The 115343-nt window shown below is 41.7% G+C and carries 100 protein-coding genes, 2 tRNA genes and 1 pseudogene (1 of these 103 cut by a window edge); 51 read left to right on the forward strand and 52 right to left on the reverse strand.

Translation table 11 applies throughout. From position 1 onward, the window contains the following. A protein-coding gene (locus tag AOB57_RS06990) for an isocitrate/isopropylmalate dehydrogenase family protein (protein WP_054299765.1) crosses the window boundary here: on the reverse strand, position 1 shows a 1-nt sliver of it. It extends 1028 nt beyond the left edge of the window; a 1-nt sliver of its 1029-nt coding sequence is all that appears in the window; only part of the start codon is in view: it crosses the left edge, with 1 base visible at position 1; its stop codon lies beyond the left edge, outside the window. Positions 2-327: 326 nt separating this feature from the next. Here AOB57_RS06990 and AOB57_RS06995 point away from each other — a divergent pair, with 326 nt between their 5' ends. Further along, entirely contained in the window at positions 328-1170 is an 843-nt protein-coding gene (locus AOB57_RS06995; RefSeq protein ID WP_054299764.1) for a TatD family hydrolase, read from the forward strand. A gap of 376 nt (positions 1171-1546) precedes the next feature. Here the strand turns inward: AOB57_RS06995 and AOB57_RS07000 are convergent, their stop codons facing one another. Continuing rightward, positions 1547-2032, reverse strand: a complete 486-nt coding sequence (locus AOB57_RS07000) for a multiprotein bridging factor aMBF1 (protein WP_054299763.1) — start codon at positions 2030-2032, stop codon at positions 1547-1549. A 30-nt stretch (positions 2033-2062) separates the two neighbouring features. Here AOB57_RS07000 and AOB57_RS07005 point away from each other — a divergent pair, with 30 nt between their 5' ends. The 11 genes from AOB57_RS07005 (at position 2063) to AOB57_RS14840 (ending at position 11467) form a co-directional block, all read left to right on the forward strand. Then, positions 2063-3385, forward strand: coding sequence for a proteasome-activating nucleotidase (locus AOB57_RS07005; protein WP_319592649.1), 1323 nt, complete (start codon positions 2063-2065; stop codon positions 3383-3385). Between the two features lie 173 nt (positions 3386-3558). Next, positions 3559-4143 (forward strand): endonuclease dU, encoded by a 585-nt coding sequence (locus AOB57_RS07010; RefSeq protein WP_054299896.1) that lies wholly within the window; start codon positions 3559-3561, stop codon positions 4141-4143. 456 nt (positions 4144-4599) lie between these two features. Beyond that, positions 4600-5724 (forward strand): cell division protein FtsZ, encoded by a 1125-nt coding sequence (ftsZ, locus tag AOB57_RS07015; RefSeq protein WP_054299761.1) that lies wholly within the window; start codon positions 4600-4602, stop codon positions 5722-5724. 417 nt (positions 5725-6141) lie between these two features. Further along, the gene (locus tag AOB57_RS07020) at positions 6142-6357 is read left to right on the forward strand and encodes a protein translocase SEC61 complex subunit gamma (protein WP_054299760.1); all 216 of its coding nucleotides are present in this window, start codon (positions 6142-6144) and stop codon (positions 6355-6357) included. Then, the gene (locus AOB57_RS07025) at positions 6354-6812 is read left to right on the forward strand and encodes a transcription elongation factor Spt5 (protein WP_048167393.1); all 459 of its coding nucleotides are present in this window, start codon (positions 6354-6356) and stop codon (positions 6810-6812) included. The genes AOB57_RS07020 and AOB57_RS07025 overlap by 4 nt, the downstream gene beginning before the upstream one ends. A gap of 122 nt (positions 6813-6934) precedes the next feature. Then, on the forward strand, positions 6935-7420 hold the full coding sequence (locus AOB57_RS07030) for a 50S ribosomal protein L11 (RefSeq protein ID WP_054299759.1): 486 nt from the start codon (positions 6935-6937) through the stop codon (positions 7418-7420). 238 nt (positions 7421-7658) lie between these two features. Next, entirely contained in the window at positions 7659-8300 is a 642-nt protein-coding gene (locus tag AOB57_RS07035; RefSeq protein ID WP_054299758.1) for a 50S ribosomal protein L1, read from the forward strand. After that, positions 8301-9353 (forward strand): 50S ribosomal protein L10, encoded by a 1053-nt coding sequence (locus tag AOB57_RS07040; protein ID WP_054299757.1) that lies wholly within the window; start codon positions 8301-8303, stop codon positions 9351-9353. A gap of 36 nt (positions 9354-9389) precedes the next feature. Then, a complete protein-coding gene (gene rpl12p / locus AOB57_RS07045) occupies positions 9390-9704 on the forward strand; it encodes a 50S ribosomal protein P1 (RefSeq protein ID WP_054299756.1) in 315 nt (104 codons plus the stop codon). Between the two features lie 655 nt (positions 9705-10359). Beyond that, positions 10360-11352: a radical SAM protein gene (locus AOB57_RS07050; RefSeq protein ID WP_054299755.1), complete on the forward strand. Its 993-nt coding sequence runs from the start codon at positions 10360-10362 to the stop codon at positions 11350-11352. After that, positions 11339-11467, forward strand: coding sequence for a hypothetical protein (locus tag AOB57_RS14840; RefSeq protein ID WP_264371732.1), 129 nt, complete (start codon positions 11339-11341; stop codon positions 11465-11467). The genes AOB57_RS07050 and AOB57_RS14840 overlap by 14 nt, the downstream gene beginning before the upstream one ends. A 472-nt stretch (positions 11468-11939) precedes the next feature. Here AOB57_RS14840 and AOB57_RS15035 read toward each other — a convergent pair whose 3' ends face one another. Continuing rightward, positions 11940-12050 (reverse strand): hypothetical protein, encoded by a 111-nt coding sequence (locus AOB57_RS15035; protein ID WP_167829570.1) that lies wholly within the window; start codon positions 12048-12050, stop codon positions 11940-11942. A 38-nt stretch (positions 12051-12088) separates the two neighbouring features. Further along, positions 12089-12877 carry an SAM hydrolase/SAM-dependent halogenase family protein gene (locus AOB57_RS07060; protein ID WP_054299895.1) on the reverse strand — a complete coding sequence of 263 codons (789 nt, stop codon included), beginning with the start codon at positions 12875-12877 and terminating at the stop codon, positions 12089-12091. Between the two features lie 112 nt (positions 12878-12989). Here AOB57_RS07060 and AOB57_RS07065 point away from each other — a divergent pair, with 112 nt between their 5' ends. Further along, positions 12990-14162: a DUF4367 domain-containing protein gene (locus AOB57_RS07065; RefSeq protein WP_054299754.1), complete on the forward strand. Its 1173-nt coding sequence runs from the start codon at positions 12990-12992 to the stop codon at positions 14160-14162. Positions 14163-14273: 111 nt separating this feature from the next. Here AOB57_RS07065 and AOB57_RS07070 read toward each other — a convergent pair whose 3' ends face one another. The 11 genes from AOB57_RS07070 to AOB57_RS07120 form a co-directional block, all read right to left on the reverse strand. After that, positions 14274-15017, reverse strand: coding sequence for an epoxyqueuosine reductase (locus tag AOB57_RS07070; protein WP_054299753.1), 744 nt, complete (start codon positions 15015-15017; stop codon positions 14274-14276). Between the two features lie 185 nt (positions 15018-15202). Next, positions 15203-15670, reverse strand: a complete 468-nt coding sequence (locus AOB57_RS07075) for a methylated-DNA--[protein]-cysteine S-methyltransferase (RefSeq protein WP_054299752.1) — start codon at positions 15668-15670, stop codon at positions 15203-15205. A 229-nt stretch (positions 15671-15899) separates the two neighbouring features. Next, the gene (locus tag AOB57_RS07080) at positions 15900-17957 is read right to left on the reverse strand and encodes a M3 family oligoendopeptidase (protein WP_226999666.1); all 2058 of its coding nucleotides are present in this window, start codon (positions 17955-17957) and stop codon (positions 15900-15902) included. A 330-nt stretch (positions 17958-18287) separates the two neighbouring features. Further along, positions 18288-19574: a phosphomethylpyrimidine synthase ThiC gene (gene thiC, locus AOB57_RS07085; protein WP_054299751.1), complete on the reverse strand. Its 1287-nt coding sequence runs from the start codon at positions 19572-19574 to the stop codon at positions 18288-18290. 442 nt (positions 19575-20016) lie between these two features. Beyond that, the gene (locus tag AOB57_RS07090) at positions 20017-20916 is read right to left on the reverse strand and encodes a hypothetical protein (protein WP_054299750.1); all 900 of its coding nucleotides are present in this window, start codon (positions 20914-20916) and stop codon (positions 20017-20019) included. Between the two features lie 526 nt (positions 20917-21442). Next, positions 21443-22360 carry an S-layer glycoprotein N-glycosyltransferase AglJ gene (aglJ, locus tag AOB57_RS07095; RefSeq protein ID WP_054299749.1) on the reverse strand — a complete coding sequence of 306 codons (918 nt, stop codon included), beginning with the start codon at positions 22358-22360 and terminating at the stop codon, positions 21443-21445. Between the two features lie 103 nt (positions 22361-22463). Further along, positions 22464-23015, reverse strand: coding sequence for a TATA-box-binding protein (locus tag AOB57_RS07100; RefSeq protein WP_054299748.1), 552 nt, complete (start codon positions 23013-23015; stop codon positions 22464-22466). 195 nt (positions 23016-23210) lie between these two features. Next, positions 23211-24326, reverse strand: a complete 1116-nt coding sequence (gene scpB / locus AOB57_RS07105; protein ID WP_054299747.1) for an SMC-Scp complex subunit ScpB — start codon at positions 24324-24326, stop codon at positions 23211-23213. Positions 24327-24401: 75 nt separating this feature from the next. Then, positions 24402-25331: a segregation/condensation protein A gene (locus tag AOB57_RS07110; RefSeq protein WP_082384314.1), complete on the reverse strand. Its 930-nt coding sequence runs from the start codon at positions 25329-25331 to the stop codon at positions 24402-24404. After that, positions 25324-28851: a chromosome segregation protein SMC gene (gene smc, locus AOB57_RS07115; protein WP_054299746.1), complete on the reverse strand. Its 3528-nt coding sequence runs from the start codon at positions 28849-28851 to the stop codon at positions 25324-25326. Before smc ends, AOB57_RS07110 begins: the two co-directional genes overlap by 8 nt. 52 nt (positions 28852-28903) lie before the next feature. Continuing rightward, a complete protein-coding gene (locus AOB57_RS07120) occupies positions 28904-29905 on the reverse strand; it encodes a hypothetical protein (RefSeq protein ID WP_054299745.1) in 1002 nt (333 codons plus the stop codon). A 375-nt stretch (positions 29906-30280) separates the two neighbouring features. On the opposite strand from AOB57_RS07120, the gene AOB57_RS14845 reads away from it, so the two are divergent. Beyond that, positions 30281-30415, forward strand: a complete 135-nt coding sequence (locus tag AOB57_RS14845) for a hypothetical protein (protein WP_264371733.1) — start codon at positions 30281-30283, stop codon at positions 30413-30415. A gap of 87 nt (positions 30416-30502) precedes the next feature. Here AOB57_RS14845 and AOB57_RS07125 read toward each other — a convergent pair whose 3' ends face one another. The 5 genes from AOB57_RS07125 to AOB57_RS07145 form a co-directional block, all read right to left on the reverse strand. Next, positions 30503-30691, reverse strand: coding sequence for a hypothetical protein (locus tag AOB57_RS07125; protein ID WP_226999667.1), 189 nt, complete (start codon positions 30689-30691; stop codon positions 30503-30505). A gap of 268 nt (positions 30692-30959) precedes the next feature. Further along, positions 30960-32939, reverse strand: coding sequence for a ferrous iron transport protein B (feoB, locus tag AOB57_RS07130; RefSeq protein WP_054299743.1), 1980 nt, complete (start codon positions 32937-32939; stop codon positions 30960-30962). Between the two features lie 48 nt (positions 32940-32987). Then, a complete protein-coding gene (locus AOB57_RS07135) occupies positions 32988-33653 on the reverse strand; it encodes a metal-dependent transcriptional regulator (protein ID WP_054299742.1) in 666 nt (221 codons plus the stop codon). A gap of 191 nt (positions 33654-33844) precedes the next feature. After that, positions 33845-34300, reverse strand: a complete 456-nt coding sequence (locus AOB57_RS07140) for an N-acetyltransferase (RefSeq protein WP_054299741.1) — start codon at positions 34298-34300, stop codon at positions 33845-33847. A gap of 165 nt (positions 34301-34465) precedes the next feature. Next, a tRNA-Arg gene (locus AOB57_RS07145) sits at positions 34466-34540 on the reverse strand. 635 nt (positions 34541-35175) lie between these two features. Here AOB57_RS07145 and AOB57_RS07150 point away from each other — a divergent pair. The 7 genes from AOB57_RS07150 to AOB57_RS07180 all read left to right on the forward strand — a co-directional run bounded on the left by AOB57_RS07150 (position 35176) and on the right by AOB57_RS07180 (position 40953). Further along, positions 35176-35688, forward strand: coding sequence for a biotin transporter BioY (locus AOB57_RS07150; RefSeq protein ID WP_394339710.1), 513 nt, complete (start codon positions 35176-35178; stop codon positions 35686-35688). A gap of 96 nt (positions 35689-35784) precedes the next feature. Beyond that, entirely contained in the window at positions 35785-36609 is an 825-nt protein-coding gene (locus AOB57_RS07155) for an energy-coupling factor transporter ATPase (protein ID WP_054299740.1), read from the forward strand. Continuing rightward, positions 36585-37421 carry an ATP-binding cassette domain-containing protein gene (locus AOB57_RS07160; protein ID WP_054299739.1) on the forward strand — a complete coding sequence of 279 codons (837 nt, stop codon included), beginning with the start codon at positions 36585-36587 and terminating at the stop codon, positions 37419-37421. Before AOB57_RS07155 ends, AOB57_RS07160 begins: the two co-directional genes overlap by 25 nt. Positions 37422-37519: 98 nt before the next feature. Then, the gene (locus AOB57_RS07165) at positions 37520-38293 is read left to right on the forward strand and encodes an energy-coupling factor transporter transmembrane component T family protein (RefSeq protein WP_054299738.1); all 774 of its coding nucleotides are present in this window, start codon (positions 37520-37522) and stop codon (positions 38291-38293) included. A 100-nt stretch (positions 38294-38393) separates the two neighbouring features. Then, on the forward strand, positions 38394-38741 hold the full coding sequence (locus AOB57_RS07170) for an ArsR/SmtB family transcription factor (RefSeq protein ID WP_054299737.1): 348 nt from the start codon (positions 38394-38396) through the stop codon (positions 38739-38741). Further along, a complete protein-coding gene (locus tag AOB57_RS07175; RefSeq protein ID WP_054299736.1) occupies positions 38738-40123 on the forward strand; it encodes an SO_0444 family Cu/Zn efflux transporter in 1386 nt (461 codons plus the stop codon). Before AOB57_RS07170 ends, AOB57_RS07175 begins: the two co-directional genes overlap by 4 nt. A gap of 83 nt (positions 40124-40206) precedes the next feature. Then, on the forward strand, positions 40207-40953 hold the full coding sequence (locus AOB57_RS07180) for a PspC domain-containing protein (RefSeq protein WP_082384312.1): 747 nt from the start codon (positions 40207-40209) through the stop codon (positions 40951-40953). Between the two features lie 388 nt (positions 40954-41341). Here the strand turns inward: AOB57_RS07180 and AOB57_RS07185 are convergent. Continuing rightward, positions 41342-41416, reverse strand: a tRNA-Arg gene (locus tag AOB57_RS07185). A 350-nt stretch (positions 41417-41766) separates the two neighbouring features. Between AOB57_RS07185 and ilvE the strand changes: the two genes are divergently transcribed. Continuing rightward, positions 41767-42645 carry a branched-chain-amino-acid transaminase gene (gene ilvE, locus AOB57_RS07190; RefSeq protein ID WP_054299735.1) on the forward strand — a complete coding sequence of 293 codons (879 nt, stop codon included), beginning with the start codon at positions 41767-41769 and terminating at the stop codon, positions 42643-42645. A 383-nt stretch (positions 42646-43028) separates the two neighbouring features. Here the strand turns inward: ilvE and AOB57_RS07195 are convergent, their stop codons facing one another. Further along, positions 43029-43847, reverse strand: a complete 819-nt coding sequence (locus tag AOB57_RS07195) for a helix-turn-helix transcriptional regulator (protein ID WP_226999668.1) — start codon at positions 43845-43847, stop codon at positions 43029-43031. A 334-nt stretch (positions 43848-44181) separates the two neighbouring features. On the opposite strand from AOB57_RS07195, the gene AOB57_RS07200 reads away from it, so the two are divergent. From AOB57_RS07200 to AOB57_RS07260, 13 genes are all read left to right on the forward strand, one after another. Continuing rightward, the gene (locus tag AOB57_RS07200; RefSeq protein ID WP_082384311.1) at positions 44182-44856 is read left to right on the forward strand and encodes a phosphoribosyltransferase; all 675 of its coding nucleotides are present in this window, start codon (positions 44182-44184) and stop codon (positions 44854-44856) included. A gap of 322 nt (positions 44857-45178) precedes the next feature. Continuing rightward, positions 45179-45625, forward strand: coding sequence for a Zn-ribbon domain-containing protein (locus tag AOB57_RS07205; protein ID WP_054299733.1), 447 nt, complete (start codon positions 45179-45181; stop codon positions 45623-45625). A gap of 321 nt (positions 45626-45946) precedes the next feature. Next, a complete protein-coding gene (locus AOB57_RS07210; protein WP_054299732.1) occupies positions 45947-46531 on the forward strand; it encodes a hypothetical protein in 585 nt (194 codons plus the stop codon). A 423-nt stretch (positions 46532-46954) separates the two neighbouring features. Next, the gene (locus AOB57_RS07215) at positions 46955-47641 is read left to right on the forward strand and encodes an ArsR/SmtB family transcription factor (protein ID WP_054299731.1); all 687 of its coding nucleotides are present in this window, start codon (positions 46955-46957) and stop codon (positions 47639-47641) included. Next, complete coding sequence (locus AOB57_RS07220) at positions 47638-49902, forward strand: CDC48 family AAA ATPase (protein ID WP_054299730.1); 2265 nt, start codon at positions 47638-47640, stop codon at positions 49900-49902. Before AOB57_RS07215 ends, AOB57_RS07220 begins: the two co-directional genes overlap by 4 nt. A gap of 150 nt (positions 49903-50052) precedes the next feature. After that, positions 50053-50580: an archaeal heat shock protein Hsp20 gene (gene hsp20, locus AOB57_RS07225; RefSeq protein ID WP_054299729.1), complete on the forward strand. Its 528-nt coding sequence runs from the start codon at positions 50053-50055 to the stop codon at positions 50578-50580. A 54-nt stretch (positions 50581-50634) separates the two neighbouring features. Next, on the forward strand, positions 50635-51132 hold the full coding sequence (locus AOB57_RS07230) for an Hsp20/alpha crystallin family protein (RefSeq protein WP_054299728.1): 498 nt from the start codon (positions 50635-50637) through the stop codon (positions 51130-51132). 1350 nt (positions 51133-52482) lie between these two features. Beyond that, entirely contained in the window at positions 52483-53595 is a 1113-nt protein-coding gene (locus AOB57_RS07235) for a DUF1646 family protein (RefSeq protein ID WP_054299727.1), read from the forward strand. Between the two features lie 1009 nt (positions 53596-54604). Then, positions 54605-55717: a DUF1646 family protein gene (locus AOB57_RS07240; RefSeq protein ID WP_054299726.1), complete on the forward strand. Its 1113-nt coding sequence runs from the start codon at positions 54605-54607 to the stop codon at positions 55715-55717. A gap of 843 nt (positions 55718-56560) precedes the next feature. Next, positions 56561-57889 carry a type III ribulose-bisphosphate carboxylase gene (gene rbcL, locus AOB57_RS07245; RefSeq protein WP_226999687.1) on the forward strand — a complete coding sequence of 443 codons (1329 nt, stop codon included), beginning with the start codon at positions 56561-56563 and terminating at the stop codon, positions 57887-57889. Between the two features lie 56 nt (positions 57890-57945). After that, positions 57946-59037, forward strand: a complete 1092-nt coding sequence (locus AOB57_RS07250) for an L-threonylcarbamoyladenylate synthase (protein WP_054299724.1) — start codon at positions 57946-57948, stop codon at positions 59035-59037. 48 nt (positions 59038-59085) lie between these two features. Next, on the forward strand, positions 59086-59325 hold the full coding sequence (locus tag AOB57_RS07255) for a hypothetical protein (protein WP_226999669.1): 240 nt from the start codon (positions 59086-59088) through the stop codon (positions 59323-59325). 30 nt (positions 59326-59355) lie between these two features. Next, positions 59356-62796 carry a DNA polymerase II large subunit gene (locus AOB57_RS07260; protein WP_054299722.1) on the forward strand — a complete coding sequence of 1147 codons (3441 nt, stop codon included), beginning with the start codon at positions 59356-59358 and terminating at the stop codon, positions 62794-62796. 355 nt (positions 62797-63151) lie between these two features. Here the strand turns inward: AOB57_RS07260 and mmp10 are convergent, their stop codons facing one another. Beyond that, positions 63152-64399 (reverse strand): methyl coenzyme M reductase-arginine methyltransferase Mmp10, encoded by a 1248-nt coding sequence (mmp10, locus tag AOB57_RS07265; protein ID WP_054299721.1) that lies wholly within the window; start codon positions 64397-64399, stop codon positions 63152-63154. Positions 64400-64819: 420 nt separating this feature from the next. Here mmp10 and mcrB point away from each other — a divergent pair, with 420 nt between their 5' ends. The 5 genes from mcrB to mcrA are packed head-to-tail and all read left to right on the forward strand — an operon-like array spanning position 64820 to position 69762. Continuing rightward, positions 64820-66124, forward strand: coding sequence for a coenzyme-B sulfoethylthiotransferase subunit beta (mcrB, locus tag AOB57_RS07270; protein ID WP_054299720.1), 1305 nt, complete (start codon positions 64820-64822; stop codon positions 66122-66124). A 24-nt stretch (positions 66125-66148) separates the two neighbouring features. Continuing rightward, positions 66149-66661, forward strand: a complete 513-nt coding sequence (gene mcrD / locus AOB57_RS07275; protein ID WP_054299719.1) for a methyl-coenzyme M reductase operon protein D — start codon at positions 66149-66151, stop codon at positions 66659-66661. Between the two features lie 6 nt (positions 66662-66667). After that, positions 66668-67288 (forward strand): methyl-coenzyme M reductase I operon protein C, encoded by a 621-nt coding sequence (gene mcrC / locus AOB57_RS07280; protein WP_054299718.1) that lies wholly within the window; start codon positions 66668-66670, stop codon positions 67286-67288. A 1-nt stretch (position 67289) separates the two neighbouring features. Continuing rightward, positions 67290-68036, forward strand: coding sequence for a coenzyme-B sulfoethylthiotransferase subunit gamma (gene mcrG, locus AOB57_RS07285; RefSeq protein ID WP_054299717.1), 747 nt, complete (start codon positions 67290-67292; stop codon positions 68034-68036). Between the two features lie 10 nt (positions 68037-68046). Further along, positions 68047-69762, forward strand: a complete 1716-nt coding sequence (mcrA, locus tag AOB57_RS07290; protein WP_054299716.1) for a coenzyme-B sulfoethylthiotransferase subunit alpha — start codon at positions 68047-68049, stop codon at positions 69760-69762. Between the two features lie 308 nt (positions 69763-70070). Here mcrA and AOB57_RS07295 read toward each other — a convergent pair whose 3' ends face one another. The 5 genes from AOB57_RS07295 to AOB57_RS07315 form a co-directional block, all read right to left on the reverse strand. Beyond that, a complete protein-coding gene (locus AOB57_RS07295; protein WP_054299715.1) occupies positions 70071-71051 on the reverse strand; it encodes a 50S ribosomal protein L11 methyltransferase in 981 nt (326 codons plus the stop codon). 255 nt (positions 71052-71306) lie between these two features. Next, positions 71307-72599, reverse strand: a complete 1293-nt coding sequence (gene aroA, locus AOB57_RS07300) for a 3-phosphoshikimate 1-carboxyvinyltransferase (protein ID WP_054299714.1) — start codon at positions 72597-72599, stop codon at positions 71307-71309. Between the two features lie 170 nt (positions 72600-72769). Next, the gene (locus tag AOB57_RS07305) at positions 72770-73423 is read right to left on the reverse strand and encodes a thymidylate synthase (protein WP_054299713.1); all 654 of its coding nucleotides are present in this window, start codon (positions 73421-73423) and stop codon (positions 72770-72772) included. A gap of 229 nt (positions 73424-73652) precedes the next feature. After that, entirely contained in the window at positions 73653-74516 is an 864-nt protein-coding gene (gene htpX / locus AOB57_RS07310) for a zinc metalloprotease HtpX (RefSeq protein ID WP_054299712.1), read from the reverse strand. A 449-nt stretch (positions 74517-74965) separates the two neighbouring features. Next, positions 74966-75517: a dihydrofolate reductase family protein gene (locus tag AOB57_RS07315; RefSeq protein WP_054299711.1), complete on the reverse strand. Its 552-nt coding sequence runs from the start codon at positions 75515-75517 to the stop codon at positions 74966-74968. A 54-nt stretch (positions 75518-75571) separates the two neighbouring features. Here AOB57_RS07315 and AOB57_RS07320 point away from each other — a divergent pair, with 54 nt between their 5' ends. Both AOB57_RS07320 and AOB57_RS07325 read left to right on the forward strand, forming a co-directional pair. Continuing rightward, the gene (locus AOB57_RS07320) at positions 75572-76645 is read left to right on the forward strand and encodes a hypothetical protein (RefSeq protein WP_054299710.1); all 1074 of its coding nucleotides are present in this window, start codon (positions 75572-75574) and stop codon (positions 76643-76645) included. 291 nt (positions 76646-76936) lie between these two features. Further along, positions 76937-77746, forward strand: a complete 810-nt coding sequence (locus AOB57_RS07325) for a nitrilase-related carbon-nitrogen hydrolase (protein WP_082384310.1) — start codon at positions 76937-76939, stop codon at positions 77744-77746. 166 nt (positions 77747-77912) lie between these two features. Here the strand turns inward: AOB57_RS07325 and gatB are convergent, their stop codons facing one another. From gatB to AOB57_RS07345, 4 genes and pseudogenes are all read right to left on the reverse strand, one after another. Further along, a complete protein-coding gene (gatB, locus tag AOB57_RS07330) occupies positions 77913-79400 on the reverse strand; it encodes an Asp-tRNA(Asn)/Glu-tRNA(Gln) amidotransferase subunit GatB (RefSeq protein WP_054299709.1) in 1488 nt (495 codons plus the stop codon). After that, positions 79401-80828, reverse strand: a complete 1428-nt coding sequence (gatA, locus tag AOB57_RS07335) for an Asp-tRNA(Asn)/Glu-tRNA(Gln) amidotransferase subunit GatA (protein ID WP_054299708.1) — start codon at positions 80826-80828, stop codon at positions 79401-79403. Positions 80829-80840: 12 nt separating this feature from the next. Further along, on the reverse strand, positions 80841-81122 hold the full coding sequence (gene gatC, locus AOB57_RS07340; RefSeq protein WP_054299707.1) for an Asp-tRNA(Asn)/Glu-tRNA(Gln) amidotransferase subunit GatC: 282 nt from the start codon (positions 81120-81122) through the stop codon (positions 80841-80843). 501 nt (positions 81123-81623) lie between these two features. Beyond that, positions 81624-82786: pseudogene (locus tag AOB57_RS07345) on the reverse strand (Coenzyme F420 hydrogenase/dehydrogenase, beta subunit C-terminal domain). Positions 82787-83561: 775 nt separating this feature from the next. On the opposite strand from AOB57_RS07345, the gene AOB57_RS07350 reads away from it, so the two are divergent. Continuing rightward, on the forward strand, positions 83562-84995 hold the full coding sequence (locus tag AOB57_RS07350) for a methanogenesis marker 14 protein (RefSeq protein ID WP_054299706.1): 1434 nt from the start codon (positions 83562-83564) through the stop codon (positions 84993-84995). 125 nt (positions 84996-85120) lie between these two features. Here AOB57_RS07350 and AOB57_RS07355 read toward each other — a convergent pair whose 3' ends face one another. Further along, positions 85121-85447, reverse strand: a complete 327-nt coding sequence (locus AOB57_RS07355; protein ID WP_054299705.1) for a DUF2098 domain-containing protein — start codon at positions 85445-85447, stop codon at positions 85121-85123. Positions 85448-85818: 371 nt separating this feature from the next. After that, positions 85819-86778: a GTP cyclohydrolase MptA gene (gene mptA, locus AOB57_RS07360; protein WP_054299704.1), complete on the reverse strand. Its 960-nt coding sequence runs from the start codon at positions 86776-86778 to the stop codon at positions 85819-85821. A 400-nt stretch (positions 86779-87178) separates the two neighbouring features. Here mptA and AOB57_RS07365 point away from each other — a divergent pair, with 400 nt between their 5' ends. The 3 genes from AOB57_RS07365 (at position 87179) to AOB57_RS07375 (ending at position 88877) form a co-directional block, all read left to right on the forward strand. Further along, a complete protein-coding gene (locus AOB57_RS07365; protein ID WP_054299703.1) occupies positions 87179-87463 on the forward strand; it encodes a non-histone chromosomal MC1 family protein in 285 nt (94 codons plus the stop codon). A gap of 235 nt (positions 87464-87698) precedes the next feature. Next, entirely contained in the window at positions 87699-88592 is an 894-nt protein-coding gene (gene argB, locus AOB57_RS07370) for an acetylglutamate kinase (RefSeq protein ID WP_054299702.1), read from the forward strand. Positions 88593-88697: 105 nt separating this feature from the next. After that, a complete protein-coding gene (locus AOB57_RS07375; protein ID WP_054299701.1) occupies positions 88698-88877 on the forward strand; it encodes a hypothetical protein in 180 nt (59 codons plus the stop codon). Positions 88878-88895: 18 nt separating this feature from the next. On the opposite strand, the gene AOB57_RS07380 is transcribed toward AOB57_RS07375, so the two are convergent. After that, on the reverse strand, positions 88896-89936 hold the full coding sequence (locus AOB57_RS07380; protein ID WP_054299700.1) for an archaeosine biosynthesis radical SAM protein RaSEA: 1041 nt from the start codon (positions 89934-89936) through the stop codon (positions 88896-88898). Positions 89937-90057: 121 nt separating this feature from the next. Beyond that, positions 90058-90975: a glutamine-hydrolyzing GMP synthase gene (guaA, locus tag AOB57_RS07385; protein WP_054299699.1), complete on the reverse strand. Its 918-nt coding sequence runs from the start codon at positions 90973-90975 to the stop codon at positions 90058-90060. Positions 90976-92001: 1026 nt separating this feature from the next. Here guaA and recQ point away from each other — a divergent pair. Beyond that, entirely contained in the window at positions 92002-94617 is a 2616-nt protein-coding gene (gene recQ, locus AOB57_RS07390) for a DNA helicase RecQ (RefSeq protein ID WP_054299890.1), read from the forward strand. 135 nt (positions 94618-94752) lie between these two features. Here the strand turns inward: recQ and hxlA are convergent, their stop codons facing one another. Beyond that, complete coding sequence (gene hxlA / locus AOB57_RS07395; protein ID WP_167829669.1) at positions 94753-96033, reverse strand: 3-hexulose-6-phosphate synthase; 1281 nt, start codon at positions 96031-96033, stop codon at positions 94753-94755. Between the two features lie 992 nt (positions 96034-97025). Between hxlA and pyrB the strand changes: the two genes are divergently transcribed. Both pyrB and pyrI read left to right on the forward strand, forming a co-directional pair. Further along, positions 97026-97952, forward strand: coding sequence for an aspartate carbamoyltransferase (pyrB, locus tag AOB57_RS07400; protein WP_054299695.1), 927 nt, complete (start codon positions 97026-97028; stop codon positions 97950-97952). After that, complete coding sequence (gene pyrI / locus AOB57_RS07405; protein WP_054299694.1) at positions 97949-98416, forward strand: aspartate carbamoyltransferase regulatory subunit; 468 nt, start codon at positions 97949-97951, stop codon at positions 98414-98416. Before pyrB ends, pyrI begins: the two co-directional genes overlap by 4 nt. Positions 98417-98716: 300 nt before the next feature. Here pyrI and AOB57_RS07410 read toward each other — a convergent pair whose 3' ends face one another. Continuing rightward, positions 98717-98995, reverse strand: coding sequence for a hypothetical protein (locus AOB57_RS07410; protein ID WP_167829571.1), 279 nt, complete (start codon positions 98993-98995; stop codon positions 98717-98719). 549 nt (positions 98996-99544) lie between these two features. Between AOB57_RS07410 and AOB57_RS07415 the strand changes: the two genes are divergently transcribed. Then, positions 99545-100018, forward strand: coding sequence for a DUF5788 family protein (locus AOB57_RS07415; RefSeq protein ID WP_054299889.1), 474 nt, complete (start codon positions 99545-99547; stop codon positions 100016-100018). A gap of 82 nt (positions 100019-100100) precedes the next feature. Here AOB57_RS07415 and AOB57_RS07420 read toward each other — a convergent pair whose 3' ends face one another. The 12 genes from AOB57_RS07420 to AOB57_RS07475 form a co-directional block, all read right to left on the reverse strand. Then, positions 100101-100853, reverse strand: a complete 753-nt coding sequence (locus AOB57_RS07420) for a DUF1673 family protein (RefSeq protein WP_054299692.1) — start codon at positions 100851-100853, stop codon at positions 100101-100103. Then, entirely contained in the window at positions 100854-101453 is a 600-nt protein-coding gene (locus tag AOB57_RS07425) for a DUF1673 domain-containing protein (RefSeq protein ID WP_054299691.1), read from the reverse strand. Then, positions 101450-102049, reverse strand: a complete 600-nt coding sequence (locus AOB57_RS07430; RefSeq protein ID WP_226999418.1) for a DUF1673 family protein — start codon at positions 102047-102049, stop codon at positions 101450-101452. The genes AOB57_RS07425 and AOB57_RS07430 overlap by 4 nt, the downstream gene beginning before the upstream one ends. 5 nt (positions 102050-102054) lie before the next feature. Further along, positions 102055-102765: a DUF1673 domain-containing protein gene (locus tag AOB57_RS07435; RefSeq protein WP_319592641.1), complete on the reverse strand. Its 711-nt coding sequence runs from the start codon at positions 102763-102765 to the stop codon at positions 102055-102057. A gap of 29 nt (positions 102766-102794) precedes the next feature. After that, positions 102795-103244: a hypothetical protein gene (locus AOB57_RS07440; protein ID WP_054299689.1), complete on the reverse strand. Its 450-nt coding sequence runs from the start codon at positions 103242-103244 to the stop codon at positions 102795-102797. 747 nt (positions 103245-103991) lie between these two features. After that, entirely contained in the window at positions 103992-104783 is a 792-nt protein-coding gene (dapB, locus tag AOB57_RS07445) for a 4-hydroxy-tetrahydrodipicolinate reductase (protein WP_054299688.1), read from the reverse strand. Continuing rightward, positions 104780-105655, reverse strand: coding sequence for a 4-hydroxy-tetrahydrodipicolinate synthase (gene dapA, locus AOB57_RS07450; RefSeq protein WP_054299687.1), 876 nt, complete (start codon positions 105653-105655; stop codon positions 104780-104782). Before dapA ends, dapB begins: the two co-directional genes overlap by 4 nt. A 41-nt stretch (positions 105656-105696) precedes the next feature. Beyond that, entirely contained in the window at positions 105697-105891 is a 195-nt protein-coding gene (locus tag AOB57_RS07455) for a 30S ribosomal protein S17e (protein WP_054299686.1), read from the reverse strand. 439 nt (positions 105892-106330) lie between these two features. Continuing rightward, positions 106331-106630: a hypothetical protein gene (locus AOB57_RS07460; RefSeq protein WP_054299685.1), complete on the reverse strand. Its 300-nt coding sequence runs from the start codon at positions 106628-106630 to the stop codon at positions 106331-106333. 283 nt (positions 106631-106913) lie between these two features. Continuing rightward, entirely contained in the window at positions 106914-107678 is a 765-nt protein-coding gene (locus AOB57_RS07465) for a heparan-alpha-glucosaminide N-acetyltransferase (RefSeq protein ID WP_054299684.1), read from the reverse strand. A gap of 425 nt (positions 107679-108103) precedes the next feature. Beyond that, positions 108104-108949 carry a CPBP family intramembrane glutamic endopeptidase gene (locus AOB57_RS07470; protein ID WP_226999419.1) on the reverse strand — a complete coding sequence of 282 codons (846 nt, stop codon included), beginning with the start codon at positions 108947-108949 and terminating at the stop codon, positions 108104-108106. Between the two features lie 32 nt (positions 108950-108981). Next, positions 108982-109869, reverse strand: coding sequence for a DUF1616 domain-containing protein (locus AOB57_RS07475; protein WP_054299682.1), 888 nt, complete (start codon positions 109867-109869; stop codon positions 108982-108984). A 442-nt stretch (positions 109870-110311) separates the two neighbouring features. Between AOB57_RS07475 and AOB57_RS07480 the strand changes: the two genes are divergently transcribed. Next, entirely contained in the window at positions 110312-111208 is an 897-nt protein-coding gene (locus AOB57_RS07480; protein ID WP_054299681.1) for an NAD-dependent epimerase/dehydratase family protein, read from the forward strand. An 86-nt stretch (positions 111209-111294) separates the two neighbouring features. Here the strand turns inward: AOB57_RS07480 and AOB57_RS07485 are convergent, their stop codons facing one another. Further along, positions 111295-113490: a TIGR04279 domain-containing protein gene (locus AOB57_RS07485; protein WP_167829572.1), complete on the reverse strand. Its 2196-nt coding sequence runs from the start codon at positions 113488-113490 to the stop codon at positions 111295-111297. Between the two features lie 64 nt (positions 113491-113554). Further along, entirely contained in the window at positions 113555-114766 is a 1212-nt protein-coding gene (locus AOB57_RS07490) for a hypothetical protein (protein WP_167829573.1), read from the reverse strand. Positions 114767-115343 lie beyond the last annotated feature (577 nt).

The raw sequence follows: 115343 nt of genomic DNA on the forward strand, positions 1-115343 counted from the left end.
TATTATCACCAGATCTTATGGTTCGTATTTAAAGAACCGTAGCGACTGAAAAGCTAAAAAATGGGGAATTTTTCGAAAATTCAGTAAGAATAATTGGATCTTCCCGCGTACTGAACGTAAGGCTATATATTTCAAGTTTTGGGTAATTAATACTATGCCGAATAATCTTTAACTTGAAGTAAGCTCCGGGGCACAAACATCTGAGCACATTTCTAAAAAAATCAAAACTCGATATTCAGGAAGTACCTATCCTGATTTGCCGGAACTTCCGATAAGGAATGCGAACTTTAATTGAAGCTAGAACTTCAGACTTCTGAGGAATAAAAAATGCCTGCAAAAATTCCGATTACCGATAACCACATGCACATCGATCCAAAAGCCAGGGGGCTAGAAGCAGTAAAGGAATTCAAAAACTCAGGTGGAACTCATATAATTCTGGTCACCAAGCCAAGCTGGTCGCTTGGAATAAACGTCAAAAAACCCGAAGATTACCTTATGGTTTTTGACGAAACAGTAGAGATCGCATCAAAAATTCGGGAGCTTGGTGTTGGAGCTTTTCCAGTGCTTGGAGTCCATCCGGCAGAAATCTCAAAGCTTACAGAATATATGGATCTACAGGAAGCTACTGAGATAATGCAAAGAGGTCTCGAACTTGCTTCGGGATACGTTGAAAAAGGACTTGCCGTAGGGATAAAGTCAGGACGCCCTCACTATCCTGTAACTCCAGAAGTTTGGGAAGCTTCAAATGAAATTATGGAATATGCGTTTTCCCTGGGAAAAGAACAGGACTGTGCAGTTCAGCTTCATACCGAAAGTGTGGAAGAGCCTGAACTTCACGATATAGTAGAGAGGGCAAAGAAAACAGGAATAAAAATGTATAGGGTTGTCAAGCACTACTCGCCACCCCTAGTGAAAACCTGTGAAGAGCTTGGACTCTTCCCGGGGGTAATCTCGGTTAAAGGGGCAATAGAGCATGCGCTTGAAGAGGGTACACGATTTATGATGGAAACAGATTACATTGACGATCCTGACAGACCAGGCGCAGTACTTGGCCCGAAGACAATCCCTAAAAGAACCATAAAACTCATGGAAACCTATGGTGAGGAACCGTTCTGGATCATTCATAAAGAAAATCCTGAAAAAGTATACGATATTGAAATCAAAATTTAAAGGACTTTTGGAAAAGGAACATTAGATTAAAGAATTGTATAGAAGTTAGAAGTAAAGAAGAACCTTAAAAGATTGATTCAGGAAAAAGGCTCAAAAAAGAGGGTTGAGAAAAGGGCTCAACACGAAAAGAGATTCAAAGCCCCATAAGATAAAAAAATACTTAAAAGCAGAGGGGGAAGAGGCTTAAGAAAACGCCATCTAATTGAGCCCTCTGTCATTCCCGGAGAGGAAAACTGTCTGGAACTATGTGTTGCTGCAGGAACAAGGCTTGTAGTTGAAATTTATTTCCTCCAATTCACTTTATTTTTTATTTACTGTGAATTGACTGTTTTGTTCCCTATTTTGGAATTTACTATTTCGTCTTTTACTTTGAGATTTACTTTCTCTTTATTTTCACAATATCTCCGAGGGTAGTATCTTTTTTCATGTGAGAGACTTCCTGCCCTGAGACCTCTACACGTTCCGTAAGTTTGATATTAAGAGCGTGCTCGAGTTTCTTTCGGACGGAATCTTCCGGTACGATTTCTTTGCGTTCTATTTTTTTGATCAGAGATGCTTTTTCCTTGATATTTTCAGCCAGATCCTCCTGAGACCAGCCTTTGGCTTCTCTGGCTTCCCGGATAATATGATCATAGTCATCCAGGAGTTCATCTTTCAAAATATCGAAAAAATCCTTTTTTGGCCTATTTTCGGTTCGTGTGACCATTCGAACCACCGGAGAGATTTTTCTTGACACGGGAGTTCGCTTATCAACGGGTTTACCGTACGAAGCACATTTTTGGCAGACCTGGAGTTCACTGTTATCAATTGTAATGCATATAGGCTTTCCGCGGATCTCTGCACCACATATTTCGCATTGCATATTGATCACTTCGAAAACGCTATATACGGTATGGACTTAAATATTATTCGGAGCTCCATGACGGAAAGTACCAGAAGTAAGGATGAAAGCATGCGCAGTCACCTTGGTAAGCCCGGACCTTTATATGACGGAATCGAGCCTGGAGAGCTGGGGGAAGTAATTGAAAGCGTCCAGGACCGAATGAGGCAACTTGAAAGCCGAAACAGTTTTCTGGAAGAGCAGTGCAGCCAGATTGAATCCGAAAAACGTTATCTGGAAAACCAGAAGATAAAGTATGAACGGGAAATCCGAAAGCTGCAGTCTGAACTCGATCGGATGAAGACCTCTCCGCTCATCATTGGTACGGTCATTGACGTGATTAAGAATGACAGGATAATTGTCCGGAGCAGCAACGGACCTCAGTTCCTGGTTAATGTCTCACAATATATCGATGAAAAGAAACTGCTGCCAGGGGCAAAGGTTGCCCTGAACCAGCATACGCTCGCCATTGCCGAGGTTATTCCTTCTACGGAAGAACCTTTTGTCGCTGCAATGGAAGTCCTCGAAAGCGTGGAGGTGGACTACGACCAAATAGGCGGTCTAGATGAGCAAATCCAGGAACTTCAGGAAGCAGTCGAACTTCCTCTCATTGAGCCAGAACGTTTTGCCCGGATAGGTATCGAGCCTCCTAAGGGAGTTCTTCTCTATGGGCTCCCGGGAACAGGAAAAACCCTGCTTGCAAAAGCTGTGGCTCACAGAACTAATGCGACCTTTATCAGGGTAGTAGGTTCAGAACTCGTGCAGAAATACATAGGGGATGGTTCCAAACTCGTAAGGGAGATCTTCGAGATGGCCCGGAAAAAAGCCCCGAGTATTATCTTCATTGATGAGCTGGACTCGATTGCCGCAAGGCGTCTGAATGAGACGACCGGTGCAGACCGTGAGGTTCAGAGGACACTCATGCAGTTGCTGGCAGAGATGGATGGCTTTGACAAAAGGAAAAATATCAGGATTATTGCAGCAACAAACCGTCCTGATGTCCTTGACCCGGCTATTCTCAGACCAGGTCGCTTTGATAGGCATGTCCATGTCCCGATGCCCGGAATAGAAGCCAGAAGAAAGATTCTCGAAATTCATTGTGAGAAAATGGCTCTTGCAGAAGATATTGACTTTAAAAAGCTTGCAAAAGCTACCGAAGGAATGAGTGGAGCAGATCTGAAGGCAGTAGCTACAGAGGCAGGTATGTTTGCTGTCAGGAAAGACAAAGAATTTGTTGAGATGGCAGACTTCCTCGAAGCAGTGGATAAGGTATCTATGGCTGCAGATACGCAGAAGATGATGCCCTCCAATCTTCCTGAAAGCATGTTCGTATAAAAGTCTTCTTAAGTAAACTGAATAGAAAGCCCCTCTGGGGGCTCATTTTTATATTAACCGAGAGAATCAGGGTTTTGCCGGAAGAATTAAGGGTTTCCCTGGACAAGATCTTTTTAGAGGGCATGTACGGGGAACCGACAAACTATTTTTGTAATCCAGACATAAGAGCACCTGTGAATTCAGATTTTCATATTAAGCCCGAAATTCGAATTCTGGGTATAGATGATTCTGCGCTCCTCAGTGAAAGAGTGATGATAGTCGGGGCTGTTTTAAGGGGCGGGGACTGGATTGATGGGGTCCTTCGTTCAGAGATAACTAGAGACGGGCTTGATGCTACTGATATTATCTGCAGTATGATAAGGAATAGCAAACATTATGGCCAGATAAGAACGGTTATTCTCGATGGAGTTACCTATGGAGGCTTTAATGTTGTGGATATACAGAAACTTTACAGGGAAACCGGAATCCCTGTAATTGTGGTTATGCGATCCTGCCCGGATTTTGAGAAAATCAAATCCGCCCTCAAATATCTTCCAGATGGAGGAGAGCGCTGGGCAATGATAAAACGGGCTGGAAAAATAGAAAAAATTCCCGGTAAAAAAAAATCTATTTACATCCAGAGAGCCGGCATAGGCCTGGAAACTGTGAAAAAAATTATTCAGCTTACTTCAATAAGAAGCAGTGTTCCTGAGCCTCTCAGGGTTGCCCATTTAATCGCGACAGGCATTGTTCTGGGAGAATCAAGAGGAAAAGCATAAGAGGAAAAGCATAACTACTGTCAATTCTCCAGAGAATGCGCAAACATGAAACCGAATATCATGTATGATAATTAATCACATAAATTAGTGCATATAAATTCGGAGAAAAGGGAAAGGTAAAAATACAGGAACGACTTGAAAAAAATAAAATAATAAAAAAATGAATAATTTGGCTAAATAAATTAAAAAAGATTGGGAAGAAGGGAATAGAACATAGGGAATAAAACGGACTATAATAAGCCGTGGATAGAAGAACCTGAGGTTAAGCGGGAAAATCGAAGAATTTAATAAAATTATTAAACAAATACAGTATAAGTTTAAAGATTGGAAAAGGAAAACTATTAAATTGGAAACTGTATATGTGAAGGTTGAAATATACGTGTTCCCCCTAAAAATACATTTACTCTTTAATACCAGCCATTAAAATTACCCCGTAAGATGGAGGAAAACAGTAGCATGAGATCCATTGTGGAAGAAGCCCTTGCTCGATCTGCCCTGGAAGAGCGTGGCGGGCAGAGAGAGTACTCAAATTTAGATTACTCTAACGTAGACTCAGATGTTGATGCTGAACTTGAAGAGATCCTCAAAAGCCTTAAAACAACCATCAAAGTGATAGGTTGCGGAGGTGGCGGTTCAAACAGCATCCAGCGCATGATGGGCGAAGGAATCCAGGGAGCTGACCTAGTAGCTGTAAATACCGATGCCCAGCACCTTCTTCATATACGCTCCGGTAAAAAGATTCTCATCGGGAAAAAGAAAACCCGTGGACTTGGCGCCGGAAGTCTCCCCCAGATCGGAGAAGATGCAGCAATCGAGAGTATCGACGAGATTAACAAAGTTGTCGAAGGCTCTGACATGGTCTTTATCACCGCAGGACTTGGAGGAGGAACCGGTACAGGATCGGCGCCCGTAGTAGCTGAGGCTGCCAGAGACGCAGGAGCCCTTACGATTGCAGTTGTCACCCTGCCCTTCAGTGTGGAGGGCCATGTCCGCAGAACCAATGCAGAGGCAGGTCTTGAACGCCTGAGAGATGTCGCAGACACTGTAATAGTGGTCCCCAACGATAAGCTTATTGAAGTTGTTCCTAGGCTCCCACTTCAGGCTGCCTTCAAAGTCTCAGACGAAGTTCTTATGAGAGCCGTGAAGGGTATAACCGAACTGATTACAAAGCCAGGACTTGTAAACCTCGACTTTGCCGATATCAGAACTGTTATGCAGAACGGAGGCGTTGCAATGATAGGTCTTGGAGAATCCGACGGGGAGAACAAAGCTGCTGAATCCGTACAGAAAGCCCTGCGCAGCCCGCTTCTTGATGTGGACATCTCAGGCGCGACTTCTGCCCTTGTTAATGTGATCGGAGGCCCTGACATGACTATTTCAGAAGCTGAGTGTGTGGTTCAGGAAGTTTACAGCCGGATAGACCCAAACGCCCGTCTTATCTGGGGAGCTCAGATCGACCCTGACCTTGAACAGACTGTACGTACAATGATCGTAGTTACAGGAGTCACATCTGCTCAGATTTATGGTCATGGGAGTAACAAGAGCATTACCTTTAAATATGGAATTGATTTTGTAGAGTGATCAAACCAGAGATAAAGGGATCTAAACCTTCGATTGGAGAAAAAAATACTGTTTTCCTCTCTTTAAAATAAGGGTTAGGAATAAAAACCAATCGAAAACTATTTTTATGGTAAATACAGTATGATGCCGATGCGATTCGGCATCAAAAAAGAAATATTTTTACATACGCGATTAAGATTCGAGATGAAATTGAAAAAAAAACAGTACCAAAATCTTTTGATATTTTAAATGCCGTGTCGGTGATATCTTCATATAATAGGAATTAATAATATAAACCGCCCGTTCCTTCCATATCTTAATCGGGAAACTCCACACATATAAAAAAAGTGAATCTCGAGAACGGAAAACACACAGGAAGAGTTACAGGCAAAAATTTCAAGACAGATAAATAAAATAAGAAAACCTGGATGTGAATTGATGGTAGAATCCACGTTTGAACCGAATATAACTATAGAAAGCGTTGGCCAGACAATTCGGGCACACCTGAGAGTCCTGAAACTTACTAAAAAACCGTCCAGGGAAGAATTCTTGACCATTGCCAAAGTTGCAGGTATTGGCATTCTGGTTGTGGGAGCAATCGGATTTATAGTATATGTATTGTTGACAATGTTGCCCCAGTGGGTGGCCCAATGAGTGAGGATTCTCAGATATTTGTAATTAAAACCACGGCAAACCAGGAAAGATCGGTTGCAACAGCTCTTGCCAGGGTTTCAAAAAAGGAGAAGCTGGATATAAGGGCAATTCTAGCTCCTGATGAGCTAAAAGGATATGTCCTGGTCGAGGCTCCTAAATCCGGAATTGTAGAACAGGCAATTCAGACTATTCCCCATGCACGGGCTCTTGTGAAAGGGAGCTCTTCAATTGCTGAAATCGAGCACTTCCTTAAACCCAAACCAACAGTGACAGGAATCAAAGAAGGGGCTATAATTGAGGTCACTTCAGGACCCTTTAAAGGGGAGAAAGCCCGGGTTAAGAGGGTTGATGAAGGACATGAGGAAATTACTGTGGAACTGTTCGATGCTGTGGTTCCGATTCCCATAACGATTCGTGGCGACACTGTCAGAATCCTTAAAAAAGAGGAAGAGTGAAGCTGCAGCGAGATGGTAAACACCGAAAAATTCCAGCTTATTAATAAATAAAATCACCAGTACTCAGAGTGGATTGAAAAAGATCTACAAAGTTTATAGTTATTAAAACCGGTGAGACTCAGATGACAAGTATTGTTGAAGCACTTGTCCCGGGAGGAAAAGCAAATCCTGGACCACCTTTAGGTCCGGCGCTTGGTCCACTCGGGGTCAATATAAAAGAAGTGGTCGAAAAGATCAATGAAAAAACCAGGGACTATGATGGAATGCAGGTTCCTGTTAAAGTAATAGTTGACGATAAGAAAAATGTCGAGATCGAAGTAGGCACTCCACCCACCGCATCCCTGATCATGAAAGAGCTAGGGATTCAGAAAGGGTCAGGAAATGCAGGAAGCGAGGTTGTTGGAAACCTCAGCATCTCGCAGGTTGCAAAGATTGCCCGCATGAAAAGGGAGGATGTACTTTCCTACGATCTCAAGTCAACAATGAAAGAGGTAATAGGTACCTGTGTCCCCATGGGCGTAACCGTAGAGGGAGTTAAGGCAAAAGACAGCCAGAAGGCACTCGACCAGGGCAAATTCGATGATTTGCTTGCCGGTGAGGAGTGGTAAGCCTTCCATCCCTTTACTATTTAATTCGGAAATTCATTACCACCAATAGTTTTAAATCGGATAGCACTAATAGCTCAAGAATCTTGCACATCGTTGCAATAGATTAAAGTAATAGCTATTAGCGGCTTACTGTTAAGAGTAACAGAACCCGGATTAATGGGGAAGCCCTAAGACCAACCGTAGTAAGCCGAAGAGGCTGCTTGAACAAGCAAGTTCAAACACTACGGGGAGGAACAAGATGGCAGAAAAAACTATACTGGAAGCTGTCAAGAAAGTACTTGAAGAATCGCCAAAGCGCAATTTCTCTGAAAGTGTAGACCTGGCGATTAACTTAAAGAATCTTGACATGAACCAACCGAAGAATAGAGTCGATGAAGAAGTAATTCTTCCTCACGGGCTCGGAAAAGAACTGAAGATCGGCGTTTTTGCAAAAGGTGATGTGGGCCTGAGAGCAAAGGCTGCCGGTGCTGCGTATGTTATTTCTGATGTTGAGCTCGATGAACTGGCGGCTGACAAAAACAGAGCCAGGGCTCTTGCAAACGAATGTGACCTTTTTATCGCAGAAACCCAATTCATGCCAACTATTGGTAAGAATCTTGGTATTGTTCTCGGACCCAGAGGGAAAATGCCTATTCCGCTCTTGCCTAACAAGGATATAGGCGAACTTATCCAGAGCAAGCAAAATGCGGTAAGGTTGAGGTCTAAAGACAAGCTCACTTTCCATGTGCCTGTAGGCCGAAGGGATATGAATCCTGATGACCTTGCCGAAAACATAGAAACTATAGTGTCCAGACTGGAGCGTGTCCTGGATAAAGGCAGGCACAACCTGAGATCTGTCTTTGTCACGACAACTATGGGAAAATCCGAAAGGGTGGTTTAAATGGCAGAGGAGAAGCATCACACGGAGCACATCCCACAGTGGAAAAAGGATGAGGTAGAAAATATAAAGAATCTCATTCAGTCGCATAAGGTATTCGGGATGGTCGGGATCGAGGGCATTCTTGCAACCAAGATCCAGAAAATTCGCCGTGACCTTAAAGACACTGCGGTGCTCAAAGTCTCAAGGAACACCCTTACAGAGCGGGCTTTAAACCAGCTCGGAGGAAGCATTCCCGAGATGAATAAATATCTTGACAAGCAGACGGCTTTGATATTTACCAACGAAAGTCCCTTCAAACTTTACAAAGCACTTGAACAGACAAAAACCCCTTCTCCGATTAAAGGAGGCGCAATAGCTCCTGTGGATATTGTTGTTCAGAAGGGACCTACAAGTTTCCCACCTGGCCCGATTCTCGGAGAACTCCAGAGCGCAGGAATTCCAGCTTCAATTGAGGCAGGGAAGGTTGCAGTAAAGGAAACAAAGGTTGTCTGTAAAGCAGGTGAGGCAGTCCCACAGAAGCTCGCAACCATGCTTTCAAAGCTGGAAATATACCCACTTATTGTAGGGCTTGACTTAAGAGCCGCTTATGACGATGGGACAATTTACGAGCCGGAACTCCTTGCAATTGACGAAAGTCAGTACTTCTCTGACATTATCAGAGCAGCCCAGAACGCTTTCAATCTCTCTGTTAACACTGCGTACCCGACAAGCGCAACAATCGGCACCCTACTGTCAAAAGCCTTTGCAGAATCAAAGAACCTTGGTGTCAATGCTGTTGTGTTTGATTCCGGAGTCATGGACGCTTTGCTGGCAAAAGCTCATATCCAGATGACATCCGTTGCATCCGAAGCCGCAAACAAAGATGCAAATGCCGTAGATGACGAACTGAGGGAAGTTCTCGGAGCAGCCGCAAGCGCAGCAGCAGCCGCAAGTGTAGCAGCAGCCGAGAAGAAAGAGGAAGAAGTAAAGGAAGAAGAGGAAGAAGAGGAAGAAGAGGAAGAAGACCACGCCGAAGAAGACGGAATGGCCGGTCTCGGTGCCCTTTTCGGATAAATAAATTTACTATAATTGAAATTTAGGTGATCAACAATGGAATACATATATGCAGCTCTTTTACTACACAACGCTGGTAAAGCAGTTACCGAAGATGCAGTCACTGCCGTTCTCCAGGCAGCAGGTATAGAAGTTAACGAAGCCAGAGTAAAGGCACTTGTCGCAGCCCTTGAAGGCGTGGACATCGAAGAAGCAATCTCAAAGGCAGCATTCGCAGCTCCCGCAGCCGCAGCAGCCCCTGCAGCAGCAGCTCCTGCAGCAGAAGAAGCTCCTGCAGCAGAAGAGGAAGAAGAGGAAGAAGATACCTCTGAAGAAGACGGAATGGCCGGTCTCGGCGCCCTCTTCGGATAAACACAATAAAACTTCAATACATACAGCTCGCCGTAAGGCGGGCACTCCTTTTTTCAATAGAAACTTTAACAGTAGTTTAATAACTTAGAATTATAACTTGGAATTAGCTGATTTTTCTGTAGAATTCTTTATCTTTTCTTAAATTCCTCATTTTCTAAAAATATTTATCTTTTCTACATAATTCTCTGTACTGGATAGATATCCTGACTCGATGAATGCATATCCTGCAGTTTCATATGTAACGAGCAATTTTATTGGTGCTTTGCGATGCCGGTTACAGGATATGTTTTTTAGTTAGAGCAATAACATACAAGAATCCCAGAAATATTCAGAATTTAGTAACTGTTAAGCCCACTCAAAATTAGTTATTAGTAAATTAGCAGTTAACTCAATTTTTATTTATTTACAAAGCATCTTCACACGATTCTTGGTAGATAACTTTGACTTAGCTTACTTTAAGCTTACTTTAATATCGTATCTGATCACTTTAGATATTAAATGGATTAACAAATCATCCACGAACTTCGACTCATAAGTCAGTAAGCTAGACGGAGTCGAAAAAGTATGTTACACAAACCAGCTCTCCAAAAGGTTATAATAGAAAAGATAATGAATAATAAGTAGTCTTCTGCAGAAAAATAAGTAAGAGATTTCTATGTCCCGATTTAATCCTATCCTCGCTATGAGAGCCCTCTGGCAGATCAGAGTAAGAAAGCGTCCTTTTGTCCTTTCTCACGGTGTAAATGCTCGGTGCAACATGCGCTGCAAATTCTGTGGGTACTGGAAGAAAACCGGGGAAGAACCGACTAAAGAAGAGATTTTCAAGCTGTTAGACGATGCGAGAGATTTCGGGATAGGAGTTTATAATGCCTGGACTGTAGAGCCTCTCCTGAGAAAGGATCTGCCCCAGATTATGGCATATGCCAAAAAAATCGGGATGATCACTTCCATGGTCACAAATGGAAAGCTGCTTTACGAGAGAGCGGAAGAGCTTGTGGATGTGGATTATCTTTCGGTTTCTGTGGATGGGGTAAAAAGTTATAAAGAAATCCGTCGAATGGACTTCGAAACTCTGTTGAAGGGCTTAAAGAAAGCTATTGAGGTTAGAAAACTCCAGAAACAGAGGAATCCCATCCTGATGAACTGCGTACTCACAGGAAAAAATCTTGACGATGTCGAGACCCTTATTTTACTTGCAAAAAAGCTGAAAGTGAAGATTTCCTTCGAGCCTGTCCATGAGTTTCCCGGAATCAGTAAGGAAGTATGGAACGACATTGGAATCCGTGACATGGAGAAATTCCGCAGTACAGTTGACCGCATAATCGAGCTTAAAGCGCAGGATTACCCGATCATAAACTCCAGAACCTATCTTAAAATGGTCAGGGATGGGAAAATGGACTACAGATGCCTTGCCAGCGGGATTATTATGAACGTGACACATGACGGCACTCTGGAGACCTGCCGTGTGCAAAACGAGCCCCTTGGAAACGTTATCTGGGACGGCTTTGAGAACGTCTGGAAAAACTCCGAAAAGCGCCGAAAGGAGATTGTCAAAAACTGCACAGGTTGCCTCTTTTTTGGATACACGGAAAATAGTTTGATGCAGAGTTTTAATCCCGAAGTTCTAATGCATTATGAGTGGATGTAACAGCAGAGTTCCGCTTCGTGAACACGATCCGAATCCCGTCTCAAGAGGATGGTGCCTTTTTCACAAGCCTTCTTCAAACAGGCTTGAGCGCAAATTTTTTGAGAAAGATATTTGATCACAAGCCTTTTCGAAAAAGGCTTGACCGAAAACAGCGAACTTTTGGATTTGATAACCTTATCCTCTAACCCTGTCCGGCGTGATAAACGCAAACTTTTTAAGAAAAAGTATGATCAAAAACCGGTATGGAGACGTGATAAACCGGAGCAACGATTTCAGTCAAACCTTTTCGTAAAAGGGTTGCGGTGCAGCGCTTGTGCTCAAGAGGGCTAATTTAGGGAATAGAAATTTACTTATTCCTGTCTAAATAACGAAAATTAAAGAAGATTTTATTGAAAAGCCAGAATATAAAATAAAGGAAGGGCTTTTTTATCTAGAGTTCCCTCTATAATTTTCTTTATTCAGCATCCTTAGAGCTTTAACTGTAACCCATCTGACTTCAAAGTCTAGATCGTTTAGATTTTAACAAGAGGGGGTGCTGCCTTTTGATCACCAATTTTTCCAGGAGTTTCTACGGCATACCACCTGACCTAGGGGTTGTTGTCTTTTAGAATTTCGAGAAGCGCATCAACTGCTTTTCGGCTACCTATATTCCCAAAGGCACAAACTGCAGTAACCCGGAGTTCGGAGTATCTTTCCACGCTATTATTTAAACAGTCATCGTCTCAAATTATCATATTTACACAGTCTTTATTACCACCTGCTCTCCGCTCTTCAGCCCGAACTGGCGCGCAGCACTTCCCTTGTTTACCGCAATCTCCAGGAAACCATGACTGCCTATAAGGGCAAGGGGCTCTTCCTGCCCGACAAGACCGTAGGTCTGAACAAAGGATACCTTTCTGCCGTTTACTTCCATCTGTGAGCCGAAAGTAGAGAATCTTAAGATGATATTTTCCGGAATATTGGTGATTACATTCCCGAAATTGTCTGTAAAAATAACCTCCCCGACAAGAAAGGATCCGTCAATTCCGAAATTTTCGAAATTAAGGTTCACAAAGTCCGATATTTCGGGCCCGACAGCATCGATAGATGTACCTTTTGAGAGGTGGGCTCCTACAGGCGCAAAAATATCCCTTCCGTGAAAAGTTGCAGAAATTCCGGATTCAAGCATGAGTTCGGGATTTGTAATTTCGTGTACTTCCATCTTCCCAAGGCGGCACGCTGCAGGTATAAGGAGCCCGTTGTCAGGGCCGACAAAAAACTGTTCTTTTCCTTCATCACCTGCTTTAATGGCGAGAGCGCGGCGGGAAGTGCCGACACCTGGATCGACGACGCCAATATGCACAGTCCCATGAGGGAAATATTGAACAAGTGAATAAAGAGCAAAAGCTCCTTCCCGTATTCCAGCCTGCCGGATGGAATGGGTTATATCGATTATCTGCACCTCCGGGTTAATTCCCAGAATAATGGCTTTCATAGCTGCGGGATAAAGGTCCCCAAAGTCAGTAGTCAGGGAAATTAAGGGCATAAAAATCACTTGGTTTTTTTCTATTTTATCATATGCAGAAGAAGAAAATATATTAAGATGTGAGAGTGTACAGGCTAACATCAGGATATAAAAAATTGAAGAAGAATAGAACATGAAGCATACAAAAATATTATTTATACTGATTTTCATAAGCCTTGCTCTTTTTGCATCAGGCTGCGAAGAGAAACTCAGTACAGAAGAAATTGCAACAAAAATGCAGGAGAAAGAAGCCAGCCTTGAGGACTACTCTTGTACAATACACACGACAGTATATCTCAACGGGGAAAATGATCTGGAAGAGGAAATCCAGATGGTGTATAAAAAACCTAACCTTATGAGGACTTCTGGTGTAGAGGATGGAAAAAAAGTCGAATCTGTATCGGACGGAGAGTTCGTATGGAGCTATGACGTTGAAACAAATACTGTCACTAAAATAAAATTGCCTGAGGAACCACTCATAACGGAAAAAGATTTTGTCAGTATCATAGGCAATTTACTGAATGAAAGCGAGGTTTCCATGCTCGGAGTTGAAGAGGTGGATGGAAGAAGTGCATATGTTCTTGAAACCAGACCAAAAGCTGAGGAGAGTGTATTGTCAGAGCTAGCTTCCCGGACAAAAGTATGGGTTGACAGAGAGACATGGATGGTACTTAAGTTCAGTATGTATGACAATGAGGGAAACCTGTCAGTAGACGTGGAAATACGCGACCTGAAAGTAAATGTTGGGATTCCGGATTCGGAGTTTAAATTTGAGATTCCTGATGGGACAGAAGTAGTAACTATGGATCTGGATGAACAATTCAAAATTCCTGAAAACCTGAACCTTGAAGAAGCAAGACAGCAAGCTAGTTTTGAGATTCTTACTCCGGAATATATTCCGGATGGCTACGTGTTTAATGCAGCAACAGTACAAAAATTCAATAATACAGCCCTTATAAGTGAGAGTTCAGAAACTGTAACTCTTAGCTACCAGAAAGGAACCGAAAGCATAGAGATAATGGAAACTGTTTACGAAAACGAGCCAGAAAAAGATACTTCCATGCTGGAAGGCGAAAAGATCAGCATCAACGGAAGAGAAGCATATCTAAATGAATTCGGAGATCTGAAAATATTGCACTGGAAACTTGGAGAAGTCGAAATAGATCTTATAGGGTATCTTGAGAAAGCCGAAATGCTGAAAATTGCTGAATCTATACGTGAACCCTCTACCGAATCATTACAGGAAAACGTTACTGAATCGTCACAGGATTCCTTTAATGAATCTGAATCCTCAAAACTCCACTGACGGCAGTATAAGCAACTATGTTGAGGTTCAACCGGCTCTGCCTCTCTGAGAAAGAAAATAATTAAAAATTACAGATCTTGTATAGAAGAAGAGAAATATAAGTTTCCTGTTTCAGCGAGACCTGAAAGCGCAGGGTCCGGTTGCACATTTTCCACAGGCAAGCTGATTGAATTCGGGGAAAACTCTTGCGTTTTCCTGAAGCAGTTTGAAACATTTTTCTTTATCAAGCCCTCTTTCAGTAAGAGCCCCAGCTGGACATCTATCCACACAGACGAGGCACTTCTCTCCTTTTTTATAACGGCAGAATTCTTCAGCAGGACGGGGAGTAGGAAGTATTTCTGCTGAAATCAGTATTGTTCCGAAGCGGCCTGCACACCCGGCTTTTGTGATCAGCATGTGATGAAACCCGAAAGTACCAAGCCCGGCTGCAAAAGCTGCACTTTTGTGGGACCAGGCAAAGTCAAAACCTCTATTTTTGTAATCAAAAGTAACCTCAGGCACGACTGCTTTTACGTCTTCCTTTGCCAGTTCAGCCTTCAACTTTTTATTGATTTCTTCTATCAGGTAGTCGGTTTCGCTTCTAGCCTGAATCCATTCTTTTACCGGGTCAGGGGATTTCCAATTGCGTTTCACAAGGTCCTTTTCAAAAGGCAAAAAGAAGGTGACAACCGTTCTTGCCTCAAGGAAAATTTCTTTTGGGTGCAGGTGATGAGGGCCAATAATTTTCTTCATCTCATCAAAAATAGGGTCATCGGTTGAAGCATATCCGACAATAGGTTCACGGTATCGAGTCTCAGTACCCGGATTTGCGGCGGCTGCTTTGATAATACTCTCTATCCTATTTTTAAGTCGCATATTAGTTTCTCCGGAAATCCATTTTCATAGATTATTGTAATTACTTATGGGATATTCGGTTGCAGGTCGCCTTACTTAAAATTACTTATAAGTTGGAGAAATTAGCAATAACAGATGAGAAATATAACCGGTAAGGAAAATGACATTGATACGTCAGACCAGATCAAATTGTTTCTCACTGCAGTTTATCTTTTCTCAAGCTTTAATAAATATTCTTTAATATCCAGACCAGATGCATAACCCGTGAGTTTTCCGTTTGATCCTATAACTCTGTGACAGGGAATAATTATCGCTATTGGATTCCGGTTGTTTGCAAGCCCCACAGCCCTGTAAGCTCTGGGATTTCCGATAGATGCTGCTATCTCTTTATAAGTACGGGTTTCACCATAGGGGATTTCGCACAAAGCTTTCCAGACAGACTTCTGGAAATCAGTTCCCTCAGGAGCCAGTTTAAGGGTGAAAGATTTTAATTTCCCGGAAAAATAAGCCTCAAGTTGCCTGGCAGCTTCTTTGAAAAAATCTTTGTTTTGTATCCAGTCCTCAGGAATATCCGCTTTCTTCTTGCCTTTCAGAAAAATAAGACGTTTTAACCCATTTTCGTTTCCTGCCAGAAGAATGGGACCTATTGGTGATTCGATTATATCGTAGTACACTTTTTTGTCACCTGTAGCGCAAATATCAATACTTGTATCGTTCTGGTAGAAATGTTTATTCAATAGATGTTTATTCGATAACCGGGTAAAGGAAGCTAAAGTAAACCAGATCCGAAAAATAAAAAAATTGAAGGTTAGGAGCACTTAAACTCACAAGCCCTCTCAAGTTTTTTACCTAAACTCTTTACCTGAGGCATCAAACTCATTCTTTTTTATATTCACTTTTAGATTAACTTTTCCAGAGAGATCCCGAATAAATGTTCAGGGTATCTACTGCAGACTCAAATTCAGGAGCCTTCGCTTCTTTCTCCAGTTCATTCAGTTCCTGAATCCTCAACTCCACGACATCCATTGCATCTTCAAAAAGCTGCCTGTTGATTTCGATTCCGAAATACTTTTTGAGTTTTTCCTCTGGCGGCATTGTTGAACCTGCCGATAGATATGCAATGTAGTTTTTGTTAAAAGTCTCAGGATCCTCCTTGTACTGTTTGAAAAGGGAGAGAGTTATTGCCTTTGAGACCGCGTAGTTGAAGGTATAGTAGTTGTTTGTCAGATAAATATGATTAATATAGGTCCATTCGGCTGAATCTACACCTGAATCTTCAATGTAATATTCGACTGACTCACTCCCATACTCATTAGATAAGTTTGTCCAGATCTCGTTGAGATCTTCGCCGCTGACTGTTCCGTTTTCAGCACATAGCTGGTGTGCTCTATATTCGAATTCCGCAATCATAGGTTGACGAGTAAAGTAGTTCTGGTACTCCGATATATGCTGGGAGAGAACATTAACTGCGGTCTTTTTATCAAAGTTTTGGATAGCGTGATCAACAAAAAGTTCTTCATTGAAAGTAGAAGGGATTTCCATCTCATAAATCTGGCCTGAACAGTAGAAGTAATCGACAGAGTTCCCAATAAGGTAAAAGTTAATACCATGTCCCAGTTCATGAGTTATGGTTTTCTGATCTCTAATAGTGCCATTGTAGTTGAGGAAAACAAGGGCAGGAGACTTCAAAGAACATAATCCAATAGTATAACCTCCAGGCTGTTTTCCATGCTCAGGATCAGGATATACATCTACAAAATTACCAGTCACCATTCTTAAAAAGATTTCATTGAAACGAGGATCCATTTTAGAATAGGATTTCTGGATTTCCTGCAAGGCTTCGGTATATGTATAGTTATTCCCAGGCTGATCTGTCAACTGAAGCATGAGGTCATATGGTCTGAGGGTCTCAATCCCGAGCTTACTTCTCCTGAACTCGTTATATTCCTCGAATACCCCTTTTCTCTCTTTAAAAACAGTGTTCATGTCATCAATCTGAGTGCGGTTAAGATAGGAACTGTACAATGTGTAGTCATAAAAATCTGTATAGTTCAATTCCCGGGCAATAAGATCGTCAAGCTGAGCTTTTCTGGAATAGATAGATGCCATGGAATCGGATTCATTTCGCATGTGGTAGTATCTCTTCTCATAACATCTTTTCCTGTTTTCTCGGCTAAGGTCTGTTGAAAGTAGAGTATTATAGGACTGAGAATTGACAGAAAAATTCTCCCCGTTTTCAAGTGTTATATTTCCTGCCATTGTAACGTTGTTTGTTACCTTCGACATCGCCTCAGTTTCCAATTTCATGCGCTGGTTTTCTAGCTCTGCAATGTATACAGCCTGAGACTCGTTCATTGCCCTGTGATCTGCGAATCTCCTGTATTTAGCTTCAAGATAAGGTCTGTACTCCTCAAGTTCAGGCTCTTCGGAAAAGAGTTTGTTCCATTCCTCGTCATTGAGTGAAGTCAGCTTCACAACTGTAAATGAGTTGGCTTTCCCATACTCGGTAACCAGATTCTGGGAATCCGTTAGAAGAGAAACAAAGAATGGGTCACTCACATTTTTACTAAATTGAGTATATGCATAAATGTAAAGAACCTCAAGAGATTTTGAGAACTCCTTTTCAGCATTCAGGAAGTCAAGTAAAACCGACCCAGACAAATTTTCAAATTGTGGACGGAAAGTTTCGTTTATTTCCTCAGGCTTCTTTCTTAAGATCTCAAGTTCTTCTAGGGCATCTCCCCTGCTACTGAAAAGATAGGAATCATTCCACTCTGTAGTAACCTCATCGGGATTAAGTTTTTCAAATGTGTATTCTTCGTTTATAATCTCAGATGGGTTACCTAGCTCCGCAGCAGCCCCGCATTCTGAAAAAATCGAAAAGAATAGAAATATCCCAATAGTGATGAGTCCTTTAACTGTTCCGAGAGCCATGAGCCCTTTAACTGATTTTAGTCTCATAAACCACAACCCCTGACAGAATATCAAAACCATTATCCAGGTTTTGTAAGAAAAGTTCCAGGTATTTTAATAAATCAGCAACAATAGGTTTGGATATTTTAGAATAATGATGTAAAAAGCTATCGGTTTTAAACTGTTCTATGGGCAAAAAGGCGAAACTGCAAAATTACATAGAAGTCAGAAAAGAAAGAAAACGAAACTTGCCGAAAAAGGAGAAGCTATGTGCTTGAGAATTAATTAGAAAATAAGATAGTCTCAAGAAATAGAATGATCCTAAAAAATAGATAAGTAAAGCCCGAAGGCTTCACTCTGAAATTTACCAGTAACTGCTTATTTTGCGAGGTTATAGTTCTGGTTGACGATCTTGAGGGCACAGAAGTTGCCGCACATAGTACAGGCATCTGAGTCTTCGGGAGCCCTGCTGTCCCTGACTGCTCTTGCATGTTCAGGGTCGATTGCAAGGGAGTACATCTTTTCCCAGTCAAGTTCCCTTCTGGCTCTGCCCATATCAAGATCCCATTGCCTTGCCCTGTCAGGATACTTTATCATATCACCGACGTGGGCTGCAATTCTTGATGTCTTAACACCTGTAATCACGTCTTCAACGTTCGGAAGTGCAAGGTGCTCTGCTGGAGTCACGTAGCAGAGGAAGTCACAGCCATAAGCTGCGGAAACGGATGCTCCGATTGCAGTTACAATATGGTCGTAGCCTGGAGCAATATCTGTAACGAGAGGACCGAGCATGTAGAAAGGCTTGTGACCGCTCATTTCCTTCATGAGCTTTACATTAGTTGCAATCTGGTCAAGTGGGACGTGGCCAGGACCTTCGACAATGACCTGCACACCCTGTTTGTGTGCCCTGTCAGCCATTTCGGAGTTGATGATGAGTTCCTGGATCTGGGCGCGGTCGGTTGCATCGTGGACTGCCCCTGCACGCATTCCGTTGCCTGTAGAAAGGACGACTTCGTGTTCCTTGAGGATTTCAACGAGGTAGTCGAAGTTTTCATAAAGCGGGTTTTCCTTTTCGTTGTGCAGCATCCAGGAGCTCATGAAAGCGCCACCGCGGGAGCAAAGTCCGCCGTACCTGCCGTGGGCTTTAAGCCTGTCAAGGGTGATGTTGTTAATCCCTGTATGGATTGCCATGAAGTTGGTTCCGAGTTTTGCCTGGGCTTCGGTTGCATTGAAAAGCTCGTCTTCAGTCATATGTACAATTGAGCCGTACTTTCTTGCAGCTTCAATGAAAGCCTGGTAGAGAGGCACTGAGCCAACGGAAAGGGAAACGCTGTCAATAACTTTTTTCCTGATTCCAAGGAAGTCACCCCCTGTACCGAGCTCCATCAGAGTATCTGCACCTGCGGCTTCGGCAGCCTGGGCTTTCTTAACTTCCATTTCCTCATCAACAATGTCCGAGGATACGCCTATGGATGCATTGACCTTGGTTCTGAGCCCTTCTCCTATACCGCAGATCTTTACCTGCCTGTAAGGTGAAGTTGGAATAACAATTCTTCCGGCTGCAACACCACGGCGGATGAATTCAGGGTCAAGCCCTTCATCCTTTGCAACAATCTTCATTTCCTCAGTAATAATCCCTTTCCTTGCATCTTCTACAATTGTCATATTATTAACCTCAAGCTTTCTATAATCTGTAAAATTTGGTTGTAGGATTAAGCTGTAATTAAGGCAAAGTTGAGTTAGAAAATAAAAGGCGTGTAATTATATATAACACTTTTTAAAAAATTAACTTTAATCTTAATCAAGTTTACTTTACTTAGGTGCCTATAGGTGTTGAAAAATATAAGAAATAAAATTAAAATAAATGTTTTATAAATAAAAGCTAAACTTTCTTTGAGCAAAAGGCAAGTAAAATTGTTTTGATCGGAAAATTGAAAAAGGTAAAATTAGGTTTATAATAAGATCAAGTAGAAAATCGGTATTTTAAGCCAATTCGTGAATGAATATAAGCTAATGTGTAAAAAAAGATATATGGTTAGTTATTATTAGCCCGCTTGTACCAACCCAAAGACGTATATTTTGTCTCTTCCTCTGTCTTAAAAGGACTTCATGCAACTTCTGGGTGGCGTGAAGTCTTGTTTACAGCATGAGAATCTTTATTCTCATAATAATCTCTAGCATATTGACTACTTAATACATCAAGACTGTCATTTCCCCATGGTACTTCCTGTCCCATAATAGCCCTTACTTTTACATAGCCTGTGTCATTAACTTTTGCTGCTAGTAGATTATTGTACCTACCTCTGTATTTTTTAGGCCACTCATATGGATCATTATTTGCAGTCAAATAGACAAAGAAAGATACATTTTCTCCTTCCTTTAGATTATCGCTTAAGTAGATGTAGGTATCATATGTCGGATTTGAGGTATACTTAGTGTATTCTCCATAAGGGACAGAAGAAATATTAGACACATTTTCAATAGGGAATAGCATTGGGCTTCCATTATTTATGGGATCAAAAATGTCAAAATAATCTGCAACAAACCAGGCACCACCATGAATATCTTTGAGCCTGGTCTCATTTGTTCTGAATCCATACATATAACCCTTATCAGTTTCTGCAATGAAAGTTACCCAGTTTCCTATTAACTCTTTGTTGTCAAGTTCCTCACTCATATTTCTAAAATAGGGACCTATATAATTTCGTTCAGGCTTGCGCATGACTTTACGCAGAAACTTCTGGAAAGAATCAGGTTTCTGCGTAAAGGGAGTAAAAAATTTGCCTTCCTTAGATGCAGGGATAGGAACCATTATCACAGTCGTTCCATTCACTTCCTTTCCGGAAAGTCCTGTAACTTTGATATCATACTCAAAATAGTATCTTTGAACTGGCTCCCTATTAAGGTACGTACCCGTATTTATGGCATAAACAACATAGAAAAATAGTATGCCTATAACAAAAAGAGTAAAAAAGATAGGAATGAGCAGTAGATTTTTTCTTCTCACGTTTATCCCACCTTATATTTTTTATAAAGTATAAAATTATTTCCTAATACTCTATGAGTTCCGTATTGTGCTTACTTTTTTCAATAGAGCACCTGTTGTGATTAATATAAGATTAAAATCAGATCCAAAAGTATTTGGACAATAAAACATTGCTTCTTATATTAGAGAAAGGGGAATTTACAGACCTGAAATAGGAAAACAGAAATCAATCAGAATTTTTGGACAGAATTTACTTATAGGATAATTGCTATCGGCTGTTTCCTACCTGAACTTTAGATTTCGAGTTAACCTATTGAAAGTGTAAGCCGTACGCTTTCTAAAAGAGGAGAACAGGAAACTAATTTATAAATCACACAATATAGACTAAACAATAATTTTGAAACTAGTGTAATAGATAGAAAATTTTTAGAAAATAATTGAAAAAATCATTAGTACAACTGATGCTATAAGCTATTGTATTAGTTTCTAAATTCTAAAAAAGTAATTAACGAAGAATTTAAAAATGTAGGCTGAAAAAATAGAATTTTTATTTTCTCTGTTTATTCATTTCCTTAATTAACTGAAGGGTTTGCCTGTGAAGAGTTAATATGAAATCACTCAAAATTCCAAAGATGAACATCTGAAGACCGAATATGATTAGCAGGGATGTAAGGACAGAAAGCAGGGTATGGGTAATTCCATCTAGCCACTCAACTACCACAAAAGTTCCTGTAAACAGGCCTGCCAGAATAAAGATAGAACCTATAATTCCAAAATAGAACATGGGATTATTCATTTTTGCAAGTCCGTAAATAGTAGACCCAATTCTGAATCCATCTTTTACCGGATTTAGCTTGGTTGTGCTTTTCTTACTTCTAGGGAGGTAAGTGATAGGAACTTCTTCAACCCTCTGCTTTTTAAGAACGCATTCCACGGAAATTTCGGTCTCGATTTCGAAACCTGTTTTGTTAAGTTCGAGTTCCCTCACACTCTCGAGCGTAAATGCACGGTAACCTGAGAGGATATCTTTTAATTCGACCTCATAAGCAATATCAAAAAACATGTTTATAAGATGGTTGCCCACAAGGTTGAGCTTTGTAAAAGCACCAGGGGAATAATTATCCAGCCGGTTGCCTATAACATGGTCGGCCCGCCCTTCCAGAATAGGCTTTAGGAGAGAATGGATTTCACGTGCAAGGTATGTTCCATCCCCATCAGCCATCACGACATAAGGGTTTTCTATAAGCCCGAAAGCCTGAATTATTGCCTGCCCTTTGCCTTTTCCGGTCTGCATGACAACTTTTGCACCTTCAGCCTCTGCAATTTGTCCTGTGCCGTCTTTGCTGTTTCCATCAATTACTAGAATATTGGAAAAGCCTTCCTGCCTGAAATCCTTGATAAGCTGCCCTATTGTCGCAGCTTCATTCAAGGTAGGAATAAGAATGCAAACATCTGCGTTGTTCACGTTTCACACATATCCTTTGCCGGAATCTCTACACGCGCCCGTTTTGTTGTAAAACTTATAAGTACCTTATTTCCAGAAAAGGGATGATGGAGATTGAGGGTTCTTACAAAAGTCCCATGTTGTCGAGCTGCTGGCGGACGACTTCTACGCCTCTCTCACAGTCTTCAGGAGACTTACCGCCTGTAACTACCAGTTTTCCAGAACTGAAGATAAGCACGACTACTTTAGGCTCATCGATTCTGTACACAAGACCAGGGAACTGCTCAGGCTCGTACTCGATATTTTCAAGCCCAAGCCCTATTGCAATTGCATTGAGGTTCAAAATAGTGTGCAGGTCTGCAGAAGCAACAATATTCTGGACAGTAATCTGGGGGTTCTCCACGGTTTTAATCCCGATACTGTTCAGCTTTTTCGCCATATTGCCTATAACGGTATGTACATCAGCAACGTTTTTTGCCCCTGTACATACAACCTTGCCGGAAGTAAAGACCAGGAATGCAGCTTTAGGATCCGAAACCCTGTAAACGAGCCCGGGGAACTTCTGCTTGTTGTACTCGGCTCCTTCGAACTCGGATTCAATAACATTTAAGTCGAATTCTTCAGCGAGTTTGGTGGATGCAACCACATTTTCGATCTTGATGCTAGATTCGCTCATTAGTCAACCCTCAGTATATAAAGCAAGAGTAATATCCTCTAACCAGTATATAAAGATATAGTTAAATACCCTGCATAAGTATATAAATGCTTTATATATAGAATATAAATGCGACAGAAAAACTAAAATTTAGGACGCATGTATTTATAAATAAATTAATAGGGATAGAGATGATTAAGCTCTCTTTCAGGCACTTCAATTCTCAAATTTTTTAAGACCTTCAAGAATAGAGTCATATTTTGCACTGACTCTCTGGAGAAGATCACCCTCAATACTGCGGTGAGTAGGAATCAGAATCTGGGCTCCTTTTGCGATTTTAACCCCATTTTTTGAAACCCCATAATCAGGAGCAATAAGAATTCCATCTGCAGAAATCCCGAGAGAGAGATCGTTTACGATTCTTGAAACCATTTCAGTTGCCGGTTTTACCTTTTTCTTGATAAGGACAGCAGAAGAAACGTATCTTTCCCTGGTTTCTCGAATTTTCTTAATAGTATTTTCAACAGTTTTGAGATCCACTTCATCGGGAAGTTCTTCGACAAGTAGAGTAAGTGCTTCTATAAGGTCTTCAAACGTTGTTGAATGTACCTCAAGGATTTCTCCATCACAATACTGCCGTACAGTATCGGAATAACCTGCCGAGATCACGACCACGTCGGCCTCAAGCAGGCGAGAAATTTCCTCCTTTGAAGGTGAATAAGCATTGGTTACGAAGTATTCCTTGATTCCGCACATACTCATGAGAGACTCATACATGGGAGTCACGGCAATAGTCTTCTTCCCTATCCAGAGGTTGATTTCACTTTGCTCTCCCTGGGATCTCAAAAGTTCAAGAATTTTCTCTTTTATGGCTTTTGGGTCATCTCTTTTGAGCCCGAAATAATCGGCAAAAAGAGGAGTTGTTGAAAGCTGCCTACTTCTCCCACAGGGCACAGACTTCACAAAGCCTCGATCTACAAGGTCCTTTATATGGTCATAAGCTCCGCTTCCTCTCATATCAATGAGGTCTGACTGGAGCAGGGGCTGATGATAGGCAATCATTGAAAGAGTGCGAAGTTTGGGGGCTGAAAGCTCCTTTGGGGCGACTTCTCGCATGAGTTCGGAATATTCGGGCTTGACCTGCATAACATAACGCTCCCCAAGATCAAGGATTTCGATTCCGGATCCGCGGGAAGAATATATCTCTGTCAATTCTTTTACTGCCGAAAGGACTGTTTTTTTTGGTTTCCCTGTGATTTTCGCAAGCTTTTCGAGGCTTACTGCCCTGCCAGCAACAAAAAGTGCGGCTTCAATAATCTCAAGCTCACTCATAAATCTCACTTCCAGAAAGAATAAAAGTATTCTTTAATCAGGCTAATAGGTATTCGATACTGGAAAACCTTTAGTTTAAGGTTTCGAAAGTTCAGCTTTTGATTTTAACTTCATCTCGTGGAAAAGAGATGGGTTAGCTTCCGTGGAAAATCCAGATTCTTCTCCAGGATAGATATATAATTCCTCAAAAAGTTCGTCCTGAAAAAGCCAGATCTTCCTGTTTGAAGCAAGGAAGAGAAGGGAAAGATAGTCCATAATCCTGTCATCGCTTGATTCAATGAAACTGGAGAACTCCACTACAGGCTGCTTCGTAAATAGCTCTGAGAGCTTTGACCATATAATAGCTAGCCGTGAACTAATAGCTTCTTCGTGAGCAATCCCCAGAACGTCCCCGGTAGTAAGCTGGGGACGAAGATTGGGTTCTTCTGAACCCTTGCTGGCTTTTTTCTCTTTTTTTCTGGAAAGATTTTTTTCGGCTTTTTTGAGTTCAAGAATCAATTCATTGAGCGTTACTGGCCTTGTGGAAATCCGGCGGACAGGAAGCTTAGGGACGGGAAACTCTTCAGGTTCAGGAAAATCTGGATCGTCAGGGAAATCCAGTTCAAACGCATCGCCCTCTTCCTCCTCTACTTCGAGGATTCCCGAAGATTTCATGCGCAGGAGAATTGCAGAATAAAGAAGCGTCCTTGAAGAGATTCTCAGGTCCATCTGTTTGAGCTCTTCCACTCTTCCCAGAAAACTGTCAGTGAGCTGTACGATGTCTATATCCCAGGGATTGATCTTTCCGTCCCGTGCGAGTTCAACAAGTATACCCAGAGGTTCGTAAGTCTCAAATTCCGAAATATCAAGGAGATTCCAATCAATTCCAAGGCAAGAAAGAGTGGTTGGCAGCCCATAAGTCTCAGGATTTGCAAAAAGAGAGTTGTTTTCGGATTTACGAGTCGTATGAGCCTGAAGCCGCGGAACTTCAAGCGCTGCCCCCCCGTTATCCATAAGTTCAGCCATTGAGCTTCACTCCGGTAATGCTCGTAAGATTATTTTCTTGCATTGTAACCCCTATTGTCCTTACCGCAGCCTGGATCATCGGTTTTCTTAGAGATACAACAATAAACTGGACTTTTGATCCTGAGGCTTTTACGCGTCTTGAAACCCTTTCAACATTCCAGCCGTCCAGAAACATATCAATCTCATCAAAAGCATAGAAAGGAGCAGGACGGTATTGCTGGATGGCAAAAATGAAGGCAAGGGCGGTAAGGCTTTTTTCTCCTCCAGACATGGCCTCGATCCGTTGGAGAGTTTTTTCCTTTGGTTGAGCCCGGAGAGTCATCCCTCCTGCAAAAGGGTCATCAGGATTCTCAAGTAGAAGCTCGCCCATGCCGTCGGAAAGTTCATGGAAAATTTCCTTGAAATTGGCATTTATGCTTGTATAAGCATCCATAAAAGCGTCCCGCTTTAACTGCTCATACTGGTCGATGCGCTCAAGAAGCTGCTCTCTCTCGGTAAAGAGAATGTCGCGTTTTCCCTGCAAATCCGAAAGCCTGAGTTCTACTTCATTATACTCATCAATCGCCCTCATGTTCACGGGCTCAAGCTGCCTGAGAGCCTCATCGATTGCCTGAATCCGCATATAAACGGTTTCGTAATTCGGAACCTCATCAGTTTCCTCTATGCCTCTTTTCAGGATTTCTTCAACTAATTGCTTTTCCTGGTCAAAGAGAGCGTCTTTCGTAGCTGTGAGCGTAAGCACCTGCTGCCTTGCCTTCTCAAGGGTAGTTGAAGCAGTACTCACCCTGCGTTTGACGGCGCTGTGTTCAGCCTGAACGCTTTCCCGCTCTCTCTGGAGCCCTATTAGCTCATCCGAGAGCTCAAGCTCCCTGGCTCTCTTTTCCTCAAGTTTTTTCTCAAGTTCTTTTATTTTTATCTTCAGGGAGTTAATTTTATCCAGTCTTGAAGCTTTCTTTTCATCAAGTTCCCGGATAAGCTCCTTCGCCTCAGCAATCTTCTGTTCAGCATACTCTTTCTCAAGCTTCAGTGCATTCAGGGTAGCTTCAGTATCCCGAATTCTACCATCAAGCCGGCGGAGTTCCTCGTCAACAAACTCGATTTTTTTATTAATTTCAGGCAGAGGAGAATCAGCAAGTTTTGCTTCAAGCCCTGAAATCTGAGCCTCAAATTCAGATACAGCTTTTTCCTTCTCTGCTTTCTTCGCAATCACTCTGTCCATTTCAGCCCTGAGTTCTGTCCTTGACTCCTCGATTGCTTTGAGGTCAGCCTGCCTGGCTTCAAGAAGTTCGGCAAGTTTTGCCTCCCTGCCTGCAATCTCCTCAAGCTGGCGCTCCTTGCGTGAAATCGTAGCCTCACAGTCCCGGATCTTCCGGTTTAACTCAAAAAGGTGACCTTCAATGCTATCCTGTTTACTTATAGCTGCATTCCGGCTTGCATCCAGGGACCTGATCTCCTCTGCAAGTTCAAGGAGTTTATCTTTTTCCGCAGCAGCAAAGGAAATTCCTGATTTAGAGGAAATTGACCCTCCTACCATTGCTCCGCTCTTTTCCAGAAGTTCACCTTCAAGGGTGACCATTCTCACCTTTCCCATAAGGCGGCGGGCACTTGAGAGGTTTTCCATAACAAGGGTATCCTGGAAAACATACCAGAAAGCAGGCTCAAAATAGGGATCGAATTCAATAAGGTCAATTGCATACCCTATTACCCCACTTTCATAACTCAGGTCTTCAAGACGTCTGGATTCTCTCATCTTGTTAAGGGGAAGGAAAGTAGCTCGCCCTCCTTTTCTGTGCTTCAGGTATTCGATTGCTTCGGCGGCATTGGCGTCCGTATCCACAACAATTGCTTGCATCCGGTTTCCTGCAGCAATCTCAAGGGCTGTTGAGTACTGCCTATCAACTTTTCCAAGCTGGGCAATGGTTCCATGAATTCCGAGAAGATCCTCCTGCCTTGCAGCCCTTATTACCATCTCTACAGCCCTGGAATAACCACCTCCCTGTTCTGAAGCCCTCACTCTTGCTTCCGTGATTGTGTATTCCTGCTGAAGGCTATGAAGCCTGTTTTCAAGTTTCCTGATATCTTCCTTTATCCTGAAATGGCTGCTTTCAATATCATCCCGGTCAAGAATAAGGGATCCTAGACTTTCGGAAAGCTTTTCAAGCTCATACTTTACAGAAAGCGTGTCACTGTCAGAAGAAGCAACTGCAGCTTCAGCATCCCGGATCTGGTTTTCGATCTCTCTGAGTTCCGAAGATTTTCTTCTGAGGGCATCAAGGAGCCGATCCTTAGTTCGGATAAGCTCATTTTTCTCGTTTTTTGCGTCCTCAAGGTTCTTCCTGGCTGCCATGAGCTCATCCCGTGTAGCAGCGAACTTTGCGTCAATATCCGCGATCCTGCTATGAAGCAGCATGCGTTCGGTTTTGCGCTCGGAAAACTCTGAGGAGATGCTGTCTTTTCTCAGGTTCTCTGTCTCGATTTTTTCCTCAAGTGCCCTGACCTTGCCCTTGGTGGAATCGATTTCTACAAAGGCTTTCCTGCGTCTTGAGTCTGCTTCCTCAAGTTCGGATTCCGAAACCTCGATACTATCTGCGCAGCGGGAGATCTCCCCCTTTATCTCCTCAATTTCCCTCTTAACCTGAAGTTGCTCATCTTCTCCTTTTTTCTGGATTTCAAGGGAAAGTTTTTCCAGGGTTTCTTCAAGAGCCTGAAGTTCCTGCACTCTCTCGTTCAGGATGAGCTGGACTTTCTCAAGATGCTCTTCCTTGCCTGCAAGTTCCTTATCTACATTGTGCAGTTCAGCCCTTGCATCCTTGAGCCTGGAAAGCAGGACATATCCCTCGAATTTGACCTTCTCAGCCTTAAGAACCTGGTATTTTAAAGCCTGATCACGTTCCCCAGCCAGTTTTCCTAACTGGGTGCGTACTTCTTCAAGGATTATATCCACACGTTCAATTTGCTGTCTTACAACCTCAAGTTCCCCAAGTGCCTTTTGCTTACGCTCGTCAAATTCTGCAACCCCTGCGATTTCGTCGATAATTTTTCTTCGTTCCACAGGAGTCATGGAGATAATTTGCGTTACATCTCCCTGCATGACCACATTGTACCCTTCAGGCGTTACCCCTGCTTTAGCAAGCTGGGAATGGATTTCTCCAAGGCTTACGGCTCTTCCATTGAAGTAAAAATAACTGTAATATCCGCTTTTTGTTCGACGGACTTTTCGTGAGATTTCAATCTCATCAAGTTCCAGAGGCAACTTGCGGTCAGAATTGTCAAAACGAATTGTAACCTGGGCAAAATCAGGCTTTTTCGCCGCATCACCATTGTAAATCAGATCAGTCAGCTTTTCAGCCCGAAGAGTCCTTGAACTGGTAAGCCCGAGTGCAAAGAGAATTCCATCTATTATGTTAGACTTTCCACTTCCGTTAGGACCGGAAATCGTGGTAAAGTCATTATAAAAGGGAATCTTTACTTTTTTTCCGAAGGACTTAAAGTTAACAAATTCAATCTCTTTTATATACACAGAATGCCTCTGTAATTTTACGTTTTTGAGAAAGTTTCTGTTTTTTTAAGTCTCATTTAGCCCGAGAAGGTTTCCGGCTGCAAGTTATAAGCTCAGCATCTTCTTTTTCCCGTACATCCACGAACTCTTCTATGAAGTGTTTTTTCGTAGTTTTCTCGGCGATTATGTATTCACACTTATAGTCATCTTCAGGTTGGGGTTTCACAGGGTCCGCTCTAACAACAGGGGATTGTCTTTGAGGGAATGAGGGTCCTGAGTACTGCTGTCCTGACCCCATTCTTATCGAGGATTGCTGCCTTGGAAGTTCTCTAATCGACGGCTGCTGTCTTACAGCACCTTTAAGCCGTCTTTTATCCCCGCTTTCTGCAATAATATATTCACACTTTGATTCGACCTCTTCCCTGTCAAGTTCTGCTGGCTCTATCTCTCTGAGCTTCAGCTGAACCTTTGCACCTGTGCCCGGAAGAGAGGCAGGTGCTTCTCTGAATTCACCTAGTCTGTATGCCGGGTTTTCTTTTCGGGGCTCAGGTTTTTGCCTGAATTTTCTGGAGAGAGGTGGAAGATCCAGAGGATCCTCAGGAAGGGCAAGAGAAATGGAAGGCGAAACAACAGAAGGCGGAACTACTGACGCAGCAATTTTCGCATCCTCCAGCTGTTTGGTTAGATTTCCTATCTGTGTTTCCAGTTTCTTTATAAGCATTTTCTGGTCTAGCAATTCGCGGACAAGCCCATCCTGAATGCCCGCAAGTTCCTTTAGCTTCCGGTCAGCTGCTTCCGATTCGTTTTCCCCAGATACTTTCAATTCCATTCTTAATTCATTAAGTATTGAGGCCTTGAGCAAAGCAGGGTTGGGGATTCCCATAAGCTCTGTCCTGATTTCGGAAAGGACAAGATCTTTGATAGAGTCATGATCGGAAATGTTTTCCATTTCGGCCCGCAGTTCATTGAGAACCGAAACCTTTATCGACTTCTTGAGAGTCTCGAGCTCCTCGTAGGTTATTGACAGTCGCCTTTTAAGCGGTGTATTATGCACGTCCCTCTGTCCAGTTCTCATTAAAATACCTCTTATAATAAATTCGGGTTCCGATTTCCTGATTGCCTGAAATTTTCTGGGGGGCAAGGCAAATCAGCACAATTACAATTAAATCGATTAGATCATAGAAATTTAAATAATATGTACAAAGTACATGTAATCTTACTTTAAATATATATGGTAATCGATAGTATTATTGCGGCTTTATAGAACTCTTCTTTAAATAAGAATGGAATATTTTTTACTTAAATTTAAGGAAATATTTCGCATAAACCATCTGGAATCACAGGCAAAAATATAGGAAGAAATATTAGAAAATGAAAAGGTTCTTTCCAGGGGAAAAGAGAGAATAAATCAGAAAAATAATTTGGATAAATAATTTTCGATATATACATTATGAAATCAGTAATGGAGAAACTGAGGAACCTCACGCTTCCTGAACAGCCGGATGGGAATAACGTTAACGTTCAAACCCTGAGTAAGATTCACAGTGTAGGGTTCAGAGAAAAAGGTATCAATACTGCAAAATAGGGGAATGAAACCCAAGCTTAACTCAAAAATAAAATGAGTTAAAGAGCTGGATTTCAGTCGGGGTTGAAAAATATTTAAAGGGAAGTGTTAGTTATTGGATGAAAAGGAATCCTTGAAAACCAGTACACTCTCCCGTGATTGAATTTTGGAAGATGTACATTCCATTTCCGCAGCAGTTTCGTTAACAACAGAACCATGAGTTCCAGTACTTTCAAGGAAAAAATGGACCTCGTCAAGTTCAGGCTCGTGGAAATGATCCATTTCAATTATATCCATAATAACACTCAACACGTTTTTGTGTAAGTGATTGGTAATTCGGGTCATCGGGAATAAACACTATGTATCAGATATTAATAATTTGCGGTAAAAGCAAGATACTTTGGAAAAGAGAAAACAAGCTTATTAATATATAAATGTTATGTTCTTGATAAAAAACTTGTCTTTCATAAAATAAACCTGAAAAGCTATAAAGGAAGAATGCTGCTTTTTAACACCAGTAAGAACAGGAAAAACTCTAAAACCACGAATAAAAGGGAAAAAGAAGTTAAAGGAAAGAAGGCCCAAAAACCCGTATGAGGATACCCATACCGAGAGCCAGTAATGTGGTAAAGGAGACTATCAAAGCTGTATCCTTTGTTCCAAGTTCGTGCTTCAGTACTGCAATTGTTGCCACACAGGGAATATAGATGGTTGTAATTACAGCAAACTGGTACATCTGAACAGGTGTTAATATAGCTGCAAAGTTAGCTGTACCTGCAAGTACGGCAAGGATCTGAAGAGCCATTTCTTTTCGAAGAATTCCAAAGACCAGAGCTGTTACCACAAATGATGGAAGCCCCAGCAGACCTACAGATATGGGCTCGACAAAGTCCTGAAAGATGGAAAGAAGTCCCAGGGCATCGACAACTCCTAGAAAAGCACTTCCGATGAGTAGAAGTGGGAAAGCAATGTAGACAAACTCCCGGCTCTTCATCCATGTTTTCTTGATGGTAGATTTCAGTTCAGGCTTCCTGAGAGGAGTCATTTCCATGATAAACCCACTCTTCTGACCTGGAAGACTTCTTCCCAAAATCCATCCCAGGCTGACAATGATAAACATCTCAAGAACATATATTGAAACTGCAGGCCAGAAGCCTACGAATGTTCCTACAAGCCCAAGGATGATAACCGTTCTTGCAGAGCAGGGAACAAGGGAAATAAGAACGGAAGCAATTCTCTTTTCCCGCCGCGTACCAAGAGCATGCACTGCCATAATTGCAGGAACATTGCAGCCAAAGCCAAGAACAAGAGGGATCACGGCTCTCCCATGAAGCCCAAGCTTGTGCGCGAGATTATCCAGCAGAAAAGCTGCCCTAGTAAGATAGCCCGAATCTTCGAATATGGAAAGAATGGCGTAAAAGACTGCAATATAGGGAATTGCAATCGCAAATCCGGCTTCTACCCCCCTGAGAGAATATACGATCAGGTTTCCCAGGATAGGCGGCATATCTGAAGTTACGGCTTCGGCAGGCTGGATCACATAAGGCTCAAAAACCTCATCCACAATCCAGGTTTCAAGGAAACCTCCTACCCGGAAAACAAGAAGAAAAGTAAGGAGCAGGGCAGATATAAGTACAGCAATTCCGAAGTTAGGGGAGGTAAGGATGGCATCTATTTTTTCTCTCAAGCTTTTTTTAGGTTCGAACCTTGAAACCACGCTGTCCACAATATATCCGGCTTCCCCATAAAGATCTCTTGCAACAGTTTCAGGCACCGAAATTCCATGTTCCATCTCCAGATTCTTCCTTAATCGCCTGGCAGAAGAGAGCAACGCGTTAGCTTCAGGTGGCATACAGCAGAGATCTACAAACTCTGCATCGTCCAGAAGAGCTGCTGTTTTTACGCTTGGAGGGACATTTGGAAAAGCATAGTCCAGGCTGGAAAGAGCCTGGCGGATCAACTGGCTGTATCCTACCCTGTGATGTTCCTGAGTCTTACCCTGCTCTGCAAGGGCTACAAGCATTACGTCATCGAGTCCTATTCCCCGGGTAGCAACAGTTGGCACTACAGGCAGACCAAGCAGTTCAGAGAGTCCATCAGCATCAACGAGAATCCCAAGGTCTGCAGCCAGATCCACCTGATTTAACGCAATAACCATAGGAATATCGAGTTCCAGAAGCTGAAGGGTCAGGTACAGATTCCTCTCAAGCCTGCTCGCATCAAGGACATTAACGATAATATCCGGCCGGTCTTCAATCAGAAATCTCTTGGTTACCTTCTCGTCTTCGTTTGTAGTCCCAAGGGAATAAATGCCTGGCAGGTCAACAACTTCGATAGTCTTCCCCCTGGCTTTTACAATTCCTCTTTTAAGTGCAACTGTCGTGCCAGGATAATTCGAGACCTCAACACCTACCCCGGTAAGCCTGCTAAAAAAAACGCTTTTTCCAACGCTTGGGTTCCCTATGAAAGCAATTGTCATATCATAGGGACTTTTGTTCTTACCTCCACTTTCGGAAGTGCAACATGAGCTGGAAATTCTGATCACATCTCCAGTTATTCAGCTTTGTGCCATTAATATGCCTTCTCTGCGTTTTTACACGTTTTTGCTTTTAGGAGATATGAAAATTTTCTTTGCAATGTCTCTTCCAAGAGCAATTTCTGATCCTATTGCCATGACCGAAATACAACCCTGTTTTTGCTTGCGCCTTACCTCAATGTCTTCTCCGGTAAGAATACCGAGGGAGATCAGGCGTTCCTTTGTTTCCCTGGGAAGGGTTACCCGCGCGACTTTGCCTGAACTTCCCTCTTCCATCTCGTCAAGTGGAATGAACTTCTCATCTTGTGTAATGTTATTTTTATCAAGATTGATAGGGTTTCCATCAGGGCAGTACTCTGGACTTCCAAGAAACTCGTAGAGCCTCTCAAGTACGGCATCAGATACTGCATGCTCAAGTTCGCAAGCTTCCTTATGGGCTTCCTTCCTATCGAAATCCAGGACGTCAACTAGGAAAGTTTCAAGCACCTGATGCTTTCTTTTAATCTTGATAGCCTGGTCAGTTCCTTTTTCTGTCAATTCGACTCCTTGATAAGGTGTATACTCTACAAGTCCCGAGGAATATAATTTTTTTATCATCTCCGTCACGCTCGGCGGAGATACGTTGAGTTCTTCAGAGATCTGTTTGGTCTTTGCAGGTCCCTTGTTCTTTCTAATAAGATAGAGAATAGTCTCAAGATATTCTTCAAATCTATCGATGTTCATTAATATCATCTCGCCAACATATGCCTGACTTCAGACCAGATAATTAGGATAACCTAAAAAAGTAACCGCTTGAATAAATAATTTTTGTTTCTAGCAGTTTACATTTATTTTAAATACTATAAATCAAATCACTGTGGATTCTATTTAAATTCTTAAGGAAAAAAATAGTAAAGAACAGTTTCGGAAGAAATTCAAGAATTGATCGATTTCAGGACAGCAATTTCATTACAATCCGGAAACTTGGGGCATCTCAGACAACCAGACCAGATTTTCCTGGGAAGGCTATTCTTATCTATAATCTTGAAGCCCAGAGTTTCGAAAAATTCAGGCACGTAAGTAAGTGCAAAAACTTCCTTCATGCCAAGATTTTCAGCATCCTCAAGGCAGGCCAAGACAAGCTTTGTACCTATTCCTTTCCTAGCACACTCGGGATTCACGGCAAGGGCAAGTATCTCTGCGAGGTCTTCCCATACTACATGCAGGGCACAGCAACCCACAACCTCTCCATCAATCTCGCAGACGTAATAATCCCTGATATTTTCGTACATCTCACTCAGTGAACGGGCGAGCATTAGCTCTTCCTTCGAATAAGTATTGATGATCTGCTTCATTACAACAACGTCATCTACCCTGGCTTTCCTGATCAATTCGTGTTTCCTCTTAGGTGATATTTTATTTTTAATAGAATGGGCTGCACTGGCTTATATATAAAAATACACCGTGTACTGCAATGAAATTACTCTCGACAAATAAGAAATTTTCCATAGTTCGCACGGAAATATTTTATAAAAAAGCAGATTAAAGGAAATTAGCGGGCGCGAAGGGATTTGAACCCCCGATTTACAGCTTAGGAGGCTGCCGCCATATCCGGGCTAGGCCACGCGCCCATAAAGCGTTTCTCTGAAGAATACAATCTAGCATCCGCCTGTTGAATTTGTATCTCAGGTGAAGTATCCATAATACCGGCATAAGATATATATCAAATTATCGCTCTGAAGGGAGAAAGGTAAGCCAGTAAAATAGAGCTGATTTTTCAGGAAAGTTTTAAATCCAATGTAAACCATTAATCCTAACAAAGTTAACAATACCTTAGGTTCTCAACCGCTTCCACTTTCACAAGTTGGGAATTGACGTTTATGGAGTTATCACTATAAGGCTGACAGGACTACCGCAATTCCCGGTTTCTATCAGCACCTCAGACTCTGTTAGTCAATTTCGATTTAATCAGTTCACATAAGTATCGCGATCTTCATCAGTTCACATAAGTATAGATCAGATATATTCAATCTATATTAGTTTGGAATTTCATCAGTTAGGTTCAATCTATACTAATTATGTGTCTATGTCTTTATTACTAGCTTTTAACTGCACCGAATTATCTTGACTGCTAATTTCGAGGCAGAAAAGCTTTGAAAGACCCGAAAAAGGCGAAAAATTGAAAAACTGGGTAAAAATATTAAGAGGAAAAAGTTTGCATATAAAAAACAACGATTATTATTCCGCCCATACTCCTGAGCTCAGGATGATGGTTTTCGCATCCCTTATTGCTGCCCTGACTGCCGCAGGAGCTTACATACAGATTCCTGTACCTTTCTCTCCTGTCCCTGTTACACTGCAGGTTTTCTTTGTCCTGCTCGCCGGAAGCATGTTGAAAAGCAAATGGGGAGGCCTGAGCATGATAGTGTATACCTTGCTCGGTATAGCAGGGCTTCCTGTGTTTGCAGGAGGTACTTCCGGAATGGGAGTGCTCCTCGGGCCAACAGGCGGATACATAATCGGCTTCATCCTGGCGGCTTATATAGTAGGAAAGCTTTCCGAAAAGGCTGAAAGCGCTGACAAATCCAGCTTCTTCGTTAATGCGCTTAACATGAGCGCAGCAGTCCTCGTTATCTATGCCTGTGGATTTATTCAATTGATGTTTGTAGCTGAAATTGATCCCAGAGCAGCCTTTACTCTTGGTGTCATTCCGTTTCTGCCTGGAGAGGTCGTAAAAGCTGCAGTTGCGGCATATATTGCTTCAACCTATGAACTTTAAAATCTCCTATTTCTAATTTTTTTAATAGGATTGAAGTTGAGAAGAAATCGAGTTTTCCAGAAAATTTAAGATAAAGAAATAAAATTTCGATTAAGCATGATCAGGCTTGAAAAAGTAAGTTATAGTTATTCTGACGGTACCCCTGCGCTTGAGAATATAAATCTGGATATAAAAAAAGGAGAATTTATAGGGGTAGTAGGAAAAAATGGCAGCGGAAAATCCACACTTGCCCTTCTGCTCAGCGGGCTTCTGAAACCCCAAACTGGCAGGGTAATGATAAGGGGAATGGATACCTGTGACCCTTCAAAACTTAAGGGAATCCGGAAGTTTGTGGGTATTGTTTTCCAGAATCCTGAAACTCAATTTGTGGGCAGGACAGTTGAAGAAGATCTAGCTTTCGGCCCAGAGAATCTCTGCCTTCCTCCTGTGGAAATCAGAAAGTGTGTGGATATGGCGCTTGCTGAAACCGAGCTTGAAAAATACAGGCATCGATCTCCAAAAACGCTAAGTGGAGGACAGGGACAGTGTGTGGCTCTGGCAGGAATTCTTGCAATGGAACCTGAATGCCTTATTTTTGACGAGGTTAGTTCCATGCTGGACCCGGAGTCCGGAATGGCTATCCTCGAAACCATAAAAAAATTACATAAAAAAGGAAAAACAATTATATATATTACTCATAATCTCGAAGAACTCCATGACGCCGATAGAATCCTTGTCATGGAAAAAGGAAGAATAAGGCTTGATGGAGACCCTGAAAGCATTTTTTCTGATACTTCTCTCCAGAACCTGGGACTTGCCTTGCCTTCCCTGACTGAGCTCGCTGAGAAACTGAGAATGCATGGAGTAACAATTCCCTGGGAAAAAACTTCTTCCCCGCAAAACTTTGCAGAGGAAATATGCCGATTATTCTTGAAAACGTAAGTTTCTCCTATTCCAGAAAGACTCCTCTGGAAACGCCTGCTTTAAGAAACATTAACCTGCGAATAGAGAAAGGAGAGTTTGTGGGAATACTGGGAGAAAAAGGTGCTGGGAAATCCACTCTCACAAAACTTTTCAATGGGCTTTTGAAGCCGGAAACCGGAAAAATTCGCGTGGATGGGCTTGATCCCTCTTTAAAAGAGGTGAAACGCAGGATAGGAATGGTTTTTCAACAGGCTGCTGACCAGCTTTTTTGTAAGACTGTATATCAAGAAATAGCCTTCGGGCCTCTGAACTTCGGGTGCTCGAAAAGAGAAACCGAGGAAAGAGTATATGAGGCAATTGAGGCTGTTTCTCTTGATCAGAGCGTACTTACTCGGGATCCTTTCAGCCTGAGTGGAGGAGAAATGCAAAGAGTTGCTCTCGCAAGTGCCCTTGCCCTCAGGCCGGATTACCTGGTACTCGACGAACCCATAACAGGGCTTGATCCGGCTGGAAAAAAGGAAATTCTTGAAGCTCTCAAAAAAATAAAAGAGAAAGGGACTGCAGTTATAGCGGTTACCCATAATCTCAAAGGGTTCTTCCCATTACTGGAAACAATCGTGCTCATAAAGGAGGGAAAAATAGCCTTTCAGGGCAGCCGGGAAAGCTACCTTGAGAGAGGGTGCATACCTCTTCCGCCCATAGCCTCCATGATGAAAGAACTCAGGGCGAGAGGATTATCAGTAAACCCTGCAATATTCACGGTCGAAGATGCTCTTGAAGAGATCCTGAAATTAAAATCCGTTTTTGAAAAAGAGGATAACGGAAATTAGACTGGAAAAAAGTAATGAGAACTGAACTAAGAGGGATTGAAACGGAAAGAACCGGAAAAATTCCTGAAAAATGCTTTACAGGGGAAACGTGATGGAATATGCAGGAACCTGTATTCAGTTACGTACCCGGAGTCTCCTTTCTTCACAGGCTTGATCCCAGAACAAAAATTACAGCAGTAATGCTGCTTGGAATTCTGACGTTCAGGATTGAGAATTTTGCAGGAGTAGCGGCGCTTTTCGCGTTTTTCTTTGCCCTTGCTTCACTCTCAGGGCTGCCAATGAAAATATTTTTTAGAGCAGTAAGGCCTATGATGTTGTTTATAGTTTTCATTTTTCTAGCACAGCTATTTTTCACCGATGGAAAATCTCTTGCTTCGTACTGGATTCTGCAACCGACGCTTGAGGGGCTGGAGACAGGGCTAAAGCTTGCTGCTCGATTTGTACTCCTTTTGCTTTTTGCAGCCCTTTTGACGGCCAGTACCGATCCATCGGCAATTACCTGCGGCATAGAGAGAATGCTAAGGCCTTTACCCCTGCGATGGCTTGGAATCACATCTTTTGAGCTTGCTACGATGATGAATATCTCTATAGCGTTTCTTCCCCTTCTGTTTGAGAGAGTTGAACGTACAAAAGCGGCTCAGGCTGCAAGAGGCATGGACTCTGTGAAAAATCCTCTCCGTTCCGTTCCTGCCCTTGCGATTCCCCTGCTGAGAGGCGTGATCAGGGACGCTGAAGAGCTGGCTCTTGCAATGGAGAGCAGGGGATATCAGGGAAGCAGGCGGACCTCAATGCATGAGCTTTCCATGCAGAAGGACGACTGGAAAGCCCTCTCTGTCCTTGCGGTTTTTTTTATCTTTGTACTGCTCCTATGAAAGGCACAAAAAAATTAAAGGTGGAGTGAAATTCTGGCTACTTCCTTGATTACCACAAGTTTAAGAAGATATTAATATATGAACAACTGTTCATTTATTCATGCAAGATAAATGTAAAAAAGTAGACTCAAAGCAGATAGCAAACCTGCTACAAAATATTCCTGACTCAGACGCCATAATAAGGATGGCTGCGGTTTTTCAGGCGCTCCAGTCCGATACCCGTCTTAAGATCCTTTTCCTGTTAAGGCAGGAAGAGATGTGCGTCTGTGAGCTTGAGCAGGCACTTGATGTCACCCAATCCGCAGTTTCACACAGCCTTCGCACTCTCAGGCAGCTTGACCTTGTGCGTGTCAGAAGGGAAGGAAGATTTACGATTTACTATATTGCGGATGAGCACGTCCGCACACTTATTGAGATGTGCCTTGAGCATGTGGAGGAAAAAGCATGAGCCTCGAGTTTCTCAATTCTGTTCTGTCCCTTATTTCAGGCATTCTCCTTGCATCCTGGGAGATCTTCGTCGAAGCGGCTCCCTATCTTGTTTTCGGCTTTGGAATTGCAGGTCTTCTCAATGTCCTGGTGCCTGACCGGAAGATTGTGGATTACCTCGGAGCATCGGCAGGAAAAGTCCGTTCTGTTGTCAATGCATCCTTGGCGGGTCTTCCCCTGCCCTTATGCTCCTGCGGAGTTATCCCTGCAGCTATGTCAATAAGAAAAAGAGGAGCAAATAGGGGTGCAACTCTTTCCTTTCTTATCTCGACTCCAGAAACCGGAGTGGATTCGATAGCAGTTACTTACGCTCTTCTGGATCCTCTTATGGCAGTTTTTCGCCCGTTCGTCGCCCTTATGACTGCCATCCTTGCAGGGCTCGCAGACAACTTTTTGATAGGGGAAGAGACGGGAAAAGAGAACATAAAAAAACAGGAAAATCCCGGAAAAAAGGCAGAAATCCTTGCAGTCTCGACTTTGATAGGGGCTTCTGTACAGGGAAACCATTGCAACCCTTACCCATGCAGTTCCTCTTCATGTAATTGCAATAAACCAGCAGACTTGGTTAACGGGAAAACCGGGCATGTAACAACTCTGGTTAAGGATATAGAGTTAAAGCTTTCAGGGGTAAAATACCTGGGAATCAGTAATAAGCCCGAAGGTATCCGGAATCTTACCCTGGTGAGCCCAGATTTCCAGAAAGATAGCCCTTCATGCGGGTGCGGAGGCTGTGAATGCGAAGAAGAGCCCGTTACAGAGGGAAAAATTGAAAAATCGATAAGAGCCAGACTGATTAAAGGGATAAAATATGCCTATATCGAGCTGCCAGGAGAGATTTCCAGATGGATGTTCATAGGGATCGTGTTTGCAGGAATAATTTCATATGCAGTCCCTGAAAGCCTTATCCAGAATTATCTGGGAAGCGGTTTTGGATCAATGCTTGTAATGCTTCTGGTAGGAATTCCCCTTTACATCTGCGCTACAGCTTCTACCCCACTTGCAGCAAGCCTCGTAGCCAAAGGGATGAGTCCGGGCACAGCTTTTGTTTTCCTTCTTGCAGGTCCGGCAACCAATGCAGCAACTATAACTATGGTTGCCCGCTTCCTGGGAAAACGTTCGGCAGCCCTATATCTGGGAGTGATTTCCCTCTGTGCCCTAGGTGCAGGATTTGTGCTGGACTGGTTCTACCTGAAACTAGGAATAAGCGCGGCCGCAACCGTTGGTACTGCAAAAGAATTGCTTCCCGAAGACATGAAACTGGGTTTTGCGTTTTTGCTTTTGCCTCTGATGCTATACGGAGCTTTTCGCAGTGAGAAAGAATGCGGTTGTTCGGAACGTCACTGAAATCGAAGAAAGAAAATGAAAATAATAAAGAAGATGGAAAAGGTACCAGCATAATATAAATCCTCAAAAATAGAATAACTATCATGCAGGAAAATCCCGAATCTCAAGAAAAAAAGGTAACTAAGGGGAGTTTTTTTGAAGTTCCAGGGGTAGTTAAAGCCGAATCTGAAAGAGGTACGAAACCTGAGAGAAAAACCGATGTGACCAGTGGAAGCGGCGAATCCCTAAAAAGAGAAGAACCGACAAAGAGCGAATTCAAACCTCAAGGAGAACTTGAAACTGGTTATAAAGAAGAATCCTGGGAGAAACCTGAAGGTATGGAAGAGAAAGTCGCAGGAAGTCCCACAATCGAAGAGATAAAAGTCCCAGATGAAAGCGATTTCAAGGCTCCGGGAGAAATTGAAACCGGCTATACAGAGAAATCCTGGACAAAGCCTAAAGAAATGGAAGAGAGAATCATTATAGAACCAGGGGAGAGAAAAGAAGAGGAAGCCAGAGAAAAAGTAAGGGAGGAAGCCAAGGAAATAAGAGAAGAAACTAGGGAAGAGGCCAGGGAAGCGAGAGAAGAAACTAGGGAAGAGAAGCGCACCACTTATACCATGAAAAAGCGCCTGGCTAAAAGCAAGAAAGACCGTATGCTCTTTGGAGTCTGCGGCGGACTGGGGGAATATTTTGAAATTGACCCTACATTCATAAGGCTCGCTTTTGCGGCTCTTGCTTTGCAGGGAGGAATTGGCGTTTTCCTGTATATCCTTCTGGCAATACTTATGCCATCAGGAGAAAGATTTGAAATGGTTCCCAGCACCAAGGGAAGCGATATCCAGCGATGAAACTTTATCCATGCCTGGAAAAATGAGGATTTGAATCGAAAATTTCAATGTTTTCCGGCAAGCGATTTTTCTTAATTTTGCATTTTAATTCAATTTTTTAGCTTTTACTTACTTAATTCTTCGATATCTAAGAGTTTAAGCCTTATTTTGTGAATCTTCGATTTTGCTTATTTTGTGAATCTTCGGTTTTGAATTCAAACGTTTTAAAGTAAAAATTGCGCGTGCTCTAGTAAAGCTGCATCTGTGCCAGAGAGTCTCTACGCACAAAGAGTTGAGTAAGAAAGGAGCACGTAGAGGGAATATGGAGTTTTACAGAAAAAGATAGATGTGTAGAAGATAAGAGAATGAGAGTGTTTTGCTCAGCATTGGAAAATAGTAGAGAATAAAGCGGGCTCGAAGGGATTTGAACCCCCGACGTCTGGGTTAGAAGCCCAGCGCTATATCCTGGCTAAGCCACGAGCCCTCTTTGCTGTTCCTACTGCGGAATACGAAATGAGCCTTCTAACATAAAAGCTTTTTGTATGAACGCGCGAATCAGTACTGTAAAAATCTTAAAAGTATCTACGTCGAAGCGGAATTATAAAATATATTCAGTATATACCGCTATATTTAACGTTTCATCTAAAAGTTACAGTACGGAAAACTTCCCCTCAAGCTTTGAGTTCCGTTAAGAACCCATGCATAACTCGTAACTTCAATGAATGAGAGGAGCGAGCAGTGCAATCAGATTTGTATTAAGGTTATGTTTGATTAAAGTGTCAGGAGAAGAGGTAAACCCTATAAAGTACTAAAATTGTAAAGGATTGTTCGCAAATGAGTGAGTTACTTATTTATCTTGATGGGAACTTTGTTCCCAAATCCGAAGCCAAAGTTTCGGTTTATGACCATGGCTTCCTCTATGGTGACGGTGTTTTTGAAGGAATTAGGGCATACAACGGGCGTGTTTTTAAGTTAAAAGAACATGTTGACAGGCTTTATGACTCAGCAAAAGCAATTGCAATGGACATCCCCCTTACAAAAGAAGAGATGACCGAAATAATCCTTGAGACGCTCAGGAAAAACAACCTTAAAGATGCATATATCCGTCCTATCGTCTCAAGAGGAATCGGGGATCTTGGGCTTGACCCTCGCAAGTGTGAGAAACCCTGTGTGGTTGTTATAGCCCAGGGCTGGGGAGCCATGTACGGTGACCTGTATGAAGTCGGGCTCACAGGAGTCAGTGTCTGTATCCGGAGAAATGCACCTGATGCCCTGTCCCCGAATATCAAATCCCTGAACTACCTGAACAATATCCTTGCAAAAATCGAAGCCAATGAGAAAGGAGGAGACGAAGCTATTTTCCTCGACCAGAACGGTTTTGTGTGTGAGGGCTCTGGGGATAACATCTTTATAGTCAAGAACGATCAGGTTCTTACTCCTAATACAGTCAGTAACCTGAAAGGGATTACCAGGGCTACAGCCATAGAACTCCTGGATGAAATGGGATACAAGACCATTGAAACAAATCTTGGTCTGTTTGACCTCTACACAGCAGATGAGATATTTGTTACAGGAACTGCAGCCGAAGCCGCTCCCCTTACCAGGCTTGATGGAAGGTTAATAGGTACAGGCAAACCTGGGCCGCTTACAAAGAAGATGGTTGAAGCTTTTGAGAAGATAACCCAGAATACGGGCACACCAATTTATAAATAAATCAATCCTCAAGAGCGAAAGGAATAAAAAAGTCAATTAGACCAGGAGGTTTTCCCACCCGGTTATTTGGGAATAAGTGATTAAGTGTCCTTTAATAAGGTTTCTTTAACATAAGTGGTTGAATTTTAGCCCTGGTTTCCTATCGGATTTATTATTTTTATACATGAAAGCCATGACTTAGATATTTAAAGAGAAAATTAAAGAGAAAAACGATCTGTAAAGGCTTGGGTTCAGGATTAAGATTCTGATAAGGAGAAATGTAATATTGCCGGATATAAATAAGAAACTTTATAAAGGGGACTCAAACTATTTTTTGTTTGTAAGACGGGAACATATGTTAACATTTTCCTTTCATCTGCAAATCTCCCTGATCGGGCTTACCCTTATATTTCCTGAGCCTGCTCTTGGTAGTGCAGAATAAGGTCTTCAGCCCATTTAAGAGCTGCAGGCTCGAAGCATATAACAGTTTCTTGGTCAAAAGATCCTTTTGAGGTAAGAAAATCAACAGCCATGAAACGCTCGGTCTTAACCAGCATTGCAATCTTTATATCATCCGTACATAGAAAAAGCTTCTTTTTTTCCCTAGTCAGATAAAGTCTCAGTTCTCCCTCAAAATCAGTTTTCAATCTTTCATAAATTTTTTCTGTTACTATAAGGGTTATTTCGGTATCGTCATCTTTGTTTGCCAGGAAGGTTTCGGAAAATATCGGATGGAATATTGAAGAAAAAGAGAGGATTTTTCTTGATTTCTCTATATTCTCCAGAAAAATGGCAGGAGGCTCAAAGATATTGTCAGGATCAGGTCTAACAATGAAATAGGACTTTAATTCATTAAGCCTCTCAAGGAACTCTCTGGGTAAAGCGGTGAGATCACGTTCCTGCCAGTAACCCGCATTTTCCTCAATGACCTGCAGAGTATCGAGCAGAGGTTCCATTTTTTCAACCAGAATATCCGCAAGAGGAGTTAATCTGTACTCCCTGTCTTCTTGAAGAACCAGATGTTCGTCTTTCAATTTTTTGATTTGAGGAAGCATACCTGTCGGGTTAACGTTCAAAGTGTCTATAATTTCTTCTATCGTTTTCCCCCCATTTTTGAGCAGGAGCAAAAGGTCTTTTCTCTTCTGGGACATAAAGAGCAGGTCTATAAGGGCTTTGTCCATTGATCTCACTTTCCAGATCTCGCACTTCTGCGAAAGATTCATTTTTCCCTTCGATTATTCAGAAAGGATTTATAAAGAAATTTAATATTTATATGAGATACTCTGGAGGTATTTGAAATTAACTTAGTCGCGCCCTCTCAGTATAATAGAAGCTTCCAATTTAGTTTTTAAATATTTCTTTTTAAATCTTATCAGGTTATTTTTTAACCTTTTTCTGTAATGTCTTTTGGCAAGATAAGAAACCTTAAAGTCTATAACCTAAATTATATAGCTCAAATGTAGAACTTGGGAAGTACATACCCTTAACTGGTGAGTATCCTGACCGGATGCGTGAATTCCAGATCAGGGAGGACTTTGCATAGAATCATTTAAATGTGTGCTTACAAACTGGGATTACATTTATAACTTGTGCCGAAAAGTCTCAATCGAAATCAAACGTTCTGGATACGAACCGGACGTTATTATTGCGCTTGCCAGAGGAGGTTGGTTTGCAGGACGAGTGCTCTGCGATTTCCTGGGGCTTGATGATCTATCCAGTCTGAAGATCGAGCACTATGTAGGAACCGCAGCTATCGATACTGGTGAACCTTATATCCGGTACCCTCTCTCAGACAACGTGATAGAGGGCAAAAAGGTACTTATCGTAGATGATATCGTTGATACAGGAGAGAGTATGATAAGTGCTAAGGCTTATGTAGAGAGCCACAATCCAGCAGAAGTCAGGACAGCGTCATTACAATATTTGGGAAGCTCGAAAATCGACCCCGATTATGTAGGAGAACGTCTCGAGGATTGGGCCTGGATTGTCTATCCATGGAACTTCATGGAAGATATGATAAGCATCCTGACAAAGTGCATGAGAAAAGACCCTAAAAAACCCTGGAGTCTTGAGGATCTCAAGCACAGCCTTTACATAAATCATGGCCTGGACTCTGTTGTCTTTGAAATCGCCCAGCCAGGAAGACTTCCGGAAGTCCTGGAAGAAATGGAAAGAGTACGCAGAGTCAGTTCCGAAATCATCAATGGAAAGAAGCACTGGAGGCTTTTGTAAAAAGTCCATTATAACTTTCCTGATCAGCAAGCTAATATGCAGGCTGGCTTCCTGCTTAAAAGTTGGAAGAGATTTACAACCTAAGAGTGTGTTTTACCTTTGCTGGTTGGAGCTATCTCTTTCTTTTAAAACAAAATGTTGTGTCGTAAATACAAATATACATATCTATTCAGGGTATCTTTAAAGTACCCAGAAGATATCATTGTTGTCACTGTATATCCATTAAAATAACGGCCCCGGATACCTAATAGGTCTAATGTACTAAGTACATGATTACATTATTTACATTAAATCATTTATATTATCTATTACCGGTGAATTCATGCCCCACAGATGCACCAGATGCGGAACCATTTTTGAAGACGGAGATTCTGTCATCCTAAGCGGCTGCCCGAACTGCGGCTGGAATAAGTTCCTTTATGTAAAAAAAGAACCCGAAAGTATGGAGAACCAGGGAAGACTCTCTTTGGAAGAACAAAAGCTGGATCTGGAATCTTCTCTGGATGAAGTTGTCAGAAATATTGATGAGGCTCTTGCCAGTGAGCAGGAAAATGTGAAACAGGAACCTGAAGCAGAGAGGAGAACAGATGAAGAAAGAGTGGAGTCTGTAAGAATTCTTGGGCCCGGCTCCTACGAGCTTAACTTGGATACTCTTTTTGAAAGAAAGGAGCTTGTCATGGCAATCCGGGAAGAAGGGTCCTATGCCCTGCATTTACCCTCAGTTTTCAATCAAAAAAAAGAAAGAGCAAAACCAAAAAAGCAGAAATAATCTTTAACTTTTTCTGAGATTTCCCGGAAATCTTTTGCCTGCGAATTTTTAAGAATAATTTCCGGTTACGATTATAGAAAAAATCTAAAGGTTTATCCTTTTAGCCTAGAGAGCAAAAATTAACTAATCCTGTCTTCACTGTTCTTTACTCTAAATTTCTCTTTAAGGGCTCCCGGTATAGTTTCAAAATGTTTTCTATATTCAAATGAATTATATATACAAAATTAGGGATTTTCTTTTATTAGAAAAGTTATTCTATCAAGAGTTCAATTTCATGCTTGACACTAGAATTGTTATTATGATCTCTGAGCTGGGATTTAAATGAAAATCGACATTGTCTGTAAAATACTAGTACTTTTAATCTTTCTTGGATTTGCTGTTTTTTCAGGAACTATTGTTCTGGTTGATAACAAGGATGATAAGTGTTCTGGAAAGCAGCTTGTTGAAACTGCTTCTAACGAAAGCTCGCCAAAGGTAATGACAGACGCTCAGGGGAACGGTATGATTCAGAAGATACATCTTCAGGATAATCCTGTTGATTCTAATGGTTACTGGGATGATTCTGAGTCTTTTGTTATTGATATTAAGAAGTTCGAGGAATCTGCTGCAAGCGGAAATATCAGTATTAGATTACTGGAAAGAGACTTTGAGATAGAACTAGATAAGATCACAGTTTCTAATGGAGGCAGGTCCTGTCATTATTCCGGGCAAGTTAAAGGTATGCCCCACAGTAAAGCTGAGTTTTATATCTATGGCGATGTATTTTGTGGCTCGATAGAGTTTTGCGATTTGACGTATACTATCGCGGTAACATCTGAAGAGTACGATGGAAAAACCGTTCATGTAGTATTTTTGATAAATTGGGAAAATGAAAGAGATAAGGTAAAGGATATGTTAATCCTCTAAGTTTCCTGCGTGGCTCGGATTTAACATAAGACTTGTCAGAAACTATGAGAAACATGACTTGCAGATCCTTACCGGTATTTGAGAATAATTTTATTTTTTAGCTTACACTACATCTAGCTTTTTGTTACTTATACAGCAACCCAGTTTATCGCTCTATGTTCTCTCATACCCAGTACATACTGATTTTGATTACAGGTTAAATAGCTGATAATGCAAATATTTATATACCATCAATGCTAACTCTAGGTTACTATCTTATACACACCTCTCCAGCTAATCTTCCGGGTAAAATCGGGCAGGGTTTCTGATCCCTGTCAGAACTACTCAAGACTGGATACATCACAATCTAAAAATAATAGTAGCAAAAATCTGGCGTCATTGCCTTAATATCCCATAAATTTAAATGATCATCAGAGGGGGAAAATGGACCCGGCAAAATTACTTGATATTCTGGGGAATGAAAACCGCAGGAGGATTATACAACTCCTTGCAAGCCGCCCCTGCTATGTCAGTGAGATCTCTGGCAGGTTGGGAGTAGGACCAAAAGCCATAATAAGTCACTTGGATCTGCTTGAGCAGGCAGGAATTATAGAGTGCAGTGTGGATGAACAGAGGCGCAAATACTTCAATATTGCAAATAACATGCGGCTTGAAGTGCTGGTATCCCCGTATACCTATACAGTGACGCTTCACGACATCCATTTTAACAGAGAGAAAGAAGACGAGATTCCTTCAAAAAAGGAAGCTCCCGCCAGGGAAGAATCATCTGCTTTATTACTTAAGTTGAGCAGCAGACTTCAAAAGCTCAAAAAAAGGCAAGAGGAATTGACACAGATGCAGCAACAGCTTCAGGCAGAATACACAGAAATTATGGATCAATGCCTGGATTCAATTGAAAAGGTCGCCACTAATCCTGTAGAGTGTGAGCTTCTATTTGAGCTACTGAAAAATGAAACCACTCTAGCTTCCTTGTGTTACAACCTGCGCCTGCATCCCAGTGTTATTAACGCTAGTCTGATAGACCTTGAAGAGAAGGGGTTTATTGAATATAGTATCAAGAATAACCAGTATTACTGGAAAATACGTGAGACCGGAGTTGAGAATGAATGATTGAAGAAACGAACTTGAGAGTTGCTGAAGCTTATCATAAGGACGTGGGCAGGGGAATTGCAAGAATCGACACCCGGCTGATGCAGCAGATGGGGCTTGTAAGTGGGGACATAATCGAGATCTCAGGAAGAACCAAAACCTATGCGATTGTCTGGCCAAACGTAGAGCGTGACCAGGAAAACCGGATACGAATTGACGGAAATCTGCGCAGCAATGCAAAAGTTGGGATTGATGACAGGGTCACTATCCGGAAAGTCCAGGCAAAACATGCTCAGAGAGTTACCCTTGCTCCTTCCCAGCCTGTAAGACTTGTCGGAGGTGCCCATTACATCCTCAGAATTATCGAGGGAAGGCCCCTGAATAAAGGTCAACAGATAAGGGTGGAAACTGTAAATAACCCACTCACTTTCGTGGTGGTATCAACAAGGCCTGCAGGACCTGTTGTTGTTACCAAGGATACCGAGATTGCCATCAAGGAGAAATCGGTTGAAGAGATTAAGGTTTCAGAAGGTATTTCATACGAAGATATCGGTGGGCTTAAGCGAGAAATTCAGCTTGTTAGGGAAATGATTGAGCTGCCATTAAGGCATCCTGAACTTTTCCAGAAGCTTGGGATTGAGCCTCCCAAAGGAGTATTGCTTCACGGGCCACCTGGTACGGGCAAGACAATGATTGCAAAGGCGGTTGCAAGTGAAACTGATGCCAATTTCATTACTATCAGCGGTCCTGAGATTGTTTCCAAGTACTACGGAGAAAGTGAACAAAAACTCCGTGAGATCTTCGAAGAAGCTGAAAAGGACTCACCTTCTATCATCTTCATAGATGAGATAGATTCCATTGCTCCCAAACGTGGTGAAGTTACGGGAGAACTGGAACGCAGGGTGGTCGCCCAGCTGCTTTCCCTCATGGACGGGCTTAAGTCCAGAGGCGAGGTCATTGTAATAGCTGCCACAAACCGTCCGAATTCAATAGATGAAGCTCTCCGCCGTGGTGGAAGATTTGACAGGGAAATAGAAATCGGAATCCCGGACCGGAACGGCAGGAAGCAGATTCTTTTAATTCACACAAGAGGTATGCCAATTGAACAGGAGGTAAGCCTTGGTGAAATTGCGGATGTAACTCATGGTTTCGTGGGAGCTGATTTAGCTTCCCTGTGTAAGGAAGCTGCAATGCACGCTCTGAGAAGAATAACTCCCGAAATCGATATTGAAGAAGAGATTCCTCAGGAGATTATTGATAACCTCGTAGTTACTAAAGAGGATTTTAGGGAAGCTCTCAAGAATATCGAGCCTTCGGCAATGAGGGAAGTTTACGTTGAAGTCCCACACGTAAGCTGGGATGATATCGGAGGACTCGAGAATGCAAAGCAGGAACTTATTGAGGCTGTAGAGTGGCCCCTGAAGTATCCCGAGATCTTTAGCGCCATCAGTGTAAAACCTCCAAGAGGTATATTGCTTTTCGGACCTCCAGGTACAGGTAAAACCCTGCTTGCAAAGGCTGTTGCCAGTGAAAGCGAAGCTAATTTCATTAGTATCAAAGGTCCGGAACTGCTTAGCAAGTACGTGGGTGAATCCGAACGTGCGATCAGGGAAACCTTCAGGAAAGCAAAACAGGCTGCACCAACGGTTATCTTCTTTGATGAGATTGATTCAATTGCCCCCCAAAGAAGCTCTGTTTCAGATACTCACGTGTCCGAAAGAGTTGTCAGCCAGATTCTTACCGAACTGGATGGAGTAGAAGAACTCAAAGATGTAATCATTGTCGCGGCTACTAATCGTCCAGATATGGTGGATCCTGCTCTGCTGAGACCTGGCCGCTTTGACAGGCTCATTTATATCAAGCCACCTGAGAAAGCTAGCAGGGAAAAGATCTTTGAGATTCATACACAGGGGAAACCTCTTGCAGACGATGTTAACCTTTCAGAACTCGCGGATATGACTGATGGATACGTGGGTGCGGACATTGAGGGAATCTGCAGGGAAGCTGCGATGCTGGCACTTAGGGAGGTAGTTACTCCGGGAGTTAGCAGATATGACATAGAGAAACGGGCAGGAGAAATCAGGATTTCAAAGAGACACTTTGAACGTGCAATCCGCCGTGTAAAGCCAACGACATCCAGAGAAAGTCTTTCGGCTTATGAACAGACTGCGGAACTCTTCGCTAAGTATGCAACTGCGTTTGAGGAGGAAGCTCCTGAAACTGGAGAACAGGAAAAAGAAATCGAACATAAGAATGTTCCGGGCTTCTTTGAGGCTGAATAAGTCAGTCAACTGACAGGTCGGCAAATCCCGACCTTTTATCTCAAGGGCCTGTGAATTACTGATAATAGTAACAGTTAATATCAACAACTGTTTGATTATATTTCCCTAAAAATAAACTACTAATAGATAAATTAATAACGGAGTGATCATATGGACAGATACAGAAGAAAAAGAAGAAGCTTTTTCGATGAGATCTTCGGAATCGATCCGCTTGAGGACATGGATGAAATGTTCGAACGCCTTAGCAGGGCAATGGGTATGAATTTAAAGAACTTCGGGCAGCATCCCTTCGTCTATGGATTCTCTGTAACCCAGAGGCCAGGAGAGGAACCTGAAATCCGTGAATTTGGGAATATTCCTAGGTTTGAACAAACCGAGACCGGAGAAAAGCATTATATTGACACAAGAAGACCCCTGATTGATGTACTGGAAGCCGAGGAGACCGTGCACGTAATTGCCGAGATTCCTGGCATCGAAAAAGAAAATATCAGACTGAACGCAACTGATTTAATACTTGACATCGAAACAATAAATGGGAATCCAAAATATTCCGAACGTGTGGAACTGCCAGTAAAGGTGGACCCCCAGAGTGCGAAAGCCACATACAAAAATGGTGTACTGGAAGTTACCTTTAAGCGGCTGGAGTCCAGTTCCCGAACCTCAATAAATATTGAGTGATCTTTAGGGAATTGCACTGAATGTGCAACAGCACGAGGAAAAGCAGAGGTAATAATGGTGGGCATAAGAAAAAGAAAGGATTTCTTTGAAGATTTTGGATCTGAACTTTTTGACAACCTGGAAGAAATGATCGAAGCCCTCCTGGAAGATATGAGAGAGTCCGGACCCTTCGTCTATGGATTTTCTATCATTCGTCGCCCGGGGGAAGACGCCGAACTCCGGGAGTTCGGAAATATTCCGGAACACTCTGAAGATGAAGAGGATTTCTTCCCCTCCGAAATAAGAGATCCTTTAATTGATATCTTTGAGAGTGAAGAACTGGTGCACGTACTTGCTGAGCTCCCGGATATCGAAAAGGAAGATCTCCTGTTGCATGCGACCGCTCAAAATCTCGAAATCAGGATCCTTGGAGCCGCTGAATATTCGCAGGATATAGAGCTTCCAAGTCGGGTAGAGCCCAGAAGCGCAAAAGCCAGCTATAAAAATGGAGTGCTTGAGGTTACCTTCAGGCGCTGTAATGAAGAAAGGCCTGTTGAAATCGAAATTAACTGAGGTCACCGGATTTCAAGAATTGAGTGAACAACTAAATAAAAGAGGTCACACTAAGGGACCTTTTTGAGAACTGTAATTGAGAACTCAGTCCAAAGTCCTGATAATCACATGCCAAACAGTAACTCAAAGCAGATAGTATGCACGTTAAAATAGATGGTATGCAGAATTTCTGCAGAGAAACTATCGCGCTGTTAATTTAAAGTAAAGTTAAGCCTTTTAATGCATACTATCCGTATCTCTATTTTGTGCGCTCTGCGCCTTTTTTAACCACTTTATATTTTTATATCTCATTTTTTAATCCTATCTGATTATTTTCTGTTTTGCCCAAGAGTTAGACTTTACAAGTTAGCTTACTATATTTTGCCTTGTCAGCACAATGCGCCTGTGCAACTATTTCAATTGTCCTATCTCATATCCTTTTTATTTCCTTTTCAACTTTCATATTGGCGCTCTAAACAATGGTCAATCTAAACTATTGAGGACATTATAGAACTAAATACCGTATATTTTACAAAATAGTTCTGTTTTACAAATTAGTATAAAAAAGATTTGATTGATTATAAAAAATGACTAAAAAATTTGAGTTTTTTTGTTATAAAATTTATAATTAGAGATTTTTTGTATAAAATATAGTGCTTTTGAGAAGAAAAAAATCACAAAATATATACGTTTGATCATTTAACAGGGAATTTGTAGTCCCAAAATAAGAAAAGCATGTGTGATTGGGGACGGAAATTCAAGGTAATACTTCTGGCTAAAGGAAAACTTAATTCCGCAGCCTTTAAGCCCCGAAATTAGTCTTGTGCAGGAGATGCTGGATAGCTGTGCACATCTGTAAAAAACAGAGAAATTCTCACCTATAGAAAACTCAATTTATGCGTGTAAGAAAGATAAAAACCCAAAAATGATTTAAGATCTTTTTATGAGGTAAAGTAGCATATTATCTTATAAATTCAGATCAAAATTATACTCTTCAAGCGCCACAAAACATAACTTGATTAAGGCTCCCATCAGGAGCAAATTGAAAATCTTTCTCATACGCATGGGCATTGAATTGATCTATGGGAAAATAATAGAGAAGACCCTCATAATGCTGAAAAACTTGGGACTTTGAAATGCTTAACAGCGAAAAACGCTTTCAGGCATTTGTAATCTACAGTGCTCACATTAACAATTATATTTCCTTTAAACAGTATACTTGTTATTTACGTATCAATCAGCTATTTTATTCCTTAAAAACATAGCTTCAGGCTGTTTAGAGGGTTCAGATGTATACAAACAGTCCATATGCTTGCTTTACTGTGAACACTATAGACTACTATAGAATATATAGTAAAGGAGGAAAGAATAATGGCTCTTGAACCAGGCATTTTAGCTGGGTTTCTTGTAATATTCCTTGCCGTATTGCTCGGCCCTTTTAAGATACACGTTATTGAGGAGAATCTGGAGGTATTCCTGTTTGTCTGTGGAATAGCAGCAATGACCATTTCAGGTTTTGTCGAAATCCCAGGTACAGAAACAGGCTGGAGAATGGAAATAATCGAAGAAGCATTGACTTCGCCACTGAATTCTTTAAACATCGGCGGCATTCCAATAGGCATATTCCAGGTAGTGCTGATTGTCGGTTTAATTATCTATAAATGGCATGAACCTATCCACAAAGCAATCAGGAAAATGGCCAATGCACTCTCTCTTAAAATTATGGCTTTTATCCTTATTGCGGTACTTGGCCTATTTTCAAGTGTTATGTCGGCTATTCTCGCTGCAATTATTCTCGTTGAAATGGTTAATGCATTGCCGATATCACGAAAATCAAAGATAGATCTTACAGTTATTGCATGTTTCTCAATCGGGCTTGGTGCGGCGCTTACTCCCCTTGGCGAGCCGCTTTCAACAATTGCCGTCTCAAAACTCTCAGGTGAGCCTTACCATGCTGATTTCATGTTCTTATTTAACATGCTGGGTAAATATATAATTCCAGGTATCCTTGCATACGGTATTGTTGGGATGTTTTTCCTTGGGAAAGTTGATATGAAAGACTCTGGAATAAAAGCCGAAGATTATAACGAAACTTTGAAAGATGTAATAATGAGAGCTGTTAAGGTCTATCTGTTTATCATGGCTCTGACATTTCTTGGAGATGGTTTCAAGCCTATTATATTCGAGTACTTCACACAAATACCCTCAGCGGTACTATACTGGGTTAACATGGTTTCAGCTATCCTGGATAACGCCACTCTGGCAGCCGCTGAAATCGGACCGACTATGAGTGAACTGCAAATAAAGAGTATACTTATGGGACTTTTAATCGCAGGCGGAATGCTAATCCCAGGAAATATACCGAATATTATCTCTGCAGGCAAACTGGGTATAACCAGTAAAGAATGGGCAAGGCTTGGAGTACCAATGGGACTTGTCACAATGGGTATATATTTCGCCATTATCTTCGTATTTAGAATTTAAGCTTAAAATCTCCCCTACCTGATAGGATTCAGCTGCGGAATCTGGTGGCAAACTCAATTAAAATCATTGGATTCTGGAACAGAGTCTTAATAAAGCTTGCTAGATAATAAAAACTGTATAGAATGAATTAAAGGCTTATTGTATCGTCTTCAAATCCAAGGGAAAAAAAGAATTAAGAGATGTAATGAAAATTTCCAGTTTAACTAGATTGAAAACATATCGGGAAATAGGGTACTTGATAGCGAGTTTCTCCTATTTTGATTGGAAAATCCTCACCTTGAATTTGAAGAAGGTACTGTTTATTTAATTAATTTGTTCGACGTCACTTTCGATCTCAATTTCAATCTATCCCGAATATTCTCAGGCAATCAATATCAGTTTATAACTCTTTTCTCAATATCTTAATACCTTACTTAGTTGAATCCTTTCATATCTGTTCTCACATTATAGATGAGCTTAATTACGGTTAATGCTGTTAAATTTAGCAGGAGATTCTTCTCTTTTCTGACAAATTCAAATTTGCAAACCGAGCAAAAAATCCCCCAGAGGGTGTGTTAAAGCTCTATTACTGAGTGCGGGAAGCGATACTAAAATCGGGACTGTGAGAATGTATTAAAAATAGTTCGCTCTATCTCTCAGGATCGATTCTAGACAAAACTTCTGTAATGAATATCAGCCGTTATAGATAAAGCAATTTCACAGGTTGATTGGTTGGATTAAATGACACAAACATTTGATCATAGAAAATTTGGACCGAAAGTATTTTCCATAAACATCAAAATAAATCGTGGGCTAAATCCTTAATGTTAAGTAAATTCTCTTTACAAAAAATATAAATGTTATATTGAATATTAAAATGTCAAATTGAATATTAAAGATATTATAGTATCAAAGAATAAATAGAGCAAGTCTTTATAAGACTAAAACATTCTAGGCTCTAATACAGTTTAACAGTAAGCCGTTCAGGCTTCATAGTCTAGCATAGCATTAAAAAGGAGGAAAAAAATTAGTGGCTCTTGAACCAGGAGTTTTAATTGGATTTCTTGTGATTTTCTTGGCCGTATTACTAGGTCCTTTTAAAATACGCGTTATTGAGGAAAATCTGGAACCATTTCTGCTTGTGTGCGGAATAGCAGCAATGACTCTCTCAGGTTTTGTTGAGATTCCAGGCGAAGAAACAGGCTGGAGAATGGAAATAATCGAAGAAGCATTGACTTCACCGCTGCATGTCGGAGAGATAGCCGGCATTTGGATTGGTATATTCCAGATAGTTCTGATTGTCGGGCTTATTATCTATAAATGGCATGATCCAATCCACAAAGCAATCCGAAAATTAACCGACATTCTTTCCGTTAAGGTTTTAGGATTTCTTCTTATTGTTGTTCTTGGTTTATCTTCCAGTATTATGTCGGCTATTCTTGCGTCAATTATTCTTGTTGAGGTAGTCAATGCAATGCCTCTTTCGCGAAGATCCAAAATAGACCTTACAATCATTGCATGTTTCTCGATAGGGCTTGGCGCAGCACTTACCCCCCTCGGTGAACCGCTTTCAACAATTGCTGTCTCAAAACTCGCCGGCGAGCCTTACCATGCCGATTTCATGTTCTTATTTAATATGCTGGGTAAGTATATAATCCCAGGTATCCTTGCATTTGGTATTGTTGGAGTGTTCTTCCTCGGAAAAACCAGTCCAAAAGACCAGGGAATGGGAGCAGCCGATTATAGTGAGACTTTAAAAGACGTCATAATGAGAGCTATTAAAGTCTATGTGTTTATTGCAGCACTCGTTTTGCTTGGCGAAGGTTTCAAACCTTTAATAATTGAATACTTTATCCAGATTCCTTCAGGTGTCCTTTACTGGGTTAACATGGTTTCAGCCATCCTTGACAATGCAACCCTGGCTGCTGCTGAGATAGGCCCTGCTCTGAGTGAGCTCCAGATAAGGAGTATACTTATGGGACTTTTGATTGCAGGCGGAATGCTGATCCCAGGAAATATCCCGAACATCATCTCTGCAGGCAAGCTTGGTATTACCAGCAGAGAATGGGCAAGGCTTGGGGTACCCATGGGGCTTATCGCAATGGCTATCTATTTCGTCGTCATCTTTGTGCTTGGATTATAAGCTCAAGAATTGCCCCCAGTCTAAAATAATTGAGTTTCAATCCAGTGATTAATGAGGAATCAAAAAATCACTGGATTTTGAAACCGAATTGTGATAAACCGCCTAAACAATAAAAGCTGTAAGAACTAATTGCAGTTTTATTATTATCCTATTCAAATTCGATAGAAAATATGGCTTTCAAAAGTTTTCATTATATCCTGAATTTACCAGGATCTGAGAAACGCATCCAAAAGAATTAATTCCTTGAATATCAGGATAAGACTGCATCTTTACCCCTCAAGTGAATTTTTCTATCGAATTTGAGTAGGTACTATTTATTCAGTTAAGTTTCTCTCCGGTATTTTTCATTGTCTTTCAAGATAATAATTAGATAACCAGCACCTAAATTTGTCTATCAGGTTCCTCATTCTCCACGTGCACCCTTAAGTCCACTATACCTTTTTACAATTCTTATCCGGATATCTAATAATTTAAATTTTTAGTTTCTGCATAGTCTCGGAAAGATAAAGCGGCAAAACTCCTGGCTGGACTGGCAATGGGAATAAATTATCCGGAACCCAGCGATTTTTCTTCTCATCCTTCATGCTGACCAGGATAAAAGAGACTGTTCAAACGTTACAAACTTCAGAAAATAGCTTTGTTCAGGATTTACAGTGGAAAACTAATCTTAAACTTTTTTCAAAGAAGGCGACGCTAAATTGAATACAAACGGGATAATTCCTTATTTTATTCCCTTGCCGTACCTTTATGTTTCTCGGTCCAGATTTATTCCATTCAATTAAACAAGTTTTTATTTATGTTTAGTTACTTCCTTCAATCAGGATTATCAATTCTACCTAACCTATTCTATTCTGTAGACTAACTTACTCAACGAGGAGGAAGACAATGCGAAGGGACTATATAGACACGGGCTATAGCCCGAAGGATACCGATCTAACATGTGAATTCCATATCGAGCCATCAGCAGGAGTGAACTTTGAGGAAGCTGCAACCCATATGGCAGGGGAAAGCTCTATAGACTCCTGGACTGAGATTGCTACACTCAGTCCCGAACTTGCGGCCAGGTTGAAGCCCCACGTATTTTATGTGGACGAGGGATCACAAACTGTAAGGGTAGCTTATTCCGAAGAACTCTTTGAACTGGGTTCGGTCCCGCAGGTTCTCAGTGCGGTCGCAGGAAACATCCTGAGCATGAAGGTCGTTGAGAATCTGAGGTTGCAAGATATCGCTTTCCCGAAGTCAATGCTCCGTGAGTTCAAAGGACCAAAATTCGGGTTGCTAGGAGTCAGGAAACTTACAGGTGTGGAAGGCAGACCTCTGATAGGGACTATTGTCAAGCCGAAAGTGGGGTTAAACTCTGAAAAACACGCCGAGGTGGCTTACAACTCTTTTGCTGGAGGCTGCGACCTTGTCAAGGATGATGAGAACCTTACGGATCAAAAATTTAACAGCTTTGAAAAAAGAGCCGAACTCACCCTTAAACTTGCAGAAAAGGCGGAAGCTGAAACCGGAGAGCGCAAAATGTATATATGCAACATTACTGCCCCGACCTGCAAGGAAATGATCCGCCGCATGAATGTCCTTAAAGACCTGGGTGCTCACTATGCAATGGTCGACATTGTGCCCGCAGGCTGGACTGCGCTTCAGACCCTGAGAGAAGAAGTTGAAGACACAGATCTGGTACTTCACGCCCACCGCTGTATGCACTCAGCCTATACCCGGAATCCTCGCCACGGAATAAGCATGCTTGTCGTTGCCAAGCTCTGCAGATTGATTGGACTTGACCAGCTTCACATAGGTACGGTTGTTGGAAAAATGCACGGAGAAAAGCATGAGGTTCTGAACCTCAGGGATGAGTGCGTACTTGACAATGTGCCTGCAGATGAAAGCCAGCACGTCCTTGCCCAGGATTGGGGAGGACTGAAACCAATGTTCCCGGTTGCATCAGGAGGGCTTGCCCCAACTATGATTCCTGACCTGTACTCTATTTTTGGAAGGGATATTATTATGCAATTCGGCGGAGGAATTCATGCACATCCTATGGGTACGGCAGCAGGAGCTACTGCTTGCAGACAGGCACTTGAGGCAACCCTTGAAGGAGTTAGCCTGCAGGAATATGCGAAAAAACACAAAGAACTTGAAGTTGCCCTTGATAAGTGGCTGAAGAAATAACCCGGATTGCCGGATAAAAACAACAGGAGTAATAACCGGAAAGGAGCTTACCCTCTGTGCAGGCAGAAAACGGAAATAGAGCAAAGACCCTGGTTTTCCGGGTTTCCGATGAGAATTTCGATTCCGTCCTTGACAGGGCGGCAGACATAATCAAAAACGGCGGGACTGTAGCCTTTCCCACGGAAACGGTCTACGGGCTTGGAGCTGACGGTCTGAATCCTGAAGCAGTTCTGAAGATCTTCAAGGCAAAAGAGCGCCCTCCGGGAAATCCCCTTAGCCTGCTTGTCCATTCAAAGGAAGATATTAAGAAGGTAGCAAAAAATGTTCCTGAGAATGCTTTCAGGCTAATGGATGCTTTCTGGCCCGGCCCTCTTACGATTATCCTGGAGAAAACCGATATTGTTCCTGATATTACCTCAGGAAACCTGCAGTCAATAGGAGTCCGCATGCCTGATCATAGAATTCCCCTGGAACTCATAAAGAGGGCAGGCACTCCTCTTGCTGCTCCGAGTGCCAACCTGTCAGGAAAACTTAGTCCCAGCCTTGCAGCCCATGTTATATCTGATCTTACAGGCAGGATTGATGCAATTCTTGATGGAGGGAAGGCTGACATCGGCCTTGAGTCAACTGTAATTGATATGACTGTCAAGCCGCCTGTTGTGCTCAGGCCCGGAGCCGTGAGTATTGAAGAGCTTGAAAATATTATAGGAAAGGTCAGACCCGGATACAAAGGCAGCGAAGTAGAGAATGAACCGGATCTGTCCGAAAAAAAGGCAGGTCAGAAATACGGGCATTATACCCCTGATACAGAAGTCGTGCTTGTTGAAGGAGAAGGCAAACCAGTTTCAGATAAGCTTGTCAAGCTACTTGATAATTACAGAAGTAAAGGACAGAAAGTCGGGTTTCTTCTCAGTGAGGAAACTGCAGCTTTCCTTTCTATGAGAAATCTAAGCCTGGATGATTGCTTTTTACTGGGGTCCAGGAAAGAACCAGAGATAGCCGCCAGGAAACTCTTTGAAGGGCTAAGAGAACTTGACAGAAGAGGGCTGGACGTTATTGTGGCTGATGGGTCTTTCAACCGTTCAGGACTTGGCGAGGCGCTTATTAACCGACTTAGAGAAGCATCTTCTAGAAAATTTGTTGTTTAAACTCAACTGTAATGCAAAGTTGAAGATTCAGTTAAATGTTTAAGAGGGATGGTCTTGAAAGCAGAAAAAAAGGAAAATCTGATGAGAATGCGGGCTTATAAAAAAGTCGCAGATAAAAATAAAAGAATAAACAAAATCAATCTTGTAGTGCTGGCTGCAGGCCTGCTTTTAACAATCCTGGGCATGGAGGAAGTGGGAAGCTATCTTCTCTGGGTAGGTATGTTTGTTCTTCTTATAACAGGAATTTCAGGCATTCTTGCATCTGGGTCCCTGCGCAGGCAGAGATAAGACAGATTTTCTTTTTAGAGGAGCTTTCAAATGGGAGAAACGATTGCAAGTAAGGAAGTGCACGAATACTTCGACGAGCTTGAAGCAAGACTAAATGACGCTATCGAGATTGCAAATAAGGCTCGAGCTCGCGGAAGAGACCCAAAACCCACTGTAGAGATTCCCCTTGCTAAGGACCTTGCGGATAGGGTTGAGAACCTTATAGGAGTAGAAGGAGTTGCTGCAAAGCTCCGCGAGCTTGAGCAAAGGATGTCCAGGGAAGAAGCTGCTCTCGAAATCGGGCGTGAGGTAGCTGAGGGAGAGGTTGGAAGCTTTCCGACAAAAAAGGATGCAGTTGAAGCTGCGATTCGGGTTTCCATGGCAACCCTTACGGAAGGAGTGGTTGCAGCTCCTATTGAAGGTATTGACAAGGTTGAGCTGGGAAAGAATGATGATGGTTCGCAATATATACGGATTTTCTACTCAGGACCCATCCGGAGTGCAGGTGGGACTGCTCAGGCTCTTTCTGTGCTTGTTGGCGACTACGTAAGGCGAAGTATGGGTATTGATCGCTACAAGCCGAGGCCTGAAGAAGTAGAGCGTTATGTGGAAGAGATCCTGCTTTATAAAAGGGTTGCAAGCCTACAGTACACGCCCTCGGAAGAGGAGATCCGCCTGATAGTTAAGAATTGCCCTGTCTGTATTGACGGCGACCCAACCGAGGATGCCGAGGTTGAGGGACACAGGGATCTGGAAAGGATAGGGACAAACCGAGTTAGAGGAGGAATGTGCCTTGTACTTGCAGAAGGGCTCGCACTTAAGGCGCCTAAAGTCAAGAAACATGTTAATAAGTTAAACATGGATGGATGGGACTGGCTGGAAACCCTCATTGGAGGTACAAAAAGAGGTGACGATGAGGAAAATGAACAGAAAAACAAGATTAAACCTAAGGATAAGTACATAAGAGACCTTATTGCAGGCAGGTCGGTCTTCTCCCATCCCTCAAGACCAGGAGGATTCAGGCTTCGCTACGGGCGATCCAGAAATACTTCTTTTGCGGCTGCAGGAATTAATCCCTCTACAATGGTTTTGCTTGATGATTTTATTACTAACGGGACTCAGCTCAAGATTGAAAGGCCCGGAAAAGCTGCAGCTATGTCTGCCGTAGACTCGATAGAAGGGCCAACTGTTCGCCTTTACTCTGGAGACCTTATTCGCATAGATAATATAAACGAAGCCTATGAACTTCGTTCACAGGTCGAGGCAATAATAGATATCGGAGAGATCCTGATTAATTATGGCGACTTCCTGGAAAATAACCATCCTCTCATGCCTTCTCCTTATGTCTTTGAATGGTGGCTGTATGACTACGAAGCAGCCTGCCCTGAGACAATACCTGAGAAAGAATTAAAAGAACCATCGGCAGCTCTGGCTCTCAGGCTCACGCAAGAATATGATATTCCTTTACATCCGAAATTTACGTATCTCTGGCACGATATAAACCGGAGTGAGTTTGAAGCTTTAAGGGAATTCGTGGCTGAAAAAGGGAATTTCTCGGCTGAAGATGAAATTCTCAGGCTGCCCCTGAAACCCTGCCTTGAAAGTGGTATCAAATTTATACTTGAAAAACTCCTTGTGCTCCACAGAGTAAAAACTGAAACCATACTGATCGAAGAAGCTCTTCCTTTTATTTTCTGTCTTGGACTTGATTGTCACCTGAATGTGAAAGCCCAAATGCCTGATACCGAGGATATGGTGGAGGCTGCAGCTCTTTTAAGCGGGTTTAGGGTTTTCCCGAGGGCTCCTTCGAGAATAGGGGCAAGAATGGGAAGACCGGAGAAATCCGACCTGAGAAAGATGTCTCCCGCAGCTCAGGTCCTCTTTCCGATAAGCAATGCAGGGGGAATTACACGGAATCTGGTTTCTGCTTCAGATTACATGGCTTCCATGAATGGAAAGATAGGCGAAATTGAAGTGGAACTCGGACTCAGGGAATGCCATGGCTGTGGGAAAGAGACTTATTTCTGGCGCTGCGACTGCGGAGAATATACCCATCCCAAACTTTCCTGCCCCCGCTGTAAAATAGAGGTTAGAGGTGCTGAAACCTGCCCCAAATGCGGTAGAAAACCAAATTCCGTTGCAAATGTCAAACTGGACTTTCGCTCAATTTACAAGCAGGCTTTTGAGAATGTAGGGGAAAGGGAAAAAATGGACCTTATTAAAGGTGTAAAACGGCTCATGAACGGCCAGATGACTCCCGAGCCTCTGGAGAAAGGCATTTTGCGAGCAAAACATAATGTTTACGTTTTTAAAGATGGGACTGTTCGTTATGACATGTCAGATATTCCACTTACACATATCAGGGCTGATGAGATCGGGATAACAGCAGCGAAGCTCCGAGAACTCGGCTACTTTGAGGATATTTATGGGAAACCCCTTGAGAAGGATGATCAGGTTGTCTGCCTGAAGGTCCAGGATCTTGTGATTTCTTACGATGCGGGCGAGTATATGCTGCGTACGGCAAAATATGTGGACGACCTGCTTGTTAAATATTACAAGGTTGAGCCTTATTACAATGCTGAGACAATTCAGGATCTAATAGGCGTACTGCTTATCGGGCTTGCTCCGCATACCTCAGCAGGCGTGCTGGGACGTCTGATTGGGTTTACTAAAGCTTCAGTAGGCTATGCTCATCCTTTCTTTCATGCTTCAAAACGCAGGAACTGCGATGGGGATGAAGATTGCGTGATGCTTCTCATGGATGGGATCCTTAATTTCTCACGGTCTTATCTCCCGGATAAGAGGGGTGGAAAAATGGACGCCCCTCTTGTACTTACTACGAGAATAGATCCCAAAGAAGTAGACAAAGAGGCGCATAATATAGACGTACCTGCAAGATATCCTCTGGAGTTCTACAGGGCTACTCAGGAGATTAAAAACCCCACAGAGCTTGAAGGTGTTATGGACCTTGTGAGTGGCCGGCTTGGAACGCCGGAGCAGTATGAGCATTTTATGTTTACACATGATACTACAGATATTGCTGCGGGCCCGCTCAATTCATCATATAAGACTCTGGGAAGCATGATCGAAAAAATGGAGGCTCAACTTTCCCTTGCCAACAAAATAAGAGCAGTAGATGCTTCGGATGTAGCTGAAAGAGTGCTCAAGTCCCATTTCCTTCCTGATCTTCTTGGAAATTTACGCTCCTTTTCCAGGCAGCGAATGCGCTGCATAAAGTGCGGAGAGAAATTCCGGCGTCCTCCGCTGACCGGTAACTGCCCTAAATGCGGAGGTAATGTAGTGCTGACTGTACACGAAGGAGCTGTCCGTAAATATCTTGAGGTTTCAAAAGAGATCGGGGAAAGGTATAGGGTTTCCAGTTATACTCGACAGAGAATTGAACTTCTTGATAAAGATATACGTTCTCTATTTGAAAACCATAGGATTAAACAATTGGGACTTACGGATTTCATGCCCGGGTCAGCGCGTTGAGAATGGATGAAAGAAAAATAAACATATAAAAAAAGATTATTCTGATGAATTTAAAGGAGGCAGGGCAATTTGGGAGCCAAAAAACGCAGGAGCATTTATTAATAAGTTCTCCAATTTTACTGCCCACATTCTTACTATCATTCTGGAGAGAGGTAATTTTCAGGTTTTAATTGCCCCTCCAAAGAAAGAATTGCCTGTATCAGAGTAACAGCATTCTATAGATTTTTCATGTAATTATATAATTAAAAGGCTATTTATATACTATCTTTTTGATTATCTATATCCTTTACTGAATTTGTTTTTTTTATACTGTATAATGTTTTTTTTCTAAAACTCAAGCAGATTAACTATATAATTATGACCGGATTTGTTCCACAGGCAATCCAAGAGAGTTAATCTGCCCTATTAGTTCAGTAAAGTTTTCAATCTCCAGCTCAAGAACCTCTTCTCTGCTCATGCCTATTGACATCTCACCGTCTACGGAAAGACGCTCCGGACCCCTGCGGACAAGCCTGTCAATCCCGTCTCTTTTTAGGGCTTCTTTAACCTCCATATCGTGAACAAAGGCTCTTCCGGGAATAAAAACGGTTTCGCTTACTTCTGAAAGATCCAATTTCTTGAAATCCTCAATAGTAATGAGGCATCCAATGTCTTTTTTCGGAGAAACAACATTCACAGAACCTCCAAGAGCCTCAAAAATCTCCCGTAGTCTTGGAGCTGCTATCCGACCTGTAATGATGGTGGCTTTTTTTGTGGTTCTAGGAAGTTTTTCAAGGGCTTCGGGAACATTCCTGATGGCAAAAGGAGAACCTATTAACGGGTCTTCAAGCGGGGTTCCTGTAATCCTTATGGAAGGGTGATTTGCTGCGGACTTCCGTACTAGCTCCGTGAATTCCTGAACAGTGTGTGGAATTATACCTGGAATAATGGGAGCATTATTGAGAATAAGTCCATTTTCCGGAAAGTTTGCAAATCTCATCAGGATAGCTCCTTTTGCACCCATATTTTCCAGGTCATTGAGTGTTTTATCAAGGATCTCTCCATCGTTTACTCCCGGGATTAGTACAATAGCTCCGTACACATCGCAATGAGCACAGAAATCCCGAAGGACCTGCAAAGAAGCTTCAGGTTCCGGATCATTCATATATTCAGCTCTTAAAGCAGGATCGGTTGCAAAGACTGTAAAACTCACCTCTGTAATTCCGTGGTCTATGTAGAAAAGAGCATCATCAGGCTTGCTGAAACCTTTTCCACTTGTGTATCCCAGATGTATCTGAGTTCCGAATTGAGACAGGAAAGCGACAAGATTTCCCAGTTCCGGGTAACAGCTTAAATCGCCCCCTCCGCTGATAGTGAATTTTGTTATCTCACCATTTGCAAAATAGAGTTTTCTTGCGGTTTCTTCCAGCACAATTTGAAGAGGTTTAAAACCTGAGTATGACTCCTTTACACTGCGAGTACAGTAGTCACATCCTTTTTTGAAAGGTAGACAGTACTTGCAGCCTAGAGGCTGAATGTCTTTGACCTTTTTAAAATAACAATATTTACAGAAGCCTCTACAGTCTACCCCTGGATTTCCGCCTACGTCGATAACTACTTCCATATTAAACTTTCGTATTACCAAGATATTACTAAATCTTTTTGGTATGACTTTTAGTTAATAGAATAACGTATAAAAAATATTAACGTAATTTTCATGTTATCTTAAAAAAAAATATATTTATGTAATTTCGTTAATTTCTGCCAACTTTAAATAATGTTAAAATATAGTTCGTCGGTTGATATCGTTTTTTTTATATAATTATACAAAAATAGATTTTATATTAATAAAATTGTTTTTAAAAAAATCCATAAATTCCCCGTTCAAAGAACACAAAAGATTTAAGTACCTTCTAAACGAATGAGATTTCATTGGGAAAGTGGACACTTAAAAACGACGCGGTACTTGATTTATTGAGTGCATAAGCACTTTAGTAGGTGACCAGTCCCAAAATGATTTTAATAAATTAAGGAGGAAATTAAAGTGTCTGACACAGTAGACATCTACGACGACAGAGGAAAACTGCTCGAGAGCAATGTCGACATTAAGAGTCTTGCTCCAACAAGAAACGCAGCAATTAAAAAGATCATCATGGACACCAAGAGGTCCGTCGCAGTCAACCTCGCAGGTATTCAGGGTGCACTTGCCAGCGGCAAGATGGGCGGAAGGGGCCGTCAGATTTTAGGCCGTGGACTCAACTATGACTTGACCGGCAACGCCGAAGCAATTGCAGAAAGTGTTAAAAATTATGTCCAGGTCGACGAAGGCGATGACACCGAAGTAAAGATCGTTAAGGGTGGAAAAAGCCTTCTGATTCAGTCCCCATCATCCAGGATAATTGCCGGTGCTGACTATATGGCCGCAACCACAGTCGGTGCAGCAGCAGTTACCCAGACTATTATTGACATGTTCGGAACCGATCCGTATGACGCCCCCATAGTAAAAGGAGCTGTCTGGGGAAGCTACCCACAGACAATGGACCTCATGGGCGGAATGGTTCAGGGCATTCTCAGTATCCCCCAAAACAACGAAGGGCTCGGTTTCTCCCTCAGGAACATTATGGCCAACCACGTTGCAGCAATCTGCAACCGGAATGCAATGAACACATCAGCTCTCTCCTCTATTTACGAACAGAGTGGTATTTTCGAGATGGGTGGAGCAGTCGGTATATTCGAGAGACAGCAGCTCCTCGGTCTTGCATACCAGGGCCTTAACGCCAACAATCTCTTATATGACATTGTAAAGGAAAACGGTAAGGACGGTACCATTGGAACCGTTATCGAGTCCGTTGTCCGCAGGGCAATTGAAGACGGTATTATCTCCGTTGACAAGACTGCTCCTTCTGGATACAAATTCTACAAGGCAAACGATGTCCCCATGTGGAATGCCTGTGCAGCAGTTGGTACCCTTGCAGCCACCATGGTGAACTGTGGTGCAGGGCGTGCAGCTCAGAACGTTTCCTCAACTCTTCTCTACTTCAACGATATTCTTGAGAAGGAAACCGGTCTCCCAGGATGCGACTACGGTAAAGTTGAGGGTACCGCAGTAGGATTTTCATTCTTCAGCCACTCCATCTATGGTGGCGGTGGGCCTGGTGTCTTCAACGGTAACCACGTTGTTACCAGACACTCCAGAGGATTCGCAATCCCCTGCGTATGTGCAGCAGTAGCCCTTGACGCAGGTACCCAGATGTTCACAATCGAATCAACATCTGGCCTGATAGGCGACGTGTTCGGTGCAATACCAGAATTCCGCGAGCCGATTAAGGCAGTTGCAGGAGCGCTCTAAACATATAACTCAAAAGGTCTAACGATGTCAGACTCTGCTTCAAATACTGAAGATTTTATTCAAATCGAAATTTTTCCCAGTAGAATCCTGTCCCCTGAAACAGCTCAGAAACTCATAACTGAGATTTATAAGGTGGACGGGGTAATCCGCGTCATGGTGCAGGGCAACCGGCTGCCTGATAAGGTATGTTCTGGTCCCGGCACCGGGGAAAAGGTGGAACATCCATTGAAAAAGCCTATTCAGATTGGAGATCAGGTTGTTGAATTGAAAATCTGTGTGGGCAGGATCAGGGTTGAACTTTCAAACGCCGAAGCTAAAGAGCAGATCAGGGAAGTATGCGAAAAACTGTTCCCGTTTCCCTTTGAATTCAGGGAAGGACATTTCCTCAAAAAGAAGCCTACTGTAACTGACTATGCCAAACTCGGTCCTGGAGCAGATCCTCGGTTTCTTGGTATGGTAGATCCCAAATCCAGAGCAGACCAGCTCATCTTTATCGAGAAACAAGAGAAGCAAGAAAAAAAGGATAAAAATGAGTGAAAAAGTATGATGATCGACCGGGAAACGCAGGTAGTTGACTGCAGATGCGGTGGCGGACTTGGCAAAGGAGGAGGACTTGCTCAGCGAGGTACTCTGTCGGAAGCCGGCCGTGCTGAGGTCGTAGCTATTGCCATGAGTCCCGGACAGAGGCATATCACAAAACCGGTATGCGAGATCACATACGGAATGAGGAAAGAGAACATCCAGGTCAGTGTATTGGTACTATACTCAGGCACCGGAATTCCTGAATCCGGAATGAGAACCGGATCTTTTGTACTGAGTCCGGTAGAAGTCGCACAGATTGAAATGCACAAACTGGCTGTTATTCACCTCGGAAATATCAAGGACCATGTTGTTAGAAAAACCAGGGAAATCCTGAGCCAGGCTAATATCCCGGCGATTGTAGTCAGCCAGATCCCAGTGGATTTCGAGGATTTTGCAGAAGCAGGGATAAAGACGAGATTAGTGATGCCAAGGGATGAAAATATTCTTACAAAGGGAATTGTGATGGATATGATAAGCGGAGTTACACGTGGTGACTCCTGTCCCAGGGACAAGCTAAATTTGATCATTAAATACGTCAAGACTACATTAGACCAGTTAGAAGATCATAAAGGAGTTGCATGAGATGGCATACGAGAGACAATTTTATCCAGGCGCAACATCAGTTGCCGAAAATAGAAGAAAACACATGTCTGGAAAACTTGAGAAACTCAGGGAGATTTCAGACGAAGACTTAACAGCAATTCTCGGGCACAGAGCCCCAGGAAGTGACTATCCAAGCACCCACCCACCACTTGCAGAGATGGGAGAGCCGGCATGCTCGATTCGCGAGAATGTTGAACCTACACCCGGTGCAAAGGCCGGTGACAGAGTCAGGTATGTCCAGTTTACTGACTCCATGTACAACGCGCCTGCAACCCCATACTTCAGATCATACTTTGCAGCAATCAACTTCAGAGGCGTAGACCCAGGTACCCTTTCCGGACGTCAGATCGTAGAGGCCCGTGAGAGGGACATGGAACAGTGCGCAAAGGTCCAGATGGAAACCGAAATCACAGACCCCGCACTCTCAGGTATGCGTGGAGCAACTGTCCACGGTCACTCTGTCCGTCTCCAGGAAGATGGTGTGATGTTCGACATGCTCGACAGGAGAAGACTCGAAGGTGGCACCATTATAATGGACAAGGACCAGGTTGCAATCCCACTCGACAGGAAAGTAGACCTCGGAAAGCCAATGTCCAGCGAGGAAGCCGCAAAGAGGACCACAATTTACCGTGTGGACAATGTACCTTTCAGGGACGATGCAGAAGTCATTGAATGGGTACAGAGGATATTTGATCTGAGAACAAAGTACGGATTCCAGCCGAAATGAGGTGATCACGATGGCAGCAGACATTTTTGAAAAATTTAAAAAGAGTATGGAAGTCAAATTCGCACAGGAATTTGGTTCAAACAAGCAGACAGGCGGCGACATCACCAGCAATACCACAAAGTTCCTGAGACTGGGCCCTGAACAGGACGACAGAAAGGTCGAAATGATTAAGGCCGGTAAGGAAATTGCAGAAAAGAGAGGCCTTGCATTCTACAACCCAATGATGCACTCTGGTGCTCCCCTCGGTCAGCGTGCAATCACTCCTTACACCATCTCCGGTACTGACATGGTCTGTGAACCTGACGACCTGCACTTCGTCAACAACGCTGCAATGCAGCAGTTCTGGGACGACATCAGGAGAACCTGTATTGTCGGTCTTGACATGGCTCACGAGACTCTTGAGAAGAGGCTGGGTAAGGAAGTTACCCCTGAAACCATTAACCACTACCTTGAAGTCCTTAACCATGCCATGCCCGGTGCAGCAGTGGTTCAGGAAATGATGGTTGAAACCCACCCTGCCCTTGTTGACGACTGCTACGTCAAGGTCTTTACCGGTGACGACTCACTTGCAGACGAAATTGACAAGCAGTTCCTCATTGACATCAACAAGGAATTCCCAGAAGAACAGGCAGCCCAGATTAAGGCTTCCATCGGCAAGACCTCCTGGCAGGCAATCCACATCCCAACAATTGTCTCCAGAACAACTGACGGTGCTCAGACCTCAAGGTGGGCAGCCATGCAGATCGGTATGTCCTTCATCTCCGCATACGCAATGTGCGCCGGTGAAGCAGCCGTCGCTGACCTGTCCTTCGCTGCAAAGCACGCAGCTCTTGTCTCAATGGGCGAAATGCTCCCAGCAAGGCGTGCACGTGGTCCAAACGAGCCCGGTGGACTATCCTTCGGTCACCTGTCAGACATCATCCAGACAAGCCGCAAAGTCCTTGACGACCCAGCAAAGGTAGCCCTTGAAGTCGTCGGTGCAGGCTGTATGCTCTACGACCAGATCTGGCTCGGATCCTACATGTCCGGTGGTGTCGGGTTCACCCAGTATGCAACAGCTGCATACACCGATGACATCCTCGACAACAACGTGTACTATGACGTTGACTACATCAACGACAAGTACAACGGTGCTGCAAACGTCGGCAAGGACAACAAGATAAAAGCAACCCTCGACGTCGTAAAGGACATCGCAACCGAATCCACAATCTACGGTATCGAGACCTACGAGAAGTTCCCGACTGCCCTTGAAGACCACTTCGGAGGTTCCCAGAGAGCAACCGTGCTCGCAGCCGCAGCCGGTGTCGCAACTGCCCTCGCAACCTCAAACGCCAATGCCGGACTCTCAGGCTGGTACCTCTCCATGTACCTGCACAAGGAAGCATGGGGCAGACTTGGATTCTTCGGATACGACCTGCAGGACCAGTGCGGTGCTACAAACGTTCTGTCCTACCAGGGCGACGAAGGTCTTCCAAACGAACTCCGTGGTCCAAACTACCCCAACTACGCAATGAACGTCGGTCACCAGGGTGGATACGCAGGTATCGCTCAGGCAGCCCACGCAGGTCGTGGAGACGCATTCACCGTCAACCCACTCGTAAAGGTCTGCTTCGCTGACGAACTCCTGCCCTTCAACTTCGCTGAGCCCAGGAAAGAGTTCGGCCGCGGTGCCCTGAGAGAGTTCATGCCTGCTGGTGAGAGATCCCTCGTCGTTCCAGCAAGGTAAACTCAACAAATTAAAAACTTTAAAACAGAGTAGGCCTCCGGCCTACTTTTTGTCTCTTTTTTCTACAATGACTCTTATTAATTCTTCCGAAAACGGCTATTTATTAAAGAGCCTGCTCTAAAGCAATACCAAAAAATTAACGAGCAGAGTTTTCCAGAATATCAAATATAATAAATGTGCAGTTTATCATAAATTTTTAGGCTTTTTCATGCTAGCATAAATTCCAGCATTCGACAACGGTTTTTATCTTTAACTTGAGAGGGATCTTCAAACAACATTCCTTCCTTTTAGCCCCATATACTTTTACTTTAAATTACGACAACTTTTTTGCCTAATTTCCCTGCAGCCTCTACGAATTCTGTTGTATCTACCCCAGGGAATGTATCTACAATACAGATATCAAATTTCTCATCCACACAATTCACTAGTTTTCTTATATCCATGCTGTAAACTTCAAATTTGTCTCCAGAAGCTATTAATTCATCTCCACTATCTGATGGTTTAACTGGAAATCCATTAGCTCCCAAATTAATTAAAGTAGTTTCTATTGCAGGGTTCCATATATCATTAAAAATTACTTTTCGCGCTCCGGCTTTAAGGCATGTGATTCCTAAAGTCCCTGGACCACATGTACAATCAAGAACAGCAGGTCTATCATAATTTTTCAAAGTTTTCTCAAGTATCTCTATTTTGGGAAATTCTATCCTTGGAAACTCTACATGGATTTCATGCTGATATTTGTATATTCCTAAAGCACCGTAAGGAGTCTGTATAATATCACATCTCAAATCGCATCCAGCAAGAAGTTCGTATACGTGAGGGTTAGAATCAGTATCCTTTATACCCACTGTTTTTCTTATATCTCCCTTTAAAACTCCTTTGACCTCCCCAACCTCTTTAACAATTCTTTCAGCACTTTTTTTATCCATTTCATTAGATAATATTACTAAAGAATTCTCAGACAAATAGGGAGGAGAATTAATTGGATAGCCTAGAGTCACAAGAGGAATACATGAATTCCTTAAATTAGCTTTTTTATCTTTTATTCCTTCATCAATCATTACTTTTAGCACGTGAGACATTACAACATCAAGGTGCCTCTTACCGCATTTACAACTCCCAAAATAATTATCAATTTTATCTAAGTTAATCTGATCGGCTAGAGGAGAAAATTTCTTTATATTTTCTGCTTTACAATTGTTACAGGGCTTATAGAACAAATCAATATCTTTTAATACTTCCGAAACTGGTTTTATGCACCTATTTCCACATTTACAGTTTATTTCCATAAGTTTAGATATGGATATTTTGTATAAGTATTATGCCATTTCTTATTTCTTATTTCTTATTATTTACCTAATTCTTGTTCTGGTTAATTTAAGATGTGAATAATTTCTTTGACCGACTGGAGGTTGATTCAAAAAAGAAAATACTGAGTGTTTGAGAGTTTTTCCCACTATCAGCTATCAATGTTAAATTTTGGCATTAAAACAGCATCTAATTTACAGCTAATCTGCACCTAGAGATCCAGATCTTATTTTAACTTATTCTTCTGAAATATCCTTAATTCTTGCTCCAAGACTGCGCATATCTTTAAAGAAATTCGGGTAAGAAATAGAAACGGACTCGGTTGTGTCAATGGTTGTGTTTCCTGCAACCATTCCTGCCAGAGTAAGTGCCATAACGATCCTGTGGTCATCCCAACCGTGAACCTGTGCTCCCTGCAGTTTTCCGCCAGTGATGGTCAGGCTGTCCCTTTCCTCTTTAAGGTCTACCCCAAACTTTGGAAGTTCGGTTGCAAGGGCACGCAGACGGTCTGTTTCCTTATATCTGATATGCTCAGCGTTTTCAATCCTGCTCGTTCCCTCGGCAACTGCAGCCAGAACAGCAATGGTCGGAACAAGATCAGGAGTTGACCCTGCATCAAAGGTTATAGCTTTTAATCTTCTTCCCCCCCTGACGGTCACATTACCTGCTTCTTTATCCCAGATGATATCTGCTCCCATCTGTCTCAAAGTCTCAATGATTACCTCATCTCCCTGTCTTGAAGGGAAAAGGCTTTTGACTGTAACTTCCGAGCCGCCGATCATGGCTGTGGCTGCGAGCAGATAGGATGCAGAGGAAAAATCACCTGGAATAGTGTAATCTTTGAAATCATACTTCTGTTTGCCTGGTATTGTAAATCTGGTACCATTACTGTCATCTGTGTGTATTTTGGCACCTGCCAGTTCAAGCATCTCAAGGGTTATATCAATGTAAGGTCTTGATTTAAGTTGGCCTTTAATGGAAAGAATGGTGCTGTTTTCAGCAAGTGGGCAGATTATGAGGAGGGCAGAGATGAATTGGGAACTAATAGTACCATCAATGCTCACTTCCTGCCCTTTTATTCCTCCTTTAACCACAAGCGGAGCTCTCTCATTTCCTCGCGTGGAACAGGCTTTTACTCCCAATTTATTGAGAACTTCAAGAAGAGGTCCGTTTGGCCTGGTGCGAAGGGAAGCATCGCCTGTAAGCACTGTAATCCCTTCAGTAAGGGCTGCTACTGCAGTCATAAAGCGAAGGGTTGTCCCTGAATTTGCGGCATTGATCACATCATCGGGGACTTTGGGTTTCCCATTATTACCATGGATAATAAGCTTGTCTTCCATTTTCTCAATCGAAGCTCCAAATAATTCGGAAGCCCTGACTGTAGCAAGGGTATCGGCTGAAATCAGAGGACGTCTGACAATTGATTCTTTTGAGAGAGCTGCCAGAGTTATAGCCCTGTGAGTGTAACTCTTTGAAGATGGGGCAAAAACCTCCCCTTTAATTGAGGATTTATCGATAGAAACACGCATGTGTACCAGAACTCTTTTATTTTTGTTTTGATTTTCCTCAGACTAAGGTGCTTATTTTTAGTATTTTGAAGACTGTTTTCTAGAACTGCAAAAAACTTAATCAAAGTTATAAGATTTAATGGGCTAAATTAATTCGAGTAAATTCGAAGAACGATTGATGAGATCAAAGCTCAGTTTACCCCTTTTACGATGTTTTCTATCTGATCCCAATCATGGTCATAGATATGCGCTGAGATACTAACAGTAGTGATTGTGCCTGGCTCGGTTCCAACCCGATCGGCTACATACTCGAGGAGTCTCGAGAGCCCGTAAAGGTTTGCCGGATAAGCTCCACCAAAATCGTGGCTTCTAAAGAGAGTAGTAAGGTGAATCTTTCCATCTCTTATCTTAAAGTCATCGAGCATCATGCAGGGGACTTCGTTAACTTTAGTATCTACTGATGGGATCCATGTGACTGCTATTGCTCTCCTTGATGTCGGGGTTTCCTGCAGCTTTTCGATTACATATTTTATCTGGTCCACTTCCCCGCTCCAGTTTCTAAGGCGTTGTCCGTAAGTGTACTCAAAGTCCTGTATGTTTTCACCTGAGATCAGCTGCTTTGCATACTCCTCAAGCCTTTCCTCATTCCAGGCAGTATCGTGCGGGATTCTATCAGTATAAGGATCTTCAATAACTACCATCAGATTCATGAATTCCCTTATCTGGCTTCCCCTTTCATCGGTAATCACCTTCCCGTGGTTCCAGATAATGTTAAGCCCACGGTACCATGCATCAGATATATTTTTAGCTCTGACGATCCTGCCAATCTCAAAATTGTTTTCCATTGAAGATTCCCCAATAAAATCAGGAATTTACCTTTTTTCTTTATTTACCACTTTCTTTTATATGTGCTTTCTCACAGGCATATTCCGGGATTTTTTCTGCATGAGTGTATATCACATATGATTTAAAAAGTTCCGGGCAAAAAAAGAGTATAGAGAAAAGAGATCAAACACGAACTAAAGAAAAAATTGACAAAAAAATTGGACTAAAAGAGATAGTTGAGGAATCTTTTCAGATCCTCATTGCTCTCAGGCGCCTAACCCTTTCATCGGTTACAGGGTGAGTTCTGAAGAGAGATTGGATCGCTCCGCCTTTTAATGGGTTGACAATAAACATATGAGCGCTACTTTCCTTTGCCTGCACGTCTGAAATGCTAGGCCTGTAATGGGAATTCCCGTATTCAAGCTTCTCAAGGGCATCGGCAAGTGCCCAGGGCTTTCTACAAATGCTGGCCCCCTCTGCATCGGCTGCAAATTCTCTTGATCTTGAGATTGCAAGCTGAATCAGGGTTGCAGCGATAGGTGCTAAAATTGCCATCGCGATAAGACCTATTATTCCGCCGCTATCTTCATCATCCCTGCCTCCGAAACCGCCGAAAATTGCAGCCCACTGAGCCCAGTTGGCAAGCATTGTGACAACACCTGCAAGGGTTGCAGCTATAGCACTTATCAGGGTATCCCTATTCTTCACATGTGCAAGTTCGTGTGCCAGCACACCTTCCATTTCTTCATAAGAGAGCAATTGAAGAATCCCGGTTGTAACAGCCACAGCCGCATTCTGTGGATTTCTGCCGGTTGCAAAGGCATTCGGCATTCCGGACTCTACGATATATACTTTAGGCTTTGGTATCCCTGCTCTCATAACGAGCCCATCAACAATCCTGTGCAGGTTCGGAGCTTCCGCTGGGGAAACTTCCTTTGCCCTGTACATTTTGAGTACGATCTTGTCGCTGTACCAGTAGCTTCCGAAGTTCAGGATTATTGCAAAAAGAAAAGCAATAACCATTCCAGTCGGTCCCCCAATAACCCTTCCTATCACGATCATGAGACCAGTAAGGGCGGCAAGCAAAACTGTAGTTTTAAGCATGTTCTTCATGACTTCTCACACGACGTCCTCCCAGGCTAATGTCTGGGTTTTCGGTCTTTGACTTTTAGTTTGGAACTTTTTTTCTTAAGTTGGTTCAAGTAGAATTAGTATTATTTATTCTGATTACCGATATATAATTTTTCTCTCGGTTACACAGGTTAACACAATTGTATTATTTTGATTATTTTCTTTATCCAAAATTGATTCCAAATTCCATAAAATGGAAAGTCTTTTTCTCAAAAGTGAAAATTTCCTTCATTATCTGGTTTGTTTTATTCTTCTCTTTAAGAAGCTGGGATAATCCAACTTCCAAATAATTACTAGTATTTCGTTCTATATATATTTATATTTAATGTGGCCTTGACGTAATTGGTTTGAAATCAAACTAATATTGGATTTAAAGATATATATATTTATTGAAAGTGCCTTTGGGTCATTTTCAATAAGTTAAATTCCGGTTATTTTTGTGACCAACCCTGAACCTTATACCCCACTCCCACCAGCCCGTTCTCATATCTTTCAACCCTTCCGGTCTTTAATCTTATTTCTTTCCCAATCCGATCAAACAGTGGAATCCCACCTCCAAGAATAATGGGAACAATAGTAACAATCAGATCTTCGACCAGATTTTCTTCAAGGAATGCCTTTATAAGCTGTGATCCCCCAACGAGCCAGATATCCTCATCAGTACTTTCCTTAAGCCGGCAAACAAATTCCCCGACGTTTCCGGAAACAAATTCTACGTTTTTTTCCCGGTGCAGGGGCTCGCTTTGTCGTGTGAAAACATATGACTTTTTTCCCCATAAGTTTCCAAAGTCCAGAACCTGTTCATAGGTTTTTCTGCCCATTAGGACTGTTCCTATCGAGGAATAGAATTCAGAATAGCCGTAGTCTGTTTCAGGATTGTTATCATATTTTGTTAACCAGTCTATGCTGCCGTCTTCTCGGGCTATGAAGCCGTCGAGACTGCAGGCGATATAGAGTTTAATTCTAGACATGTTTTCTTTCAATGTTTCCTCCCCTTTAGTAACTTTTATCTGATTTTATGTGATTTTATTTCTTATATGTCTTCTCCGAACATGTCGATACCCCTAAAAACAAAACATTCTCTAAAGGACCACCTTTACTGGAATTTCCTTAATTTTATCCCTTTTCTTATCGGTTCAATAGCGATTGCCAGAAATTCAATCAAATGGGTAGCTGTTTACATAGGAATAGCCCTGTTTTTCTTCCTTATTATTAAACTCCGTTTTGCCTGCATCCACTGCCTTTATTATATCAGGAGTCAAGGCTGCGTAAAATGTATCATGCCCCCGAGAGTGCCAAAACTTTTTAAAGCCCGACCCGGTCCTCACAGCCTTTTTGAGAAGGTTATGATTGTTCTTGGAGCTTTGCCTGTTTTTCTTTTTCCGGTCTACTGGCTGGTCAGGGAACCGATAATGCTGGGAGCCTATATCGTTGCGTGGGTTCTTTTCATTTTGACTGCCCACCGGTATGAGTGTATAAGATGCATTAATTTCGAGTGCCCTGTGAATAGGGCACCTACAGGCGTGAAAGTAGCGTTTAAGAGAGGGGACGATTTTTCTTGGGATGCTGGGTTTTCAGAAGAAGAGCTGCAGGAATCAGGCTCATATAAATGTATATCTCTTAAAAAGAAGCACGAATTTAAGGACTTTCTGTACTGGAATCTCATAACATTGACTATTTTATGTTCGGCAGGACTTGCAATTGGGATTTACTCAACAGGGTGGCTGCTTGCCTACATTTTTTTAGTCTTTTTTCACTTTTACGCCTTAGAGCAGCGTTTTTTCTGCACCCATTGCCCTTACTATGTAACGAGTGAGAAAAAAATGAGATGCATGATGAACTGGGGCTGGCCAAAATATTTCAAACCCAGACCGTATCCTCCAGGCAAATTTGATCTTGCTATTACTACTCTGGGATTTTTAATCGTGATTTTTTTCCCTATTCCCTGGCTTTTGAGAGAGCCATTTCTGATGTTTACTTACTCAGTTTCCATTTTGATTTTCTTGCTGACGATATGGAGATACGAATGTTCACACTGCATCTACTTCGGATGTCCTTTTAACATGGTTCCGTCTGAAGTGAGGAGAAAGTTTGAAAAAAGTGATTACTGAGAGTTTTCAGTAACAAAAAGGAAATTTGGAGAAGTGTTTAAGATTAGAATAGAAGATAACCCTCCAGATTTCACAGGTGGTTTTTCTATTTTCCTGCAATTAAGTACCCCAGTTAACGGCAAGTGCTGACTTCTGGATTAGCCATATAAATAATAGAAAATTATTTATATGCTCATTAATTTTGTATGTAAAGCGTTGCTCGACAGTATTTATTTTTTAACTATTCTCAATTTGCATTGCGATTCCAATCTAAAAATATAAAATTACGATTAAGACTATCAAAGTTAAAGAGTGACTAACGTGAAAGCCGCCTGCATCCAGATGAATATCTCACTTTGCTCAAAACAGGAAAATCTTGAGCGTGCCCTCGACCTGGGCGAAGAAGCGGTTTCTAAAGAGGCGGAGTTGCTCGTTTATCCTGAAGTTTTCTCAACAGGATTTTGTTATGATCGGATAGAGGAAGTGGCTGAGACGGTCTCAGGCCCTACGCTGGAAGCTTTATGTGATTTTTCAAAAGAATATGAGTGTATTCTTGCAGGCTCAATAATAGAAAAGAGAGAAATGGAAGGCGTAAGTAAAGAAAGACAGCTTTCTCCTCAGTTCAACCTCGGTTTTTGCATAGAATCCGGAAAGCTTGCAGGCGTACACAGGAAAACTCAGCTTTATGGTCCTGAAAAAGAATATTTTGCACTTGGAGACCGGATACACCCTATTAGGCTGCAGAAACATGGACTTTCCATAGGGCTCATAGTCTGTAACGAACTCCGGTATCCTGAGGTAGCTCGAAAACTGACAGTTGAGGGAGCCGACCTGCTGGTATCAGCTGCCGAAATACCAGATTTTTATCTATATCCCTGGCGAATTATGTCTTTATCCCGGGCAATTGAAAATCAGCTGCCTCATATCGCCTGCAACAGGGTGGGAAAAGACAGGTACTCAAATTATCCAGGTGGCTCTTTTATTGCTGACGGATGGGGTCGGATTCTGGGAGAAGCTGGAAAAAAGGAATGTATTCTTCTCGGAGAAATCGATCTTGAGGAAGCAAAAAAAATCAGGCAAACTGGCTCGATTCTGGAAGATCGTAGACCTGAACTTTATTAATTTAAGAATTATTTAAATCATATCCAGGCAGAAAATTTATTCAATAATAGATAGAGAAAAGAAGCTCAAAAGAGCGCTTATAGTAAAAGCAATTCGATAAATAGTCTTATAAGAGGTTTAAAATGGTACCTGTTTTTAAATTAAATAAAAGGTGAACCCTGCCGGGTTACCCTTTTAGTTCTTTGATTATCAGTTCGCGTGCAGTTTTTGCGTCTGCCGTACCTTTTGTCTTTTTCATGACCTGCCCCACAAGGAAGTTCAGGGATTTCTCCGTGCCTCCAAGATAGTCCTGTACGGCAGCTTCATTCTCGGTGATTGCTTCGGCAACAGCTTTAGTTACCAGATCGTCTTCGGCTTTGAAAAGCCCCTTTTCTTCGATAATCTGGGATGGGGTTTTTTCCTCAGTGGTGTTCAGCATGGTTCGAATAACTTCAACTGCAGCCCTGTCACTGATTTTACCTTCATCAAAGAGGTTAACCAGTTCTACCATATCCGAAACTTTAAAGGACTTCTTTATTCTCGGATCTTTTGCATGGATGAAGCCTATCTTCTCCCCATCATAAGAAGAGATTGCAAGATCACGGTAGTTTAACTCTCCTAGGAATACGTCAGCCGTCCAGGTGGCTGCAAGCTTTGGATCTACACCTTCTGCACAGACCCCTTCATAGAAGTCAGCAAGCATAATCTTTGATGTAAGAGACCGCGCATGCATATCTGTAATTCCATACTGCTCCATGAAACGGGAGCGCTTGGCATCCGGAAGTTCAGGCAAGGTTTCTTTAATTGCAGGAATCCAGTCTGTAACGCACATAGGCGTGAGGTCGGGTTCGCGGAAGTACCGGTAGTCTTCAGCTTCTTCTTTTGTCCTCATTGGGAGAGTAACACCCCTGCCCTCGTCGAAGTGGCGTGTTTCCTGTACGACTTTTCCTCCACGCCTGATCACATTCTTCTGGCGCATAATCTCATAGAGAAGGGCTCTCTCCACTCCTTTATGAGAGGAGATATTCTTGATCTCAACGCGGGTACCCCCGTGGACAGAGACATTTGCATCCACACGCATTGCGCCTTCCAAGTTGCCGTCAAACACATCAAGATACTCAAGGATATTTCTGAATTTATCAAGGAACCTTCTTGCCTCTTTGGGGCTGCGCATGTCGGGTTCTGTAACAGTCTCAATCAGAGGCATACCTGACCTGTTGTAATCTATAAGTACACCCTTTGATTTCTCTATGCTCCCTATGTGCACAAGCCTTCCAGGATCTTCTTCCATGTGGGCTCTTGTGATCCCTACCGTATGTTCCCCGTCTTCACCCTCAATTACGACTTTTCCTCTGCTTACGATTGGGAAATCATACTGCGTAATCTGGAAACCTTTGGGAAGGTCAGGGTAGAAGTAGTTCTTCCTGTGGAACTGCGTCTCTTCTGCGATCTTCCCTTCGAGGGCAAGCCCCACTTTAATTGCAGCTTCCACTGCTTTTTTGTTCAGTACAGGAAGCGCTCCCGGAAGACCCAGGCAAACAGGGCAGGTGTGAGTATTGGGAGCTGCATTGTGATAGTCCGTAGAGCAGCCGCAGAACATCTTGGTTTTAAGTTTGTTCAACTGGATATGGATCTCAAGCCCGATTCTTACCCCATCAGGGTTTTCATAGACCATTTATGCCACCTCCGGGGGTCTCTTTGTGTGATAATCGGTATTCTGTTCGAAGGTATATGCTGCACGCAGTACAGTAGGTTCGTCAAAAGGCCTCCCAATTATCTGAAGCCCTATTGGCAGGCCGTCAGTGAAACCGCAGGGCACGGAAATTGATGGAACTCCTGCAAGATTGATTGGGCAGGTGTTAACATCCGAAAGGTAGAGGGTGAGCGGATCCTCGATTTTTTCTCCTATTTTAAAAGCAGGGTTCGGTGTGGTTGGAGCCATAAGCACATCAAATTTTGAGGACACACTGTCAAAGTCCTGCTTCACAAGGGTCCTGACCTTCAGGGCTTTTAAATAGTATTTGTCGTGGTACCCTGCTGAAAGGGCATAGGTTCCAAGCAGAATTCTTCGTTTAACTTCTTTCCCGAAACCCTCAGCTCTTGTTTTCGAAACCATCGCATGCCAGTTTTCGCCACTTCCTCTAAACCCGTATCTAGTTCCGTCGAAACGGGCAAGGTTTGAAGAGGCTTCACTCATTGCAATGATGTAATATGAAGCAAGGGCATACTTTATATTCGGCATGGAGACCTCTTCCCAGGTCGCTCCGAGACTTTCAAACTTGTGTATGGCATTCCATACGGCTTTTTCGATATCTGGATGTGTGCCCTCTCCGAGAAATTCCTTCGGTACCCCGATCTTAAGTCCTTTTACATTGTCGACAAGGGCTTTCTGATATTCAATTTCACAGTCAATGGAAGTAGAATCCCTGTGGTCGTAGCCAGCTATGACATCCATAAGGACAGCAATATCTGTTACATTATTTGCAATAGGCCCTATCTGCTCAAGAGAATTTGCGTAAGCCACTACTCCATGTCTGGAAACGGCTCCGTACGTAGGTTTAAGCCCAACAACCCCGCAGAAAGCCGCAGGGCAGCGTATGGATCCGCCTGTGTCCGAACCGAGGGCGAAAGGAGCTTCTCCTGCTGCAACAACTGCTGTACTGCCTCCGGAAGATCCGCCCGGCACTCTTTCAAGGTCCCAGGGATTTGCAGTTGGCCCGTAGTAACTGGTTTCCGTAGAAGAGCCCATCGCAAACTCATCCATATTGGTTTTTCCGAGGATTACTGCTCCCGCTTCAAGAAGCTTCTCGATAACATGAGCATTGAATGGAGGGACATACCCCTCAAGAATCTTCGAACCGCAGCTATTTGGCAATCCGGCTACGGAAATATTATCCTTTATCGCAATTGGCACGCCTGCAAGAGGACCATTGTGTCCTTCGCTATCAATTCTTTTTGCCTGCTCAAGGGCTTTGTCAGATACCGTTATATAACCATTAATTTTGCTCTTTCCTATAGTTTCAAGGTAGTGAGCTGTTACTTCTTCGGCTGAGCTCTCTTTAATTTTCTCTTTAACCTGTGCAACACTCATCCATTTTGCCATCAAAAATCCTCCTCAGCCAATTTTCGGAACTCTGAAAGCCCCATCCTGTTTGTGTTCGGTGCTTGAAAGAACAACTTTTTGCGGGATGGATTTTTCCACCACATCTTCCCTGAATACGTTATATATCTCAGCCACGTGATAAGTGGGAGCTACATCTTCGGTCCTCAGTTCATCAAGCTGTCCGAGGTATCCCAGTACTGAGTTAAGTTTTTCCATAAATTCGACTGTCTCCTGCTCGCTGATATCAATGCGAGCAAGCCAGCCGATGTGTTCTACATCTTCTTTTGTGATCATGAAAGTTCCTCAAAAATAGAATAATCCTGAATAGAATGCCGTTGGTTGCTGCATAATAGAAACAGGTTAATTGAATAAATATATATTCATCTCCCCCTGCGTCTAATGCCCCCTCGAGAAAATAGAACTGTATCCTGAGTTCTGTCTCACCCGAGTTCCGTTTTGCCCGAGTCCCGTCTTGGGAGGATGGGTCCTTTTCACTCGCTGTACTTTGTTCAAGGGGGCTAATCTGGAAAAAGAATATCTACCTGAGTCAGCAGGGTTAACTTAAGAATAAGATAAGCCGCTTTTCAATTCGCTTGGAGAAGTGCTTTATGACAGGTGCTTTATGACAAATGAAATCTTTAATTTGGGTAGCTTACTGTAAACAAATTTTATATTTGAATTTGTAACTAGCAGCGAGAGATTAAGCCTGCTAGCTGCCGAATTATGTCATAAAAATAGAAAAATTTCAAATTTTTAGCTGGGGCATGATGATAAACTTCTTTTCGTTCTTCATTTTTATGCTTTCTGCCTTTTGCTTATATCATACATTTGGACTTTCTTCATTTTTGCGAGGTTGAGTACTCTTTCAAGTTCATCGTCCTCAAGATGCCGGGCTTCAATATAGCTATTGTCTACAGCCTCGTTGAAGATCTCATACCCTATGGCTGAGCGGGCAAGGACTGTAGTCCAGCCTCTGGGACTACCAACTCCTCCGAAGGAGATATCCGAATTTTCGGCGGCAAGATCCGTACAAAAGCGGCAGGAAGAACTCCGGTGTTCATCAAACTCGCTGAGGTCGAGGACATGCTGCTTTCCATCTTTCATAGTGACCTCGAATTTTCCTCTCCGGATTTTCATAGCATTTACGTTCTCCAGCAAAATTCCATAGCTCCCTAGCACGGCTTTAATTCCCTCATATGAGAAGGTGTCCATACAAAAAAGCCCAAGTTTGAGTACCCTGCCCTCATGAAGAGGTGCAAAAAACCGTAAGAACTTTTCTGCATTTTAGTAACAGCGTCTATATTACAACTTGTCCCTACAAAAGCAATGCTGTTCATTCCCTGTTTGATTGCACTCATAAGGGCTTCAAGCGTCATGGAATGAGAGTAAATACTACCGCTACTCTCAAGAATCTCTTCCCTGGTCCTCGCGACAATAGGTATGGGTCTCCAAGGCTCTTCCTTTGAGCGGGTAGTAACCACAGCACAATCTATCAATCCTTCCTCCAGAGCATAAAGGAGAAGTGAGGTAACGACCCCTCCGTCCTGGCCTCTTACTTCAGGAATTGCAGATCTTGCAGCGTATGCGTAACGGAAACAACCTACAAGCCCTTCTTCCGTTGTTATGGTTCTTGGGCACTGGTAGTAACAGACTCCACAGGCTTTGCAGGGACCTACCAGTTTTGGTACGCCGCCCTCGATAGTTATGTATTCACAGCTTGCTGCGCAGGCTCCACAGAGAGTACAGATGCCTGGTTTTATGATATCTTTTCTCAGTTTTCCAAAGGAGATTTTCTCTTTTTCACTAAGACTCCGTTTGAGTCGGATTACACTTTTTTCCAGAGCATCGAATTTTTGTTTGCATTCAGGACTGCAGAAATAATAGCTTTTCCCCCCGTAGTCCGAAATGTATTGAGTATTGTCAGGTATAATTTTCTTGCAGATAGGATCAAGTGGCATTATGAGCCTCCAATGCAGGTTTACTTAAAAATCTCAGAAAGTGGCTTCAGGCTTGATTGTTATTCAGAAATCGATTCAGTGCCTGCCTCATGTGATTATTATATTTACATACGATTATAATATTTATTAAATATATACACTTTTTTTATAGTTATGTCGTTTATATTTTATGCTCTTTATAATTAGGCGTATATTTATTTTTATGTACATCTGTCAAATGAACTCTGAAAACATTACTCTGAAATCAAAATCCTTCTTTACAGGAGATATCTGAATAAACATAGAGGCGGCGTCAAAAAAGGTAGTAAGAAGCAGGTCGTAGAAGAGAAAAATCTACTTGAGATCAGAATGACAAACAGGAATAATAAATAAGCGACAGATATATAGAAAAGATGATATAGATGAACATAGACATTGAATAAATTAATATAAAGAAAAAACTAAAAGTTAAAAAGCCGAATCTGAAGAAAGATTTAAACTTTATTGAATTCCCCATCTGAATATTTTAGCAAAGGTTATTATAAGCTTTTGTTAATCTTCTTTATTGATTAATTATATTCTTTTTAGATATCTTTTAAGGTTCTGGAAAAGCAATAACTCGGAAATATCTAATCTCAAACGCTGACTCCTAAATCTTAATATCTCACTCGTTCGAAATGGCCTCAACTCGTTTGAATAATCTTCAAGTAGACCTTAATTGTCTTCAGATTAAGTTTACAAAACAATCTGTTATATAAACTGCATTTATATGCAGATCCTCAGGAAGGAATTAAAAATGGCTCTGAAACCTAGAATTACACAATCCCCCCAAGTTCGTTTGATTGATCTTAAGTCAAAGCCCTTCTTTATTGTAGCTTCTGTAGAAGTTGGAAATACAACAACCAAATCTATTCTTACGGCTACCAATATGGACACTGGAAGGACTCATATCATAAACAAGGTCGTGCGGATGACAAGAGATGTCCGTCCTCCCAACCCCGGTGAAATCGTGTTCGGTAAGACACTTACAGGTGTTGAACTTACTCGTGAGTCAGTTGCAGAACTGGTGCGCGATACCCTCACAGAATCGGTGGAAAGAGCTAACCTTGACATAAAGACCGATCTGGACTTTGTAGTTCGTTCCACAGGGGTTGTTGCAGGTTTTGATTCTCCTGATGAGGTAGGTGAATTTATTAAAGCCCTGGCAGATGGGTGCCTGATGGCAGGGGTTCCACCCAAAAATATGACACCTCCCATGTCCATTTCAAATATTTCCAAAAGGTTCCAGAAATACAGTAAGCTGGAAGAGGTAATTTTTGACGGAGCTGTCGCAAGCGTAACGCCGCCAATAGGCTCAACTGGTGTTGAAATTGTTGCAAATGAAATGGAAGGAGAACTTGCCACAGCTGGAATTAAGGAAGCAGCTCAGCTTACAGATGTCGACTTCAGGAATCCCTGTATATCTATCGATTTTGGGACAACCCTTGATGGCAGGATTACAAGTCCTGACCAGCCGTACGCAAAAACAGTAGGCAACTTCTGTGGATATGCCGGAGCAATTCCTGATGCGATTATCCGTGGCTCGAAGATCGTGGATTCAAAAGTAGGAACTGCTCTTGAAGTCTTTGAGAAAGAGAAAACTCCTTCTTTTCTTACCTTGAAGATGAAGGCTAAGACAATTGAAGCGTTTGCAAAGCGTATTCATGAACTTATCATTATAGAAAAAGTCCCAAAGAATAGAAAGAGGTACGGAAGCGTACCTGTAAGACCGGATGCTGCCGAGCAGATAGGCGTAATACTCATAGGTTGCGATGTAGGAGAAAACGGCTCCGATATGGGCAAGCTCAGTGCTATAGGCATGGAAATCTGTAAGACTCACGGACTCCAAGTTGTCTATGCTGTCATTGACGAGGTTATGGCAGGCGTGGTTTGCAGGTTGATCAAGGTTGCAAAAGAAGAAGGGCTTATCTTTGAGGACACAACTATAGGAATCACAGGCAGAGCAGGTATTACAGGAAATAAACCCAAATTGATCCTGAAATGCTTGGATGAGATGAATCTTGCTCCGAAAATAGATGAAAGAGTAGTCTTTGTAGATGACGGACTTGCCAGAGGTGCAGCCGTGATGGCTCGATGTATGAACTCTTTGGGTTCGCCTCAAAGCCCTCTCGGCGGCAGGCACGGCGGCAAGTGTATTCTTGCGCAGAGGATAAAATTACAGAAAAGATAAACTGAATTAATTATATTGAGCACAATGAGACAATATTGAAGATAGGGAACTACAAGAAAATATTTGGTATTTATGTAAAATGGAAAATATTAAAAGAGAAAGTTCTTAAAGTGCAGGAAGAAGATTTATCCTCCAGCTCCACCGCCACCGGCTTTCCCGAGATCGAAGGCCTGCATTGTTTCTCTCTGTTTTCTAAATCTTTCTTCCAGTTCCTCCGCAGTGAGTTCCCTTTCTTCTTTCTTTTCTTTAGCTTTAAGCTCAGTTGGCTCCAGAGTTTCTTCCTTATACCAGAGGTCTGTACTTTCGAGCAGAACCCATACATTCCCCTGCTCGTCTTTTTTGATTTCAGTTACGCGGCTGATTGTATCACTGTTCACGTATTTGACAGTGTCTCCCGCTTTAATGGATTTTTTATTTCGCCCTACCGCTGTGATTACTTCAGCTTCAGCCATGTTCTCACCTCGAGGGCTTCCAGGACGCTGGCATCTTAGGCCCTGTAAGTCCCTTATTATTTAACTGCTTATAGGTTGTCAAGGCCCTCTAATAAAGTTTGTGTGAATTTTTTTTAGGAAATAGTTTTACCAAAAAGATTCTTAGAAAAAATTTTTATCAAAAACTTTTTAGAAAAAAGTGTTATCAAAAGCTGAGTAGTGAGCCTTTGTGAAATCTTTGTAAAAACCTTTTAGAAAAACTTTTTAGGATAATGGTTTTCAAAACTATTTTGGAGGAGTCTTTTAGGGAGTCTCTAAGGAGTATTTTTCAGAGACTTCCATGACTTAAAAGTATAAAATTAGCCTATTTTTGTTTATGCTCTCCTATCTTTTTACTCTTGATTGATTTCCATCCTGAGATCTCCCATCAGAGCGACCCTTTCGGCAAAAGCATTGTGTCTGTGGATACTTTCTTCATTGGTCTGTTTGATGGTGATTACCGCATTATCAGGAAGATCCGGAAACTCTCTTACTATATTGTCGGCCATAGCCCTTACACAGTCTTCTACAAATTTTGGATTCATATGTGCAGTTTCTACAACGACTTTCTCATCTGAGCGTTTCAAAACCTCATACACGCTGGAACTCATAGAGCGCTCGATGATGTTAATGATGCTTTCGAGGGAAACATCGAAATCATGTGCTACCTTGATTGAGATAATACCTCTTCCGCGCTGGTTATGGGTAGCCATGGGGACCCTCTCAAGGAATTTTATAATTGTATCCCTGTCAACTCCAAGCTCGGAAAGCTCATTTGCAGCCTTATCTCTCATAATCTCCTGAGCGCAGGGGCAAGCTGTCATTCCTACAACTTCGGCGCCTATTAGCTTCTTTACGTCAAAATAGTCATCGTTCCCTGCCCCCCTTACGGCAGATGCTTCAGCAAAGATATTTACAACTTCCTGGCATTTGATTCCAGTTGATGGGGAAGCACGTCTGATCATGTATTCACTTTTCATCCGAACTTCTGCCTGATTAGCATATTCATGCCTGCCAAGCAGGTTATGTGCAATGTCACTACACAACTGCTCTATTTCGTATACAGGTGTGCTGAGTACTTTCTCCAGTACTTCGTCTACTGCTTCGAAGTTGCGCGAGAGGTTTGCTCCCTTCCGATCGGATGGCAGATCAACAAAAACATCAAAAGTTGAAATCAATACAATGGGGCGTTTGTCTTTTCGCTTGATTTCAACGAGTTTTTTCACATTTGTTACCCCTACACGGGTAAGGTTTATAGCTATACTTGGTTTGCTGGCCTGGACGTCCGGGAGGTTGAAGATACAATGTTCCATAATTAACCAGATCCATGAAAAGATGAGTTTGATTTTATAAAATGTGTCTTGATAGATATACAATTTTATTCCATTTGGAAAAATATAATGATCATAAGGAGTTATAGCATGTAAAGTTTGTGCTTTTCATACTTTTTTTCCAAAAGTACAATAAACTTAAGTATTATAAGTGTCCAAAACCCATTTCCTGAAACTTATTTTGGACTGCATTTTTAACAAGGGATAATTATTTAAATATTTCTCATTTTACCGACAATATGGAAAAATTTAGTTTATATATCCTTCGCAAATTTAGATAATTTTCGTATAAACCAATAACTATAGGCAACATCCTGAAGAAAGATTTTATATACTTTAAAACTTAATCAGTGTCTAGCAATACATTTGCGAGGTGACCTTTATGTCCAACACAAGAAATTTTGTTTTACGAGACGAAGATGGCAATGAGCACGGAGTTTTCACTGGAAAACAGCCTCGGCAGGCTGCCCTGAAAGCTGCAAACCGGGGCTCCGGGACTAAATCCAAACCGGATATCATCCGCCTCAGAGAACGCGGGACAAAGAAGGTGCACGTTTTCAAGGCATGGAAGGAAATTGTCGACGCCCCTAAAAATAGGCCTGACTGGATGCCTGAGAAAATCAGCAAGCCCTTTGTCAAGAAAGAAAAGATAGAAAAGCTCGAATAAACTGAACAAACTTAATTTCTTTCACATGCCCTGAAATTGGGGTTCTTTCTTTTTCTTTAATATCCAGATGTAGAATTAGCCTGGACTGGTCTTTAATTTTATTACTATCCGGGCTGGCTTATTTTCCAGTACTTCTCTAAATTAATCATGTCATATTTGTATTTTTCACATTTTTCGGGTTTTAATCAGAGCCTTCAACGATAAGTTTAAAAACTGATTTTCTGATTCCTACATCATGGAACTTAAGAGAGAAAACGTACTCATTGAAGCCCTGCCTTATATGCAGGAGTTCTATGACTCAATCATGGTTATCAAAGTGGGCGGAAACGCAATGGTTAATCCCCAGATCATGGAGGATATTATAAAAGATGTTGTGCTCCTGCGCTACGTGGGAATCAAACCCGTTATTGTTCACGGGGGCGGGCCTGAGATTACGGAAAAAATGGAGCGGATGGGCAAGAAGGCTGAATTTTTTCAGGGGCTACGTATCACAGATGACGAGACTATGGAGATTGCCAGAATGGTACTTGTCGGGAATATCAATACTAAAATCGTGTCCCTCATAGGAGTTTTTGGAGGAAAAGGCATCGGGCTCAGCGGTCACGACGGTAGAATGATACTTGGGCACAAACAGGGTGCACAGAAGGTAATAGTCGACGGTATCGAAACTGAAGTCGACATTGGTTGGGTTGGAGAGTGCGAAGTGATCAATCCTGACATCCTTCATATAGTGCTTGAGAACGGTTACATTCCGGTCATTTCTCCTATTGCAGTGGATGTAAAAGGCAATGCTCTGAATATTAATGCAGATATAGTAGCAGGTGACATTGCGGCAGCTTTACACGCTAAAAAGCTTATTCTGATGACTGACGTCCCAGGCCTGCTTAAAGACATAAAGGATCCCAACAGCCGTATCTCTTGTGTGGCTCTGGAAGATATTGAGCCTCTAATCTCAGAAGGCGTTATACAGGGAGGTATGATTCCAAAACTTAAAGGCGCAGCAGTTGCGGTTGAAAACGGGGTCGAAAGGGCCCATATAATAAATGGAAATGTCCCTCACTCCATGCTTCTTGAGCTCTTTACCGATTGCGGTGTCGGAACTATGGTCTGCAAGTTAGAAAAGTCATAAGAATAATTATAGACAACCCGACAATTTTATAACTAACACGAAATTTGATAAGATGATTTGAGAAGTATTTTGTGAATCTAATTATCAGACCTATCAGGTTAAGTGATGCTCAAGACATCAATGAGATGCGAAGGCAAAAAGAAGTCAGGGCAAACACCCTTTGCCCTGACTACTGAAAGCGTTGGCTTTACAGAAGAATTCCTGAGGAGTATGGGCGGAAAGGATGGGAGATATGCTGACCTTCTCATGATGGCCAGGTATAATATTCCCACTCAGTTCAAATAAAATTTTTCTTTACGGTTTTTAATCTAAAATTGGTGTCCCATAAGTAAAATCCTCAAGTTCCAGGACTTTTTTCCAGAGTTCCTTGCATTCACAGTCTGTTTTGTTGAGGTCTTCCGGATTTTGAGTAAGTGAGAAAGTTCTCAAAGAGTCTGCTACGTCTGAACTGCACAGTTTACAGTTGTGGGGGCCGCGTTTTGAGCCTGCCCCAACGGGATCTGACATAAGGGGGAGGTCTGGATGGGCCGCTTTTGCCCTTTTGAGGATTTCTACTATGCTCCAGAGCCAGGGAGGACGATACTGCCCTTTTACCCAGAGAGCTTCGACAAGGGTACCTTTCTGGACATTGCAGAGGTTGATAGAAATTGTATCTGCGTAAAGGGCTGCATCATCTATGGAACGAACAATATCCTCTATGGCCTGGCGTTCGGAAAGGAAAAGAGGCTTTAGCATCAGATATGCTTTTACAGTTGCTCCGCTCTTTCTTGCAGTTTCTGCAGCACGGATAAAATCCTCGAAGGTAAAACCTTTATTAATAGAGTCCCTGCGAATCCTGTCCGAGCTGGTCTCCAGCCCGAAAGCCAGCTCAAAAGGCTTACTTCTCAGAATTTTAAGGCACTCCTGCACATTTTCTTCAGTTACGAAGTTGGGACGGGTTTCAACAAGCACTTTGACTACCCTGGGATTGTCTGCAAGAGTTTTGAGGATTGTATCTCTTGCCTCAATAGGCACTTCCAGTTCGTCAAAAAAACTGCCTGAGGTAAATATCTTGACCATAAACTCAGGGAATTTTTCAGCCTTCTTCATTGCTCTTGCAAGCTGGGCTTTGTAATCTTCCAGAGTTGGGGGCTCACTTGCACAGTCATAGACATAGCCGCACATGGTACACCCTCCAGCTTTTCCCCAGCGGCAGCCTGCGCTCTTGAAGATTATCGTTAGAGTATTTACCTGGATTCCATTTACAAGGTCTACCCCTGTCCAGCTCGCCGCAGGCTCGTCTGTAGGAGAAGGTTTAACTTTAATCCGCTGTCGGATTTCCATTACTGCTTTATTCAAGGTCATGGGCGTAAAAACTCACTTTGTAGCTTGCTTTATTGTAAAAAAAGGTTTTGAAGCTAAAAACAGCTTCATTATCTATGCTTTCTATTATGTTCTTTATTTGTTTACTTAACTACATTCGAAATTACTCGAACTCGATTGTTGCAGGCGGTTTGGGTGTAATATCGTAAACCACCCTGGCTACTTTTGGAATCTCGGAGGTAATTCTGGCTTCAAGCTTTTTGAGCACATCCCAGGGAAGTTCTAGCGCTTCTGCAGTCATTCCATCTCTGGACCCCACCGCCCTTACAGCTACGATCCATCCGTATGCCCTGATGTCTCCTTTTACACCTGTTCCTTTGCCGAGGATAGCAGCAAAAGTCTGCCAGGGGCAGAACCTGTCAAGGAGTTCCTCTTCAACTATAAAGTTGGCTTCCCGAACAACCTCAAGTTTCTCTTCTGTAACTTCCCCAAGAACTCGCACAGCCAGACCAGGACCCGGGAAAGGCATTCTTTCGCAGATCTCGTCAGGTAGCTGGAGCGCCCAGGCAATTTCCCTAACTTCATCCTTATAAAGGTCCGCGATAGGCTCAACGATCTGCTTGAAATCCATCACACTGGGCAGTCCCCCAACGTTATGGTGGGATTTGATTCCACCTTCGGACTCGATCCTATCAGGGTAAATTGTACCCTGTATAAGGTACTCGGCTGCAAGTTTCCTTGCCTCTTTCTCAAACACGCGGATAAAGGTCTCGCCTATAGCCTTCCTTTTCTCTTCAGGGTCAGTTATACCTTTGAGGGCTGCAAGGAACTTATCCTTTGCATAAACAATATCAAGGTTCATATGGGAGAAAATGTGCCTTATCCTCTCGGTTTCTCCCTTCCTCATGAGCCCTGTATCAATATAGATCGGCTGAAGCCTGTCCCCAATCGCCCTGTAAGCCAGCTCTGCACAAACAGAACTGTCCACACCGCCCGAAAGCGCAATAATCGCTCTCCCGTCCTTTATTTCTTTGCTAATTTTCTCAATAGCTTCTGGAATGAACTTTTCGGGTTTTACCATTGAAATGCTCCTGAAATGATGCTAAACTGAAATCCTTTGGAAAAAATGATTATGATCTGTAAAAATTACCAGAATTATCTGAATCTGATTATTTTATTGTAATATATGAGTTGGTGCATGGAGGTTTTGATATTTAAAGGTATAGTTGAAGAAACAAAAATAGTCAGTGTCATGGATTTGCTGTAAATTGGAAGTCAAGTTTTTGTATCCTGCAGGAGAAACTGATCTCAAAGTATTGGGTTTTCAAACTAAGAGCTTTTTCAGAGTTATAATTCTAACAGCAAGACAGGTATATTGATATGAGAACTCTCATGCACATTATAAAGATGAAAATGGGAAGTCTGGGGAAATTGAAAGCGTAGCTGGCTGGTAATAGAACATAACTGAAGAGGAAGACAAGAAGTGCCTGGGTGTAGCCACACTTCTTATCCTCCTATCTTTACCTCATATCAAACATTAATAATGTTGACGCTAGAAATAAATAAATTTATTATTTATTTCCACTTTTCAATCCTATTCTGATTTTTCCAGAAATTGGCAATCTCATTTTTCTCTTCCTAAACTGACTTTTTAGTTTTATTATTCGAAAAATATCTGAATTTATTTAAGAGATTACACCCGACATAACCGAATACTTTCACCCCGCACACCTGCAACTTAAATATGATGAACTTGAAACATCACAGCGTCAGGATTCCAGATCAGGTTCACTTTATACGCATATCTGATTATTGTGTCTGACTATCATAAAATGAAAAAAATTATTTAAGCATGGAATTATTGTCATCAATATAAGACTAATTCACCATAAACGTTGGAAAGTTTTATTATAAAAATTAGAATCTTATGAGTATAACTATTGTGTTAAGGCATACATATGCCTGGTTTTACCGGATCTTCTGGTACTGATATTCTGGCTTTGAAATTAGTTCTACAGGTCAGGGGGATTTGAAAACGAGTACTGAATATAATTTCTTAAAAACTAGTAAACGTGAACTTGAGCCCGAGCCCTCCCTGTCTGCCAGAATGTACTCAGCCCTGCGCCAGTATTTCGGATATACCTCTTTTCGCCCTTTGCAGGAAGAAATTATCAGGGATGTCCTTGAGAAAAAAGATGTTTTTGTGCTCATGCCTACTGGTGGGGGCAAATCGATGTGCTATCAGTTACCTGCTCTTCTCTTTGATGGGGTTACAATCGTTGTTTCTCCACTGATTTCCCTGATGAAGGACCAGGTTGACGGGCTTGAAGCAAACGGGATTGCTGCAGCCTGCATGAACAGTGCCCAGAGTGCTAGAGAAATTCGGGATGTGAAAACAGCTTTTCTCGAAAACAGGTTAAAAATCCTATATATTGCTCCCGAAAGGCTCATGACGCCAGGAACATTTTCTTTTTTAAAGAAGGGGAAGATCAGCCTATTTGCAATTGACGAAGCGCATTGCATTTCCGAGTGGGGGCACGATTTCCGGCCTGAATATAGAAAACTGAAACTTTTGAGAAATCCGAAGACAGGATTTCCTCATATTCCGATTATCGCGCTCACGGCAACAGCTACAGAAAGAGTTCGAGAAGATATTGTATCACAACTCAACCTTAATATTGATCCGGAAAAAGGGCCTTATGTAGCCAGTTTTAACCGTAAAAATCTTTATTATGAGGTCAGGCCAAAGAAGGATACATTTTCCGAAATCACCGATTACCTGCGCAGGCATAGAGGTGAAGCAGGAATCATCTACTGCCAGAGCCGAAACAGCGTCGAAGCACTTGCAAAAAAACTGAATCTCGCAGGGTTCAGGGCTCTTCCTTACCATGCGGGTCTTTCAGATGCCGATCGAGCCCGAAACCAGGATATGTTCATTAAAGACGATGTGGATATCATAGTAGCTACAATCGCTTTCGGGATGGGTATTGATAAGTCTAATGTACGTTTCGTAATACATTATGACCTTCCCAGAAATCTTGAGAGTTATTATCAGGAGACCGGCAGAGGCGGAAGGGATGGTAGCCCCTGCGAATGCATTCTTTTTTTCAGCAGGGGTGACCGTTTCAAGATAGAATACTTTATCTCACAGAAGACAAACGAGAAGGAGAAAGACATTTCTCTTGTGCAGTTAAGGCAGATGGTAGCTTATTGCGAGGGAAACAAATGCAGGCGTCAGACTTTAATGGAATACTTTGGGGAGGTTCTTTTAGAACCTTGTGGGAACTGTGACAACTGCCTTACTCCAAAAGGCACTTTTGATGGAACCGAAGCTACAAAGAAATTGATTACCTGCATCCAGGAATTGAACCAGCGCTTTGGCACTAACTATGTTATCGATATTCTCACAGGCTCAAAAAATAAAAAAATCCGGCAAAATCGACATGAAAAGTTGAAAAGTCACGGTATTGGTCGGGAATTTACTAAAGAACAATGGAGGTCGTTAGCTTCCGAAATGATAAATACCGGTCTTCTAAACGTGAGTGGCGCGAAGTACCCCATATTGAAACTTAACGCAATGAGCAGGAAGATACTGGCAGGGACGGAACGAGTTGAGCTTGTCTGTCCTGAAGGATTTGTGCCTGAAGCTGAAGAGCACTCGATTCCTTCTTCAATAGCTGCCGGTATAAAAGGCAAAAAAGCTGATGATTTGTGTTACCCTGTAGAAGGGTCTTCAGAAGGGGCTCTCTCAGGAAAATTTTCAGTTGCGGCTGATATTCTGAAAAACACAGAAGCCAGAAAGAATCTAAAATCAGGAAAAGAGCCTGATCCTATTCTTTTTGAGCGGTTAAAAGCTCTGAGAAAGGAAATTGCCCTAAAGAAAAATCTTCCTCCTTACATCATTTTCTCTGACACCACACTTAAGGAAATGTCTACAAGCTTTCCGCGCAACCATGAGGAATTTCATTCCATTACAGGAGTTGGAGAGCATAAATTGAGGAAGTACGGGGATGTTTTCCTCAAGGAAATTGAGAATTATTGTAGGGATTATAATTTAATGCCTGATGGAAAACCTGAAAGTCCAGAGATTACCCGCAGAGACCCTGAATATGAGGAGATAACATCAGAGGAATTAATTCCAAATGGTGACGATTCTGAAACTGAAATTGGGATTATTGAGACTAAAATGCCTGATTCTGAAGCTGATGACATGAGCAGCTTGGAAACTGGCGACTTACTAACAAAAAGGAGAAGATATCTGGACACGAGCATTCAGGACTGGTCAGAGAGAAACTCATTGACAGGCAACTCAGGAGAAATAGACTCGGCAGAAGCTTTACCTGAATCAGAATCTGTAGATGTTATCAAAGCAAGCCCTGTCGAATCTGTTCTTTCTGAAACGGATTCCCTTGAAAGAACTTTTTCTCTCTTTCAGAAGGGGTTCAGTGTATATGAGATTGCTGAAATCCAGGGAATAAATACTAGAGTCGTTTTCAGACAACTTGAAGAGCTCGCTCTTACTGGAGATGTCAGGGGTACTGGAAGAATCTTTCCCCCGGAAAGACAGTTACAGATAAAAGCTGCGCTGGAATCCCTCGAACTGGAAGTGGATTCCCTGATTCGGGCTAGAGTAGGTGAAAACTGCCAAGAAGAAGAAATGAAATTTATCAAGGCTCTCCTTCTGTCCAGAATCTGTTTTTCTCGACCTGAGAACTGTGAGTAAAAATCTTTCTGCGGTCTCTCAGCATCTCTTCGACTTTAATAGCTTTCTGAAGTTTTTTTATTCTCGTTTTCTTTTTAATTCTCATTTCTTCTCTTTTACCCTGGATTTTAGCTAAAATTTGAAAAATGAGACTATTCAGTGTTTTTCCCATTTTTTGAGTTCCATTATCTCAGAGAGCGTCCCACCCCTCTTAATTTCATCGAAGAGTCTTTTTTCGTTTTTGTAAACCTCTTTTGCTCTTCTTGCTAGTTCGTACGCCCTCTCTGCTGGAATTACCACAACACCGCTTTCATCGCCCACAATATAATCTCCTGGCTTCACGGTCTGACCACCACAAGTAATCTCAGCATTGATCTCTCCAAAACCTTTAGGATCTCCGGCGTTGGGTACTGTATTGCTTGTATAAATCGGAAGTCCCAAGTTTTTGACCTCGTCAATATCCCTGACAGCACCCTCTATTACTACGCCTGCAATTCCCTTATTTAAGGCACTCCAGGTTGCAAGTCCTCCCCAGCAGGCAATATCCTTGTTTTCGTTGTAAATAACGATTACATCTCCTTCTTTTGCAACATCAATTGCTTCCACTGGCTTTGCCCAATCTCCAGGAAAAGTCTGTACGGTAACTGCAGTTCCTACTATTTTTCCTCCTACCAGAGGATGGATGCCTTTCATTGCGCCTTTTCTGTGCATGGCATCCGAAATGTTTGAAGTGGATACTTCCTTAAGAATTTTCCTGATTTCCTGGTCTACAGTGCCGACACTGCAGATTTCCACAGCATCCGGGCAGTCTACACTTTGCCGGATCTTTCTGGCTGCTTCGGTTACATTGTCAGAATGAGTAATATTCCCTCCTACAATGACAACTCTTGCACCAGCCTTGACCGCCTGCGCTGCAGTATTTGCATCAAGTCCTCCAGCTACCGCGAGCTGTACATTGACTCTATGTGAGATTTCCCTGAGGAGTGATATGGGGTCTTTTCCCATCATCTGCTGGTCTATTCCTACATGGACGTTAACATAGTCCACACCCAGAGCCTCAAGCTCAACTACTCTTTTTACAGGGTCAGGAGCCGAGATGAGGTCAGCCATCAGTCTGACTCCATATTTGTGGGCTGAACGAAGAGCATCAAGCAGTGTAGAATCATCTGCACTCCCCAGCACAATAACGACATCAGCGCCAGCTTTTGCTGCCATCTCGACTTCTAAAGCACCTGTATCTACAGTTTTCATGTCTGCCAGAATTGTTCGTTCTGGAAAAGCTTTCCTCATGGTACGGATTGCGTCCATTCCTTCACTTTTGATAAGGGGCGTTCCGATTTCGATCCAATCTGCACCCCCTGCTATTGCCTCTTTTGCAATCTCTACCGCGCGATCTAATTCCAGAAGATCAAGTGCAACCTGAATTATGGGAGTTATAGTATCACCTCAAATGAGAAATCAAAGAAACTGAAGTTTTCAAGCATTCTTATATCAGCTGTCCTGTATGCTTTTATTCTGGTTGTTACTCCGGGTTTACTCTATTAGTTTACGATTTTAGTAGAGCGAAAGAATCCCCGCCTTCTCAAAGGTGGGATAAATTCGTCACCCATCTCATAATACACCCTCTGACTATGTTTTTAAACTTATAGACTTGTACTCTATTGCCTGGTCTTTACTTTGGAAGCTGGAAATGTTACAAAGATCAATCTCTGTTGATTTTGTTCTAACTTTATTCTACTGATTTTATTTCACTGTTGTTATTCTATATCTAAAATTCATGGATAAACAATAAACATTAAACAATTGCAATGCGAGATTTGATGAATATATAAACTTCCTAGAACAGAATAGTGAGGATAAACAGTAACATAAGCAAGAAATAAACAAGAGACAAATTTATAAAAATATAACCATTGAAGAATGCAGGCAGTCGTTTTCTATTCTGCACTTTCGTTTTTTGAGCCGGTCAGTATTCATGGACAATATGGGATCTGGGGTGAAAATTGTCCTCTACACAAATGAATAGGGGAGTTGATTCAAAAAGGCGACTTCAGTCGAGTTGAGGAATTAAAGATAGATAATGCATCGGAATTCTCTCAGCATAGGAAAAGAGGACGTAATAGTATTGGAAGAAAAGTTCCTTACCTCGGAAGAAGCAAGAAAGCTCTATAAATGAGAATTTGGGTCTGTTACTCACGGTATTAGATTAGGAGGAAATCGAGAATGGATGCTTTAAAGAGACGTGAAATGCTTTCAGGAACAGTTCGTCAATCAGAGGATCAAAGATTCAAGGCTCTGGATTGAATTTGATGAAAGGTATCCAAGTAAAGTGCATAACTTAGATATGGGAATGGAATTCAGTTGCTTTGGTCTCTCAGAAATTTCTAGAGCAAAAATTATATCTCAGTGTATCATTTTATGGAAGCAGGATGTCACTTAAGAACAGACATGTTATTTCTATGAAAGATTTTTCGCGGGAAGAGATTGATCATATTCTGGATACTGCGGAAAGGCTTGAGCCTGTGGCCAGAGGCGAAGAGAGATTAAGGCTTCTGGATGGAAAAATTATAGCACTTCTTTTTTTTGAACCGAGCACAAGGACAAGAATGTCTTTTGAAGCTGCTGTGCAGAGGCTTGGAGGAAAAACTCTCAACCTTGGTTCAGTGGAGGCAAGTTCGGTAATGAAAGGAGAAAATCTTGCCGATACCATCCGTGTGATCAGCAATTATGCGGATCTTATAGTCTTGCGTCATCCTCTTGACGGATCGGCACGGATGGCTGCTGAATTTGCAAGTGTTCCTATAATCAATGGTGGAGATGGGTCTGTTAACCATCCTACACAGACTTTCCTTGACCTTTACACTATCCGCAGAGAAAGCCATCTTGAGGACCTGAAAATTGCTTTGGCAGGAGACCTGAAGTATGGAAGAACAGTACATTCTCTCTGCTATGCTCTATCCCTTTACGAAGCTGAAATGACTTTTGTTTCGCCTCCTGAACTCAGGATGCCTCCAGATATTGTCAGGGATCTTCAAAAGATGGATATCAATATAAAAGAGACTGACTCTCTTGAAAGAATAATTGGAGACGTCGAGGTTCTCTATATGACAAGGGTCCAAAAGGAACGCTTCCCTGATCCCGAGGAATATGAGAAGGTTAAAAACAGGTTGAAGGTTACACGTGACCTGCTGAGAAATGTTAATCCGAACCTCAAAATTCTTCATCCTCTCCCGAGAGTCAACGAAATTTCTCCCGAAGTAGACTCAACGCCATATGCTTGCTATTTCGAACAGGCTTTCTATGGTATTCCTACACGGATGGCACTTCTCGCTCTTGCTATGGGGGTAATTGAATGAAGGGAAAACGAAACCTCAAAGTCGAGGCAATTGAAAAAGGAACAGTAATTGACCATATAAAGGCAGGACAGGCTTTGAATGTTCTGCGTATACTTGGAATATCCAGTGATTTCCGAGCCACTATTAGCTTTGTTATGAATGCTCCAGGCTCCAGAGGAAAAAAAGACGTTGTGAAAATCGAAGGTAAAGAACTCAGCGTTGAAGAACTTAACAAGATTGCCCTTATCTCTCCGAAAGCTACCATCAATATTATCAGGGATTTTGAAGTCGTCCAGAAGAATAATGTTGTACTTCCTCCCTCTGTTGTGGGTGTTGTTCGTTGCACCAACTCAAAATGTATTTCCAACAGCAGCGAACCTATAAAATCAAAATTCTCTGTGCTGCAGTCCGAAGAAGGAGTAACTCTCCACTGTCTGTACTGTGAACATTTGATCTCGGAAAATATAGCCGAGAATCTGCTTTGAGTATTTTTGTGAAATTAAATTCTGAGATTAGGGTAGTTTCAGAAAGTTATCAAAATTAGAAGAATATTAAAAAGGTATGGGAAAATTTATTGTAACCGCAGGAAACTCTCTCGGTAAATTATTCTCACTTTGCTTAAATCTCATTTATTTTGATCTATTTGATCCGAAACCTGTTATACAATGTATTACAAGCAATAGAGATTTATCTTAAAACCCCACCGGAAGATCGGTGGGGCGAAGTTTATGTTACTGACAGAGATTTATTAGATTTGTAAATTTGTTGTATTGATTGCTTTTTTATCAGCAGTAGTAACCATTATTAAAGGCGTCAAGCTTCTTGTGCATTTCCTCTCCAGACGGATACTTGCATCCGCAGTACTCAAACTCTTTCTTCCATGCCTCGCTGCTCCCCTTTACGCCACTTCCAAGTTTGTAGGCTTTCATCCACCTGTCAGCTCCTGTAATTATATTGTTTATCTCACAGGGCGCGCGACAGCCGCTTTTTACATTCAGTTTGGCAGCAACAAGTGAATTAAACATCGTATATGTTTTATCTCCTTTTACGGGTTGTTGCATCATCTCTATTGCTTGTAATACATTGTATGATTCGGACCCGACGTATAATTTTCCACAGGTAAATTTACTAACAGGCCAGGCATCTGGGTGATTTTTCTAGTACCCAGGGCTTTTACATTCTTTCTCAGTGTAACTTTCCTCACAGGCTGCTGCAATACCACTGAATGCAATAAGGCACACAGTTACCAATAATATTTTAATAATATACCTCAAATTTTTCACTCCCCTTATTTTATGTAATAGGCTATGAAGAATAAACGCATGGAAAGATTAGTAACAGTGCATAATTCTTCAGATTTGTCTAGTTTAATACTATATAGTCTATTTTTCCCCAAATACTTACTAATATTTTTAAATATTTGAAGCATTTCATTATACGATTAATTATAAAGTCTCTTGCTCTCAATCCATGTGACACCCTAACCTGAGATTACAAGGAAGATCGGATTTTCCTTTAAATGCATGCTGGGTTGGTTTCTTCAGGCTTGTATAGAAAAAGATATGAATTGGGGCAGAGAAATACTTAGTACACCTGAATCGGGGAAAAAATCCATGTTACCGGGCGAGAGAAATAGAAAAGAAACAGATGTGGAATACATCAGCACTCAGGAACGGAATAAACTCCTCTGGAGCCTCAGGAGTGATTTTGCCTGGGCAGGAAAGAAAATTCCTGAAAACATAGAGATAGATGGAGAGGAGTATAAGTTAGGAGATCTGATCCGGGAACTGGGAGAAAAGGGAATTATTAACTCGAATAAGGTTGCCGAAATAAAGACTATTATCCCGAAACTCAAGGAAAAGGCAGGAGCAAATGAAAAACTGCTGGAAACTGAGGAACTTACAAAGACTGAAGCTGAGGCTTTATATGAGGAAGCTACGGGGCTTCTAAGAGCTGTAATGGAATTAAAGGACAGGCTTGAAGGAAAGGGCGGTGAAAAAGGTGCTGATGAGTTTAAAAGGATGCTTAATGCCCAGAGACTTATAGACGAAAAACGCTGGCAGGAACTCATTAAAAGTTTGAAATAAGAGTTTAATTGTATTTTCCAAGTGATTAAATATCCAGAGAATTACAATTTCTTTCCCTTCTCGATCTCTTTTCTTATTCCATCTAGTTTCTGAGGATCGTGGTAAGTTTTTCAGGTTCTTCGGTATACAACCAGATTCTCAGGTTTGAGTTTGTGGTTACTTCAAGAGCCTGCTGATAAGGTGCCACGAGTTCGCTGTTGTAAAACATTATAAAGAACATTGTTAGTAATGCAAGCTGTCTCAGAAATTGACTGAGTTCAATGTAGTCTGGAAATAACATTTTCAGATCGTACAAAGTTGTCATTATCTCTTTTTTAAAGTAAAGTGGTATCCAGATTACGTAAATTAAGCGTATCAGCCAGCAACCGAAACGATTTCCCGTCCTTTTTACTGAGATTTGTTTAATCTCCTCTTTCTTGATCACAACTAACTTACGCATAGGTTTCTTGATCATGATTTTTCCGGGAATTACTGAAGCAGTATTTGGATGGTTAAGAAATAACATAAGAGGCATAAGGAACATAATAAGGCCTGAAAAAATGACTAAATAAGAGCCTTCAGGAATACATGTCCAGAAAAATAATGAGACTATTATTGTGAAAAAAGTGATTATTAATATCCATAATACCCATCCCCCGTCAAAGAGACTAGCCCTCACCTTAAGAATTCCACTTTCGTGCAGACCCAGGGAAGATGGTACTAACTGAATATTCCTATTTTCTAATTTAAATTCAGGGAAGCAGCCTTCCTGCCCATCTTTCTTAAGATAATCTTTCATTGGGCACCAGCCCAACAGCTTTTTGATTTGTTCAAAAGCAGTAGCTTTAATAGACATTTATTTTTTCTCCGTAATTAGATACGAAGTTTTCCAGGTCCCATGCTTTTTGCCATAATAAATAGTTTTGTGGTTCTTTTTCTCCCAATATATTAGCTGGAAATAACTAAGCCACATCGCAACCAGAGAACCCCCCAATAGTGAAAATATTGCTTGCATAGCGAGTTCTTGACCTTTAAACCAAAGGTAGAAAATCACAATCACGAACGTATATGCGAGTATATAATACAGTTTTTTCTTACCTAAATAATCGATTAATGGTTGTTTTATCAGAGCATCATATCTTTGCATTTGAGCATTCCAGTCAAATATAATGAAAAACGAAGAAACTAAAGATCCGGCAAGTAGAAAGATAAGGTTTACACCTAATTGCTTAATTATTAGGAGATACGTGAGTGTAAAAAATGTGGTAATTAAAAAAGTTTGGACACTTGTTTTACGAAACCATCCAGGATTTTTCTGTTTTTCGTCATCTCCACTTGATCTACTCGAAATACCAGATTCAAAACTTTCAAAGTTAATAGGTTGTCTCGCCTCATGTGTTTTTGCATTTGGGCACCACCCCATCAGTCTTTTTATAGTTTCGACTTTAAGGCTCATAGTTCTCCCTCTTTTTCCCCAACAGCATACATCTTCTCGAAGCTATTTTCATGTTTTACATAAATTTTCATGTGATTTTTCCTTTCCCAGTAAATTAATTGAATATAGAAACCCCACGTAAAGAACAAAAGAATTGAAAGTCCGAATAAGGCTGAGTGCCAAGATTGCCTTATCATATAAGTGAGCAACATAAGCAGAGCAATAAAAATTACGAATATCAAATCCCAAAGATATGATACTTTAGAGACATAACGGACAATAGGTTTTCTTGCAATGTCGTTGAACCGTTGAATCCGCTCATTCCAGTAAAATACAAAATAAAATAGGGGAGGTAATGTTGCGAAAAGGGATGGGAGCAGGCCCATGTGATTATATATAAGGAAATGAACAAAAGTTAAAAAAATAGCAGACAAAAGAATTTGATTACTTTCTCTCTGGAGCCATCCAGAGTTCTTTAAATCTCCATTTTCTCCCCTTGCTCTGTCTGGAATATTGGAATCAAAATTTTCAAGGTTAGCATGTCTTCGGGCTTCAGCTTCATATGTTTTGGCGTATGGGCACCATCCCATCAACTTTTTTATGTATTTCAGGATCATAGTCATTATTCTGTCCCCATATTTACAATGTGGATCTCTGGCATGTTACGCCCGTAGATAAGCACGATTTTTTTATTCTTCTTTTCCCAGTATATATCTGTAAAATAATACAGATAAGCTGTCAAACAAAGTCCAGATATAAGTGCCATGTTGCGCGAACCGAAGTAAAGAAGCAAAATTAGAGGCAATAAATCAAACTTAAAGTAGTACAACAAAACTATCAAAGAAAAAGCAGAGATTAAAAACAAAGTAAATCCCCAATTAAATTGTGAAAATAAGAGATACAGCAATGCCAAGGATAGTATTTGATTTATAACTCTCCATTTTGGTGATACAGTTATTATTTTTATTTTTCTACTTGAGTTTTTTATGTTATCCAGATAATGCCAGTTCCAGATACAAAAAAGCAGATTAAAAATAGTTCCGATAATTAACCCAAACATGAAACCTTTATCCATGGGACGGACTCCCTGGAATATAATCAAATATATGGAAAAGAAGGTAAGCCCGGAGGATATTATTAATACCCTATTATGGCGTTTGTTCCACCAGCTGGGAGATGAAATCGGAGAATTTTCGGCATCTTTCCCCCCTGATTGACTATTCGCTTCCAAATATTCAGGGCGGATGGAATGTTGGGTTTCAAGCGCTTTTACATTCGGGCACCATCCCGTCAGTTTCCTTATACCCTCTATGACTATTTTCACTGCTACCATTTCCCCATTCTACCTGCCTTTCATCAGGTTTATTCAATCGATTTCTTTAATTTCTCAAAGAGCTCATCAGCTACTTTTGTGGGATCATTCGTGCTATGGAGTTTGAGCTGCATTTCATCTGCAAAGTCCCAGAGAAGTTCGATACATTCTCTGTACCTCTCACAAGACCCGCATTCTCCTTCATGTTCATACCAGACCTGCATTCCATGTTTTGACGAGACAAAAATTACTGCGTTGGCTTTGAAGGGTATCGATTTTCCGAAGAGTATCCCTTTCTTTGGGTCCAATTTTTCGACTTCGATCCTGTTTGCTCTGGCCATTTCAAACAGGACTTTTTCAATGCGTTTGTCCATACTAAGAAGGGCTCGCGAGACTGCCTGCCTGGAGACTCCGAAATGCTTTGCAATATTGATATTCGGAAGCCCACTTCGGCGCAGAACCCAGAATTCAAACTGTTTTTCGCCTGCCGGAAGGAACATAAGTAAACATCTAAATGTTGACTATATATAGGTTTCTGCTCCGAAGGTTTTTTAGAACTGTTTGTTTAAAAGGCGTTTCTTTCTAAAAAAATTATAAAAATTTCCCAGGAATAATTTAATAATCTGTCCATAAAAAATATATAGAAGCATTAAAAATTGTCCAATAGATTATATTTTTTAAATGTTTTTATGAGTTTAGCCATTAAATCAATTTAAGAAATATAAACTTAAACTGCATGGCTACTGAGGGTATTTTATGCGAAAAGAAGGTGATTTTGAAACTAATCGTGATGTTATTGATTTTATACATCTTTCTGAGGATTCAAAACCAAAAATGAAGAAGAAAAAGTAAAAAAAGTACTGAAGAGTTTGGAGATGAAGTCAAGGCCTGTGTCGATTCCAGAATCTATGAACGTCCGTCCTTTTTTCTTGGTATACTTTTTATTATCGTCTTTGAGGCATCGGAAGCAAATATGAAAGTATCTTCTCAATTGAATACGAAGGAAAAATCATAGTTGTACTCTATCACGGTTTCTGCCTCGTCTCAGCGGGGGATAGGCTCCATATTCGTGGAAATTGGTACAGGGGGAAAAAGCTGGGAATACAGGGAAATGTCGTTGTTGCGCACAGGGTTGAAAGAAAGTAAATGATTTGTCTTAGATTGAGAATGCAGGCGGGTCTGATAAGGAAACTCAGCCCCACGCCTGTGATCTAAAACTTCCATCAAAATGCTTGTTAAGTATTTTTTTATAAACCGAGCACATCATCCATGGAATAAATTCCAGGTTTTTGTTTACAGACCCATTCGGCTGCGCGCACTGCACCTTTGGCAAAGATCTGTCGAGAATGAGCCATGTGCCTGATCTCAATTCTTTCGGAATTACCTGCGAAAAGGACGGTGTGGTCACCTGTGATATCTCCAGCGCGGACTCCATGAATTCCGATCTCTTTTCCGCGTGGGGCAATACCTTCTCTGCCGTAAATATATTCCTTTCCACCCAGAGCCTCGCTGATAACATCAGCTGCACGAAGAGCGGTTCCGCTTGGAGCATCTTTTTTCTGGTTATGATGAGCTTCTATGATCTCAATGTCATAGTCTGCAAGGTACTTTGCAGCTTCTCGGATTATCTTGAAAAAGACATTAACTCCTACTGAGTAGTTCGGAGAAATAACTGCACTTACCTGGGCTTTCTGGATAGCATCATCAATTATTGCTCGTTGCTCCTGAGCTAGTCCTGTAGTACCTATTACAAGGTTTACTCCGGTTCTGGCGGCGATTGGAGCATTAACTGCGGTTGCGCCGGCGGCTGTGAAGTCGATAAGGACATCAGCCCTGCTCTCTTTCAGAACAGTTTCAAGATCTTTAACATCTGAGATCGGAACTCCCAGGTTGCCGACGTGAGCAAATTCTCCTACATCTCTTCCGAAATTATTGATATCAAAAGCAGCAACAAGCTGCATATCCGGATAGCTGGTAATATTTTCTACAATTAAAGAGCCCATCCTGCCGCAAGCTCCAAGTACTGCTGCGTTAATCATTCAATAACCCCCAGTTTTCTGAGTTCATTTGCAACCTTTTCAGTATTTGTCCCGCTGAGGGGCGCGAGTGGAAGCCTCAGGTGCCCGCTTGCAAGGCCTGCAAGTTCTGCAGCTTTTTTGACCGGAATCGGGTTCGTTTCCAGGAAAAGGGCACGAATCAAAGGGGAAATCTCAAAATGGATATTTCTTGCGGTTTCGTAGTCTCCGGAAAGAGCTGCATTTACCATTCTGGATACCCTATCGGGTACGATATTTGCAGCAACAGAAATAACTCCTCGACCTCCAACAGAAAGAATTGGAAGAGTCAAATTATCCTCGCCTGAAAGAACCACAAAATCTTCATCTACAGTACTTTCCAGAATCTGGGAAACTTTACCAATACTTCCGCTGGCTTCCTTGATTCCCACGATGTTTTCGACTTTTGCAAGTTCGGCAATAACTTCTACTGGCATGTCCTGCCCTGTACGGGAAGGGACATTATAAAGAATCATAGGAATATCAACTGACTCTGCAATTTTCTTGAAGTGTGCAAGCAGGCCTGCAGGATTTGGCTTGTTATAATAGGGAGAAATCAGAAGCACACCTTCTACACCCGCATCTGCAGCGTGCTTTGTAAACTGGAGAGCTTCTCCTGTGTTATTTGAGCCCGTTCCCGCAATTACAGGAACTTTTGAGTATTCCACTGCAATATCTATTACTTCTTGATGCTCAGATGCGGAAAGAGTTGCAGACTCTCCGGTAGTTCCACAGGGTACAATCCCTGCAACTCCTCCCTCTTCAACAAATGCAATATTCCTTTGTAGGCCTTCCCTGTCAATCCTGTCATCCTTTGTAAAAGGAGTTATCAGGGCAGGCATTGCTCCTTCAAACATGTTAGATATCCCCACCAGTGTACCGGAAGTAAATTCCCTATTTAGTATACTTTCATGCGTGCAACTTTTCTTGTGACGTAACCTGCAACCCTGTTTCTTATGACCTTGCTTTCAATAGTCGTGTACTTTGTCACAAGAGCCTTGTTGGTCTCAAAATCTTTTGTAAAGACATCTCCATGGTTTTCAAGTAATTCTAATGCTGTTCTTTTTATATTAGTCTGTCTTATATTTCCCATCGTATCTCCTCTTGGATGTTTTTGCTGTTTTTTTAGTCCAGTTACTCAATTCTACTTCTAGTTTGTCTCACATTTTTCCTGTGAATTATGGTTAACGTGAAGCCGGAAGCAGAAAATAGTTTCGTTGTCTATTTCCTTCTCTCGAATTGATCGGTTCAGTGAAAACTGGATGTAAAAATTTGATTGATAATGATTTTGTCGACTAATAGATCACTTGAGATTTATAAGTTTTGGGGTCGATACTCCAGTCTAAAGCTGTGAGGCTTATCATTCTTTTCCTCTATTAATTGAGCGTGCAACAGGCGCTGACAATTTTCTTTCGAATGTCTCTTTTTTTGCAGCATTTTGGAGCATTGATAATTATATTTCAAGCATAATCTCGTTATATGAATTTAATATATCCTGCATTTAAATATATTCATGTCTTTAGGCATATATCTTATTTCCTCTTTATATAATCCGTTTTCCCAAGAAAACGGTCAAAGGTTCCTGCATGAGTGAAAACGCGCTCTCTTATTCCTTTACGATTAATAAACAATCCTATTAATACAAAAAGCAGCCCGATGTTCGGGTTTACATTGACAACAGTTGCTCCTATTAAAATCACGGAAGAAGCTGCAAGTCCCTTCATGGCTCCTTTCCTGTAAGAACGATAACCTGTTCTCTTAAATATTCGGATATCCCGAAGGGTCAGGAAAAGAACTACAAAATAGGCAAACATTGCGATCTCAAGATACATTCTTTTCTCCGTCTTCTGTTTTTGGTTTTGTAATTCCTGCTTCTTTATCAGATTAAAAATAAGCCTTATTTACTTCTGACCTTATGTTCTAATCATTTGTACAGAGCAGGCTAAAATTTATCAGCATATCAATACATTCAAGCAGAATATGCAAATTACCGATGTCATATGATATAAAACCAGCAGGTTTGGATCTTCTGGTAATGGATCTTATAGTAATTTTAAAGGCACACGGGTAAATAGAGAAATAACACTTCTCAGATTTGACTTTTTTAAGTAGCTCTCATATAATATTCGGATCGAGTAACCCACTCAGGAACAGTAATCCAAGAAAGACTGGCTGATGGATGAAATATATGACAAGAGAATGCTGTCCCATTCTGGAAAACAGCCTGAAGAGAGGATTTTTTCCAGTATAAGGGATTTCAAATTGTCTTTTCCCATCTGCATACAGAAGATTTCCAAGGAAAACTCCTGCGAGCAGTACTCCAAACCAGGGAAAAATGGGGAAGTAATCAAGGGTACTGAAGTTTTCGGGAGTGAAACCGAGCCAGAGCAGACTGGAAAATCCAAAGGTTATGTTCCTTAGATAAAGCCCTGAAAGGACGAAGAACAGGCTGAAGAAGATATTTTCTTTCCCATATCTCAGGAAGGGATATACAAGTACGGCCGAGACCCCGAAAAAGTGCAGGATCCCAAAGACGATGTATTCTTCAGGTAAAAAGACCCAGGTTATACCTGTAAGCAAAAGCCCCATCAAATAAAGTTTAAGCCCTCTTCTCAAATATTTTGAGAAGTTTTCTGTGCCATTTTTGTCTAAATCTTTATTAAGAGCTCTTGAATGACTTATGCATAGGGCAGTTCCAGAGATGAGGATAAAAAGTAAAGCTGAGAATCTGCCTGCATACAGGATGAGACCGGATCTAAGCTGAATATCTGCAAGCTCGAAAAAATCCAGGTCATAGAGAAAGTGGTACAGGAGCATCAAGAGGACAGCAAACCCTCTCACACAATCAATCTCCCAGAAACGATCTGTACATCTGACCATAGATTTCTTCTCCTAATCGAATAAATTCTATTTATAAAGAATGACAATCTTCTTTTAAAGATGTAATTTATAATTTGTGTTCCTTCCTGAAAGAGCGCAGATTTCTTATTCATTTCTTGCGGATTGACATAGAGAACCCGATTAGAAAGTAGAAGAAGTTAATTTTATTATTTTATTAATTTTAAATCTAAAAAACTTGAGATTTATAACTAAAGTAGCTTCAAAGCATCTTGCTGGCTATCAGCGTCATTTCATATTCGCGTTTGAGGAATGATCTGTCAGATGATTCATCTTGCAGCAGGAAAAAGACAATCTCTGATAGTAAATAGATATAGTAAATGATCAGGACTATGTATTTACCTTACTTCTATTAAAGTGGAGAATGCACTAACTTTCATATTACTCTCTCAATCCTTTTACCTGTCTTACATCAATCCGGATCCCGAACCAGTAAGAGGAAGTATTCCAAATAAAAATACATTTATTGAGCCATGAATCATTACCACTAAGGGAAGACTTCGGGTTCTATAAAACAGGTATCCTAAAAAACCTCCTACAAAAAAGGTATATACCATCTCAAAGGGGGTGCCGTAAGTGGAATGCATTATTCCGAAAAGGAGGCTTGCAAGGATGATTCCCCCAGCTGGTCCTAAGAATTCCTCCAGGCTCGTCTGGAGAATTGCCCTGAACATTAGTTCTTCTATCAATGCCACAACGAAGACCATTATGACTATTAGTGCAAGCAAGTTTGCAGATGAGAGATCTGGAATAAGCCCTCTTGCCCCGATAAGTATATATTCTGCTTGCGCAAAGGCAAAGCCTGTAAGTACAGACAGAGGAATATAAATCCATAACTTTTTCAATGTATCTCTTTTATTTTCATGTACAATTTCTTGATGAGTAGTAGCAATAGTTATTGGAATTGCCAGAGGAGCATAGATAAATATAAACGAGTAAAGATTTATCTCAAAAAAAATTGGCATAGAAAAGTTTATCAATCGGAAAATTGTTAGAATCAAAAGAGCCTGGTAAATTTTCCTTACCTGATAATTTTCAGTAACGGCTATTGAAAATGAAAGCGCCAGCAGCAATAAAGTATAAGCTATTGAAGCTTCTTTCAATCTTCCACTGAAAATTAACAATTCGATGAGAATAATTGCAGTTATAGGAACTCCTGTATAGAATATCCTTTTCAGAAATCCTATTTTATCTTCAGTTTGAATTTTAAGTATCTTCCCAAGTTTCGGCAGAGAGATTTTTTTTGCTTTCAACTCCGAAGGCGGAAATTCAGGAGTCGCCATCTTCAGGCCCCCTCAGTAACATTGATCCAGAGATGCAGGCTCCTGTAGGGTACTGCTTTTTCAGTTTCGTTAAAGAGCAGAAACTCTAACTTCATGTTCTTTCCTTCAAAAAGCGGTGTAAAAGTAATCGGCTCTTCCCAGGACATATTATGCTCAAGACTTACAGATTTTTGATTTTCTGGGATAGGCAGAGACCGATTTTCAAGCCTTACTTCCATTGTATAATCTACAGGTCTATATTCATGGTTTCTTATTCCTATGATAACTGTTCCTTTCTCCCCCTGTACAAATTCTGTGGGATAATCCGCGGTTGTCCCGTTAATTCCAAGAACATAAAACTCCGTAAATGGTTCTCCTTCTTTAGGGTGTCCTATTATGTAGGCGAGGCTTCCCATAGATGCCAGAATAGAAAGGATAAAAATAAGCGCAATAATCTTGTCAGCTTTTGATTCGGGTTTTTCAAGTACATTGGCTTTCATATTAAGGAAACATGTTTTGAATGAAATCCCAAAAGCTTCAGTTTCAGGCAGCAATCTCCTTCTGTAATATGCAACTGCACACATCAGGAGAATAAAAATTGAAAGTCCTATCAGTAAAGGAGTCTCCCTGATTCCCCAGACGGAATAATTCAGGATAAGTCCCATTATAGGGACGACTGCAATATTCAATCCGAAAGAGATTGCAACTCTTTCAATCCCTTCAAGATCATTTTTGGCTGGAAAGATGGCTCCAGCGAGGGCATAACCAGGCAAAAAAAGCACCAGAAAGATCCCCATGTACGTTCGCAGGAAACTATCGCTAAGCACAGGCACGAGTACGAAAACGTTAGTAATAAATACAAAACCTGCAATGATTAAAAGGTCTATGGGAAGTTTTCTATTTCCGGCCATTTTTACCACTGGTAGAATCTTTTTATATTTAACTTCTTTGGATTTATACTTATGTGAGCCTTCATCAACCTATCTTCCTTGAAATTTCTTCAAGTAAGGTTTAACCTTTCAGGTGGTCCTTTAAAGGAAAGTAAGGATGAAGGCGCCTTTACATCTTGAATTCAATCTTTAGTGGTGTTATTCTTTACATTTAAGCCTGAATTTCGAATTCTATACAGCTCTTTGTCAGACTTAAATTTCTCCAAAAAGTACCCTTAGTTTCCCAATTTTTCGACTCCCCTTATTGATAAGGTCTCTTTGTATGAAAATTTTTTCCTTTTCCTTGATGAATTTCTCCAGCCCTTATTATGTTTGTATACATTAGAGATTTTTTTAATTTTACTTATACATCTCTGGACTGACATAGAAAATTTTATTTTGTATTTTTTCCTTCTCTGAAAGCATGAAAGTACTGGTCACAGGAGGAGCAGGTTTTATAGGCTCCCATATAGCTGAACATTTTGCGGAAGCAGGACACACTGTCAGGATTCTGGATAACCTTGCCACAGGTTTCATCAAAAATATCCCGCAGAATAAAAATATCGAGTTCATTCAGGGAGACATCTGCGACTTTCCCTTAGTCGAAAAGGCGGTTTCGGGCATGGACTACGTCTTTCATGAAGCTGCCCTTGTATCCGTACCTTTAAGCTGTGAAAGACCTGCTGAGGCTTTCCGGATTAACACTCTTGGAACCCTTAACATACTGCAGGCCTGCGTTAAAGCTGATGTCAATAAATTTGTGACAGCTTCTTCTGCTGCCGTTTATGGAAATAATCCAGTCCTTCCAAAACACGAGGATATGTATCCTGAACCGTCATCTCCTTACGCTATATCTAAACTTGATGGAGAGTATCTGGCAAGGATGTTTTACGAGAATCATGGGCTGCGCACTACTTGCCTGCGTTATTTCAATGTTTATGGTCCCCGCCAAGACCCACAATCTCCATATGCGGCTGTTATCCCAATTTTCCTTGATAGGGCAAAAGCAGGAAAAGACCTTATTATTTACGGAGACGGACTTCAGAGCCGGGATTTTGTGCATGTTAAAGATGTAGTCAGGGCAAACGTTGCGGCTCTTGAGCATGGCGATGGTCAGGTTTTTAATGTAGCTATGGGAAAAAGCGTGACCATTCTGGAGCTTGCGGAAAATATTATTAAGTTAACTGGCTCCTCTAGCAATATCGTACATGCCGCCTCACGAGCAGGCGATGTTAAAGATTCAAGAGCAGATGTCTCAAAAATCTCCGATTGGTGGAGAGGAGAGATTGAACTGCAGGACGGATTAAAAAGTCTGGTTTAAACAGTTTTAAGAGAGTTTTCTTTAAAAAATAGAGTTAGAACAGAAGACATAATTGTCTCCTGTTTTCACCTTTTATAATCTCCTTTTCATTGTTCAGGTTCCTTTTTCCTCATTATAATCGCGCCTATAACAAGGACTATAACTAACCCTACAAAAAAGGTTGCAATTTTCAAAATCGTTTTGTTTTTATTTTCTTGAGGAGCTGTACCAGTCTCATTGGTTGCCTTTACTTCATTCTGTGGTGTTCCTCCGGAATATACTTGGTCTTCATCTTTCTCATCAATCACTACCATATTCTTCTCGGCTGTGATTGCAAACGGGGAGAAACTGGGAGTTTTAGCTTCATAGTAAACATATTTTTCATCTTCATCTATCTTTTCGGTCGGGAGGAAATCCCAATTTTTGTTGTTGAAGTGTTGAAGGACTAATGAGTCTGCGTTAATGTAGTTTTCATCAATCCAGTCCTTACTTACTTTAAAACCTATGGTGGCATTTTCAATGTTTTTAGAGTTTGCAAAGCCACTGTTTCCGATCCAAATATTCACGTATTTATATATTTCTCCCTCAGGTTCATTTGGAGTTAGACTGGACTTTCCTTTTAACTCCTCGACAATTGCTGTAGTTTTCCCAGCAGTTTTCTTTGCCTTGAACTCTATGTAGTTAATACAGGTGTCTCCCTTTGTGAACTCAAACCTTATAGTCTTACCTTTTGAAATAAACTGCTGACAGAGCTCTTTTGCTTTGATGTTCTTGGAAGATTCTGGAGAGCTACCGCGTCCAGAGCTACCACCGCGTCCAGAGCTACCACTACTTCCGGAGTCGTCATTTCCAGAGTCATCACCTCCAGAGTCATCATTTCCAGAGTCGTCATCTCCAGGACCATCGTCTCCAGAGTCATCATCTCCAGAGTCATCATCTCCAGAGTCGTCATCTCCAGAATCGTCGCCTCCTGACCCGTCATCATCTGAACAATCATCGTCTCCAGACCCGCCATCACCTCCAGGTCCATGATCCCCTCCAGATCCATGATCTCCTCCAGGTATGTGATGATCGCTTTCTGGTATAATCAAAACGTTGAGCTGAGTAAGCCCTACAAGCCCTTCTCCCGGACAATATGCTCCCACAAAGAGCAAATAGTCACCTGGAGGTAAATCAAGAGTGGTAAGTGATAATGCTTTCTCGCCTTTTTCTCCTATTGCTATGGAACCATTTCCTTCCCCTATCAGGGTTTGGATTTCTTTCTGAAGCTCGTTTTTAGTTAGCTTTGACTTATAATTTGAGGAGTTTATGCCAAACTCTTCAATGACGTCCACACCATTTACTATTACTGATGTGCCGCTTCTTGTTCCATTAGTATTGACCTCAATTTTTGCCTTATATGCATGCTCATTGATCAGTACTGCTCCATAAGTACAATTACTTTTATCGGGAGCATTCACAAGATTCATTCTTAGATCCAAATTTTCCTCATTTGTTATTACTACGGGAATGCTTATGTCTAGGTCTGCTACATTTACTATGCTCCCTGGAGTTGAAACGAGTAACTTGTATTTTGAGACCATAAAGGCTGTTGTGGAGATGACTGTCAAGCTGTCGTCTTCATTTTCCTGAGTCATGACTATAACATACTGTCCAGCATCAAGCGGCCCTAAATTATAATTTAGCAAATCTCCATTCTTTCCGAGCACAGCGGAATATTTTTTATAATTCCCGTCTACACTGCTGTTAAAGAGCTTATTTAGGTTCCTTATATCTTTTTCTCTAAAGGCATCAAGGATCTCGAATACTGTGTCCGGGGTTACTTTTATAAGGAATATCTCCACATTTCCTTTTAAACCGGCTTCCCCAAAGAAAAACATCACTGCATCTTCTCCCGGCTGGTAAATGGGAATGGTTCTATAGACATAAGCTGACGGGTAGTTTACAGTGAATTTTCCATCTCTGTCTTTATACAAGGTTCCAGAAGCTCCCCCAAACTCAATATGTTTCGGTCCCTCGTATGTGATTTTTATCGGATGGGGAAGCTGGATTCTTGACTCTGCAAACGGGTTTCCCATTATAATCCAGTTTCCTTGTGTCGGGTTGCTGGTATGATCCAAGACATAAACAACTCTGTCTGTAAAGTTTATACTTCCAATAGGGACAACACTCTTTTCATTATTACTATCTATAAAGTTTATACTTTCAATAGGGACAACACTCTTTTCATTATTACCAGCAGTTGCTGTTGTAGAGGTTAATATGAGTATTCCTAGTGCAACTATCAATAGACTCTTTCTCAAGGGCATACCTCCATTCTATTCTTGATTTTTTTCCATAATAATCACCTTGAATTGCCGTTTTTTTTCATTTCCTTCTTGAATATACAAACAGAATCAGAATTCCTACCCCCATTCCTGCTAACAGATATAATTTATCTACAGATTGTCTGGAAGATTTGGGCTTTTGAATGTTCTCTCCGGAAAGCTTTGTTTGATTGCTCACTTCTGTGAGATTCTTATCTAAATTTAAAACTTCAGAAACTTCGCTTCTATCTGCATTTTCGGAGCTTGTTGGTTTCATAGAAGATTCGGTTTTTGGGGAAGAAGAGCCTCTAGAAGCAGATTTTTTGGAGGATGAATTTTCGTTGGAGGATGAATTTTCGTTGGAGGATGAATCTTCGTTGGAAGATGAATCTTCGTTGGAGGAAGAATCTTCGTTGGAAGATGAATCTTCGTTGGAGGAAGAATCTTCGTTGGAAGATGAATCTTCGTTGGAGGAAGAATCTTCGTTGGAAGATGAATCTTCGTTGGAGGAAGAATCTTCGTTGGAAGATGAATCTTCGTTGGAGGAAGAATCTTCGTTGGAGGAAGAATCTTCGTTGGAGGAGGAATCTGTATTTGAGCCTGAATTTTCGCCCGACTTAATAGTTACTGTTTTCGTGATTTCTCCTACTTTTATCTCAAAGTCCCCAGGTGGAATTGCTTTTGTGTTATATGAATAACCTAGTTCCCCATTCGAATCAGCTTTTATCTTCTGAAAAGCTTTAATCTTCAGGTTCACATTTGAAATTCCTTTCTTAGCTTCTCCGTCAATTTTTATATCATAGGTTCCTGGAGGGACATTTGATTGAGATACAGTTACTGTTTCTCCTGAGGCTTCTGAACTTTTTGTTATCCAGACAACCATCTTTACCCTCACATTGAGGTTTTTGGCTCCCCTTGCTTCAACTGTAAAAAAGTTGTCTAAGCTCCCTGGAATTTTTACATCTTCAAGAATGTATTCAAACTTCCCCCCTGAGACAGGAACGGTTTTATCAAAGGTCACGTATACACCGACTTCCTCTCCCGGAGATGCACTCCCTTTTATGTTAATAGTATCTCCACGAACAGGTTCTTGAGGGGAAAACTCCCAGTTATTAACGGAAGCTGCTGCAGGAGAAGTTACAACTAAAACAAGAATTGAAAGGACGACGACTATATAAACCAATGTTTTCATTTTATTAGTGAAATTAGTAAATCTGTGCACAGGAATTTCTCCTTTTAAAATTTGATCTTTATACAATTTTTTCCAATACATATTGACAATACAATATTAAATAATTAACAATGTATACCTATTAAAAGATTATACTTTCAAGAAATTATGCAAAACTTATTCTACACAAAAGTATAAATTTTTATCTACTGTACTAAATCTCATATGCAGAAAAATAAAGTATTTTATGGTTAAATTTTAAAATTCAATTTAGCTGACATTGGTAGCTGATGCCCTAAACTCCCTGATCAGGCTCTACTTATGATGCAATAAACTGATTTCAATTTTGTAGAAGGTCCCAAAAGTTTGTATTGTTCTCTTTTTTTATTTATGTGTTGCTGAATATTTTAATAGTATTCCCCAACCAAATAGCTCTCAATTCCTTTTAATAAACAGAAATAAACTCATTTTTGGTACGTTAGTCAAATTTAAATTTTATTCTCCTTATTGTTTAATTGGTATATTATCAATTAACAAAATTGACAAAAGTTTTTTATACCATGTAGTTCTTGTTACATGTACCATTCAACAAAAGAAAAAAAGTCTACTATATATTATGGGGGCATCAATATGTTATTGAGTGTTATCTCTTCGAGCGCAGTTTCAATGAGTACATCTC

It is taken from the genome of Methanosarcina flavescens, from assembly GCF_001304615.2.
In the GTDB taxonomy this organism is placed as follows: Archaea; Halobacteriota; Methanosarcinia; order Methanosarcinales; family Methanosarcinaceae; genus Methanosarcina; species Methanosarcina flavescens.

Coding starts and splice junctions, on each gene's coding strand:
- AOB57_RS07040 (WP_054299757.1), top strand. CDS start 8,301: ATGGCAGAGGAGAAGCATCACACGGAGCACATCCCACAGTGGAAAAAG.
- aroA (WP_054299714.1), bottom strand. CDS start 72,599: ATGCGTGTTTCTATCGATAAATCCTCAATTAAAGGGGAGGTTTTTGCC.
- AOB57_RS07120 (WP_054299745.1), bottom strand. CDS start 29,905: ATGAGAACTGGACAGAGGGACGTGCATAATACACCGCTTAAAAGGCGA.
- AOB57_RS07455 (WP_054299686.1), bottom strand. CDS start 105,891: ATGGGAAATATAAGACAGACTAATATAAAAAGAACAGCATTAGAATTA.
- AOB57_RS07365 (WP_054299703.1), top strand. CDS start 87,179: ATGTCCAACACAAGAAATTTTGTTTTACGAGACGAAGATGGCAATGAG.
- thiC (WP_054299751.1), bottom strand. CDS start 19,574: ATGACAATTGTAGAAGATGCAAGGAAAGGGATTATTACTGAGGAAATG.
- guaA (WP_054299699.1), bottom strand. CDS start 90,975: ATGGTAAAACCCGAAAAGTTCATTCCAGAAGCTATTGAGAAAATTAGC.
- AOB57_RS07305 (WP_054299713.1), bottom strand. CDS start 73,423: ATGGAAAACAATTTTGAGATTGGCAGGATCGTCAGAGCTAAAAATATA.
- AOB57_RS07135 (WP_054299742.1), bottom strand. CDS start 33,653: ATGAACATCGATAGATTTGAAGAATATCTTGAGACTATTCTCTATCTT.
- AOB57_RS07165 (WP_054299738.1), top strand. CDS start 37,520: ATGCAGGAACCTGTATTCAGTTACGTACCCGGAGTCTCCTTTCTTCAC.
- AOB57_RS07415 (WP_054299889.1), top strand. CDS start 99,545: ATGTTACCGGGCGAGAGAAATAGAAAAGAAACAGATGTGGAATACATC.
- AOB57_RS07425 (WP_054299691.1), bottom strand. CDS start 101,453: ATGAGCCTTAAAGTCGAAACTATAAAAAGACTGATGGGGTGGTGCCCA.
- AOB57_RS07065 (WP_054299754.1), top strand. CDS start 12,990: ATGAAGCATACAAAAATATTATTTATACTGATTTTCATAAGCCTTGCT.
- pyrB (WP_054299695.1), top strand. CDS start 97,026: ATGTCACTTAAGAACAGACATGTTATTTCTATGAAAGATTTTTCGCGG.
- mcrC (WP_054299718.1), top strand. CDS start 66,668: ATGATGATCGACCGGGAAACGCAGGTAGTTGACTGCAGATGCGGTGGC.
- AOB57_RS07255 (WP_226999669.1), top strand. CDS start 59,086: ATGGTCTTGAAAGCAGAAAAAAAGGAAAATCTGATGAGAATGCGGGCT.
- AOB57_RS07260 (WP_054299722.1), top strand. CDS start 59,356: ATGGGAGAAACGATTGCAAGTAAGGAAGTGCACGAATACTTCGACGAG.
- AOB57_RS07410 (WP_167829571.1), bottom strand. CDS start 98,995: ATGATGCAACAACCCGTAAAAGGAGATAAAACATATACGATGTTTAAT.
- AOB57_RS07420 (WP_054299692.1), bottom strand. CDS start 100,853: ATGTCTATTAAAGCTACTGCTTTTGAACAAATCAAAAAGCTGTTGGGC.
- AOB57_RS07020 (WP_054299760.1), top strand. CDS start 6,142: ATGGTAGAATCCACGTTTGAACCGAATATAACTATAGAAAGCGTTGGC.
- gatC (WP_054299707.1), bottom strand. CDS start 81,122: ATGATCACAAAAGAAGATGTAGAACACATCGGCTGGCTTGCTCGCATT.
- recQ (WP_054299890.1), top strand. CDS start 92,002: ATGTACTCAGCCCTGCGCCAGTATTTCGGATATACCTCTTTTCGCCCT.
- AOB57_RS07160 (WP_054299739.1), top strand. CDS start 36,585: ATGCCGATTATTCTTGAAAACGTAAGTTTCTCCTATTCCAGAAAGACT.
- hsp20 (WP_054299729.1), top strand. CDS start 50,053: ATGGACAGATACAGAAGAAAAAGAAGAAGCTTTTTCGATGAGATCTTC.
- AOB57_RS07375 (WP_054299701.1), top strand. CDS start 88,698: ATGCTCAAGACATCAATGAGATGCGAAGGCAAAAAGAAGTCAGGGCAA.
- AOB57_RS07070 (WP_054299753.1), bottom strand. CDS start 15,017: ATGCGACTTAAAAATAGGATAGAGAGTATTATCAAAGCAGCCGCCGCA.
- AOB57_RS07050 (WP_054299755.1), top strand. CDS start 10,360: ATGTCCCGATTTAATCCTATCCTCGCTATGAGAGCCCTCTGGCAGATC.
- rpl12p (WP_054299756.1), top strand. CDS start 9,390: ATGGAATACATATATGCAGCTCTTTTACTACACAACGCTGGTAAAGCA.
- AOB57_RS07220 (WP_054299730.1), top strand. CDS start 47,638: ATGATTGAAGAAACGAACTTGAGAGTTGCTGAAGCTTATCATAAGGAC.
- dapB (WP_054299688.1), bottom strand. CDS start 104,783: ATGATTAACGCAGCAGTACTTGGAGCTTGCGGCAGGATGGGCTCTTTA.
- AOB57_RS07460 (WP_054299685.1), bottom strand. CDS start 106,630: ATGTATCTTGAGATCGCAATGTTTGCCTATTTTGTAGTTCTTTTCCTG.
- AOB57_RS07150 (WP_394339710.1), top strand. CDS start 35,176: ATGATGGTTTTCGCATCCCTTATTGCTGCCCTGACTGCCGCAGGAGCT.
- gatB (WP_054299709.1), bottom strand. CDS start 79,400: ATGGTCTATGAAAACCCTGATGGGGTAAGAATCGGGCTTGAGATCCAT.
- AOB57_RS14840 (WP_264371732.1), top strand. CDS start 11,339: ATGAGTGGATGTAACAGCAGAGTTCCGCTTCGTGAACACGATCCGAAT.
- AOB57_RS07435 (WP_319592641.1), bottom strand. CDS start 102,765: ATGGTAGCAGTGAAAATAGTCATAGAGGGTATAAGGAAACTGACGGGA.
- AOB57_RS07005 (WP_319592649.1), top strand. CDS start 2,063: ATGGACTTAAATATTATTCGGAGCTCCATGACGGAAAGTACCAGAAGT.
- mmp10 (WP_054299721.1), bottom strand. CDS start 64,399: ATGGAAGTAGTTATCGACGTAGGCGGAAATCCAGGGGTAGACTGTAGA.
- AOB57_RS07025 (WP_048167393.1), top strand. CDS start 6,354: ATGAGTGAGGATTCTCAGATATTTGTAATTAAAACCACGGCAAACCAG.
- htpX (WP_054299712.1), bottom strand. CDS start 74,516: ATGAAGAACATGCTTAAAACTACAGTTTTGCTTGCCGCCCTTACTGGT.
- AOB57_RS07350 (WP_054299706.1), top strand. CDS start 83,562: ATGGCTCTGAAACCTAGAATTACACAATCCCCCCAAGTTCGTTTGATT.
- AOB57_RS07440 (WP_054299689.1), bottom strand. CDS start 103,244: ATGTTCCTTCCGGCAGGCGAAAAACAGTTTGAATTCTGGGTTCTGCGC.
- AOB57_RS07210 (WP_054299732.1), top strand. CDS start 45,947: ATGAAAATCGACATTGTCTGTAAAATACTAGTACTTTTAATCTTTCTT.
- AOB57_RS07060 (WP_054299895.1), bottom strand. CDS start 12,877: ATGCCCTTAATTTCCCTGACTACTGACTTTGGGGACCTTTATCCCGCA.
- AOB57_RS07100 (WP_054299748.1), bottom strand. CDS start 23,015: ATGAGCGAATCTAGCATCAAGATCGAAAATGTGGTTGCATCCACCAAA.
- AOB57_RS07465 (WP_054299684.1), bottom strand. CDS start 107,678: ATGGTCAGATGTACAGATCGTTTCTGGGAGATTGATTGTGTGAGAGGG.
- AOB57_RS07180 (WP_082384312.1), top strand. CDS start 40,207: ATGCAGGAAAATCCCGAATCTCAAGAAAAAAAGGTAACTAAGGGGAGT.
- AOB57_RS14845 (WP_264371733.1), top strand. CDS start 30,281: ATGAAATCAGTAATGGAGAAACTGAGGAACCTCACGCTTCCTGAACAG.
- AOB57_RS07295 (WP_054299715.1), bottom strand. CDS start 71,051: ATGGAAATAAACTGTAAATGTGGAAATAGGTGCATAAAACCAGTTTCG.
- ilvE (WP_054299735.1), top strand. CDS start 41,767: ATGAGTGAGTTACTTATTTATCTTGATGGGAACTTTGTTCCCAAATCC.
- AOB57_RS07320 (WP_054299710.1), top strand. CDS start 75,572: ATGTCTTCTCCGAACATGTCGATACCCCTAAAAACAAAACATTCTCTA.
- AOB57_RS07110 (WP_082384314.1), bottom strand. CDS start 25,331: ATGGCTGAACTTATGGATAACGGGGGGGCAGCGCTTGAAGTTCCGCGG.
- pyrI (WP_054299694.1), top strand. CDS start 97,949: ATGAAGGGAAAACGAAACCTCAAAGTCGAGGCAATTGAAAAAGGAACA.
- AOB57_RS07480 (WP_054299681.1), top strand. CDS start 110,312: ATGAAAGTACTGGTCACAGGAGGAGCAGGTTTTATAGGCTCCCATATA.
- AOB57_RS07035 (WP_054299758.1), top strand. CDS start 7,659: ATGGCAGAAAAAACTATACTGGAAGCTGTCAAGAAAGTACTTGAAGAA.
- AOB57_RS07080 (WP_226999666.1), bottom strand. CDS start 17,957: ATGAGACTAAAATCAGTTAAAGGGCTCATGGCTCTCGGAACAGTTAAA.
- AOB57_RS07235 (WP_054299727.1), top strand. CDS start 52,483: ATGGCTCTTGAACCAGGCATTTTAGCTGGGTTTCTTGTAATATTCCTT.
- AOB57_RS07030 (WP_054299759.1), top strand. CDS start 6,935: ATGACAAGTATTGTTGAAGCACTTGTCCCGGGAGGAAAAGCAAATCCT.
- AOB57_RS07490 (WP_167829573.1), bottom strand. CDS start 114,766: ATGTATTGGAAAAAATTGTATAAAGATCAAATTTTAAAAGGAGAAATT.
- argB (WP_054299702.1), top strand. CDS start 87,699: ATGGAACTTAAGAGAGAAAACGTACTCATTGAAGCCCTGCCTTATATG.
- mcrD (WP_054299719.1), top strand. CDS start 66,149: ATGTCAGACTCTGCTTCAAATACTGAAGATTTTATTCAAATCGAAATT.
- ftsZ (WP_054299761.1), top strand. CDS start 4,600: ATGAGATCCATTGTGGAAGAAGCCCTTGCTCGATCTGCCCTGGAAGAG.
- AOB57_RS07215 (WP_054299731.1), top strand. CDS start 46,955: ATGGACCCGGCAAAATTACTTGATATTCTGGGGAATGAAAACCGCAGG.
- AOB57_RS07195 (WP_226999668.1), bottom strand. CDS start 43,847: ATGAATCTTTCGCAGAAGTGCGAGATCTGGAAAGTGAGATCAATGGAC.
- AOB57_RS06995 (WP_054299764.1), top strand. CDS start 328: ATGCCTGCAAAAATTCCGATTACCGATAACCACATGCACATCGATCCA.
- AOB57_RS07155 (WP_054299740.1), top strand. CDS start 35,785: ATGATCAGGCTTGAAAAAGTAAGTTATAGTTATTCTGACGGTACCCCT.
- AOB57_RS07430 (WP_226999418.1), bottom strand. CDS start 102,049: ATGATCCTGAAATACATAAAAAAGTTGATGGGATGGTGCCCATACGCC.
- AOB57_RS07475 (WP_054299682.1), bottom strand. CDS start 109,869: ATGGCCGGAAATAGAAAACTTCCCATAGACCTTTTAATCATTGCAGGT.
- AOB57_RS07380 (WP_054299700.1), bottom strand. CDS start 89,936: ATGACCTTGAATAAAGCAGTAATGGAAATCCGACAGCGGATTAAAGTT.
- dapA (WP_054299687.1), bottom strand. CDS start 105,655: ATGTTTGAAGGAGCAATGCCTGCCCTGATAACTCCTTTTACAAAGGAT.
- scpB (WP_054299747.1), bottom strand. CDS start 24,326: ATGAGTGAGCTTGAGATTATTGAAGCCGCACTTTTTGTTGCTGGCAGG.
- AOB57_RS07205 (WP_054299733.1), top strand. CDS start 45,179: ATGCCCCACAGATGCACCAGATGCGGAACCATTTTTGAAGACGGAGAT.
- AOB57_RS07355 (WP_054299705.1), bottom strand. CDS start 85,447: ATGGCTGAAGCTGAAGTAATCACAGCGGTAGGGCGAAATAAAAAATCC.
- mptA (WP_054299704.1), bottom strand. CDS start 86,778: ATGGAACATTGTATCTTCAACCTCCCGGACGTCCAGGCCAGCAAACCA.
- mcrG (WP_054299717.1), top strand. CDS start 67,290: ATGGCATACGAGAGACAATTTTATCCAGGCGCAACATCAGTTGCCGAA.
- AOB57_RS07125 (WP_226999667.1), bottom strand. CDS start 30,691: ATGGATATAATTGAAATGGATCATTTCCACGAGCCTGAACTTGACGAG.
- gatA (WP_054299708.1), bottom strand. CDS start 80,828: ATGGCAAAATGGATGAGTGTTGCACAGGTTAAAGAGAAAATTAAAGAG.
- AOB57_RS07175 (WP_054299736.1), top strand. CDS start 38,738: ATGAGCCTCGAGTTTCTCAATTCTGTTCTGTCCCTTATTTCAGGCATT.
- AOB57_RS07170 (WP_054299737.1), top strand. CDS start 38,394: ATGCAAGATAAATGTAAAAAAGTAGACTCAAAGCAGATAGCAAACCTG.
- AOB57_RS07230 (WP_054299728.1), top strand. CDS start 50,635: ATGGTGGGCATAAGAAAAAGAAAGGATTTCTTTGAAGATTTTGGATCT.
- mcrA (WP_054299716.1), top strand. CDS start 68,047: ATGGCAGCAGACATTTTTGAAAAATTTAAAAAGAGTATGGAAGTCAAA.
- AOB57_RS07000 (WP_054299763.1), bottom strand. CDS start 2,032: ATGCAATGCGAAATATGTGGTGCAGAGATCCGCGGAAAGCCTATATGC.